The 115,343-nt window shown below is 33.5% G+C and carries 113 protein-coding genes, 1 pseudogene and 1 CRISPR repeat array (1 of these 115 running past the window's edge); of the genes and pseudogenes, 69 read left to right on the top strand and 45 right to left on the bottom strand.

Annotation, left to right across the window (positions count from 1 at the left end; translation table 11 throughout):
• Positions 1-2,516: the 5' portion of an aminomethyl-transferring glycine dehydrogenase gene (gcvP, locus tag ACVC43_RS02140; protein WP_452222922.1), read on the bottom strand. 334 nt of this gene lie to the left of the window's left edge; 2,516 of the gene's 2,850 nt are visible here — the first part of the coding sequence; it begins with the start codon at positions 2,514-2,516; the stop codon falls past the left edge of the window.
• A 120-nt stretch (positions 2,517-2,636) separates the two neighbouring features.
• Here gcvP and ACVC43_RS02135 point away from each other — a divergent pair, with 120 nt between their 5' ends.
• The gene (locus ACVC43_RS02135; protein WP_452222921.1) at positions 2,637-3,467 is read left to right on the top strand and encodes a hypothetical protein; all 831 of its coding nucleotides are present in this window, start codon (positions 2,637-2,639) and stop codon (positions 3,465-3,467) included.
• On the opposite strand, the gene ACVC43_RS02130 is transcribed toward ACVC43_RS02135, so the two are convergent.
• The 7 genes from ACVC43_RS02130 to ACVC43_RS02100 are packed head-to-tail and all read right to left on the bottom strand — an operon-like array spanning position 3,444 to position 7,128.
• The gene (locus tag ACVC43_RS02130) at positions 3,444-3,701 is read right to left on the bottom strand and encodes a glycine dehydrogenase (RefSeq protein WP_452222920.1); all 258 of its coding nucleotides are present in this window, start codon (positions 3,699-3,701) and stop codon (positions 3,444-3,446) included. The genes ACVC43_RS02135 and ACVC43_RS02130 overlap by 24 nt on opposite strands.
• 2 nt (positions 3,702-3,703) lie before the next feature.
• Positions 3,704-4,258 (bottom strand): sigma-70 family RNA polymerase sigma factor, encoded by a 555-nt coding sequence (locus tag ACVC43_RS02125; protein ID WP_452222919.1) that lies wholly within the window; start codon positions 4,256-4,258, stop codon positions 3,704-3,706.
• A gap of 44 nt (positions 4,259-4,302) precedes the next feature.
• Positions 4,303-4,704: a hypothetical protein gene (locus ACVC43_RS02120; protein WP_452222918.1), complete on the bottom strand. Its 402-nt coding sequence runs from the start codon at positions 4,702-4,704 to the stop codon at positions 4,303-4,305.
• A gap of 8 nt (positions 4,705-4,712) precedes the next feature.
• Entirely contained in the window at positions 4,713-5,459 is a 747-nt protein-coding gene (locus ACVC43_RS02115) for a class I SAM-dependent methyltransferase (protein WP_452222917.1), read from the bottom strand.
• Positions 5,450-6,190, bottom strand: coding sequence for a DUF2071 domain-containing protein (locus ACVC43_RS02110; protein ID WP_452222916.1), 741 nt, complete (start codon positions 6,188-6,190; stop codon positions 5,450-5,452). Before ACVC43_RS02110 ends, ACVC43_RS02115 begins: the two co-directional genes overlap by 10 nt.
• Positions 6,174-6,575: a DoxX-like family protein gene (locus tag ACVC43_RS02105; protein WP_452222915.1), complete on the bottom strand. Its 402-nt coding sequence runs from the start codon at positions 6,573-6,575 to the stop codon at positions 6,174-6,176. Before ACVC43_RS02105 ends, ACVC43_RS02110 begins: the two co-directional genes overlap by 17 nt.
• Before the next feature lie 49 nt (positions 6,576-6,624).
• On the bottom strand, positions 6,625-7,128 hold the full coding sequence (locus ACVC43_RS02100) for a GbsR/MarR family transcriptional regulator (RefSeq protein ID WP_452222914.1): 504 nt from the start codon (positions 7,126-7,128) through the stop codon (positions 6,625-6,627).
• A gap of 305 nt (positions 7,129-7,433) precedes the next feature.
• On the opposite strand from ACVC43_RS02100, the gene ACVC43_RS02095 reads away from it, so the two are divergent.
• On the top strand, positions 7,434-7,967 hold the full coding sequence (locus ACVC43_RS02095) for a hypothetical protein (protein ID WP_452222913.1): 534 nt from the start codon (positions 7,434-7,436) through the stop codon (positions 7,965-7,967).
• Between the two features lie 96 nt (positions 7,968-8,063).
• On the opposite strand, the gene ACVC43_RS02090 is transcribed toward ACVC43_RS02095, so the two are convergent.
• The 3 genes from ACVC43_RS02090 to ACVC43_RS02080 all read right to left on the bottom strand — a co-directional run bounded on the left by ACVC43_RS02090 (position 8,064) and on the right by ACVC43_RS02080 (position 12,134).
• On the bottom strand, positions 8,064-10,103 hold the full coding sequence (locus ACVC43_RS02090; protein ID WP_452222912.1) for a M3 family metallopeptidase: 2,040 nt from the start codon (positions 10,101-10,103) through the stop codon (positions 8,064-8,066).
• 391 nt (positions 10,104-10,494) lie between these two features.
• Positions 10,495-10,977 carry a 5-(carboxyamino)imidazole ribonucleotide mutase gene (gene purE, locus ACVC43_RS02085; RefSeq protein ID WP_452222911.1) on the bottom strand — a complete coding sequence of 161 codons (483 nt, stop codon included), beginning with the start codon at positions 10,975-10,977 and terminating at the stop codon, positions 10,495-10,497.
• A 2-nt stretch (positions 10,978-10,979) separates the two neighbouring features.
• The gene (locus ACVC43_RS02080) at positions 10,980-12,134 is read right to left on the bottom strand and encodes a 5-(carboxyamino)imidazole ribonucleotide synthase (protein WP_452222910.1); all 1,155 of its coding nucleotides are present in this window, start codon (positions 12,132-12,134) and stop codon (positions 10,980-10,982) included.
• 159 nt (positions 12,135-12,293) lie between these two features.
• Here ACVC43_RS02080 and ACVC43_RS02075 point away from each other — a divergent pair, with 159 nt between their 5' ends.
• On the top strand, positions 12,294-13,403 hold the full coding sequence (locus ACVC43_RS02075) for an adenylate kinase (RefSeq protein WP_452222909.1): 1,110 nt from the start codon (positions 12,294-12,296) through the stop codon (positions 13,401-13,403).
• A gap of 96 nt (positions 13,404-13,499) precedes the next feature.
• Complete coding sequence (gene obgE / locus ACVC43_RS02070) at positions 13,500-14,498, top strand: GTPase ObgE (RefSeq protein ID WP_452222908.1); 999 nt, start codon at positions 13,500-13,502, stop codon at positions 14,496-14,498.
• Here the strand turns inward: obgE and ACVC43_RS02065 are convergent.
• Genes ACVC43_RS02065 through ACVC43_RS02055 form a run of 3 tightly spaced genes read right to left on the bottom strand, consistent with a single transcriptional unit; the run spans position 14,495 to position 16,504 of the window.
• The gene (locus ACVC43_RS02065; protein ID WP_452222907.1) at positions 14,495-15,586 is read right to left on the bottom strand and encodes an alpha/beta hydrolase family protein; all 1,092 of its coding nucleotides are present in this window, start codon (positions 15,584-15,586) and stop codon (positions 14,495-14,497) included. The genes obgE and ACVC43_RS02065 overlap by 4 nt on opposite strands.
• Before the next feature lie 11 nt (positions 15,587-15,597).
• Positions 15,598-16,245: an SdpI family protein gene (locus ACVC43_RS02060; RefSeq protein ID WP_452222906.1), complete on the bottom strand. Its 648-nt coding sequence runs from the start codon at positions 16,243-16,245 to the stop codon at positions 15,598-15,600.
• A gap of 4 nt (positions 16,246-16,249) precedes the next feature.
• The gene (locus tag ACVC43_RS02055) at positions 16,250-16,504 is read right to left on the bottom strand and encodes an autorepressor SdpR family transcription factor (RefSeq protein ID WP_452222905.1); all 255 of its coding nucleotides are present in this window, start codon (positions 16,502-16,504) and stop codon (positions 16,250-16,252) included.
• A gap of 114 nt (positions 16,505-16,618) precedes the next feature.
• On the opposite strand from ACVC43_RS02055, the gene ACVC43_RS02050 reads away from it, so the two are divergent.
• Together ACVC43_RS02050 and ACVC43_RS02045 are read left to right on the top strand one after the other, a co-directional pair.
• Positions 16,619-17,140 carry a DUF4136 domain-containing protein gene (locus ACVC43_RS02050; protein WP_452222904.1) on the top strand — a complete coding sequence of 174 codons (522 nt, stop codon included), beginning with the start codon at positions 16,619-16,621 and terminating at the stop codon, positions 17,138-17,140.
• Positions 17,141-17,166: 26 nt separating this feature from the next.
• Positions 17,167-17,892: an SDR family oxidoreductase gene (locus ACVC43_RS02045; RefSeq protein ID WP_452222903.1), complete on the top strand. Its 726-nt coding sequence runs from the start codon at positions 17,167-17,169 to the stop codon at positions 17,890-17,892.
• A 119-nt stretch (positions 17,893-18,011) separates the two neighbouring features.
• Here the strand turns inward: ACVC43_RS02045 and ACVC43_RS02040 are convergent, their stop codons facing one another.
• Complete coding sequence (locus ACVC43_RS02040) at positions 18,012-24,602, bottom strand: alpha-2-macroglobulin family protein (protein ID WP_452222902.1); 6,591 nt, start codon at positions 24,600-24,602, stop codon at positions 18,012-18,014.
• Between the two features lie 175 nt (positions 24,603-24,777).
• Here ACVC43_RS02040 and ACVC43_RS02035 point away from each other — a divergent pair, with 175 nt between their 5' ends.
• The 3 genes from ACVC43_RS02035 to ACVC43_RS02025 all read left to right on the top strand — a co-directional run bounded on the left by ACVC43_RS02035 (position 24,778) and on the right by ACVC43_RS02025 (position 28,184).
• Complete coding sequence (locus tag ACVC43_RS02035; RefSeq protein WP_452222901.1) at positions 24,778-25,734, top strand: tetratricopeptide repeat protein; 957 nt, start codon at positions 24,778-24,780, stop codon at positions 25,732-25,734.
• Between the two features lie 257 nt (positions 25,735-25,991).
• Positions 25,992-27,347: a UDP-N-acetylmuramate--L-alanine ligase gene (locus ACVC43_RS02030; protein ID WP_452222900.1), complete on the top strand. Its 1,356-nt coding sequence runs from the start codon at positions 25,992-25,994 to the stop codon at positions 27,345-27,347.
• A 189-nt stretch (positions 27,348-27,536) separates the two neighbouring features.
• Positions 27,537-28,184, top strand: coding sequence for a hypothetical protein (locus ACVC43_RS02025; protein WP_452222899.1), 648 nt, complete (start codon positions 27,537-27,539; stop codon positions 28,182-28,184).
• 32 nt (positions 28,185-28,216) lie between these two features.
• On the opposite strand, the gene ACVC43_RS02020 is transcribed toward ACVC43_RS02025, so the two are convergent.
• From ACVC43_RS02020 to ACVC43_RS02010, 3 genes are read right to left on the bottom strand one after another with little or no spacing between them, the layout of a single operon-like run.
• Positions 28,217-28,789 carry an outer membrane beta-barrel protein gene (locus ACVC43_RS02020; RefSeq protein ID WP_452222898.1) on the bottom strand — a complete coding sequence of 191 codons (573 nt, stop codon included), beginning with the start codon at positions 28,787-28,789 and terminating at the stop codon, positions 28,217-28,219.
• A 55-nt stretch (positions 28,790-28,844) separates the two neighbouring features.
• Positions 28,845-29,438 (bottom strand): FMN-binding negative transcriptional regulator, encoded by a 594-nt coding sequence (locus ACVC43_RS02015; protein WP_452222897.1) that lies wholly within the window; start codon positions 29,436-29,438, stop codon positions 28,845-28,847.
• Positions 29,435-29,878: a DUF1569 domain-containing protein gene (locus tag ACVC43_RS02010; protein WP_452222896.1), complete on the bottom strand. Its 444-nt coding sequence runs from the start codon at positions 29,876-29,878 to the stop codon at positions 29,435-29,437. The genes ACVC43_RS02015 and ACVC43_RS02010 overlap by 4 nt, the downstream gene beginning before the upstream one ends.
• A 108-nt stretch (positions 29,879-29,986) precedes the next feature.
• Here ACVC43_RS02010 and radC point away from each other — a divergent pair, with 108 nt between their 5' ends.
• From radC to ACVC43_RS01990, 4 genes are all read left to right on the top strand, one after another.
• A complete protein-coding gene (gene radC / locus ACVC43_RS02005) occupies positions 29,987-30,685 on the top strand; it encodes a RadC family protein (RefSeq protein WP_452222895.1) in 699 nt (232 codons plus the stop codon).
• Positions 30,686-30,767: 82 nt separating this feature from the next.
• The gene (locus ACVC43_RS02000; RefSeq protein ID WP_452222894.1) at positions 30,768-32,069 is read left to right on the top strand and encodes a polysaccharide deacetylase family protein; all 1,302 of its coding nucleotides are present in this window, start codon (positions 30,768-30,770) and stop codon (positions 32,067-32,069) included.
• Positions 32,059-32,745: a YjjG family noncanonical pyrimidine nucleotidase gene (locus ACVC43_RS01995; RefSeq protein ID WP_452222893.1), complete on the top strand. Its 687-nt coding sequence runs from the start codon at positions 32,059-32,061 to the stop codon at positions 32,743-32,745. Before ACVC43_RS02000 ends, ACVC43_RS01995 begins: the two co-directional genes overlap by 11 nt.
• Before the next feature lie 8 nt (positions 32,746-32,753).
• Entirely contained in the window at positions 32,754-33,587 is an 834-nt protein-coding gene (locus tag ACVC43_RS01990; RefSeq protein WP_452222892.1) for a hypothetical protein, read from the top strand.
• On the opposite strand, the gene ACVC43_RS01985 is transcribed toward ACVC43_RS01990, so the two are convergent.
• Positions 33,584-34,861, bottom strand: coding sequence for a replication-associated recombination protein A (locus tag ACVC43_RS01985; protein ID WP_452222891.1), 1,278 nt, complete (start codon positions 34,859-34,861; stop codon positions 33,584-33,586). The two genes, ACVC43_RS01990 and ACVC43_RS01985, sit on opposite strands and share 4 nt — an antisense overlap.
• Positions 34,862-34,975: 114 nt before the next feature.
• On the opposite strand from ACVC43_RS01985, the gene ACVC43_RS01980 reads away from it, so the two are divergent.
• Positions 34,976-35,728, top strand: coding sequence for a rhomboid family intramembrane serine protease (locus ACVC43_RS01980; protein ID WP_452222890.1), 753 nt, complete (start codon positions 34,976-34,978; stop codon positions 35,726-35,728).
• On the opposite strand, the gene rlmB is transcribed toward ACVC43_RS01980, so the two are convergent.
• From rlmB to ACVC43_RS01945, 7 genes are all read right to left on the bottom strand, one after another.
• A complete protein-coding gene (gene rlmB, locus ACVC43_RS01975) occupies positions 35,729-36,463 on the bottom strand; it encodes a 23S rRNA (guanosine(2251)-2'-O)-methyltransferase RlmB (protein WP_452222889.1) in 735 nt (244 codons plus the stop codon).
• 68 nt (positions 36,464-36,531) lie between these two features.
• Positions 36,532-38,157 (bottom strand): aryl-sulfate sulfotransferase, encoded by a 1,626-nt coding sequence (locus ACVC43_RS01970; protein ID WP_452222888.1) that lies wholly within the window; start codon positions 38,155-38,157, stop codon positions 36,532-36,534.
• 71 nt (positions 38,158-38,228) lie between these two features.
• Positions 38,229-39,029, bottom strand: coding sequence for a hypothetical protein (locus tag ACVC43_RS01965; RefSeq protein WP_452222887.1), 801 nt, complete (start codon positions 39,027-39,029; stop codon positions 38,229-38,231).
• Positions 39,030-39,039: 10 nt separating this feature from the next.
• Complete coding sequence (locus ACVC43_RS01960) at positions 39,040-39,849, bottom strand: hypothetical protein (protein WP_452222886.1); 810 nt, start codon at positions 39,847-39,849, stop codon at positions 39,040-39,042.
• A gap of 22 nt (positions 39,850-39,871) precedes the next feature.
• Positions 39,872-41,434, bottom strand: coding sequence for a SusD/RagB family nutrient-binding outer membrane lipoprotein (locus tag ACVC43_RS01955; protein WP_452222885.1), 1,563 nt, complete (start codon positions 41,432-41,434; stop codon positions 39,872-39,874).
• Between the two features lie 12 nt (positions 41,435-41,446).
• Entirely contained in the window at positions 41,447-44,545 is a 3,099-nt protein-coding gene (locus ACVC43_RS01950) for a SusC/RagA family TonB-linked outer membrane protein (protein WP_452222884.1), read from the bottom strand.
• Between the two features lie 119 nt (positions 44,546-44,664).
• Positions 44,665-46,302, bottom strand: a complete 1,638-nt coding sequence (locus ACVC43_RS01945; RefSeq protein ID WP_452222883.1) for a POTRA domain-containing protein — start codon at positions 46,300-46,302, stop codon at positions 44,665-44,667.
• A gap of 237 nt (positions 46,303-46,539) precedes the next feature.
• On the opposite strand from ACVC43_RS01945, the gene rpsL reads away from it, so the two are divergent.
• From rpsL to ACVC43_RS01765, 36 genes are all read left to right on the top strand, one after another.
• The gene (gene rpsL, locus ACVC43_RS01940) at positions 46,540-46,914 is read left to right on the top strand and encodes a 30S ribosomal protein S12 (RefSeq protein ID WP_452222882.1); all 375 of its coding nucleotides are present in this window, start codon (positions 46,540-46,542) and stop codon (positions 46,912-46,914) included.
• Between the two features lie 24 nt (positions 46,915-46,938).
• Entirely contained in the window at positions 46,939-47,415 is a 477-nt protein-coding gene (gene rpsG, locus ACVC43_RS01935; protein ID WP_452222881.1) for a 30S ribosomal protein S7, read from the top strand.
• A 6-nt stretch (positions 47,416-47,421) separates the two neighbouring features.
• Positions 47,422-49,548: an elongation factor G gene (fusA, locus tag ACVC43_RS01930; RefSeq protein WP_452222880.1), complete on the top strand. Its 2,127-nt coding sequence runs from the start codon at positions 47,422-47,424 to the stop codon at positions 49,546-49,548.
• Between the two features lie 11 nt (positions 49,549-49,559).
• A complete protein-coding gene (gene rpsJ, locus ACVC43_RS01925) occupies positions 49,560-49,865 on the top strand; it encodes a 30S ribosomal protein S10 (RefSeq protein ID WP_007650482.1) in 306 nt (101 codons plus the stop codon).
• Positions 49,866-49,991: 126 nt separating this feature from the next.
• Entirely contained in the window at positions 49,992-50,609 is a 618-nt protein-coding gene (rplC, locus tag ACVC43_RS01920) for a 50S ribosomal protein L3 (RefSeq protein WP_452222879.1), read from the top strand.
• On the top strand, positions 50,609-51,238 hold the full coding sequence (rplD, locus tag ACVC43_RS01915; protein WP_013869043.1) for a 50S ribosomal protein L4: 630 nt from the start codon (positions 50,609-50,611) through the stop codon (positions 51,236-51,238). The genes rplC and rplD overlap by 1 nt, the downstream gene beginning before the upstream one ends.
• A 7-nt stretch (positions 51,239-51,245) precedes the next feature.
• Positions 51,246-51,536 (top strand): 50S ribosomal protein L23, encoded by a 291-nt coding sequence (rplW, locus tag ACVC43_RS01910; protein ID WP_452222878.1) that lies wholly within the window; start codon positions 51,246-51,248, stop codon positions 51,534-51,536.
• 11 nt (positions 51,537-51,547) lie between these two features.
• Positions 51,548-52,372, top strand: coding sequence for a 50S ribosomal protein L2 (gene rplB / locus ACVC43_RS01905; RefSeq protein ID WP_452222877.1), 825 nt, complete (start codon positions 51,548-51,550; stop codon positions 52,370-52,372).
• Between the two features lie 3 nt (positions 52,373-52,375).
• Positions 52,376-52,654 (top strand): 30S ribosomal protein S19, encoded by a 279-nt coding sequence (gene rpsS / locus ACVC43_RS01900; RefSeq protein WP_452222876.1) that lies wholly within the window; start codon positions 52,376-52,378, stop codon positions 52,652-52,654.
• Between the two features lie 6 nt (positions 52,655-52,660).
• Positions 52,661-53,068 (top strand): 50S ribosomal protein L22, encoded by a 408-nt coding sequence (rplV, locus tag ACVC43_RS01895; RefSeq protein ID WP_034061915.1) that lies wholly within the window; start codon positions 52,661-52,663, stop codon positions 53,066-53,068.
• A gap of 7 nt (positions 53,069-53,075) precedes the next feature.
• Positions 53,076-53,795 carry a 30S ribosomal protein S3 gene (rpsC, locus tag ACVC43_RS01890; protein WP_452222875.1) on the top strand — a complete coding sequence of 240 codons (720 nt, stop codon included), beginning with the start codon at positions 53,076-53,078 and terminating at the stop codon, positions 53,793-53,795.
• Between the two features lie 21 nt (positions 53,796-53,816).
• The gene (gene rplP, locus ACVC43_RS01885) at positions 53,817-54,236 is read left to right on the top strand and encodes a 50S ribosomal protein L16 (protein ID WP_013869037.1); all 420 of its coding nucleotides are present in this window, start codon (positions 53,817-53,819) and stop codon (positions 54,234-54,236) included.
• A gap of 13 nt (positions 54,237-54,249) precedes the next feature.
• Complete coding sequence (rpmC, locus tag ACVC43_RS01880; protein ID WP_034061903.1) at positions 54,250-54,441, top strand: 50S ribosomal protein L29; 192 nt, start codon at positions 54,250-54,252, stop codon at positions 54,439-54,441.
• 12 nt (positions 54,442-54,453) lie between these two features.
• Positions 54,454-54,711, top strand: coding sequence for a 30S ribosomal protein S17 (gene rpsQ / locus ACVC43_RS01875; RefSeq protein WP_013869035.1), 258 nt, complete (start codon positions 54,454-54,456; stop codon positions 54,709-54,711).
• A 2-nt stretch (positions 54,712-54,713) separates the two neighbouring features.
• A complete protein-coding gene (gene rplN / locus ACVC43_RS01870; RefSeq protein ID WP_019386277.1) occupies positions 54,714-55,082 on the top strand; it encodes a 50S ribosomal protein L14 in 369 nt (122 codons plus the stop codon).
• 14 nt (positions 55,083-55,096) lie between these two features.
• On the top strand, positions 55,097-55,408 hold the full coding sequence (gene rplX, locus ACVC43_RS01865) for a 50S ribosomal protein L24 (protein ID WP_076732124.1): 312 nt from the start codon (positions 55,097-55,099) through the stop codon (positions 55,406-55,408).
• 2 nt (positions 55,409-55,410) lie between these two features.
• Positions 55,411-55,962 (top strand): 50S ribosomal protein L5, encoded by a 552-nt coding sequence (rplE, locus tag ACVC43_RS01860; protein WP_452222874.1) that lies wholly within the window; start codon positions 55,411-55,413, stop codon positions 55,960-55,962.
• Positions 55,963-55,965: 3 nt separating this feature from the next.
• Positions 55,966-56,235 (top strand): 30S ribosomal protein S14, encoded by a 270-nt coding sequence (rpsN, locus tag ACVC43_RS01855; RefSeq protein ID WP_452222873.1) that lies wholly within the window; start codon positions 55,966-55,968, stop codon positions 56,233-56,235.
• A gap of 60 nt (positions 56,236-56,295) precedes the next feature.
• On the top strand, positions 56,296-56,694 hold the full coding sequence (gene rpsH, locus ACVC43_RS01850; RefSeq protein ID WP_013869030.1) for a 30S ribosomal protein S8: 399 nt from the start codon (positions 56,296-56,298) through the stop codon (positions 56,692-56,694).
• Positions 56,695-56,713: 19 nt separating this feature from the next.
• Complete coding sequence (rplF, locus tag ACVC43_RS01845) at positions 56,714-57,256, top strand: 50S ribosomal protein L6 (protein ID WP_452222872.1); 543 nt, start codon at positions 56,714-56,716, stop codon at positions 57,254-57,256.
• A gap of 10 nt (positions 57,257-57,266) precedes the next feature.
• Positions 57,267-57,623, top strand: a complete 357-nt coding sequence (rplR, locus tag ACVC43_RS01840) for a 50S ribosomal protein L18 (RefSeq protein WP_452222871.1) — start codon at positions 57,267-57,269, stop codon at positions 57,621-57,623.
• 6 nt (positions 57,624-57,629) lie between these two features.
• Positions 57,630-58,154, top strand: coding sequence for a 30S ribosomal protein S5 (gene rpsE / locus ACVC43_RS01835; protein ID WP_076732129.1), 525 nt, complete (start codon positions 57,630-57,632; stop codon positions 58,152-58,154).
• Between the two features lie 11 nt (positions 58,155-58,165).
• Positions 58,166-58,348: a 50S ribosomal protein L30 gene (gene rpmD, locus ACVC43_RS01830; protein WP_452221486.1), complete on the top strand. Its 183-nt coding sequence runs from the start codon at positions 58,166-58,168 to the stop codon at positions 58,346-58,348.
• Positions 58,349-58,362: 14 nt separating this feature from the next.
• Positions 58,363-58,815: a 50S ribosomal protein L15 gene (gene rplO, locus ACVC43_RS01825; RefSeq protein ID WP_452222870.1), complete on the top strand. Its 453-nt coding sequence runs from the start codon at positions 58,363-58,365 to the stop codon at positions 58,813-58,815.
• Between the two features lie 15 nt (positions 58,816-58,830).
• On the top strand, positions 58,831-60,186 hold the full coding sequence (gene secY, locus ACVC43_RS01820; RefSeq protein WP_452222869.1) for a preprotein translocase subunit SecY: 1,356 nt from the start codon (positions 58,831-58,833) through the stop codon (positions 60,184-60,186).
• A 62-nt stretch (positions 60,187-60,248) separates the two neighbouring features.
• Positions 60,249-60,464 carry a translation initiation factor IF-1 gene (gene infA / locus ACVC43_RS01815; protein ID WP_007094967.1) on the top strand — a complete coding sequence of 72 codons (216 nt, stop codon included), beginning with the start codon at positions 60,249-60,251 and terminating at the stop codon, positions 60,462-60,464.
• A gap of 5 nt (positions 60,465-60,469) precedes the next feature.
• Complete coding sequence (ykgO, locus tag ACVC43_RS01810) at positions 60,470-60,586, top strand: type B 50S ribosomal protein L36 (protein WP_076732133.1); 117 nt, start codon at positions 60,470-60,472, stop codon at positions 60,584-60,586.
• Positions 60,587-60,588: 2 nt separating this feature from the next.
• A complete protein-coding gene (rpsM, locus tag ACVC43_RS01805) occupies positions 60,589-60,963 on the top strand; it encodes a 30S ribosomal protein S13 (protein WP_452222868.1) in 375 nt (124 codons plus the stop codon).
• Between the two features lie 108 nt (positions 60,964-61,071).
• A complete protein-coding gene (gene rpsK / locus ACVC43_RS01800) occupies positions 61,072-61,464 on the top strand; it encodes a 30S ribosomal protein S11 (protein WP_013869022.1) in 393 nt (130 codons plus the stop codon).
• 199 nt (positions 61,465-61,663) lie between these two features.
• Positions 61,664-62,269, top strand: a complete 606-nt coding sequence (gene rpsD, locus ACVC43_RS01795) for a 30S ribosomal protein S4 (protein ID WP_452222867.1) — start codon at positions 61,664-61,666, stop codon at positions 62,267-62,269.
• A 92-nt stretch (positions 62,270-62,361) separates the two neighbouring features.
• Positions 62,362-63,354 carry a DNA-directed RNA polymerase subunit alpha gene (locus ACVC43_RS01790; RefSeq protein ID WP_452222866.1) on the top strand — a complete coding sequence of 331 codons (993 nt, stop codon included), beginning with the start codon at positions 62,362-62,364 and terminating at the stop codon, positions 63,352-63,354.
• Between the two features lie 70 nt (positions 63,355-63,424).
• Entirely contained in the window at positions 63,425-63,895 is a 471-nt protein-coding gene (gene rplQ, locus ACVC43_RS01785) for a 50S ribosomal protein L17 (RefSeq protein ID WP_452222865.1), read from the top strand.
• A 119-nt stretch (positions 63,896-64,014) separates the two neighbouring features.
• Positions 64,015-65,118, top strand: a complete 1,104-nt coding sequence (carA, locus tag ACVC43_RS01780; RefSeq protein ID WP_452222864.1) for a glutamine-hydrolyzing carbamoyl-phosphate synthase small subunit — start codon at positions 64,015-64,017, stop codon at positions 65,116-65,118.
• Between the two features lie 152 nt (positions 65,119-65,270).
• Positions 65,271-66,566, top strand: coding sequence for a phosphopyruvate hydratase (gene eno / locus ACVC43_RS01775; RefSeq protein ID WP_452222863.1), 1,296 nt, complete (start codon positions 65,271-65,273; stop codon positions 66,564-66,566).
• A gap of 174 nt (positions 66,567-66,740) precedes the next feature.
• On the top strand, positions 66,741-68,027 hold the full coding sequence (locus ACVC43_RS01770; RefSeq protein ID WP_452222862.1) for a citrate synthase: 1,287 nt from the start codon (positions 66,741-66,743) through the stop codon (positions 68,025-68,027).
• A 66-nt stretch (positions 68,028-68,093) separates the two neighbouring features.
• A complete protein-coding gene (locus ACVC43_RS01765) occupies positions 68,094-69,008 on the top strand; it encodes a dimethylarginine dimethylaminohydrolase family protein (protein WP_452222861.1) in 915 nt (304 codons plus the stop codon).
• A gap of 100 nt (positions 69,009-69,108) precedes the next feature.
• Here ACVC43_RS01765 and ACVC43_RS01760 read toward each other — a convergent pair whose 3' ends face one another.
• The 3 genes from ACVC43_RS01760 to ACVC43_RS01750 all read right to left on the bottom strand — a co-directional run bounded on the left by ACVC43_RS01760 (position 69,109) and on the right by ACVC43_RS01750 (position 72,895).
• The gene (locus tag ACVC43_RS01760) at positions 69,109-71,358 is read right to left on the bottom strand and encodes a TonB-dependent receptor plug domain-containing protein (RefSeq protein ID WP_452222860.1); all 2,250 of its coding nucleotides are present in this window, start codon (positions 71,356-71,358) and stop codon (positions 69,109-69,111) included.
• 52 nt (positions 71,359-71,410) lie between these two features.
• Complete coding sequence (locus ACVC43_RS01755) at positions 71,411-72,307, bottom strand: FecR family protein (protein ID WP_452222859.1); 897 nt, start codon at positions 72,305-72,307, stop codon at positions 71,411-71,413.
• Positions 72,308-72,379: 72 nt separating this feature from the next.
• A complete protein-coding gene (locus ACVC43_RS01750) occupies positions 72,380-72,895 on the bottom strand; it encodes an RNA polymerase sigma factor (protein WP_452222858.1) in 516 nt (171 codons plus the stop codon).
• A gap of 120 nt (positions 72,896-73,015) precedes the next feature.
• On the opposite strand from ACVC43_RS01750, the gene ACVC43_RS01745 reads away from it, so the two are divergent.
• From ACVC43_RS01745 to ACVC43_RS01725, 5 genes are all read left to right on the top strand, one after another.
• Positions 73,016-75,055: a hypothetical protein gene (locus tag ACVC43_RS01745; RefSeq protein WP_452222857.1), complete on the top strand. Its 2,040-nt coding sequence runs from the start codon at positions 73,016-73,018 to the stop codon at positions 75,053-75,055.
• Positions 75,056-75,236: 181 nt separating this feature from the next.
• Entirely contained in the window at positions 75,237-75,710 is a 474-nt protein-coding gene (locus ACVC43_RS01740; protein ID WP_452222856.1) for a hypothetical protein, read from the top strand.
• A 168-nt stretch (positions 75,711-75,878) separates the two neighbouring features.
• Positions 75,879-77,207 (top strand): signal recognition particle protein, encoded by a 1,329-nt coding sequence (gene ffh / locus ACVC43_RS01735; protein WP_452222855.1) that lies wholly within the window; start codon positions 75,879-75,881, stop codon positions 77,205-77,207.
• A 55-nt stretch (positions 77,208-77,262) separates the two neighbouring features.
• Entirely contained in the window at positions 77,263-78,141 is an 879-nt protein-coding gene (locus tag ACVC43_RS01730; RefSeq protein ID WP_452222854.1) for a bifunctional 5,10-methylenetetrahydrofolate dehydrogenase/5,10-methenyltetrahydrofolate cyclohydrolase, read from the top strand.
• 25 nt (positions 78,142-78,166) lie between these two features.
• Positions 78,167-78,886, top strand: a complete 720-nt coding sequence (locus ACVC43_RS01725; RefSeq protein ID WP_452222853.1) for a YwaF family protein — start codon at positions 78,167-78,169, stop codon at positions 78,884-78,886.
• Here the strand turns inward: ACVC43_RS01725 and ACVC43_RS01720 are convergent.
• The 8 genes from ACVC43_RS01720 to ACVC43_RS01685 form a co-directional block, all read right to left on the bottom strand.
• Positions 78,879-79,301 (bottom strand): VOC family protein, encoded by a 423-nt coding sequence (locus ACVC43_RS01720; protein ID WP_452222852.1) that lies wholly within the window; start codon positions 79,299-79,301, stop codon positions 78,879-78,881. The two genes, ACVC43_RS01725 and ACVC43_RS01720, sit on opposite strands and share 8 nt — an antisense overlap.
• Positions 79,302-79,307: 6 nt before the next feature.
• Positions 79,308-79,493 carry a hypothetical protein gene (locus ACVC43_RS01715; RefSeq protein WP_452222851.1) on the bottom strand — a complete coding sequence of 62 codons (186 nt, stop codon included), beginning with the start codon at positions 79,491-79,493 and terminating at the stop codon, positions 79,308-79,310.
• 90 nt (positions 79,494-79,583) lie between these two features.
• On the bottom strand, positions 79,584-80,366 hold the full coding sequence (gene rluF / locus ACVC43_RS01710) for a 23S rRNA pseudouridine(2604) synthase RluF (RefSeq protein WP_452222850.1): 783 nt from the start codon (positions 80,364-80,366) through the stop codon (positions 79,584-79,586).
• A 16-nt stretch (positions 80,367-80,382) separates the two neighbouring features.
• Positions 80,383-81,210: an alpha/beta fold hydrolase gene (locus tag ACVC43_RS01705; RefSeq protein WP_452222849.1), complete on the bottom strand. Its 828-nt coding sequence runs from the start codon at positions 81,208-81,210 to the stop codon at positions 80,383-80,385.
• Positions 81,211-81,582, bottom strand: a complete 372-nt coding sequence (locus tag ACVC43_RS01700; protein WP_452222848.1) for a cupin domain-containing protein — start codon at positions 81,580-81,582, stop codon at positions 81,211-81,213.
• Between the two features lie 5 nt (positions 81,583-81,587).
• Positions 81,588-82,562: a YitT family protein gene (locus tag ACVC43_RS01695; RefSeq protein ID WP_452222847.1), complete on the bottom strand. Its 975-nt coding sequence runs from the start codon at positions 82,560-82,562 to the stop codon at positions 81,588-81,590.
• 67 nt (positions 82,563-82,629) lie between these two features.
• Positions 82,630-83,181: a hypothetical protein gene (locus tag ACVC43_RS01690; protein WP_452222846.1), complete on the bottom strand. Its 552-nt coding sequence runs from the start codon at positions 83,179-83,181 to the stop codon at positions 82,630-82,632.
• Positions 83,182-83,284: 103 nt separating this feature from the next.
• Entirely contained in the window at positions 83,285-84,817 is a 1,533-nt protein-coding gene (locus ACVC43_RS01685) for a helicase HerA-like domain-containing protein (protein ID WP_452222845.1), read from the bottom strand.
• A 128-nt stretch (positions 84,818-84,945) separates the two neighbouring features.
• Here ACVC43_RS01685 and ACVC43_RS01680 point away from each other — a divergent pair, with 128 nt between their 5' ends.
• Positions 84,946-85,575: a 7-carboxy-7-deazaguanine synthase QueE gene (locus ACVC43_RS01680; RefSeq protein WP_452222844.1), complete on the top strand. Its 630-nt coding sequence runs from the start codon at positions 84,946-84,948 to the stop codon at positions 85,573-85,575.
• Positions 85,576-85,634: 59 nt separating this feature from the next.
• On the opposite strand, the gene ACVC43_RS01675 is transcribed toward ACVC43_RS01680, so the two are convergent.
• The gene (locus tag ACVC43_RS01675) at positions 85,635-86,180 is read right to left on the bottom strand and encodes a DUF2911 domain-containing protein (protein WP_452222843.1); all 546 of its coding nucleotides are present in this window, start codon (positions 86,178-86,180) and stop codon (positions 85,635-85,637) included.
• Between the two features lie 256 nt (positions 86,181-86,436).
• On the opposite strand from ACVC43_RS01675, the gene asnB (ACVC43_RS01670) reads away from it, so the two are divergent.
• The 4 genes and pseudogenes from asnB (ACVC43_RS01670) to asnB (ACVC43_RS01655) all read left to right on the top strand — a co-directional run.
• Positions 86,437-88,110: an asparagine synthase B gene (gene asnB, locus ACVC43_RS01670; protein ID WP_452222842.1), complete on the top strand. Its 1,674-nt coding sequence runs from the start codon at positions 86,437-86,439 to the stop codon at positions 88,108-88,110.
• A gap of 161 nt (positions 88,111-88,271) precedes the next feature.
• Positions 88,272-91,868, top strand: a complete 3,597-nt coding sequence (locus ACVC43_RS01665; protein WP_452222841.1) for a hypothetical protein — start codon at positions 88,272-88,274, stop codon at positions 91,866-91,868.
• Positions 91,861-92,496, top strand: coding sequence for a type VI-B CRISPR accessory protein Csx27 (gene csx27 / locus ACVC43_RS01660; protein WP_452222840.1), 636 nt, complete (start codon positions 91,861-91,863; stop codon positions 92,494-92,496). Before ACVC43_RS01665 ends, csx27 begins: the two co-directional genes overlap by 8 nt.
• An 82-nt stretch (positions 92,497-92,578) precedes the next feature.
• A CRISPR array of direct repeats spans positions 92,579-93,532; the repeat unit is 36 nt; unit sequence GTTGTAATTGCCCTTATTTTGAAGGGTAAACACAAC.
• A 195-nt stretch (positions 93,533-93,727) separates the two neighbouring features.
• Positions 93,728-93,919: pseudogene (asnB, locus tag ACVC43_RS01655) on the top strand (asparagine synthase B); the annotation flags it as partial.
• A gap of 51 nt (positions 93,920-93,970) precedes the next feature.
• Here asnB (ACVC43_RS01655) and ACVC43_RS01650 read toward each other — a convergent pair.
• Entirely contained in the window at positions 93,971-95,482 is a 1,512-nt protein-coding gene (locus tag ACVC43_RS01650; RefSeq protein ID WP_452222839.1) for an ATP-binding protein, read from the bottom strand.
• A gap of 411 nt (positions 95,483-95,893) precedes the next feature.
• Here ACVC43_RS01650 and gyrB point away from each other — a divergent pair, with 411 nt between their 5' ends.
• From gyrB to secDF, 7 genes are all read left to right on the top strand, one after another.
• Positions 95,894-97,843: a DNA topoisomerase (ATP-hydrolyzing) subunit B gene (gyrB, locus tag ACVC43_RS01645; RefSeq protein WP_452222838.1), complete on the top strand. Its 1,950-nt coding sequence runs from the start codon at positions 95,894-95,896 to the stop codon at positions 97,841-97,843.
• Between the two features lie 163 nt (positions 97,844-98,006).
• Entirely contained in the window at positions 98,007-99,023 is a 1,017-nt protein-coding gene (locus tag ACVC43_RS01640; protein WP_452222837.1) for a DUF6588 family protein, read from the top strand.
• 102 nt (positions 99,024-99,125) lie between these two features.
• The gene (locus tag ACVC43_RS01635) at positions 99,126-100,052 is read left to right on the top strand and encodes a malate dehydrogenase (RefSeq protein ID WP_452222836.1); all 927 of its coding nucleotides are present in this window, start codon (positions 99,126-99,128) and stop codon (positions 100,050-100,052) included.
• A gap of 64 nt (positions 100,053-100,116) precedes the next feature.
• Positions 100,117-101,079 carry a SecDF P1 head subdomain-containing protein gene (locus ACVC43_RS01630; protein WP_452222835.1) on the top strand — a complete coding sequence of 321 codons (963 nt, stop codon included), beginning with the start codon at positions 100,117-100,119 and terminating at the stop codon, positions 101,077-101,079.
• Positions 101,080-101,164: 85 nt separating this feature from the next.
• Positions 101,165-101,800, top strand: a complete 636-nt coding sequence (locus ACVC43_RS01625; RefSeq protein ID WP_452222834.1) for a DUF4412 domain-containing protein — start codon at positions 101,165-101,167, stop codon at positions 101,798-101,800.
• 123 nt (positions 101,801-101,923) lie between these two features.
• Complete coding sequence (locus tag ACVC43_RS01620) at positions 101,924-102,529, top strand: hypothetical protein (protein ID WP_452222833.1); 606 nt, start codon at positions 101,924-101,926, stop codon at positions 102,527-102,529.
• Between the two features lie 191 nt (positions 102,530-102,720).
• Positions 102,721-105,759: a protein translocase subunit SecDF gene (secDF, locus tag ACVC43_RS01615; protein WP_452222832.1), complete on the top strand. Its 3,039-nt coding sequence runs from the start codon at positions 102,721-102,723 to the stop codon at positions 105,757-105,759.
• Between the two features lie 220 nt (positions 105,760-105,979).
• Here the strand turns inward: secDF and ACVC43_RS01610 are convergent, their stop codons facing one another.
• From ACVC43_RS01610 to folE, 6 genes are all read right to left on the bottom strand, one after another.
• Positions 105,980-106,825, bottom strand: a complete 846-nt coding sequence (locus tag ACVC43_RS01610) for an alpha/beta hydrolase family protein (protein ID WP_452222831.1) — start codon at positions 106,823-106,825, stop codon at positions 105,980-105,982.
• Entirely contained in the window at positions 106,825-107,322 is a 498-nt protein-coding gene (locus tag ACVC43_RS01605) for a DUF192 domain-containing protein (RefSeq protein ID WP_452222830.1), read from the bottom strand. The genes ACVC43_RS01610 and ACVC43_RS01605 overlap by 1 nt, the downstream gene beginning before the upstream one ends.
• Positions 107,323-107,324: 2 nt before the next feature.
• Positions 107,325-108,257, bottom strand: coding sequence for a prolipoprotein diacylglyceryl transferase (gene lgt / locus ACVC43_RS01600; RefSeq protein ID WP_452222829.1), 933 nt, complete (start codon positions 108,255-108,257; stop codon positions 107,325-107,327).
• A gap of 149 nt (positions 108,258-108,406) precedes the next feature.
• Positions 108,407-108,628, bottom strand: coding sequence for a membrane protein insertion efficiency factor YidD (gene yidD, locus ACVC43_RS01595; RefSeq protein ID WP_452222828.1), 222 nt, complete (start codon positions 108,626-108,628; stop codon positions 108,407-108,409).
• 42 nt (positions 108,629-108,670) lie between these two features.
• The gene (gene cysS / locus ACVC43_RS01590; protein WP_452222827.1) at positions 108,671-110,152 is read right to left on the bottom strand and encodes a cysteine--tRNA ligase; all 1,482 of its coding nucleotides are present in this window, start codon (positions 110,150-110,152) and stop codon (positions 108,671-108,673) included.
• 222 nt (positions 110,153-110,374) lie between these two features.
• Complete coding sequence (gene folE / locus ACVC43_RS01585; protein ID WP_452222826.1) at positions 110,375-111,052, bottom strand: GTP cyclohydrolase I FolE; 678 nt, start codon at positions 111,050-111,052, stop codon at positions 110,375-110,377.
• A gap of 167 nt (positions 111,053-111,219) precedes the next feature.
• On the opposite strand from folE, the gene ACVC43_RS01580 reads away from it, so the two are divergent.
• Positions 111,220-111,690 carry a hypothetical protein gene (locus tag ACVC43_RS01580; protein ID WP_452222825.1) on the top strand — a complete coding sequence of 157 codons (471 nt, stop codon included), beginning with the start codon at positions 111,220-111,222 and terminating at the stop codon, positions 111,688-111,690.
• 10 nt (positions 111,691-111,700) lie between these two features.
• Positions 111,701-115,343 (top strand): PKD domain-containing protein (locus tag ACVC43_RS01575; RefSeq protein WP_452222824.1); only part of this gene is annotated, 3,643 nt, incomplete at its 3' end.

Genomic DNA, 115,343 nt, shown 5'->3' with positions numbered 1-115,343 from the left:
AAAGATACTGTTGGTGCATGAAAACCATAATCCATTAAACGTTTTGCAATGTCCACTACTTCAATACCATTTGCTTTAAATGGACGGCAATCTATAATCATTTCGTGAGCAGCTCTTCCTTTTTCACCAGAATATAGAGTAGCATAGCTATCCTTCAAACGTTCTTTAATATAATTGGCGTTTAAAATAGCAATTTCTGTAGCTTTTCTTAGACCTCTGTAGCCTAACATTTTTATGTAGCCGTAAGAAATAATACAAGCCAGAGCAGAGCCATAAGGTGCAGCCGAAATAGCACTAATAGATTGGTGTCCACCAGTTTTTATAATTGGATTTCCAGGTAAAAAAGGCACAAGTTGTTCTGCAACACAAATTGGACCAACACCAGGTCCGCCACCACCATGAGGAATGGCAAAGGTTTTATGTAAGTTTAAGTGGCAAACATCTGCACCAATATTTCCAGGGTTGGTTAAACCTACTTGCGCATTCATATTTGCACCATCCATGTATACTTGTCCGCCATTGTCATGAATGCATTTTGTTATGGTTTTAATGGCAGACTCATAAACACCGTGCGTTGAGGGATATGTTACCATTAATGCGGCTAGATTGTCTTTATGCAATTCTGCTTTTTCACGTAAATCGTCAACGTCTATATTACCTTCTTCGGTAGCTTTGGTCACAACCACTTTCATTCCAGCCATTACAGCACTCGCCGGATTTGTTCCGTGTGCCGAAGATGGTATTAAGCAAATATTTCTATGATGGTCACCACGAGATTCGTGATAAGCTTTAATAACCATTAAGCCTGCAAATTCACCTTGCGCACCAGAATTGGGTTGTAGAGATGTTGCTGCAAAACCAGTAATTTCGGTTAACTGGTTTTCTAATTCATTTAGCATTAATTTGTAACCAATTGGTTGGTCTTGCGGTACAAAAGGATGCACGTTTGCCCAGTTTGTAGAACTTAAAGGCAACATTTCTGTTGCGGCATTTAATTTCATTGTACAAGAACCTAACGAAATCATAGAGTGATTTAATGCTAAATCTTTACGCTCTAATTGCTTAATATATCGCATTAATTCAGTTTCAGAATGGTGTGTATTAAATACTTCTGCAGTTAAGAAACTGGTTTCACGTTTTAATTGCTTCGGAATGGTTTTATTGTTATCAATCGCTTCAAGTTTATCAGTAGTGTTTTCTGTAACACTTTCAAAAATTGAAATAATTTCGTTTAAATCTGAAATTGAAGTCGTTTCATTTATAGAAATCGTAACCGTATTGGTATCTGGATAATGAAAGTTAACCTCACGTTTTTCGGCTTCATATTTTGTTTTAACCGCATCTGCTTTAATTTGAAGCGTATCGAAATAATGAGTGTTGGTTTGTTCCAAGCCTAATTTTTCTAAAGCTGAAGCCAAAGTGGCTGCCGAATTTTTAATTTTATCAGCAATAAAAGTTAAGCCTTTTGGACCGTGATAAACGGCATACATTCCAGCCATAACAGCCAGAAGTACTTGAGCTGTGCAAATATTAGATGTTGCTTTATCGCGTTTAATATGCTGTTCGCGTGTTTGCAATGCCATACGTAAAGCTCTATTGTCGTTAACGTCTTTAGTTACTCCAATAATTCTTCCAGGCACGTCACGTTTGTAAGCTTCTTTTGTTGCGAAATATGCTGCGTGTGGTCCACCAAATCCCATTGGAATTCCAAAACGTTGCGTTGTACCCACAACCACATCGGCACCAAATTTTCCTGGTGCTTCTAATTTTACAAGGCTTAAAATATCTGCAGCAACAGCAACTTTAATATCTTCTGCATTGGCTTTTTCTATAAACGATTTTATATCTGTAATCTGTCCGTTTTTACCAGGATATTGTAGTAGGGCACCAAAATATTCATCAGATAAATTGTATTCTGCCTCGTTACCAATAATTAACTCAATACCAATAGGGTTAGCTCTGGTTTCTAACAAATCTATAGTTTGCGGCAACACTAAATCTGATACAAAAAACTTATTAACCTCTGCTTTTTTTTGTGCACGATTTCTTAAAGCAAATAACATACTCATAGCTTCTGCAGCAGCTGTACTTTCATCTAAAAGTGAAGCATTTGCGATCTCCATACCAGTTAGATCTATAACCATAGTTTGGAAATTTAATAGCGCTTCTAAGCGACCTTGAGCAATTTCTGCCTGGTAAGGTGTATAAGCAGTATACCAACCCGGATTTTCTAAGATATTACGCTGGATTACTGCAGGTAAAATAGTTGGATGATAGCCTAAGCCTATATAGGTTTTGTAAATTTTATTAAGTTTAGAAAGCTCATTAATATGCGTAGAATATTCATATTCACTCATGGCTGCATCTAAATCTAAATCACCTTTTAAACGAATATCATCTGGAACCGTTTCGTAAACAAGTTGATCCAAACTATCTACACCAATAGCCTCAAGCATTAGTTTTTGGTCTTCTTCTCTTGGGCCTATATGGCGAAGTGCAAAAGTATTTGTGTTCATGTTAGTGTGTTGCTATTAAATTTCCGCAAAAATACTGAAAACTTAAAGTAATTTTTGCCAAAATATTGAAAGTTTTTAACCAAATTATATGGTTATTAACAGTTTAGTTAACTTTGTGTAATGCAGATTATTAAAAGGCTTATTAATTTTTATTTGAATAGCAGTATTCATGTGGCCTTGGCTGTCTTTGCATTAAGTTGGATAACCTTGTTGCAGTTTGATATTTTCTACGATAATGACAGTCTAATATTTATTTTTTTCGCAAGTATTACTGGTTACAATTTCGTTAAGTATTTTGGTATTGCTAAATTCCATCACAGAAGATTAACAGATGGCTTAAAAATTATTCAGATATTTTCGTTTGTATGTTTTTTACTCATGTGTTTTTATGCTATTAAATTACAGTTAAAAACGTTAATTACTATTGTTGTTTTTGGAGCAATCACATTTTTGTATGCCATTCCTTTTATTCCTAAAAACTATTATTTAGATAGCCAACAGAATTTACGAGATGTTAGCGGACTTAAAGTTTATGTTATTGCTTTGGTTTGGGCAGGTGTTACCGTTTTTATACCATTAATTAATAACGATAACCAATTAAATGCAGATGTGTACATAACGGCATTTCAGCGGTTTATTTTTGTTATCGTTTTAATGTTGCCTTTTGAAATTAGAGACTTAAAATTCGATAGTTTAAAGCTGGCTACAATTCCACAGAAAACAGGAGTAAAAGGCACAAAAATTTTGGGAATTTTATTACTTATAATGTTCTTTTTTGCTGAATTTTTTAAAGATGAATTAACCACCAATAACTTATTTAAAACACTACTAATAGCAGTAATAACATTTCTTTTCCTAATGTTTTCAAATAAAAAAAGAAACTGGTATTACAGTTCCTTTTGGGTTGAGAGTATACCAATTATTTGGTTAATAATCGTTTTGCTTTGCTAACTCTTTTTCAAAAGTAGCCTGTATCTTTTCTTTTTCAGTAGGGTCTAATTTCACAGGGTTACGATTAAAAAGTTGCGTTAATTTTGCATTGTTTCGTGTATAACTTCTACAAGCAGCACACATTAACAAATGTAATTGCATTTTAATTTTTTCCCATAAAGAAGCTTCATCATACTGCGCTTTATCGCATGTAATGTTTGCTTCGTCACAACTAAAAAATATTCTACTATTCATTTTTAAAACCAATTTTTTTCCAGGCAACTGGCCATAGCAGTTCTTGCTCTGTGGACAATTACCCATAGATTAGACGCAGTAATATTCAGTTCATTACAAATAGCTTCGGTATCGTAATTTAAAATGGTTTTCATTTCGAAAACCTGAGCTTGTTTGGCAGGTAATTTTTCTAAACAAGTATCAATTGCTATACCTAATTCGGTGTTTTCTATTTTGTCTTCAGCTGTTTTGTCAAAAGGGTCTGAGACACGTTCTTCTAGCCAATCGCCTTCGTTTTCTGTATCGCTATTGTAATGCATTCTAACTTCGGCTTTGCCTTTTTTAGAATTAATTTTACGATAATAATCTATAATTTTTCGTTTTAAAATAGAAATTAACCAAGTACGTTCACTTGCTTCTCCTTTAAAATTTTTCATAGATTTTAAACCCGCTAAAAACGTTTCGGAAATTAAATCCCGAGCCATTTCCCTGTCGCTTACACGAGAAATTGTGTAATTAAATAAGTAGTCGCTATACAAATTAATCCATTGGTTTGGATCTATTTTGTGATCAGGCATAGTTAGCATTAGTTTTTTCAAATGTAAAGAAAAAAAGAATTATTTTAATGCTCTATAAAATATATCATTAAAAATATAGCACTTAAATACATCCATAATAGCGAAAAGAATATGTGAACTGTGGTTTCAAAGGTCTTGCCTTTCCAGAGTTTTACAGAGTACACAAAGAATTGCATAAATAGTCTAATACTCCAGAATATACCTAAGCCTAATGCTATTTTATGTCCGAGTGTTGTATTTAAAATCTCGTTAGCCGAAGTAAAACAAAGCAAACCCATTAAAAACACAATTAAAGCAATAAAAAAGGTGTGAACCGTCATCATTTGGCTGTTAATAAGACTCAATGTTTTTAGCTCGACTTTCCAATTGAAATACCTTGGAAATATAAAGTGAACCAAAGCCAATGCCATAAGTAACAAACCAATTATTTTTAAATGTATGACCATATTTTTATCTATTTAGAATATTGAAAAATGGACATAAACGGTGTGAATTTAATTTCTTTTTCACGATTAAACCCTGCTTTATTAAAGACGTTATTCCATGTTTTTTTTGAAAAAAAATGCGTAAAACCAACTGAAAATGCAAGAAAGTTTGGCAAGTCTCTTAAATGCTCAACCATTATTACTTTTCCATTGGGTTTGCAAATACGGTAACATTCTTGTAAAAACTGAACCTTTTCATCATTCGACCTTATTTCGTGAGCTGTGGATAGAAGAAATACTACGTCGACAGTAGCGTCTTTTAAAGGAATGGTAGTGGTAGAAATTTGAGTTGTATTTGGGTACACCAAACTAACTTTACGGGCTCTAACAATGGCTGGCTCTGTGTGCTTTTTCTGATTGTAGAAATCGAAAACCTGTAAATTAGATTTTGGAAATTTATTTTTAATAATAAAACTTGTTTCATCGAAACCAGCATTTATATTCACCACATTGTTGGTTTCCTGGATGTTGCAATTTTTTAGCCAGTTTAAGTTGTAATATCCAGAAAAATCATAAACATAGGCAGAAACTATTAAAGGCATAAATAGCCCATAAATAAATGCCGCAATAATCACCCAAAGTAAGACCGAAGACCATTGGAAAATATGAAAGCTCGCAAGAATAAGAGCTAAAACAGTTAAACCAACCACGTAGAAATGCCTGTTAAAACTTAAAATATTAAGTACTCCTTGAAATTTTTTTCTTGTTAATTCCATAATTCTATTCTTCCTTTTTTCCAGTAATAGGGTATGTTTTCAATTACAAAAGCATTAGCTAAGACATAGCTTTTTAGGTTAAGTGTGTTTAGAAATTCAATATTAAAATGCTTAACTTTTACAGGCTTTGGCTTCCAGTTTTGTCTAACACCTTCAATTATTAAAACTTCTTTGGTTTTATCATTATAGGTAAAAGTAAAAGGTAAGGGTCCTGCGAAACGTCTCGCTTCTTTCCAGTTTGCAAAAGGCGACTGTTTTGGTAGTGGTATCTCGTCGCTTTTAGAAGTGTCTATTTCAATGCTTAATTTCGATTTAATTGATTTTATTTCTTTACTGTTACCACTAATGCTTTCTGTGATATCGGTTTTAGTATAATTATAGTGTGTAAAAATGTTTCCCATAATAGCCATTTTCTTTTTGTCTGTCTCAGATTTTATAATGTACAAACCTCGTAAACGTTTGTTTTTATTGGAAGTGTAACGTACAAATATGCGAAAGCCGGTTAAAAAGAAATCACTTCCCATAATTTTTGGAAATCCTTTGGGTCTTAAGTCTTTGGTTTGTACCATAGCCACAGCTACAAAAGCCCATTTGTCTTTAAAAGTATCAAGAGTAAGACATGCTGGAATTAAATGTGCTAACGCTTCTTTTGGCACGGCAAATGTTAATACGGTTGAGCTTTCAAAAAAAGCTTCGACAGCAAAAGGATGATTTTTAAGTTTTGGTAGCATAGTGATTAATTTCTTTATTATTTAAATAAAAGGCATTTAAATAGACCAATATCACGAACATTAAAGCGAAAACGATATTGAGTCTTTGCCACATTAATAATTCTGGTACGACTATAAATTCAATAATATTCATTGCTATAACAATAGCAATTTGAATAATGGCATTTAACTGTTTTTTGTAGCCAGTTAAAATCCAAATTGCTAAACAAACTTCTAAAAACCCGATGACTATAATTATAGGTCTTGAATGCTCCGTATTAAAAATATGAGCAACAATGGTTTCGTGTCTTGGTACTTGATTAAGTATTTTGCAATAGAGACCGTTAATAAGCCAAACCGAAGCTATTATAATCGTGATTATACTATGTAGTACTAATTTTTTCATTTGTTTTTTAAACTTTCAGAAAAAAGTGAAAGTTGTATTTAAATTTTTTTTATTTGAATAATTTTAAAACAGACTTCGTAATCCAGTTCTGTTTTTGGCTAACAAGTTTATTAATTATAGAATCCATAGTTTCTGTTAATTCGTGTAATGCTTTGGTTTGTTTAATCAATTCTTTTGTTTTTTCAGTGCCATCACTTTCAATTGAAGAAATTTCTTCTAAAACTTTAATTACAGGTTTAATTTCTCTCCTGCTTCTTTCTTTTGCTACAATTCTTGATAGCTCTTGTACATCTTTTTCGGTTGTAAAAAACTCTTTACGTTCTCCTGCAATAATCGTTTTAGTTACAATTCCCCAATCTATTAGTTGGCGTAAATTCATAGAGGTATTACCACGAGAAATTTTAAGTTCTTCCATAATTTCTTCCATAGACAGTGGTTTTGTAGCGATAAAAAGCAAGGCCTGTATTTGTGCCATCGCCTTGTTTATGCCCCAAAGCGAACCTAAACTTCCCCAAGTACTAATAAATTTATCTTTTGCTTCTTGATATTCCATACAACAAATATAATTAAATATTTTGAACTTTCAATAATTATTGAAAGTTTATTTTGTTTTTTATTCTGTTTGGGAAATTATTGAGGTAATCTCTAACAAAATTATAAAATACATGTACAATTTATAATTCCATTTATTGTAAAAAATCGTGAAGTACGGTTTTTACCGTAATGAAATTTTAAGGGAAACACTTGTTTTCGATAAACGGTAAGAAAATTCGCCCACATTTTTTTTTATAGATTTTTTATATATACGTTAGAGTATAATAGTATATAAATCCATCAATAAATATAAAACTTACACACATGAAAACATTTAAATTATTTCTATTAATAGCTTTTATTTCCACAAACGTTAATGCGCAATTAGATAAAGGCAATTGGCTTGTTGGTGGAAGTGGTGAATACTCTAGCCAAAATTCTACGTTTGACGATGGGTCAGATACCAAAATTGATAGAATTACAATAAAACCTAACATTGGTTATTTTATAAAAGAAAAGTTTGCTTTAGGTGCTACTTTGGGATATACAAATCAAAGTATCTTTACGACTTATGGAGTTGGTTTGTTTTCAAGATATTACTTCCTAAAACCTGAAAAAACATTTAATCTATTTGCGCAAGTTCATTTTGATATTGTTCATGTAGTTTCAGATATTGAAGGAGGAGCACGTAATAATACTTCAAATTTTTATGGAGTTAGAGTTGGACAGGTCGTTTTTTTTAATAGCACTGTTGGGCTAGAGTTTGCTGTAGAATATGAAAGAGGGAATTTACCAACTGGTGTTTCAAATAATATAAAAGCCGTTATAGGTTTTCAGATACATTTAGAAAAAAAATAAGACTAAAACATTAATGCTTAATAAGTAAAACTTTAAAGAGTTTCACAAAAAAAAGACGTTGGCATATAACTCAACGTCTTTTTAGTTTTTACATAGTTACTTTATCAACCCAGCACGTTTTAATAACGCTTCAGGTTTTGGTTCCTGGCCTCTAAAGCGTTTGTAAAGCACCATTGGGTTTTCTGTACCTCCTTGAGAAAGTATATGTTCTTTAAATAGAGTTGCAATCTCTTTATTAAAAATACCTTGTTGTTTAAAATAAGCAAACGCATCTGCGTCCAGTACTTCTGCCCATTTATAACTGTAGTAACCAGAACTATAACCACCTTGAAAAATATGTGCAAAAGCAGTACTCATGCAATTGTTTTTAACATCTGGATATAATTTAGTGCCTTCAAAAGCCTGGCTTTCAAATGCTTCTACATCTTTAATAGTCTCTGGAGTTTCGCCACCATGCCATGACATATCTAAAATAGCAAAACTAATTTGTCTTAACGTTTGCATGCCTTCATGGAAGGTTGACGATTCTTTAATTTTTGTAATGAGTTCCATTGGGATAACCTCGCCAGTTTTATAATGCTTAGCAAACAACTCTAAGGCTTCTTTTTCGTAGCACCAGTTTTCCATAATTTGGCTTGGTAATTCTACAAAATCCCAATAGACACTTGTGCCAGATAAACTTGGGTAGGTTGTATTTGCCAGTATACCATGTAAGGCGTGCCCAAATTCGTGAAATAAGGTAGTTACTTCATTAAAGGTTAGTAGAGAAGGTTTGCTTTTTGTAGGTTTTGTAAAGTTGCAAACAATAGAAACATGTGGTCTTTCTTCGTTTCCATCCTTTACAAATTGTGGCTTATAGCTCGTCATCCAGGCGCCATTTCGTTTGCCTTTTCTCGGGAAGAAATCGGCATAAAATAGGGATACTAAATCGCCATTATTATTATTATTAGTCACTTTATAGGTTAAAACATCATCATGGTATTTGTCTATGTCGTTTATTTCTTCAAAATGCAAACCAAAAAGTTTTTCGGCTACTTTAAAAGCGCCATCAATTACATTTTCTAATTTAAAATAGGGTTTTAACTGCTCGTCATCTAAATCAAAAAGCTTTTGTTTTAGTTTTTCAGAATAATATGCAGAGTCCCATTTTTCTAATCTATCGATACCATCTAACTGTTTGGCAAAATTTTCTAAGTTTTTAAATTCGTTTTCGGCAGCAGGTTTCGCTTTCGAAAGTAAATCGTTTAAAAAACGCAATACAGTTTCCGGAGTTTCTGCCATGCGCTCTTCTAACACAAAATGGGCATGTGTTTTATAACCCAATAAATTGGCGCGTTTATGGCGTAAGTTTACAATTTGTAAAACAATATCTTGGTTGTCTAAATCATCACCTTTAAAGGCTTTACTGCCTGACGCTTTAGCGAGTTCTTCGCGTAATTTACGATTGTCTGCGTAGGTCATAAATGGAATGTAACTTGGGTAATCTAACGTTATTATCCAGCCTGCTTTGTCTTTGCTTTCTGCCAATTGTTTTGCGGCTTCTTTAGCACCATCGGGTAAACCAGAAACTTGAGACTCTTTAGTTAAATGCATCTCGTATTTGTTCGTTTCGGCTAAAACATTTTCTCCAAATTTTAATTTTAATTGAGCTAATTTTTTGTCGATTTCACGAAGCTTCGTTTTATCATCTTCATTTAAATTGGCACCATTTCTTGAGAAACTTTTATATTTTTTATCAAGTAATGTGCTTTGTTCTGTGGTAAGGTTAAGTTGTTTTTTATTATCGTAAACTGCTTTTACACGTTTAAATAAGTCTTGGTTTAAAGTAATATCATTTCCAAATTCTGACAAAACAGGAGAAATTTCTTGTGCTATTTTTTGAATTTCGTCACTCGTTTCTGCAGAATTCAAATTAAAGAAAATACTGGTAACACGATCTAATTGCTGTCCAGAGAATTCCAGTGCTTCAATAGTGTTTTTAAAAGTTGGTTGTTCTGGGTTTTGAGTTACGGTATTAATTTCAGCTTTTGTTTGCTCGATTAATTTTAGAATAGCAGGTTTATAGTCCTTATTTTCTATTCGAACGAATGGTGCTGTATTGTATTTTGTCGAAAACTTTTCAGTTAATATGTTCATTTATAATACGGTATTGTTTTTAGAGTAAATAAATTAAATAATTTGTTTGTAAAAAACAGAGGTTATTGATTAAATTTGTTCAGATTTTTTCATGAAAGCTGGTTACTTTCATTAAATCATTGATTAATAGCGATAAAAAGCCTCAAATTTATTTGAGGCTTTTTTATGTTTTACAAAAAAGCAGACCATAAAATATTAGTTTGCATAATGTTATTGGTCGATAATTTTTGCATTTGGTCTAAAATTGTAGATTTTTTATTTTCAATTCTTGTAAAGGTGATCAAATTAAGACTTTTGTATTAAGTTTTTTTGATGTGAGTATTTAATACTCAGCATATAGAAAGATTAATAGCGAAAAAAAAGCCCAGGGGACTGGGCTTTTTATTTTATGCTATTTTAAGTTTTTTGAAGCTTTTTCAACCTTAATTTTTAACCCTTCTTTGTAAGCTAAAATTTTATCTAAAACACATTTGTCGCTTACACCAATTATTTGAGCAGCTAAAATACCAGCGTTTTTTGCACCATTTAATGCTACAGTGGCTACTGGAACTCCACCTGGCATTTGTAGAATAGATAAAATAGAATCCCAACCGTCTATGGAGTTTCTACTTTTTACAGGAACACCAATAACTGGTAACGGAGATAAAGAGGCTACCATTCCTGGTAAATGTGCTGCTCCTCCAGCGCCTGCAATAATTACTTTAATGTCACGAGTATGGGCATTCTTACTGTAATCGAATAATTTTTCTGGTGTTCTGTGTGCCGATACAATATCGACTTCCACTTCAATATCGAACCCTTTTAATATGTCTATTGCTTCTTGCATTACAGGAAGATCGCTATCGCTTCCCATGATTACGCCTACTTTACTCATAATTATTTGCTTATTACTTTAATAGTATTTTTTACTTCTTCAGCAATTTGTCTTGCTGTATTTAAATCCTCATTTACAATTGTAACGTGTCCCATTTTACGAAATGGTCTGGTTTGTTTTTTACCGTAAATATGTGGTGTTACGCCTTCCAGTTTCATAATATCTGTTATGTTTTCGTATACCACATCACCAGTATAATTTTCTGCACCAACAAGATTAACCATGACGCCACCTACTTTACTTTCAGTTTTGCCTAACGGCAAATTTAAAATGGCACGAATGTGCTGTTCAAATTGAGAAGTATAACTGGCTTCTATAGTTTGATGACCAGAATTGTGAGGCCTTGGTGCTACTTCGTTAATAAGAATTTTATCGTCTTTTGTAAGAAACATTTCTACAGCCAATAGGCCCACGTGATTATAGGCTTTAGAAACTTTTAATGCGATATCCTGTGCGTTTTTAGCTAAATCAACAGCAATTCTCGCCGGACAAATTACATATTCTACCTGGTTAGCTTCCGGATGAAATTCCATTTCTACTACAGGATAAGTTTTTACATCACCATCTGGGTTTCTGGCAACAATAACAGCCAATTCATTTTTAAAATCTATTAATTCCTCTGCAATACATTCGCCTTTTGGCAACGCTTCTAAATCGTCTAAAGAACGCACCACTTTTACACCAGTGCCATCGTAACCAAATTGGGCGCTTTTCCATACAAACGGAAAGTCTAATCCTCCATTTAATACCGCATCTTCAATTTCTGATGCATAGGCAAAACGAGAAAATTCTGAAGTTGGTAAATTATGATCTAAGTAAAATAATTTCTGTTTTGCCTTATTTTGAATAGTTCTTAAATTCTTAGCGCTTGGATAAACTTTTACACCTTCTTTCTCTAATTTTTCAAGTGCATCTACATTAACATTTTCTATCTCAAAAGTTAAAATATCCACTTGTTTCCCAAAGTTATAAACGGTATCAAAATCCATTAAATCGCCTTTGGTAAACACATTACAAGCTATTTTACAAGGTGCTTCGTCGCTAGGATCTAAAACATAGGTCTGAATATCGAATTTTCTTGTGTTGTAAAGCAGCATTTTGCCTAATTGGCCTCCGCCAAGAATACCTAATTTAAAATCTGAAGAGAAATAATTCATATTTATTTTCTGCAAAAACAGAAATTTTTTTAATTAACAGATATGTTTTTATAAGCGCAAAAATACAGTTTAATATGAAAAGATAGCCAATAAATGCCCATCAAAATCGTATTACGTTTAACAAAATTGTATCTTTGCCACTTTTATAAATGCAAGCAAATGATTAAGCTACACGACAAATATTTTAAGCCATTTATTTCTGCTAAAGAAATAGATGACGCTGTAACTAAATTGGCCCAAGATGTTGCTAAAGATTTAGGAGACGAAATTCCAGTTTTTATTGGTATTTTAAACGGTTCGTTTATGTTAGCCAGCGATTTTGTAAAAAAATATCCTAAACCTTGTGAGGTTACTTTTATTAAGTTAGCATCTTACGAAGGCGTTAAATCCTCAGAAGATATACAACGCTTAATCGGGTTAACACAAGATTTAACTGGTAGAACAGTTGTTATTCTTGAAGACATTATCGACACAGGAAAAACGCTTCACGAAGTACACAGAATATTTAAAAATGAAGGTGTAAAACAATTGCTTATTGCGACTTTGTTTTACAAACCAGAAGCTTATAAAAAAGATTTTAAACTACATTATGTTGGTATAGAAATCCCTAATAAATTTATAGTTGGCTACGGTTTAGATTATAATGGATTGGGAAGAGATTTACCAGAAGTATATCAAATTAAAACAACACAACACATGACTAATTTAGTATTATTTGGTCCTCCAGGAGCAGGTAAAGGCACGCAGGCTAATTTTTTAAAAGAGAAATATAATTTAGTTCACATTTCTACAGGAGATGTGTTTAGATTTAATATTAAAAATGAAACCGCTTTAGGAACATTGGCAAAATCCTTTATGGACAAAGGAGAATTGGTGCCAGATCAAGTAACTATCGACATGCTTAATGCTGAAGTTGAAAAAAATGCAGGAGCCAAAGGTTTTATTTTTGATGGATTTCCAAGAACCAATGCACAAGCCGAAGCTTTAGATGCCCTTATGGAGAGTAAAGATTCGCAAATTAATGCGATGATTGCGCTTGAGGTTGACGACGAAATTTTAGTTAAAAGACTTCTTGAACGCGGAAAATCGAGTGGAAGACCAGACGATGCCAACGAAACCGTAATTAGAAACCGTATTAAAGAATATTACACTAAAACAGCGGTGTTAAAAAACTATTACTCAGCTCAGGATAAATATTTTGGTGTAGATGGTGTTGGTAAAGTTGAAGCAATTACCGAGCGTTTATGTAACACTATAGACGCCTTGTAAAAATTGCTGAAAAAATTAAAAATTGAAATATAAAACTGAGTAAGTCTGAGAGTGAATAGCTTTTTAACTTTTTACTCTAAACTCTTAACTTAGAATATGACTGAAGGAAATTTTGTTGACTACGTAAAAATGCATGTTACCTCTGGAAAGGGAGGGAAAGGCTCTACGCATTTGCATCGTGAAAAATACCTTGCTAAAGGTGGTCCGGATGGTGGTGATGGTGGACGAGGCGGACACGTTATACTTAAAGGAAACTCTAACCTTTGGACATTGTTGCATTTAAAGTTTAAGCGCCACATTCGTGCAGGTCACGGAGGTAATGGCAGTAGCGGAAGAAGTACAGGAGCCGATGGTGAAGATATGTATGTAGAAGTGCCTCTTGGAACCGTTGTACGCGATACAGAAACTAATAATGTACTTTTTGAAATCACCGAAGATGGTGAGGAGCGAATAATAGCTGAAGGTGGAAAAGGAGGTCGCGGTAACTGGCATTTTAAAAGTTCTACTAACCAAACACCACGTTACGCGCAGCCTGGAATTCCTATGGAAGAAAAGGATATTACTTTAGAACTTAAAGTGCTGGCAGATGTTGGGTTAGTGGGTTTTCCAAATGCAGGAAAATCGACATTACTTTCTGTGGTAACTTCTGCAAAACCAAAGATTGCCGATTATGAGTTTACAACTTTAAAGCCAAATTTAGGTATTGTTAAATATCGAGATTTTCAAACCTTTGTTATGGCAGATATTCCTGGAATTATAGAGGGAGCTGCAGAAGGAAAAGGACTTGGATACTATTTTTTACGCCACATAGAACGTAACTCTATTCTATTATTTTTAATTCCTGCCGATGCGCCAGATATTAAAAAGCAATACGATATTTTACTGGACGAACTACGTCGCTATAATCCAGAAATGCTGGATAAAGAACGCATAATTGCTATTTCAAAATGCGACATGTTAGACGATGAATTAAAAGCAGAGTTAAAAGTAGAACTTGATAACGAGTTACCAATTCCGTATTTATTTATTTCATCGGTTGCGCAACAAGGGCTAACAGAACTTAAAGATATGCTTTGGAAATCGCTTAACGCTTAAAAACGTTTTAAAATCCAATCTTTTATAACAGCTAATGCTATTGGAGAAAACGTTTCTTCAATAGTAGCATATTCCTGGGCAGCTCCAGTTTCGGCAGTTTGAAATAAATGGTTTAAGCCTTCTAATTTTTTAATTGTATAATCTTTGTTGCCTCCTTTTTCTAAAGCAGACTCTATAGCGTTTAAATTTAAATCTGCTAAAACTTGAAAGTCTTTACTTCCGTTTATGGCAAGCACAGGACATTCTGTTTGCTCTAAATACACTTGTGGATTTGTTTTAATAAACGTTTGTAGCCAAGCCGATTTAATCGCATTGGATTGTTGTTCTATAAATTCGTCCGTAATTAATGGAGCGTATTGAGCTGTAGGATTATCGGCTTTATATTTTTTTAATTCTGAAGAGATTTCAGCTTTAATACTTTCAAAATCATCATTATTTTGTACAGCACCATATATAATATTAGTTAATTTTTCATTTTCATCCAATGCTACTTTTGGTGCTCCAGCTAATTCTGCTGCACGTCGCGTTTGCGTTTCTAAAATAACTTTTCCATCTACACCAGTGCCTGCCAATAAAACAATGTAGGCAACATCTTTATTGTTAGATGCTACAATTGGTGCAATTAATCCGCCTTCGCTATGTCCTATTAAACCAATTTTTGAAGCATCAATATTCTTTCTGGTTTTTAAATAAGCAACAGCAGCTTCTGCATCTGTAGCAAAGTCTAAAGTTGTTGCAGACATAAAATCGCCTTTAGATTTTGCTGTACCACGATCATCGTACCTTAAAACGGCAATACCGTTATTGGTAAGATAATCTGCTAAAACGAGAAACGGTTTATGTCCAGCCAAGGCTTCGTTTCTATCTTGCGGACCAGAACCACTTATTAATATGGCAACGGTAGGTTTTTTAATATTGTTAGGTAAGGTTAACGTTCCAGAAAGTTCAATATTATTAGCCTTAGTATTTAAGAACGTGACGTCTTCTGTGGTGTAATTAAAAGGTTCTTTAGGCTCTTGTGGTCTGTTTTGAGCATTAATAATAAAAATGTTAATCAGGACTAAGATGATGGTTATATTGCGTTTCATAACTTCAGATTTTAATTTTGTGTTTTCAGTTTTTTAAATACTATGTAAGAATAAATAATAGGAATTATAGCTATAAGGGTTGAGATAATTATAAAAACAGTCATGTTAAGTTTTGGTTCTAATATAAAACCCAAAAGAATAATTAATAAGCCGCCAAAAAACCAATACTTACCTCCAAGTTTGTGTGTTTTTTTCCAAACAGTTTCGTTTTCCAACGTCCAAGGTGTACGAATACCTATAAAATAATTGGCCTTTATTGTTTTCATATAATTTCCTAAAATAACAAATAACAACCCTATAAGCATTGTAACCATATTAGGGTTTGTTAAATCCTGATATTTAGAGCTATAAATAATGAAAAGTGCTAAAACAGACATAAAAAGCGTAAGCAGTAATTTAATATTATAAAACTTTTTGCTGTTAGCCTCTATCTTTTGTTTAGGATCGATTTTAGGTACAAGACTTAATATTATGTAAATTAACAAGGGTAAAACAATAGGAATTATTAACAATGTACTTTTGCTTCCCCAACCGTCTATTTCTCCGCTTGCATTCCAGTGTATTGGTACTTGATCTGGTAAATCGCTCCAGATATAAGCTAAGTAAATAAACGGAATTAAGATTATTAATACTATTGGTAGTTCTTTTTTAAACGACATAATTTTATTTTTTTAAGGTGATTATCCATTGCAGTACATCTTCTAAAATACTTGTGTTTAAAGAATACTCTACAAATTGTCCTTTTTTTTCACTGCTTACTAAATCGGCTCTTCTTAAAATATCTAAATGATGCGAAATACTGGGTTTCGATATATTAAAAGCATCGGCAATTTCTCCGGCAGTTCTGTCTTTTTCTTTTAGTAATTCTAAAATTTGCCTTCGGGTATCGTCATTTAACGCTTTAAATAAAAGATTCATTCATTTAGGTATTTAGACAAATATCTAAATATTATTTCATTTTTCAAAATAAGAATTGATTTTTACACCATAAAAAGGCAGGATTTTTGATTAACTTTAAACAAAAAAATAACTATGAAAGTATTTCAAATTTTAATTATTGCATTGGTGCTCTCATCATGCGCGCCAATTTATGTGACTCACGATTACGAGAAAGCTACTAATTTTAACAACTATAAAACTTATAATTTTTTTAGCGATATAAATTCGGGTTTAAACGAATTAGATGAAAACCGCTTAATGGCTGCATTAGAAACTAAACTTAATGCTATGGGTTTACAAAAATCTGACAATGCCAGTTTTTTAATCGATATTAAAAGCGACGAGCGTTTAGAAAACCAAAGAAACACCGTTGGAGTAGGACTTGGTGGAGGAAATCGTGGTTTAGGTGGTGGAATTTCGGTTGGGATTCCTGTTGGGCAAGCCAATATAAACAGACGTATTATAGTTGAGTTTGTAGACGATACTAAAACAGGGTTATTCTGGCAAGCCATAAGTGAAAGCGGATTTAAACCAAACGAAAAACCCGAAAAAAGAGAAGCGCGTTTTGCTGCGATAGTAGAAAAAATGCTTGAAGGGTATCCACCAGAGCAATAAATATTATTTAACCATTTAATAAATTTATGAAAGATATAAGCAATAAAGTAGCCCTCATTACTGGAGGGTCTAAAGGCATAGGATTTGGTTGCGCAAAGGCATTAATGTCTCAAGGCATTCATGTGGCAGTCACGAGCAGAAGTCAATCTTCGGCAGATGATGCAGCCAAAAATTTAAATAAAAGTTGTACTACAAAGGCGAAAGCTTTGGGTATTAAAGCAGATGTTAGAAATCTTGAAAGCCAGCAAGCTGCAGTTAAGAAGGTAATTGAGTCTTATGGTCAATTAGATATAGTGGTCGCTAATGCAGGTATTGGACACTTTGGTAGCATTGAAGATTTAACTGCTTCGCAGTGGAACGATGTTATAGATACCAATTTAACAGGTGTTTTTAATTCTATTAAAGCGAGTGTAAAGGCGTTAAAGGCATCCAAAGGCTATTATATAACCATTTCAAGTTTGGCTGGAGCTAATTTTTTTGCTGGAGGCGCTGCCTATAATGCAAGTAAATTTGGAGTTACAGGTTTTACGCAAGCAGTCATGTTAGATTTACGTAAACATGATATTAAAGTAAGCACTATAATGCCTGGTTCTGTAGCAACAGAATTTAATGGAAACGAACCAGGAGACAAAGACTCTTGGAAAATACAAATAGAAGATATTGGCGAGTTGGTAGTCGATTTAATAAAAATGAATCCAAGAACTTTACCAAGTAAAATTGAAGTAAGGCCAACGATGCCACCAAGCAAATAATTAGTTAAATTTCTATATATAAAAAAGCTAAAATGAGAATTCTTCATTTTAGCTTTTTTAGTTCTAATGTAATACTATGAGATTACTTGTTGATAGCTATCAGGATTCAAAAGCAGTAGTTACTCCACAGTTATTCTTGTGCCTTCACTATGGCTACTAAACTCTGGAGCATACATACTTTGTATGGTTGTTATCCCATTACTCATATTTCCTGCATTACTCACACGTAAATCGTATTCAAAAACGTAAATACCTTTTGGTAAATAGTCGAAAAAGAAGTTGGTCGATGCATCTTTTGTTGCTTCATAATAACCTAAACCATCTTGATATTTATATCGCGATAATACGTTTACAGGTTCTAATCCTGCAGCTCGCATGTCTTTCATGTGTACAAATTCCATAGCACGATCGCTTCGTAACTCTATGCGTACTCTTACTAAATCGCCAACTTCTAATTTAGTGTCTTTGGTAATATCTGTTATTACTTCACCTTTATCTGTATTTGTTTTTTTAAAGAGCTTTTTCTTCAATTTCAAAGGTGTTTCAGCTGAGGTAATTTTATCTAAATCCTCAAAATATTGCCAGTACAGGCTTCCCCAAGCAATTCCATTTCCTTTTTTGGTGATTTTTACATCTGCCATGTTAGGTGTAATTTCTGCACCTGTCCAGCTTGTTTTATAATAACCCGTTCCTGCTTCTACTTTTACGTCTTCTAATTTCGATGGTGAAATAGGTTGGTCTCCAACAATTACTTCTACCATGTCTGTAACACTTCGACCATGCTCAGTGGAGCCACTCAACCAATCGCTACCTTGTAATAATAAGGCGTACACAGCTTTGGTTGTTGCTTTCGTGGTTTTCCAGCTATTGGTTTGCTTGTTTTTAAGTAACCAGATTTTAAGCTCGTCTATGGTTTCTACATTCTTTGCTTTGGTTTGTATGGTTGTTCCAGCTTCAGCGAAAGCTTCAATCATTAAGGCTTGCGTTTCTATTGGTGCTTGATACCAATACCACGAGCTGGTGTTTGCTTTCCAATACATGCCTAATTCTTCACTTGTAATACTTGTTTCTTTTAGTGAGTTTAAAATTTTAGCAGTAGTCGCAGCGTCATTCATTCTATGGGTTACTAAAGCCATCATCCCTTTAGAATATAACGAGCGCTTTAACCAGTAATTTTTAATTTGAGAATGGTAATAATCCATAATCTCACGAGCTTCTTTACTTGGCTTATTTTCTGGGAAGAAACTACGCATATACAAATAATGTAATTGCGTATAGCTTAAACGGTCGGTGTTTAAATCGGCATTTTTGTCGTATTTTCTAATGTCTTTATATTCTTGAATAAATTCGGCATCTAAATAATTTAGTGCTTTGTTTATCATAGAAGTTTCACCTTCAGTTTGAATAACTTCCAACTTTTTTAAATGCCCAAAACCAGTAATTATATGCTGTGTGATAAAACGATTAGCACGATAATCGCCAAACCAAGACCAGGCACCATTAGACATCTGGTTTTGTTTTAATTTGTTTTTAGCGCGTGTTAATTCGTTATTCATTTTATTTAAATCGAATAACAACGCAATGCGTTTTTTCTGTTCGGTTTCACTTTGTGCATCGCGTAACCAAGGTGTTTCTTGAATTAAAATAGATTTTAATTCTTCATTTTTCTCCAAATTACTTAGTAAAGCATCTGTATTTTTCCATTGGTTAAAAACTTCTTGAATTCTTGGGTTTGAATTCGCAATGTGGCTCGCTAACGCATTTGCATAAAATCGCGAGAAGGTTTGCTCGTTACACTCGTAAGGGTATTCCATTAAATAAGGTAAAGCTTGTACTGCATACCAAGCTGGATTACTAGTCATCTCTAAGGTTAGCTTATGGTTTTTAAGTGTTGTAGATGTGTTTGTTTTAAGCTTATCTAAAGTGAAGGTTTTTGTTTGATTGCTCCTAATCCACATTGGCAAACTCTCTGTCACTAACATTCTATTGGTTAAGACAGGTAACGCATTTTGTTCACCATCGCTGTAATCTCCAGATTTTGCTATTATTTTATACTGAACAGCTTGCACATCGTCCGAAACATTTAAACTCCAAGTAACACTTGTGTTGCCTTTTGCATCAACACTGAAACCTAAATTGTTATTAGCGTTTGATAATTTATTATCAATCGGTTCTCCTGTCAAGGCATCAAACAACTGAAGCACTGCAACACCTTGTAATGCTTTATCTGTAAGATTTGCAATTTTAGTCGAAATTTTAATTTGATCACCTTGACGTAAAAAACGTGGTACATTTGGTAACACCATTAATTCTTTTTGGGTAACAGTAGTTAAGGATGTTGTAGCATGTTCTAAAGTTTTAGTATGTGCCAACAATTGTAGCTTCCATTTGGTTAAAGCTTCTGGTGTTGTAAAACTAAACGACACATTACCATTATTATCTGTTTCTAACTGAGGAAAGAAAAACGCCGTTTCTTGAAGGTTTTTACGGATTTTTACGTTGCTGAAATTTGCATCTGGATTATTAGATGTGATAACAACTATAACTCCATTTGCTCCTTGAGAACCGTATAATGCAGTTCCTTCAGCTCCTTTTAGAACTTCAACAGAAATAATATTATTTGGGTTTAAAGACTCTAATATTTCATTTGTAGAAATTTTACCATCAATAACTACTAAGGCGTTTTTATTTCCAGAAATTGAACGATTACCTCTTAAGACAATTCTTGTATCACCAGAAACACCATTAGGGTTTTGTGAGATTGTTAAACCTGAAACTTTGCCAGATAGACTGTTTACAATGGTAGCATCTTGTAAAGATTCTTTTTCTTCTTGATAAACTGTTGTAGGAGCATCAGATTTTCTTTTTATACCTAGATCTGTAACAACAACTTGACCTAAAGTATTATTATTAAAATAAATTTTCAAACTATTTCCTTTATCTATAATGATTGATTTCTCAGAACCAACGTAGCGTAGTGTTATTTTATCACCAAATTTAGCATCTATAGTAAAATAACCATTTGAATCTGTTGTAATAACTTTCGTACTGTTGTTGAGAGTGATGTTTACTCCTTGAATAGGCTGATTTCCTCCATCATAAACATAACCAACTACAGTTCCTCCTTTAATATCTTTATCATAAGTACTGATGCTTCTCTGTTGTCTTAATTTTTGAAGATACTGTTGGTACATCCATTTGTTATTCAAATCAAAACCAAACCAGTTTAACTGGTCGTATTGTTGCGGGCTTGGATAGTTTTTATACGAGGCATCTCTATTTACATTGAAATTAGTATTCCCAAAACTTTTATGTGCATTACGTCTAAAATTTGAGTAATACATTGAGCGATAAATAGGGTTAAAACTCCAGTTGTGAGGTTTAAACTCATCTAAAGAGGCATCGTACATGCTTGCTAATAACTCGGCAGTCACTTTATCGCCTTTTGGTCCTTTTATTTTAAATTTCCAAGTTTCATCGGTTCCAGGTTGTAGTTTGTCTCTAAAGGTTTGTGTTTCTATTTCTAAATCGGTTTTAGGATAAGGCACATTAATTCTAACCGTATTACCATGAAAACTATTAAACGCTGCAAAACTGTAATGCACCACAAAACCACCAAGATCTTTTTCTGTTACAGGTATTTTAATTGTTTTTTTGTTTCGGTTTAATTGTACCATGTAGCTATTAATAATCTCGTGATCTTTCTCAATATCTACCGTTACTACAATATCCTCTGCCGCAGTTGCTAAGGTTAATTCTACAGTATCGTTGGTGGTATATTCCTGCTTATCTGTAGTAATACGAAACAACTGGTTGTCTGCCAAAACAGTATCATTTTCACTATACAGCCTTGTTTTTGCTTCATCTTTTACCTCCTGACCAAATTTATCTTTCGTTTCTAGTAAAACAATGTATTCGCCAGATTCCCATTTTTTAATGTTGCCTAATGCAATTTCCTTAGATTTTTCGGTATCAAACTTTTTATCGAAAACGAGTTCACCTTTTTCCCAGTTTTCAGATTGATGTTCATTTGTATACGCATCATGCGGGAAACGTTGTTTAAATTCTGTTTCAGTGAAGTTTTTATAATCTGGCGCTTGCCAAGGTCGTGGACGCAACACCTGCTCAGGCGCTTTAAGCTTATATATTTTTAATGTGCCTTTTGCAGGAACAAACTCTCCATTTAAATTGCGCGTATCTATAGTAATTTTGTGGTCTTTATTTGTTTTGTCTAAACTGTTATCTACAGTTATACTTGCTGTTAAAGCATGGTATCCAACATTAACAATGGTTGTTGTGCTTCGTGTTTCGCCATTAATATCTGTAACATCTGCAGTGACTTCATATTTAAAAACAGGCAAGCCTTTTTTATCTACAGTTTCGTCTGGAATGGCTTTAAAAGTAATCTCGTAATTCCCAGCTGCATCTGTTGTAGTTTCACCTTGTACGATTTCCTGACCCTGATCTTGAAATGCCGGACGACTCCAATAATACCAACGTGGATATTGCACATTACGTTTAACACGATAACTTACCTTAGCATCACTAATGGTTGAGCCAGCAAAAGCCAAGGCTTCACCTTTTACGGTAACACTATCATTCACTTTTATAGTTTCGGTAATGGGTTTAAAATTGGTTTCGAATTTAGGGCGTTTATATTCTTCAACCGAAATAGAAGTATAACCGCTTAAATTATAACTGCCGCTTAAAACCATGCTAAAACTACCTGTTAAACCACCATTTGGAAGTATAAACTCTCCAGCAACAGAGCCATAATCGTTAGTTTTTAATTGTAAAGATTTTACTTTTTCGCCATTTACATTGTTTAACACAACCGTAACCGTTTGGTTTGCTATTACTTCAGATTTGTTATCCTTAGTTTTTATAGCAATACCTTTAAAATAAACGGTTTGTCCTGGTCTGTAAATGCTTCTGTCTGTAAACAGAAAAGCATTGCGTCTGTCGTTATTATTATCGTTATAATGGTTTCTGTAATAACTATTTATATACAAGTTATTAAAGTAAGCCACGTCATTATTAGCTGTAATTTTTATGTTGGCATTGTTTCTCCTTTTTCGGGATTTGGTGATACTTAATTTCCCTTTAGAATCTGTAGTTGTATTAACAATCTCAACCTCTTCGTTTCCATAAGTGTATTCTATGTTCACCTTAGCATTAGCAAAAGGTTCACCATTATTTCTATTTATAAACTGAAGGTGTTTTTTATCGGCATCGTCATGCTCTAACATGGCAATATTTGTAATTTGAACAAGCGTGTGTGCTTTAAAATTATTTTCTAAAGCCGAAGAATTAGCCGTAATAATATAGCGACCATTATCCAGCTTAGGCATTAAAATTTCGGTAGTGTGAATTTGAAAATCTTTTTCATTTTTAAGTGAAGCATCCCAGCTTTTTACAGCATCTAATTTGGCTATAAAAGCTTCCTGTTCATCGCGTCTGTAAGTTTTGGTAAAGGTATTGTATTGCTTTTCGGTTAATTTGTAAGCCGATAAATTAAGCGCATTCAATTCCTTGTAAGTCACCAATAAACGTGCTTCGGTTTGTATAGGAAGCATGCTTTCTGTTATAATCTGTAAACTTGGGTTTTCCAGATGATGTTTTAAAACACGACATTGTTCTGCACCTTTACTGTCTGGAAATTTTGCAATTGTTGCATCGCAAATGGTAATGGCTTCTTTAATTTTCCAGCGCACATCAGGATTTGTTTCAGCATTGTATGTAGCACCTTGAGTACTATATATAGAAGCTAACTTAAAATTATATAAAGCAGAAACGTCGTGCGATTGGTGTGCTTCAATTTCAACTTTAAGTGCATTAATATAAACAGCATCTTTATCGTTAAAAATAGCATGTTGTTTAACAAAATCTAAACGCTCGATATTAACATCGGCAAGCGCATAAGGTTCTTTGTCTTTTAAATGAAACTTTATTAATTCCTGGTATAATTTTAGGGCATTCAATTCTAATGATGAAGTGTCCTTTGAGACTATTCTTAAATTGGCATAAGTTTTTGAAGGCGCTAAATAATTAGCATCATCTATTAAAAATTTATAGGCAGGTTTGGTAATACGGCTTTCCTGATGCTTGTAAAAAATTAGTGCATTATGCGCTAAAAAATCGAACAACGTTGGACGGTAAATTCTCGAATCCTTTTGTTTGTTAATAATAACATCAAAGTCATCTAAATTGCTTTGCTGTAATATTAAGCCATTATTGAGTGAATTTTTATAATGTAAATGCACCTCTTCGAATAGCGTTTCTAAATCCCAGGTTCTAAAATCTTCCGCATCTACTTTTTCGTTGGTTTGCGTTCTATTATAAAATTTCCAACGGTTTTGCTGAAAATATTGCCAGTATAACGTTGCCAGAATATTCTCTAACACATTTTTGGTTGGCACCTCACTCTTTTTAATTTCAGCTTTAAAAGCGTTAATAATGCTAAGTTGCGCATCCTCTTCGAGCGTAAGCATAAATTTGCTTTTAAACAGCATTACTTTAATGAGTTGCGGCGAATTGTTTTCGGCTTTTGCCTGTTTCTCAATAGTTTCTACAATCTCCAATGCCGATTTTGGCAAACCTTTAACCTCAAGGTTTTCTACCTCACTCCACAATTTGGAATAGTTGTTGTTTTGAGAGAGTGATGTATTAGCAAAAAGAATAATCATTAATAGGGTAACTAATTTGTTCATTGTATCGATTTTTTAAAGCAATGTACTTGCAACGCTTAAATTACCAAACACTAAATACGTGAAGTAAGCGTTTGAATGAGTGAACTAAGCTTTTTTAAAAGTAACTCTTTTATTTTCGTTTTTAAAATCAAAAACAATACCATTAGATTGTTATTTTTGCCTTAACTTAAAAATTATGAAGAAGATTTTATTTGTTTTATTGCTGTCACCTCTGTTTTTATTGGGCCAGTCGGCTGTTTCTGAAGCCAAAATCATGATAGACAATAAACAGTTTTCTAAAGCAGAAAAACATCTTATTTCTTTTGTAGATAAAAATCCAAAGGATATTAAAGCGATAGAATTATTAGGCGATGCGTATGGACACCAGAAAAAGTGGGATGAAGCAGCGACTCATTACAAAAAAATAATAGATGCCAAACCAAGCGAAGCCAATTACCATTATAAATATGGAGGTGCTTTAGGTATGAAGGCGCTATCTATTAGTAAAATCAAAGCTTTAGGTATTATAGGTGATGTTAAACAGGCATTTTTAAAAGCTGCAGAATTAGACCCTAAACATATAGATACACGTTGGGCTTTAGTAGAATTATATATGCAATTACCAGGTATTGTTGGTGGCAGTAAAAGCAAAAGTTTAAAGTATGCGAATGAGTTAGAAGCGCTATCTAAAGTAGATGGCTACTTAGCCAAAGGCTATATTTACGAATATGACGACGAGCCGGAATTAGCCGAAACATTCTACAAAAAAGCCATTAAAGAAGGCGGTTCGATAACATGTTACGATAAGTTAACCAAACTCTACGAAAAGGAAGGCAAAAGCGAGGAAGCCATTGCGACGCTGGAAGCATCTAATGTTAAGCACAAACGTAATGCTATGCATTACCAAATAGGTAAAGTGTGTGCAGATTATAACGTACAGCTTGAAAAAGGAGAGTTTTGCCTAAAAGTATATTTAGAAAATTATAGCGCCAAAGATGGTGTGCCAAAGGCTTGGGCTTATTACAGATTGGCACAAATTAATAAGCATAAAAACGATAAAACTGAAGCGCTTAAATGGATTGATAAAGCGATTACTGATTTACCAAAAATTGAGGTTTTTAAAGAAGAAAAAGCTATTATTTCTAATTTGTAGTTTTTTTATAGTTTGCATGCATATTGTATTCACTACTATTTAAAATTGCTATGCTTTTTTAGGCAAACCATCCGAATTAATTTTCAATAAATTCACCTTTCTTTAACTAAAGGAAGGAGCCGAAACTTATATTTAGTTTTTTGTATTCGTCGTGTTCTTCAGAATCTTCGTGGCATATAAAGATTAGTGAAAGTTAGTGAAATTCGTGTCAGAATTAAATCCAATACTTATATTTACTTTTTATTCAGAAAAACTCTATGAACGTACATTTTATAGCCATTGGAGGCAGTGCTATGCATAATCTTGCATTAGCTTTACACAATAAAGGATATCAAGTAACGGGAAGTGACGATACAATATTCGAGCCTTCAAAATCACGATTAGAAGCAAAAGGGTTGTTACCAGAATCTTTTGGTTGGTTCCCAGAGAAAATTACTTCAAATTTAGATGCTATTGTTTTAGGTATGCATGCTAAAGCCGATAATCCTGAGCTTTTAAAAGCGCAAGAATTAGGCTTAAAAATATACAGTTACCCAGAGTTTTTATACGAGCAATCTAAACATAAAACCAGAGTGGTTATTGGCGGAAGTCACGGTAAAACAACCATTACTTCTATGATTTTGCATGTTATGCATTATCATGATCGTGATGTCGATTATATGGTTGGTGCGCAGTTAGAAGGGTTCGATGTTATGGTAAAACTAACCGAAGACAACGATTTTATAGTATTAGAAGGCGATGAGTATTTAAGTTCGCCAATAGATAGGCGTCCAAAATTTCATTTATACAAACCAAATATAGCTTTGTTAAGCGGCATTGCCTGGGATCATATTAACGTATTTCCTACTTTTGAAAATTATGTCGAGCAGTTTAGCATTTTTGTAGATTCTATTGTACAAGGCGGAAGTATTAATTACAACGAAGAAGATGCTGAGGTAAAACGCGTAGTGGAAGCAAGCGATAACCAAATTAGAAAAATCGCTTACCAAACACCAGAATACACGGTTGAAAATGGGCAAACGCTTCTTGAAACTCCAGAAGGGCCCTTGCCAATTGAAGTATTTGGGAAGCATAATCTTAATAATTTGGCTGGCGCGAAATGGATTTGCCAACATATGGGCATTGATGAAGACGATTTCTACGAGGCCATCTCAACATTTAAAGGCGCAAGTAAACGATTAGAGAAAATAGCCGAAAGTAAAAACAGCGTAGCTTATAAAGATTTTGCACACTCACCAAGCAAAGTTGAAGCCACAACAAATGCAGTAAAAGAGCAATATAAAAACCGAACGTTAATAGCCTGCTTGGAGTTACACACCTATAGTAGCCTAAATGCCGAATTTCTAAAAGAATATAAAGGCGCTTTGGATGCAGCAGATGTTGCAGTGGTTTTTTATTCTCCGCATGCAGTAGAAATTAAAAAACTGGAAGAAGTTACGCATGAGCAAATTGCCAACGCTTTCCAGCGTGACGATTTAATTATTTATACCAATCCAGAGGAATTTAAAGCGTTTTTATTTTCACAGGATTTCGATGATACAGCCTTATTGTTAATGAGTAGTGGTAATTATGGTGGTTTGGATTTTGAGGCTTTGAAGGGGTTGATTGGGTAGAGTTGTTTTATTTAGTTCAACATTTTACGGATGTTTTAAATTAGAAGTTAGACTAAAATATTACAACCTCAAAGCGCTTACAACAAAATAAAACCTCAAAAACACCGTTAATAATTTATAACACAACCAAACCATAGCATCTGGAAACACTACTACGTTTATATTAATCAATCTAAAAAAACCACTATTATGAAACGTATTCTTTTCTCTTTATGCATTATTGCATTTGCTTTGTCTTGTACTTCAGATAACGACACACAAGAACCAACACAACAACCACCAGAATCTAATTTTTATGCATTAACAGTTGGTAATGCTTGGGTGTACAAAAACTATAAGTATAACGTTAATATAGACACCTATGAAGAAACAAGTGTTATAGACTCTATAAGCATTGTTGGTACAGAAAATTTTAATGGCGAAACCTATTTTAAGTTTAGACGTCTTACCACAGGAAACCAAACAAACATAACCTTTTGCAATCCTAACGGAGAACATTTTGAATTTTTACGCGAAGTTGAAGGCGATTTAATAGATAATCAAGGCAACATAAAATTCACCAATAATGACTATAACGAAAGATTATTGTCTGAACAATCCTGGGGAAATATTATGGAAATTTTGGTTCACAATACAACAGATTTAACTGTAGAAGCTGGCATATTTACCTGTATAAATTCTGAGCGTTATGCGATATTTAGTGATGGTACGCCATCACCAAGCTTAGATCGCTTTTATTATTCAGATGGTATTGGCTTGGTATATGACACCACTTCTTTTGTAACAAGTGATATACCGAGTATTATAAGGCGGTTGGATGCGTATAGCATTCAATAGTTAAAAATAAAGTTAAAAGCTATTACTTTTAATTAGTTTAAAGGAAAATTAAAACCAATGGCTGCTGCACCAGAAAATTGCTCTGCCGAAGGATGAATAAAGTAGGTAAACTCAATTTCAAGACCATTGTTACGACCAATTCCTAACCCTATTGTTGCAGGAATATGTATTAAAATGCCGCTTATATCGAAATCTGTTCCAGGAATAAACGTTCTAAAAGACCCAATCGAGGTTCCAATTCCAGTTTCAATATATGGTGAAACCCATGGTATAGGAAATGTAAGCCTGCCTTTGGCTCCTAATAAAAAAGCGTTAGCAGTCACTTGGTAACCAGCATCATTTTCTGCTGTAAGTTCACTATCTGGTGAGGTAGAGATATAACCAGCATAAGGTCTTGCACTTAGCCATTTTGAAAATTTAAATACATATTCTCCCTGAATATAAAAACCAGAACCAGCAACATCTACTTCTTCAGAAGGATAACTGTAACCTAATCCTATAGACGCTTTAACAAACCGCTTTGTTTCTGTTTGTGCAGAAACAGAGTAAGTTAAAAGGATTAAAAAAAGACTTGTAAATAATTTATTTTGAAACGATAATAACATAAGTAATTTTTAGAGTGGCAAATATAATTTTTTGAATGGGCTTTCAAACTTAAAATTAAAAAATAGTATCTAAAAAACGCTTTATACTTTCTTTGTTAGTACGAATTAACTCTGCTCTGGCATTACTAATGTCTTTGGGATGTTTGTCTTGCGAGAGTTTAAATTTACCTTCCCAATGGGTAATATCAATTTCAAATAACTTTATATAGTTTAGGTTGGCCTCTAATCTTGAATTATCTGGTTCTAAAACGTATTTATGGTCTGGAGCTTCCAGAAACTCGGTCATGGTGATTAGGCTTTGTTTTAAGGCCTCGTTACTTTCAATACGCTTTACTTTACCTTTTAAATGTACACGAATATAATTCCAGGTTGGTAACTGCGTGGTGGTGTAAATACTTGGCGAAATATAGCATTGCGGACCGTAGAAAAGAATAGTTAAATCGTTATTGTCTTTTAGTAATTCGGTTTGTGGATTGTAAATATCAATGTGGCCAATAAGTTTGCCTTCTTCATTATAGATTAATGGCAAATGCGTAATTAATGGTTCGCCATCTTTAACCGAAATGATGGTGGCTAATGGATACGTTTTTATTACCTCGATTAAGTGAATTTTATTGTTGTCTTGGTGGTGTTTTGGTGGATATTTCATACACCAAATTGAGTTAAATGATGATCTAAATGCTTGTATTGCATTTTAGCCCATTGCTCATTAGTAAATGTTCCAAAAACGGGATGCGCTTGCCATGTATCTTTGTCCCTATTATCGTAAAGTTCATTGATAAGACTAACTAACACGGTTTTTTCTGTCTCGAAATCTTTGCTTTCTTCAACTTTAAAAACAGAAACAGTTGGCATGTTTTTACGATAAGGCTTATCGCTATAAAGTGATTTTTTAACAAATAGTTTAATAAGCCAGTTTGGTTTTAAGCCATAGTCTTTTTTTTGAAGCATTATATTTAGCGGTCCTTGACAATGATAGACCATTTGTCCTACGCTCATTTTTCCCCAATTTGGATGCGTGTTCTCATTAAGCTTATCTATTCGATTAAGTATTTCTTTATAGGCTTCAGAATTAAAAATAGATTTCATAAGTGCTTATTGATTTGTAATTTTAAAATTACGTTATTATTCTTAAATGCGGAAAGAGTCTTTCAACATTAAAAACAAATAATTAAAAAAAAGATGTAGTTTTATAACATGTCTGAAAAACCAACTTCATTTTCCATAAAAAACTGGTCGCAAGACGACCAGCCGCGAGAAAAATTACGCGACAAAGGCAAAGCGGCTTTAAGTGATGCCGAGTTAGTGGCTATTTTAATAGGTTCTGGCAACAGGGAAGAAAGTGCAGTCGCATTATGTAAACGTATTCTAGCAAGCACAGATAATAATTTAAGCGAACTGGGTAAACTTAATATCAAGCAGCTTATGCAATTTAAAGGTATTGGCGAGGCTAAGGCAATTTCTATTATTGCAGCTTTAGAACTGGGGAGGCGTAGGCGAGGAGGTGAGGCTTTAGAACGCAAAAAAATTACTTCGAGCGCTTCGGTTTTTGAACTTATGCAACCTGTAATTGGCGATTTACCTCACGAAGAATTCTGGATTATATATTTAAATAACTCCAATAAAGTAATCCAAAAAAACCAACTAAGCAAAGGCGGTATTACAGGCACCTTGGTCGATGTGCGTTTGGCTTTAAAAACAGCTTTGGAAGTAGGTGCAGTAGGTATTATATTGGCGCATAATCATCCATCAGGCACTTTAAAACCAAGCCAGGCAGATAAAGATTTAACTGCGAAACTTAAAACGGCAGCGCAGAGTTTAGACATTAAAATTTTAGACCATTTAATTGTTACAGAAACAGCTTATTTTAGTTTCGCCGATGAGTCTCTTTTGTAAAATAGGCAATAAAAAATCCTCGTACAAAACCCACTTAGAGGGTTGAAATTTGGTATTTTAGCTTTTAGAACTCACAATATTTATGCTTTTAATTTACACTCATAAAATAACACCACGATTGCGGTACACATTTAAACAAATATGTACACGAATTTTGGAAATCCCAGTGAGTTTTACTACTAAAATCGAAGATTTTATTGCCCACGATAGTTTAAAAATATCTTATACGCGACAACCTTTAAGTAATGAAATTTTTGTGCGTTCGCACGAGTTGTTATTTGAGCAAGGCATTAGCGATGTAGATATTAAAGTTACAGACTGGGAAAGAACCAAATGCTTTTTCCCTAACGGCGAACAAAGTGCTTTGCCATTCGATATTTTTGCGGCATCCTTCTATCTGTTAAGCAGGTACGAAGAGTATTTACCGCATGTAAAAGATGAATTTGGCAGATTTACTGCAAAAGAAAGTTTAGCCTTTAATAATGGTTTTTTACACCAGCCAGTTGTAGATATTTGGGCATTAAAATTTAAAGAGTTACTACAGGAGCAGTTTCCAGATTTTCATTTTCCAGAACGCAGCTATAAAATTACGCCTGTTATAGATGTACCAAGTGCATATAGCTATAAGTTAAAAGGCATAATGCGAACTGTAGGAGGTACATTTAGAGACCTGTTTCGGTTAAGGCTTAAAGATATATACAAGCGATTCTCGGTGTTGTTTGGTTTTCAAAACGACCCTTTCGATAATTTTAAATATATCATTAACAGACAAAAACAAGTAAAGGACAAGTTTATATTTTTCTTTTTAATAGGAGATTTCTCAACTTACGATAAGAATATAAATGCACAAAAAAGTAAATTTATTTCGCTTATAAAACAAGTAGGAGATTACTCTAAAATTGGCTTAAAAGTTTCCTATTTTGCTTTAGATAATATTGCAATTCTTAAAACTGAAAAGCTAAGAATGGAGGCTATTATTAATCAAAATCTATATGCTTCCAGACAATCTTATTCAAAATTAAATTTACCAGAATCTTACAGGAACTTAGTGGAATTAGAGATTCCTGAAGATTTTACAATGGGTTATATTAACCAAATTGGATTTAGAGCCGGAACGTGTACACCGTTTTTCTTTTACGATTTAGATTACGAAATACAAACACCTTTGCGTATAAATAGTTATCATGTTTTGGATAATGCACTGTTAAAACATCACTCGTTTTTAGATAAAAAAATGCATTTAAACCGAATAATTGATGAAGTAAAAAAAGTGAATGGTGAGTTTGTTCCTGTGTTTCATAACTATACCTTTGGTACAGATGAAAATTGGGTGCATTATAAAGAGCTTTTTAATATTATTTTAGATTCTGCTAATGAAAAATAAAATCACAGATGTCTTTTTCGACCTGGATCATACGCTTTGGGATTTCGATAAAAATTCCGCATTAACTTTCGATATTATTTTTAAAAAGAATAAGGTGTTTTTAGATTTAGATCGTTTTTCGGAAGTGTATCAGCCCATTAATCTGAAATACTGGAAATTATATAGAGAAGAAAAAGTAAGCAAAATTAATTTACGATATGCCAGACTTAAAGAGACTTTTGATGCATTAGAAATGCAGGTTGAAGATGAGGTTATCAATCAATTAGCAATAGATTACATAGATTATTTAACTACACATAATTATATTTTTGATGGCACCATTGAAATTTTAGAGTATTTAAAATCTAAATACCGTTTGCATATTATTACCAATGGTTTTAAAGAAGTACAACATACTAAATTAAAAAAATCTAATATTGCACATTATTTTGAAACGGTTACAAGTTCCGAAGCGGTTGGTGTTAAAAAACCCAATCCTAAAGTGTTTCACCATGCAGTAGAACAGGCTAACATAACCATAGAAAATGGCATAATGATTGGGGATAATTATGAGGCAGATATCCTTGGCGCATTAAATATCGGGTTGGATGCAATTTGTTTTAATTATCACAACCTGACATTAGAAAATAATATAAAGCAGGTAAAACACTTACTGGAACTTAAAAAATATTTATAAATTTAATTATGAAAAAAACAATACTATTATTTTTAGCTATACTGGCATTTTCGTCTGTTTCGGCGCAGCAGGAACTTAATGATTATAAATATGTAATCGTTCCTAAAACATACGACTTCTTAAAGGAAGCCGATCAATACAGAGTAAATTCTTTAACACAGTTTTTATTTGAAAAATATAATTTTGAAGCTTTTATGGAAGGTGACATTCTACCAAGCGATTATGGAAGAAATAACTGTCTTGGGTTAAAGGCCGATGTTTTAAAAAAATCAACGTTATTTAAAACAAAACTAACCTTACAATTAAAAAATTGTAAAGAGGAGATTATTTACACTTCACCAGAAGGGACATCTAGAGAGAAAAACTTTAAAGTAGCTTATAATGAAGCTTTAAGAAATGCTTTTGAAAATTTTGAAAACGTAAACTATCAATACAATCCTGAAAATGCTATTAAAAATACAGAAGCAACACCATTGGCTGAAGCATCACAGGAGGAGATAAAGAAATTAAAAGATGAAATAAAAATTTTAAAAGAAACCAAAAATGAAACTAAAAAAGAAGAACTGCCTAAAAAACAGGAAACTCCAGTTTCTATTAACTCTAAAACTGTAAAAGAACCTTCAGTAGCTAAAAACACCCTGTATTCGCAAGCTACATCCAATGGCTTCCTTCTGTTGGATAAAACACCTAAAGTGGTTTACACTATTTTAAACTCAGGCAAAAAAGATGTGTTTATTGTAAAAGATAAAGAAGCTGTAATATATAAACTCAATGGAAAATGGGTAATTGCAGAAGTAAAAGGTGACGATTTGCAGGTTAAAGCTTTAGATATAAAATTTTAGTAACCATATTTTTCTTTCCACCTTGCTTTTAAAAATTCGCGTTGCGCCTGTTCTCTGGCATTATTGCCAGGTTTGTAAAGTGTAGTGTTTGTTATTTCCTTTGGTAAAAACTCCTGAGCGATAAAATTGTTAGGGTAATCATGAGAATATTTATAGTTTTCGCCATAGCCTATTTCTTTCATTAATTTGGTAGGTGCATTTCGTATTGCAAGTGGTATAGATAAATCTCCAGTTTGCTTTACCAATTGTTGCGCATTACCTATAGCCATATATGCAGCATTACTTTTTGGAGAACATGCCAGGTAAGTAGCACACTGGCTTAAAATAATTCGGGATTCTGGATAACCTATTGTCGATACCGCTTGAAATGTTGTATTTGCCATAACTAATGCAGTTGGGTTTGCATTACCTATGTCTTCGCTCGCTAAAATTAACATACGTCTGGCAATAAATTTAACATCCTCTCCACCTTCCACCATTCTGGCTAAATAATAAACAGCAGCATTTGGGTCGCTGCCACGAATAGATTTTATAAAAGCCGAAACAATATCATAATGTTGTTCACCAGTTTTATCATAACGAACAGTATTATTTTGTACTTTTTCTAAAACAGATTCGTTTGTAATTGTAATATTATCTGATGCTTCAGAATTTACTATCAGTTCGAAAATATTAAGTAATTTTCTTGCATCTCCTCCAGAAAGTCTCAATAAGGCATCGGTTTCTTTAAGTTTTATGTTTTTTTTAGCTATTTCCTCATCGGTTTCTATAGCACGTTTTAAAAGCACCTCTAAATCCTTTTTCTCAAATGGATTTAAAATGTAAACCTGACAACGTGACAACAAAGCCGGAATGACTTCAAAACTTGGATTTTCGGTTGTAGCTCCAATTAAGGTTACCCAGCCTTTTTCAACAGCTTGTAAAAGAGAATCTTGTTGCGATTTACTAAACCTATGAATTTCATCGATAAACAAAATTGGGTTTTTAGTAGTAAACAATCCGCCACTTTGCTTAGCTTTTTCTATAACTTCTCGTACATCTTTAACACCAGAACTTATGGCACTTAAAGTATAAAAAGGTCTCCCAGACGTTTCGGCTATAATATTTGCAAGAGTAGTTTTGCCAATACCTGGTGGTCCCCAAAAAATCATAGAGGCAATTAAGCCTTGATTAATTTGTTTGGTCAAAGTGCCATGTTCGCCTACTAAATGTGCCTGACTCACGTAGTCTGCTAAAGTTTTTGGTCTTAATCTTTCAGCTAAAGGAGTATTCATAGTGTAAAATTAATCATTTTTTATATTAATAATGTTCGTTTTAGTAAATGTTACGTTCTGACATTGTATCACCATTTTAAGAAATGGATTGTAAATTGCTATCTTTAATTTAAGATGAAAAATAAAGAACAACCATTTATATTTAATATAGATACCATTCTGTATCCAACATTGTTTGTGTTATTAATTTGGCTCATTTTTGCCATAGAAATTCGTTTTGGTTACCGTTTTAATAAATATGGTGTGTATCCTCAAACTTTAAAAGGACTACGTGGTGTGATTTTTAGTCCTTTTATACATTCGGGTATTAAACATTTGTATTCTAATACCATTCCGTTATTTGTATTATCATCTGCCTTATTTTATTTTTATCGTAACATTGCCTTTAAGGTAGTAATCTATGGTATTTTACTCTCAGGTTTCATTACATGGGCAATAGGAAGACCATCGTATCATATTGGTGCCAGTGGCTTAATTTATGTGCTATTTAGTTTCAATTTTTTTAAAGGTATTTTCGCTAAACATTATAGATTAATAGCATTGTCTTTGGTAGTTGTGTTTCTTTATGGAAGTATGTTTATGTATGCATTTCCAATAGATGAAAAGATTTCTTGGGAAGGCCATACTGCAGGTTTACTCACCGGATTAATTTTTGCCATTATTTTTAGAAAGGAAATTACCAAGCCTAAAAAATATGTTTGGGAAGAGCCTCATTACAATGAAGAGGAAGATGAATTTTTAAAACATTTTGATGAGAATGGAAATTTTATAGAATTGTCTCCGGAAACCGAATGGTTTGCCAAAACAGAAGATATCACTAAGGAAATTTCTGAAATCAACTATATTTTTAAAGATAATAAAGAGTAATTAAAGACGCTGTCTAATTGCTTCATATAAAATAGCACCACAAGCAACAGAGACATTAAGCGATTCTATGTCGCCTAATAAAGGTAATTTAGCTTTTGCATCTACTTGCTTTAATATGGATGGGTTGATACCTCGACCTTCGCTTCCCATGATTATGGCACATGGTTCTTTAAAGGAAACATCATAAATGGTGTTATCTGTTTTTTCGGTAGCTGCAATCACTTTAATGCCACTTGCCTGCATGTGATACATGGCATCTTTAATATGGTCTACTTTACATATAGGCACTTTAAACACTGCACCTGCACTGGTTTTTATAGTATCTCCATTTACTGGAGCACCACCACTTTTTTGTACTATTATACCGTGAACTCCTGTGCATTCAGCCGTTCTAATTATGGCGCCAAAATTACGAACATCACTTAATTGATCCAGCATTAGAAATAGAGGAGTAGCACCACTCTCAATAGTTTTTAAAACCAATTCATCTAAATCATGAAAGGCAATTGGAGAAATTTGTGCAACGACACCTTGATGGTTGTTTTTCGTTAAGCGGTTTAATTTTTCGACAGGAACGTAAGACGAGTTAATTCCTTTTTTTCTTAAAAGAGCTTCAAGCTCATTAAATAATTCGCCTTTAAGCCCTTTTTGTAAAAAAACTTTATCGATTGTCTCTTCTGCATTTATAGCCTCAATTACAGCTCTTAAACCAAATATTTGTGTTGTGTCTTTCATTGCGGTAAAGGTATAAAAAAAGAGCCTGATATAAATCAGACTCTTTTATAAATTAATAATTGTCAATTTTATTTTTTTATGATTTTTTGTGTTAGAAAACCGTTTTCAGATTGAATTTTAACTATATACATTCCGGCATTTAAATTGGCTAAATCTACACTTTTAGTATTCGAAACTGTCTTTATTTTTTTTCCTAAAATTGAGAAAATTTCAATATTTAATATAGCTTCATTATAGCTAATCTTTAAAACATCCTGAACTGGATTTGGATAAATTTTAATATCTAATGCTGCTAAATCAAATTCATCAATACTTAAATTCATACAATCACTTAAGTCTGGATTACCCTCTATAGGAGGACCAGGAGTTAAATCTCTACCAGTAAAGGCTGGGTAATCTGGAGCAAATTTAATAGCTCTAAAAACGAAATTTAATTGAGGGTCATCTCCTTGATTAAATATACCATTAAACCCATCAGGATTAACATACTCCCAAACAATGTTTTCATTGCTGTCAATTTCAAAAAAATAACCGCTATCACCATCACAAATTAAAGTGTTACCGTTAGGTAGTCTTTGTCCACTGGATAGGATAGATGAGAAAAAGTCAGTATTAACTGGTGCTGTATAAGAATATTCAGCTACTAACGGAGCAAAGCCATTTGTTGAATCATATATATAGTGTCCTGGTGAGGATTCTAAAGGATCAATAATTTCGATTGAAGAGAAGGGTCTGGTATTGTCTCCATTATTAAAAATCATTATTTTACCTGCATCGGCAAATCCATCAGGAATCCAGTGAGGATAATGTTGTCCGTACAATTGGCGATCACTACTATCTCCTTTATTGTAAGCCTCTTTATTTCCCCATCGGTAAAGAATATCGCCTCCTTTTCCATAAGTACCACCAGTAGTGCCAGCTGCTTCTGCAGTTGTAGTAGAATGGTCAATTATATATATTTCACTCAATATCCTACTACTTAAAATTATTTGATCTAAATTTTCATTGTATTGTAAGGAGTTAATGTGCAACCAATTTTCAGGGCTGCCAACAGTATTAGTATAATTAAAGTTTAGGCGTTGTGGATTATTCTCAATTATACCAAAATTATTTTTACTGGCATCAACATCTTGGATTAAGTGGTCTTTAAAATTCCATTCCCAAACTATATTAGCTTGGTTGCTACCAATTGGCTGCAATTCTATTACTTGTTCATTAAAAACTTGCCCGTCTTGAAGTAGGCTTGGGTCTCTACCTGCTTGAATAGCTTCTTGTTGAGACATAATTTCTGCGCTCAAGACTAAGATATTACCATTAGATAATGGGTAAATATCATGATGTTGGGTGTAAGTGGAGGAGGTATAAGTATAATTCCATAATATATTCCCATCCCAATCATACAATTCTATTGCACCTCCAACACCTCCAAAATTAATGTTAGGATTAGTTATTCTACCAGTGCGTAGTAGGTTACCATTTTCAAGTAGATACACTGATGCTCCTGGTGTGTAACTGCTGGACCATTGGTTAATTACTTCTCCACAATTATTTATCAGATAGGTTGAAGTAGAATTTAGCGGAGATAACAATGTATAACCAACATAAGAACCGCTTGTGTTGTTAATTGTACCAACAGTATTTTGCGCTTGTGTGATACTGGTTATTAAAATAAGTAAAAGTAATAATTTTTTCATTTTTCATTTTTTTTAAAAAAAAACCACCTTAATATTAAGGTGGTTTTTAGTTTTATAAGAGTTAATTCTCATTAATTACATGTAGCAGTACCACTTGTAATAACACCAGTTGTTGGAACTGGGCCGTCACTAAAAGTTGTAGAGCCATCTGGAGAAGTTAACACATAAGAATTTTCTTCTTCGTATCCTGGTGCACCAGCTGTATTTGGGCCAGAACCAGTAGTACCAGAAATATATGTAAAAGTGTAACTAAAACCTTTACGTACAGGTACATCGATAACAGAGCCAAATCCTTCAGGACCGTAAGCCTCTAAATCACCGTCGGTTTCAACAAGAATGTTTCCACCTTGCCATCCGTCACCGTAAGCATCATTTAATGCAAAACTCCATAAACAAAATTCGTAATCAACAATGTTTACTTCAATTAAGTATGGTTGAGGAGTAAGTACAGTTCTAACGCCTGCTGCTGTAATTTTAAGTGTTACAGTTTCATCTCCTTCTGTTTGATCTAAATCTCTAAAAGTATTAACAGGGATCTCAAAAGATGAAGCATAAGCAGGAACTGTTATTTCAAAACCTTGCCCAGGTATACCTGTATCGGCATCTGTGTCTGAGTTTCCTGCAGTAAATTCTGTATCTTCTTCAGCTGTACCACCAACGACTTCAATTTTAAATTGTGAAGGCACGTTAACAGGATTGCTAATTGTGAAAGGAATAACATCAGAGCGTCCTTCTACTATTGTTAACGAAGTAACTGTAGTAGTTGCAACTGGTTTTGCATTTGGTTCTAAGCCATCTAAGTCATCATCTGTACAACTAACAAATAAAGCTGTTATTGCAAGAAATGCGACAGTATATAATTTATTTTTCATGTCTTTTTTTTTATAAATTAATGTAAGTTGATACGTAAGCAACAAATGGATCTGCAAATAATGGAGTAATAGTATACTCGATAACAAAGTCACCAGTTACAGGGTCTACAGAACCAGTACCTTCAACTTGGTTACTATAAATTCCACCTAAATTTTGTGCTTCAATTGTAATAGCGCCACAAATAACACTAAATGTTGTTTGTAGTCCAAACTGACCAGTAGTTTCAGTTAAGAATGTATTAGTGCCTATTTCTTCTAAGAAAGAAGTACCAATGTTGTACGTAGTATTATCTGATAATCTTACAGTTGTTACACTATAATTTCCTTCAAGGTCTGCTAAACAACCAACAAATGTAATTGCTAACTCATCGTTAATTGAAGAAACAACACCACCATTAACACTTTTAAGCTTTAAAATTAAAACTGTTGGTGAATCTGGATCAAATCCTCCAGTGTTAACTGAAAGTGGAAATTGTGTAAAGCTACTTCCTGCTGGAATTGTTAATGTTCCAGAGTTATCAATAAAATCAAATTCCACACCTTCTGTAGCAGTAGAAGCAGGATCAATTTCATAAGTCACAACTAAATCTGTTGAGCTTAATACTCCAGCGTTACCACCAAGAATGTCTAATGGGTATTGAGACTCTACGGCTCCAATATCCTCGAAATACGTTTCTACTGCTACACTTTTCTTGAATCCAACAATAATTGGAGTGTTTTCAATACCTTGTAAGCCAGTATTTTCATCGTCATCTACTATACATGAAACGCAAAACAATGGTAGCATTAATAGCAAGAATAATTTATTTAATTTTTTCATAATTTTTTAATTTTATCAGTTATTAGTTTACGTCCCAGAAAATTTTATCAGAGAATGCTGCCGATGCAGGTTGATTAGGTACATTTGCAGAATTTGTTGAATATTCTGAAGCTGGGTACAATAATCTTACTGGTCTCGCAGGCTTCTCAGCGATAAGAGATAATGGAGCATCAGGGAATCCAGTTCTATTAAAATCTATAAAAGATTCAATAGCGTTAATTCCAGTAAGCGCAATCCATTTTTGAGTCATAATTGCTTCAATTTTATTTGAAGATCCAGTCCATCCAATTCTATTAACACTTTGAGAAGTCGAGATGTAAGAAGCAGCACCAGGTGCGCCTAATAAGCTGAATGATGCTGTAATACCAGCCTCAAACATAGCTTGAGCATTTCCAGAAATGTAACCTCTTTCAATCGCTTCAGCTTGTAAAAAGAAACTCTCAGAAGCAGTAAATAAGAAACTGTCTTGGTCGAAACCTCTTAATAATCCTGGTCCAGGCTCTGATAAAGCTGTTGGAGCTTGATCATTAGTTGCACCTTGAATTACACCAGTTACACCATTTCCAGGAACACCAGTAGCTGGATCAAAGAAACGTACTAATCTAGGATCGTTTACATTAGTTCCAGGTAACGCACCCATATTTCCGTTTGCATCTGTTTGTGCATCTCCTTTTAAGAATTTCTCAAAATACTCAGAAGGTACGATGAAATCATGATCGAAAGTTGGATTACCAGCAACGTCAAAACCGTAGTTTGTCCAGAATGGATTTTGTCTATTAAGTTCGTTAACGTATCCTGGGTTAATTGTAGCATTTGTAGTAACAAAGTTATTATCTAATGCTGCAAATTGCGCCGATAAGTAAGAAGCAGTTTCGCCACCCATGTTAGATTGACGTAATAATATTCTTAGCTTTAATGTATTCGCAACCTGAACCCAACCATTTAAGTTACCTTGAAAAACAGTATCTTCTGTTCCAACTGGTAAATACTGGTCAGAGTTAGCAATAGTAGCTATAGCTAAATCAAGATCTTCAATTAAAGCTCTGTATATAACTTGAGCGTTATCGTATGCTGGTGTTAAAATCTCACCACCTTTTAAAGCTTCACTATATGGAGCATCTCCATATAAATCTACTATATATTGAAAATAGTAAGATTTTAAGATTCTTGCAATTGCTTTGTGGTTATTGTAATCATCACCTTCAGAATCGATTATTGCTTGGTATGTTGCCATACCTCTGTATAAGCCTTCCCAAATTCTGGTAGAAGGTGTAAAGTTTTGAGTGATGTTTAATCTAAACTCATCCTGAAAACCTCCAGTTACGTTATTAATATCTCCAGCCCATTGGTTCATAAGGATACTTCCTAATTCACTAGCTGTAGTTTCAAAGCCTCCTAAAAGAACACCATCGGTTCTATACCAACTTCTTGGTGCCTCTATTGCGGCTGCTAATAGTAAATCTGGATTTACTAAATCTGTTGTTGTATCTACTTCAGACTCATTAATGTCTAAAGTACCTTCACAAGAATTGAATGCGACTCCTATAAAGAGTAATGCAATTCCTATTTTAAAATATTTTTTCATAATTATTTTTTTTTAAAAAGTTAAGTTTAATCCTATACCGAATGTTTTGGTTGGTGGATAGTTAGTACCTTGAACTGTAATACCTGCAGTATTACCAGTTGTTGAGAAGTTAGATTCTGGATCATTATAACCTCTGTTTTCAGCAGGTAAAATAATGAATGGGTTTCTAGCTGTGGCACTTATTCTTAAACCAGAGATAAAACTATTTTTAAGATAATCTTTATTTAAATCATAACTAAGAGACAATTCTCTAACTTTAAATGCAGTTGCATCTAACACATGGTTTTCTCCAATACCTCTATAGTTTCCAAAGAAGTTAATGTAAGAACCAGCAGTGTTACCACCAGAAGGTACCGATGTATTTGCTTGGTAAACTCCTGAACCTGGAGAAGTTTCAACAGATGAGTTTGGCCATATAAATGGACCACGACCACCTTGTGCAGTTTCTACTGCGTGACCTGACCATGTTAAGTTAGATTTTGTATCAGAATAGAATACGTGACCTGTTCTGTAGTCCATAGTTGCTTGTAAAGACCAATTCTTATAATTAAAAGAGGTATTTAAGTTAACTATATGCTTAGGTGTTGTTCTACCAGCAATTTTTAAACCAGCTGCTTCAATAGGGTTACCATTTGCAGGGTCAATAATTACACGTCCTTGAGGATCTCTTTCGTAGAAGTTTGTTTGAATTATAGGGAACTGCTCTCCTTTAATTGCAAATACTTCAGCAAAGCCAGTAAAACCACCTAAAGATACTTGATCAGATTGGTCTGTTACACTTAACACTTCGTTTTCAGTTGTAGAGTAACCTACATTAACATTCCATTGAATATTGTCAGTCTTAATAACTTTAACACCTAAATCAACTTCGAAAGCTGTACCTTCAGTCTTGGCAATGTTAAGTCTTGCTCTATCAATACCTGTTGCAGCAGAAGTTCCAACATTAGTAATTTGATCTGTACCTGTAAATTTAGAGTAACTTGCATCTAACGTTAATCTGTCTTTAAACAATCCTAAATTAACACCTACTTCAAAAGTCTCTAAAAACTCTGGTCTAATTAATGGATCTGTAATACTTCTATCAACTACAAAAGAGTTTTGACCTCCAAATGGGAAACCATTACCTTGATTTACTAATTGCTGAATATCGTAGGCATTAACCTGATTGGCATTTCCTGTTTCAACATATGCAGCAGTAATTTTCATATAGTTTAATATGTCTCCTTTCATCCCGTCAAATGCTTTTGTAGGAAGGAAAGATACACTGGCACTTGGATAGAAGAAAGACTGATTGCTAACATCTAAAGTTGATAACCAATCATTTCTACCTGTAACAGTAAGGAATAAGAAATCTTTATATCCAAAATCTAAGTTAGCAAAAGCAGATATTGTTGCAGAATTGTTTCTGTCATTTCCACTAAATGCATCATCAACACCAGCATTTAAGTTAGCTGCTGTATAGATTCCAGGTACAGTTAAATTTTGACCACCTACTTCTGTAAAACTGTCTTTAAAGTATTGGTTGTTTAAACCAATGTTACTACCAAAAGATATATCTTCAGTTAAATCATAATCTAAATTCACGAAGAAATCTGTATAGTATGTGCTTTGTCTGAAATTTCTATATGTAAAATCAGAAATTAAAGATCTGTTTGCACCAGTATTAGCGTTTATTTCAGCAGGTTCATCGTATGCATTTTGATATGTTAAAGAATTACCTTCAAAAATACGCGCATTACTTAGTAACTTAAAAGAGATATTGTCATTAACCTTATAACCTAACTCTCCTTGTAAACTAATATTATTATTTTCACCTTTAGATCTTTGGTTTTCTAAGTTCCAGTAAGGATTAGTAAAATAAGCGTTCCAGTGTCCTTCGTTTCCAGAATTAGCAAATCGCTCAATTGGAATGTTAGTTGCAGATTGTAATAACTGTGTGTATAAGTCACCATCGTGACGCTCAACAGTTGTGTTTGTGTATATAACATTACCACCTACAGTCCAGTTTCCTAAAGTTTTCCCTCCTCTTAATGTGAAGGTATTTCTTTTTCTAGTATCATCTTTAACAACGAATTCAGTCTTAACATTTCTGGCACCTAATGAAATATAGCCATCAGCACCTCCAGATGAAACTGTTACTGCATTTTGTCTAGTTAAACCTGTTTGAAAGAATTCTTTCATATGATCTGAACCTCTTGATGAATATGGAGCGGTAATAAAAGTACCATCTGCTTGAGGCAATCCAACAGGAACAACTTGTCCGTCAAATTCTGGACCCCAACCACCATTTTCATATATAACGTTTTCAAAACCATTACCTAAGTCCCAACCTTGACCGTATCTAGTTTGTTTTTCTGGAACAAATGCTACAGTTTCGAAATCTAAAGCAGTGTTAACTTGAACAGTCATTTTTTCTCCTTCAGTAGTAGTTTTTGTTGTAACAACAATTACACCATTCGAACCTTGAGAACCATATAATGCAGATCCTGCAGCACCTTTAATAACGTTAACAGTCTCAACTTGGTTAGGATCTAATGCGTTTAAAATTCCTGTACTAGAAATAGCACCATCAATTACAATTAAAGCTTCATTGTCTCCAGAAATAGAACGATTACCACGTAATACAATTCTTGAAGTTCCATTTACACCATTAGTACTTTGTGTAATAGTTAAACCAGAAACTTTACCAGATAAACTGTTTACAACACTTGGGTTGTTAGCTTTGGTAAGCTCTTCTGTTTTAACTTCCTGGTAAACAGTAGTAACTTCATCTTTCTTTCTTTTAATACCTAGAGCTGTAATTACAACCTCTTCAAGTTGATTCTCTAACATTGTAAAACTAATGTTGCTATCTGCACCAACAGTTTTCTCAACAGTATTACCAACGTAAGAAAACACAAGCACATCGCCAGTGTTTGCAGAAATTGAATAATTACCGTCAAAATCTGTTGTCGTACCATTACTTGTACCTTTAACAACAACATTTACTCCAGGCAACGGTAAATTATCACCGTCGGTGATGGTACCTGAAATTGTTTTTCCTTGTGCGAACGAGAGTTGCACAACAAACGCTAGTAATAGCGTTAAAATTCCACTAAACTTTGTTTTCATTTTATATTTTATTTGAATTAGTCTTTGCCAAAAATCATAATAAAAAGTTAATTAAACAATATTTATTGGTTAAAATTTCAATTTTTTTTCAAAATAATTTTTTTTAACCCTTGAAAAAACTAAAAAACTGATGTTAAACTTAGATGTATTTTACTGTTTGAGAATTTGAAGCTTTGAGTTTCTGTTTTTCCATTTGCAAAATTAAATTTTAGCAAACCTGCTTTGGTGATAATGCCAAAGCCTATTCCAAAGCCATATAGGCTTTCTTTGGTAGTAGTAATCTTATTTTCAAAATTAGCGAAGTCAAGAATAGAGTGCGCATAAATACTGCTGGTAAGTTGGTATCTGTATTCTGTATTTAAAAGTATGTAGCTGCTTGCGAGTAAACTGTTTTCTTCGAAACCTCTAATGGAATTGATGCCTCCAAAACGAAACAACTCATTCTCTAAATAAGAATCTGAGTTTAAAAGCACACTATTGAGTCTTAAATAAATACTATTCTTATTGTTAAGGTTTAGTATATGCGAAGTGTTTATGGTTAGTCTTTGTTGCGGCTCTTTATTGTTTGATATGGTTCTTGAGCCTAAACCAATTTCTATGTCTAATAACGTTTTTAGTTGAAAAAGTTTAGAGTAGTTATTTCTGTTTTCTAATACGTATCGTCCAGTGTACAGTGTGGTGCTGTAATCGCTAACAAAGAAGTTTTGATTGTTGTCAAGTAAATTATTAGATTCTGTAGATTCAATTCCGGTATAAATCCGGCTTTTAGAGTTTAATTGGTAAAAAAGATTCGCTTTTTGATTCACAGTTGTAAAACTACTATCTTGCTTTAATATCTTTAAACCAAGTTCTGTGCCAATGGGAGAGTTAAATAGATAAGGAAGGTTTGCATTAAATTCGAAGTTCTTTTGTTCGCTCTCATCGGTTTTGTACAACACTCTTATGGATTCGCCATAATTAAGATTATTGTTAAGTTCTAAATTTAAATAACCATTAAAATCAAGAGAGTTCGTTTCTTCATTAGTACTAAACCCTAAAAAACCATCAAAGGTATTACTCTGCGATTTTTTTAAATATATATATAAGGTAGTAGAATCTTTTGTAAATAAAACTTCAGGTGGTTTAATCTGTTCTGCAAAACGCAAATTATTTAATGCGTTCATCTTTTTCTTGATTGTTTCAATATTAAACGTTTTTTCTGGTTTAATTTTTAAGAACCGCTTTAAATAAGCTTTTGGGAATTTTTCATAACCTTTTATAATTATATTGTCCAAACCACGTTTTGTCTCTCCTTTATTTATAATGAGATTTGCAGACAGTGTTATATTGTCTATAATTTTTATTTCAGAAAATTTTGTTTTGGCAAATGGATAGCCTTGATTAGTTATTTGCAAATTTATGTACTGAAGTGCTTTTTCAATTTGCAAAAAGTTAATATTAAAATAATCATTAAAACTTTCATCTGATATAGCATCTATAATTTTCTTGTCTATTTGTGATGAATCGTAGTAAACTTTAATGCGTTCGTATTTATTTTTTAGCTGAAGTATAATTCGAAAAACACTATCGTTTTCTTTGTCAATTGAAACACGTTCATTTTCAATATAGCCAGCTTTACTAATTCTTAGTTGAAGCGAATCTGCTTCGTTTACAATTGAATTAAAATCTTCATGACTACGCTTATAACCAAAGTCGTTTATTGTTTGAGTCTCAATATCATTTGTTCCTTCAATATTAAGATTGAGATTTTGAGCCATTAATTCTAAAGAAGAAAAAGAAACTATTAATAAAATTAAGAAGGTATGTTTATGCACGAATTAAGACTATATATATATGGTGTAAATCTAACGGAAAAACTAAAGATATAATATAGGTAAAAAGATAAATTTAAAAAACTATTGAAAATTAATCTTTTACGGTTTGAATTATGAAAATTAATTTCTACATTTGCAGCCCTCTTAAAAGAGGTCAAATAAATTTATATATTAAGATATATGCCAACAATTTCACAATTAGTACGAAAAGGAAGAACCAAAATAACTAAGAAGAGTAAATCGGTTGCTTTAAATTCGTGTCCTCAAAGAAGAGGAGTGTGCACGCGTGTATACACCACAACACCAAAAAAACCTAACTCAGCAATGCGTAAAGTAGCGCGTGTTAGATTAACAAATGGTAACGAGGTGAACGCTTACATTCCTGGAGAAGGTCACAATTTACAAGAGCACTCGATAGTATTAGTTAGAGGTGGAAGGGTAAAGGATTTGCCAGGAGTTAGATATCACATTGTACGTGGTGCTTTAGATACAGCAGGTGTCGAAGGTAGAACGCAACGTAGATCTAAGTATGGTGCAAAACGCCCTAAGAAGTAATTTTAAAAACTTTAAGAAGAAGACATGAGAAAAAGAGCAGCGAAAAAAAGACCGCTTTTACCAGATCCACGTTTTAACGATCAGTTAGTAACTCGTTTTGTTAACATGATGATGTGGGATGGAAAGAAGTCAGTAGCTTTCAAAGTATTTTACGATGCAATTGATATCGTAGAAGCAAAAAAAACAGACGAAGAAAAAACAGCATTAGAAGTATGGAAAGATGCATTATCTAACGTTATGCCTCACGTAGAAGTGCGTAGTCGTAGAGTTGGTGGTGCTACATTTCAAATTCCTAACCCAATACGTGCAGACCGTAAAGTTTCTACAGCAATGAAATGGCTAATTAGCTATTCAAGAAAAAGAAATGAAAAGTCTATGGCGCAACGTTTAGCCTCTGAGGTTTTAGCAGCAGCTAAAGAAGAAGGAGCAGCGGTTAAGAAAAGGGTAGATACTCATAAAATGGCTGAAGCAAATAAAGCATTCTCTCACTTTAGATTTTAATTAGAAATGGCAAGAGATTTAAAACTTACAAGAAATATAGGAATTGCGGCTCATATTGATGCTGGTAAAACAACAACAACAGAGCGTATTCTTTTTTATACAGGTGTTTCACATAAAATTGGAGAAGTGCACGATGGCGCTTCAACAATGGACTGGATGGAACAAGAAGCAGAAAGAGGTATTACAATTACTTCTGCTGCAACAACTTGCGATTGGACGTTTCCAAAAGAAAATGGAGAGCCAACAGCAGATGCTCAAGATTATCACTTTAATATTATTGATACTCCTGGTCACGTAGATTTTACTGTAGAAGTAAACCGTTCTTTACGTGTATTAGATGGTTTGGTTTTCTTATTTAGTGCAGTAGATGGTGTAGAACCACAGTCTGAAACTAACTGGAGATTAGCAGATAATTATAAAGTGCCAAGAATCGGGTTCGTTAATAAAATGGACCGTCAAGGATCAGACTTTTTAGGTGTTTGTCAGCAAGTTAAAGACATGTTAAAGTCTAACGCAGTACCAATTGTATTAAATATTGGTGATGAAGATAACTTTAAAGGAATAGTGGATTTAGTTAAAAACAGAGCTATTGTATGGCATGATGATAACTATGGTTCTACATTTGACGTTGTTGATATCCCTGAAGATATGAAAGACGAAGTGCGTAAATATCGTGCTTTATTAATAGAGGAAGTAGCAAGTTACGATGAAGATTTGTTAGAAAAATTTATGGAAGATGAAAATTCTATTACAGAGGAAGAAGTGCATGCTGCACTTAGAGCTGCTGTAATGGACATGGCAATTATTCCTATGGTTTGTGGATCTTCATTTAAAAATAAAGGTGTTCAATTTTTATTAGACGCTGTATGTCGTTACTTACCGTCTCCAATGGATAGAGAAAGTGTTATTGGCACAAACCCAGATACTGATGAGGAAGAAAGACGTAAGCCAAGTGTTAACGAGCCTTTTGCTGCATTAGCATTTAAAATTGCTACCGATCCTTTTGTTGGACGTTTAGCATTTTTTAGAGCATACTCTGGTCGTTTAGATGCAGGTTCTTACATATTAAATAACCGTTCGGGTAAAAAAGAGCGTATATCGCGAATTTACCAAATGCACTCTAACAAACAAAATGCTATCGACTTTATCGAAGCAGGAGATATTGGAGCAGCAGTAGGATTTAAAGACATTAAGACTGGTGATACCATGTCTGATGAAAAGCACCCAATTGTATTGGAATCTATGGATTTTCCAGATCCAGTAATTGGTATTGCGGTAGAGCCTAAAACTAAAGCAGATGTAGATAAATTAGGAATGGCTTTAGCAAAACTAGCAGAAGAAGATCCAACATTTACAGCAAGAACAGACGAGTCTTCAGGACAAACAATTATATCAGGAATGGGTGAATTACACTTAGATATTATTGTAGATCGTTTAAAACGTGAGTTTAAAGTTGAAGTAAATCAAGGACAACCTCAGGTAGAATACAAAGAAGCTATTACACAAGCTGCAGACCATAGAGAAGTTTACAAAAAACAATCAGGTGGTCGTGGTAAGTTTGCCGATATTGTATTTACAATTGAGCCAGCAGACGAAGGTGTTGAAGGACTTCAGTTTGAATCTATAATTAAAGGTGGTAACGTTCCTAAGGAATTTATACCTTCTATTGAAAAAGGATTTAAAATGGCAATGGTAAATGGTCCATTAGCAGGTTATGAAGTTGATTCTATGAAAGTAACCTTGAAAGACGGTTCTTACCACGATGTGGATTCGGATCAATTATCTTTCGAATTAGCAGCAAAATTAGGATTTAAGAATTCTGCAAAAGCAGCTAAGGCAGTCATCATGGAGCCTATAATGAAATTAGAAGTTATTACTCCTGAAGAAAACATGGGTGATATAGTAGGTGACTTAAACAGAAGAAGAGGTCAGGTAAGTGACATGGGAGATAGAGCAGGAGCAAAAACTGTAAAAGCTACCGTGCCATTATCAGAAATGTTTGGATATGTTACAACATTAAGAACATTATCTTCTGGACGTGCAACATCAACAATGGAATTTTCACATTATGCTGAAACTCCTTCAAATATATCTGAAGAAGTAATCAAAGCAGCTAAAGGCGTAGAAGCTTAAAACTAAAGAAAATGAGTCAAAAAATTAGAATAAAATTAAAGTCTTACGATCACAATTTAGTTGACAAGTCTGCTGATAAGATTGTAAAAACAGTAAAAAGTACTGGAGCTGTAGTAACAGGACCAATTCCGTTACCAACGCACAAGAAAATTTTCACTGTATTACGTTCACCACACGTAAATAAGAAGTCAAGAGAACAATTTCAATTAAGCTCTTACAAGAGATTATTAGATATTTACTCTTCATCTTCTAAAACAATTGATGCGCTTATGAAATTAGAGTTGCCAAGTGGTGTAGAAGTAGAAATCAAAGTTTAATTATAAACTTTACATGTCCTAAGCTGCGTGCGAAGGAAAAACGGATAAAAATACACTTCAAGGCTGAAACGTATTTTCGGCCTTGAATGTTTTTTAATAAATAATAATAACAAATAAATAATAATTATGTCTGGGTTAATTGGAAAAAAAATCGGTATGACCAGCATCTTCGATGAAAATGGAAAAAACATTCCATGTACAGTAATCGAAGCTGGACCATGTATCGTTACCCAAGTCAGAACTGAAGATGTTGATGGCTATAAAGCTATTCAACTTGGTTTCGATGACGCGACAGAAAAAAGTGCTACTAAAGCGGACTTAGGTCACGTGAAAAAAGCAGGAACTTCTGTAAAACGCAAAATCGCCGAATTTCAAGGTTTTGATGAGGAGTACAAGTTAGGTGATGCAATCACTGTAGAGCACTTCGCAGAAGGTGAATTTGTGGATGTTTCAGGAACATCAAAAGGTAAAGGATTTCAAGGTGTTGTAAAACGTCATGGATTTGGTGGTGTAGGTCAAGCTACTCACGGTCAACATAACCGTTTAAGAGCGCCAGGATCTATTGGAGCTGCATCTTATCCTGCAAGAGTTTTCAAAGGAATGAAAATGGCAGGAAGAATGGGTGGAGACACAATAAAAGTTCAAAATTTAAGAGTTTTAAAAGTAGTTTCTGATAAGAATTTACTTGTGGTTAAAGGATGTGTTCCTGGCCATAAAAACGCTTATGTAATTATTAGAAAATAATGAAAGTAGCAGTTTTAGATATAAACGGAAAAGAAACAGGCAGAAAGGCAGACCTTTCTAGCGATGTTTTTGCTATTGAGCCTAATAATCACGCTGTATATTTGGATGTTAAACAATATTTAGCAAACCAAAGACAAGGTACTCACAAAGCTAAAGAAAGAGCTGAGATTACTGGATCTACACGTAAGATTAAAAAGCAAAAAGGAACTGGTACAGCACGTGCAGGTTCAATTAAGTCTGGTGTGTTTAAAGGTGGAGGTCGTATGTTCGGTCCAAGACCAAGAAACTACAGCTTCAAACTTAATAAAAACCTCAAGCGATTAGCTCGTAAATCAGCGTTCAGTATAAAAGCAAATGAGAAAGCAATTGTTGTTTTAGAAGACTTCAATTTCGATTCTCCAAAGACTAAAAATTTCACTAATATTTTGAAAGCTTTAGACTTACAAAACAAAAAATCACTCTTCGTGTTGGGTGCTTCAAATAATAATGTATATTTGTCGTCACGCAATTTAAAAGGCTCTGAAGTAGTAACTGCTTCAGAATTAAGTACTTACAAGATTTTAAATGCAAATCAAGTAGTGCTTTTAGAAGGAGCTTTAGAAGGAATTGTAACGAATTTAAGTAAATAAGAGACAAATGAATATCTTAATTAAACCTATAATCACAGAAAAAGCAACAGCGAACAGCGAATTAAATAACTGTTTTAGCTTCTTCGTGAATACGAAGGCGAACAAGGTAGAAATTAAAAAAGCGGTGGAAGCTGCTTATGGCGTTTCTGTAGAAAAAGTTCGTACTATAAATGTCCGTCCAGATAGAAGTACTAAGTATACAAAAACTGGTATTCAACATGGTAAAACTAATGCAATGAAAAAGGCATTAGTACAACTGGCGGAAGGTGAGATAATTGATTTATACACTAACATGTAATTAAAAGACAAATGTCAGTAAGAAAATTAAAACCAATCACACCAGGACAGCGATTTAGAGTTGTTAATGGATTTGACGCCATTACAACTGATAAGCCGGAGAAAAGTTTATTAGCTCCGAAAAAACGTTCAGGTGGTAGAAACAGTCAAGGTCGTATGACTATGCGCTACAAAGGTGGTGGTCATAAAAAAAGGTATCGTATTATCGATTTTAAAAGAACTAAAGCAGGAATCCCTGCAGAAGTTGCTTCAATTCAATACGATCCAAACCGTACAGCCTTTATCGCATTATTAAATTACCAAGATGGTGAGAAAGCGTATATCATTGCTCAAAATGGTTTACAAGTTGGACAAACTATTGTTTCAGGTGAAAATGTAGCTCCAGAAATTGGAAACGCAATGCCTTTAGTGAGTATTCCATTAGGTACAATTATATCTTGTATAGAGTTACGTCCAGGTCAAGGAGCTGTTATGGCTCGTAGTGCTGGTGCGTTTGCTCAATTAATGGCAAGAGATGGTAAATTTGCAACAGTAAAATTACCTTCAGGTGAAACACGATTAATCTTAGTTACTTGTATGGCTACAATTGGTGCTGTATCTAATTCAGATCACCAATTATTAGTATCAGGTAAAGCAGGTAGATCAAGATGGTTAGGTAGAAGACCAAGAACAAGACCAGTAGTAATGAACCCAGTCGATCACCCAATGGGTGGTGGTGAAGGTAAATCTTCTGGAGGACACCCACGTTCAAGAAACGGTATTCCTGCTAAAGGATTTAGAACGCGTTCTAAGACTAAAGCGAGTAACAAATATATTATAGAACGTAGAAAAAAATAAGACATGGCAAGATCATTAAAAAAAGGACCTTACGTTCATTATAAATTAGAAAGAAAAGTGGCTACTAATGTAGAAGCTAACAAAAAGACGGTAATTAAAACTTGGTCAAGAGCAAGTATGATTACTCCAGACTTTGTTGGGCAAACGATAGCTGTACATAACGGACGCCAATTTGTTCCAGTTTATGTAACTGAAAACATGGTAGGTCATAAATTAGGAGAATTTTCACCAACAAGATCTTTTAGAGGTCACGCTGGTGCTAAAAATAAAGGTAAAAAGTAGAAAGCTATGGGAAGTCGTAAAAAACAAATGGCAGACGCTATTAAGGAAGGTAAAAAGCAAATTGCTTTTGCTAAACTTAATAACTGTCCTACATCACCGAGAAAAATGCGTTTAGTAGCCGATTTAGTAAGAGGTGAACGCGTAGAAAAAGCACTTAACATTTTAAAGTTTAGTTCTAAGGAAGCATCAAAACGTTTAGAAACATTGTTAGTATCTGCAATTGCAAACTGGCAAGCTAAGAACGAAGATGCATCAATAGAAGAAGCAGAACTTTTTGTTAAAGAGATTAGAGTTGACGGAGGCGCAATGTTAAAAAGATTACGTCCAGCACCTCAAGGTCGTGCACACAGAATAAGAAAACGTTCAAACCACGTAACAATCGTAGTTGGAGCTAACAATAATACACAAAGCTAAGATAGATATGGGACAAAAGACAAATCCAATCGGAAATCGCTTAGGAATTATCAGAGGATGGGAATCTAACTGGTACGGAGGAAACGATTATGGTGATAAACTTGCCGAAGACGATAAGATTAGAAAATACGTTCACGCGCGTTTATCTAAAGCTAGTGTAAGTAGAGTAATTATCGAGAGAACTTTAAAACTTGTAACCGTTACTATCACTACTGCCAGACCAGGTATTATTATTGGAAAAGGTGGACAAGAGGTAGACAAGTTAAAAGAAGAGCTTAAGAAAATTACTGGCAAAGAAGTTCAGATTAATATCTTTGAGATAAAAAGACCTGAATTAGATGCGTTTTTAGTAGCAACAAGTGTTGCGCGTCAAATTGAAAATAGAATTTCATACAGACGTGCAATCAAGATGGCTATCGCTGCTACAATGCGTATGAATGCTGAAGGAATTAAAATCCAGATTAGTGGTCGTTTAAATGGTGCTGAAATGGCACGTTCTGAACACTATAAAGAAGGACGTATTCCTTTATCAACTTTTAGAGCCGATATTGACTATGCTTTAGTTGAGGCACATACTACTTATGGTAGATTAGGTGTTAAAGTATGGATCATGAAAGGTGAAGTATATGGTAAAAGAGAGCTTTCTCCTCTTGTTGGATTATCTAAGAAGCAAGGAAAAGGTGGACGTGGAGGAAACAGAGACAACAAATCACGTCGTAGAAAGTAATTTTTTAAAGAATAGAAAAAAATGTTACAGCCTAAAAGAACAAAATTTCGTAAACAACAAAAAGGACGTATGAAAGGTAATGCCGGAAGAGGGCATCAACTATCAAACGGAACTTTTGGAATAAAATCACTAGACTCGAACTTTTTAACTTCGCGTCAAATAGAAGCAGCACGTATTGCAGCTACTCGTTACATGAAAAGAGAAGGGCAACTTTGGATTAAAATATTTCCAGATAAGCCAATTACAAAGAAACCTCTTGAAGTACGTATGGGTAAGGGTAAAGGTGCGGTAGAATATTGGGCAGCAGTAGTAAAGCCAGGTAGAGTCCTTTTTGAAATAGGAGGAGTGCCATTAGACGTTGCAAAAGAAGCATTACGTTTAGCAGCACAAAAATTACCGGTAAAAACTAAGTTTTTAATCGCTAGAGATTACGAAGCATAATTTATTTGATATTATGAAACAATCAGAAATTAAAGAATTATCTGTAGCTGAGTTACAAGAGAAACTTGGTGAAACAAAGAAGAGTTATTCAGACCTAAAAATGGCACATGCAATATCTCCTTTAGATAACCCAATCCAATTACGTTCTGTAAGAAGAGACGTAGCAAGATTGGCAACGGAATTAACTAAAAGAGAATTACAATAATTCTGCTGAAAGATGGAAAAAAGAAACTTAAGAAAAGAACGTATAGGAGTAGTTACTAGTAACAAAATGATGAAATCAATCGTTGTTGCCGAAGTAAAAAAAGTGAAACATCCTATGTACGGAAAATTCGTTTTAAAAACGAAAAAATACGTAGCACACGACGAGACAAACGACTGTAACATTGGAGACACAGTAAAGATCATGGAAACAAGACCTTTATCTAAATCTAAATGTTGGAGATTAGTTGAAATAATTGAAAGAGCGAAGTAATTATGGTACAACAAGAATCAAGATTAAAAGTAGCTGATAACACCGGAGCAAAAGAAGTATTAACAATACGTGTTCTAGGTGGAACTAAAAGAAGATACGCTTCTGTAGGAGACAAAATTGTTGTTTCTGTTAAAGATGCAACACCAAATGGAAACATTAAAAAAGGTGCTGTCTCTACTGCAGTTGTTGTACGTACTAAAAAAGAAGTAAGACGTCCAGATGGATCTTATATAAGATTCGACGATAACGCCTGTGTACTTTTAAACCCAACGGGTGAAATGAGAGGAACACGTGTTTTTGGGCCTGTTGCTAGAGAACTTCGTGATAAACAATTCATGAAAATTGTATCATTAGCACCAGAAGTGCTTTAATTGATAAAAAAAAGATGACAAAGCTTAAAATAAAATCTGGAGATACTGTAAAAGTAATTGCTGGAGATCATAAAGGATCTGAAGGTAAAGTACAAAAGGTATTGGCCGATAAGAACAAAGCGATCGTTGAGGGCGTGAACATGGTAAAGAAACATACTAAACCAAGTGCACAAAGTCCACAAGGAGGAATCGTAGAGAAAGAAGCTCCTATTCAAATTTCTAACTTATCATTGCTAACTTCTAAGGGAGAAGCAACGCGAGTTGGATACAGAATGGAAGATGGGAAAAAAGTAAGATTTTCAAAAAAATCAAACGAAGTAATATAGTTATGGCATATTCACCTAGACTTAAAGAAGAGTATAAAAGCAAAGTAATTGCAGCTCTTACAGAAGAATTTGGTTATAGTAATGTAATGCAAGTACCTAAACTTAAAAAGATAGTAGTATCTAGAGGTGTTGGTGCAGCGGTTGCAGATAAAAAATTAGTTGACTACGCATTAGACGAGTTAACAGCTATAACAGGACAAAAAGCTATAGCAACGTTATCTAAAAAAGATGTTGCAACTTTCAAATTACGTAAAGGTATGCCAATTGGTGCTATGGTTACGTTAAGAGGCGAAAGAATGTACGAATTTTTAGACCGTTTGGTGACTTCAGCTTTACCACGTGTAAGAGATTTCAATGGTATTAAAGCTAAAGGTTTTGATGGAAGAGGTAACTACAATTTAGGAGTTACTGAGCAAATTATCTTCCCAGAAATAGATATTGACAAAATCAATAAAATTTCTGGTATGGATATTACATTTGTAACTTCTGCAGAAACAGATAAAGAAGCAAAATCATTATTAACTGAATTAGGGTTACCTTTTCAAAAAAACTAAGTTATGGCTAAAGAATCAATGAAAGCCCGCGAGGTGAAAAGAGCTAAAACAGTAGCTAAATATGCCGAGAAACGTAAAGCTTTAAAGGAAGCTGGAGATTACGAGGGATTACAAAAGTTACCAAAAAATGCTTCTCCAGTTCGTCAGCATAATAGATGTAAATTAACAGGAAGACCTAAAGGCTACATGCGTACGTTTGGTATTTCTCGTGTTATGTTTAGAGAAATGGCTAACCAAGGTTTAATACCTGGTGTTAAAAAAGCAAGTTGGTAAAATTATAAATTGGTCTAAGGTTCGTAATAGTACGAAAACCAAGTCCGCAAATTAATACATATGTATACAGATCCAATTGCAGATTTTCTTACAAGAATTAGAAACGCAGTGCGTGCTAATCACAGAGTTGTAGAAATTCCTGCATCAAATTTAAAAAAGGACATAACTAAAATATTATTCGATCAAGGATATATTTTAAGTTATAAGTTCGATGATTCTTCTGTACAAGGAACAATTAAAATTGCCCTTAAGTACAATAAAGAAACAAAAGAACCAGTAATTAGAAAACTACAAAGAATCAGTAAGCCTGGTCTGCGTAAGTATTCTAGTTCAACGGAATTACCAAGAATTCTTAACGGGTTAGGTATTGCTATCGTTTCAACTTCTCATGGAGTTATGACAGGTAAGCAAGCACAACGTGAGAATGTTGGTGGGGAAGTTTTATGTTACGTTTACTAATCTAATAAGGGAGAAAGAGATGTCAAGAATAGGAAATAACCCAGTTGCAATTCCAGAAGGAGTTACAGTAGAAGTAAAAGATAACGTTATTACAGCTAAAGGAAAGTTAGGAGAATTAACTCAAACTTTTGATACTGTAGATGTAAAAGTTGAAGATGGTAATGTGTTAGTAACACGCCCATCAGATTCTAAGGAAAGTAAAGCTAAGCATGGTTTATACAGATCACTTGTCAATAATATGATTGAAGGTGTATCTAACGGATGGACTAAGCAGTTAGAGCTAGTAGGAGTAGGATATAGAGCAAGTAATCAAGGAAACAAATTAGAGTTAGCTTTAGGTTTCTCTCATAATATTGTTATGAGTATTGCACCAGAAGTGAAAGTGGAAACAGTTTCAGATAAAGGTAAAAATCCAATCATTAAGTTAACATCTCACGACAAACAACTTGTTGGGCAAGTAGCTGCGAAAATTCGCGGATTTAGAAGACCAGAACCTTACAAAGGAAAAGGTATCAAGTTTGTAGGTGAAATACTAAGAAGAAAAGCTGGTAAATCAGCATAATAATTAAGTTATGGCGTTAACAAAAAACGAAAGAAGACTAAGAATTAAAAGCAGAATACGCAAGGTTGTTTCTGGTACAGAAGCAAGACCTCGATTAGCTGTTTTTAGAAGTAATAAAGAAATTTATGCTCAGGTTGTTGATGATGTTACAGGTAAAACTTTAGCAGCGGCATCTTCAAGAGATAAAGACATTAGTTCTGCAAAAGGTAATAAAAGTGAAGTTGCTACATTAGTAGGAAAATCTGTTGCCGAAAAAGCAATTAAAGCTGGAATAAGTACTATCGCTTTCGATAGAGGTGGATACTTATATCACGGAAGAGTAAAATCATTAGCCGAAGGAGCTAGAGAAGCAGGACTTAAATTCTAAGAAATTATGTATCAAAAATACAAAAGCGCAGAGTTAGTAAAACCAAGTGGATTGGATCTTAAAGATCGTTTAGTTGGTGTACAGAGAGTTACTAAAGTAACAAAAGGTGGTAGAGCATTTGGTTTTTCGGCAATCGTAGTGGTTGGTGATGAAGCAGGTGTTGTAGGACACGGTTTAGGAAAGTCTAAAGATGTAGCAAGTGCAATTGCAAAGGCTATTGAAGATGCTAAAAAGAACTTAGTTCGTATACCTATTATTAAAGGAACCTTACCACACGAACAAAAAGGTAAATTTGGTGGAGCAAGAGTAAACATCATTCCTGCAGCTCCTGGTACAGGAGTAATTGCTGGTGGAGCTGTGAGAACAGTTTTAGAAGCAGTTGGAGTGCACGATGTATTATCTAAATCTCAAGGATCATCAAACCCACATAACGTAGTAAAAGCTACTTTTGATGCATTATTGCAATTAAGAAGTGCTCAAGCTATTGCTCGTGAGAGAGGTATTTCATTAGAGAAAGTTTTTAACGGTTAATATTTACAGAAATGGCAAAAATAAAAGTAACAAAAGTTAAGAGCGCAATCAATCGTACTAAAAGACAGAAACTAACATTGTTAGCTTTAGGTTTAAAAAAGATTGGACAAACTATTGAGCACGAAGACACTCCTAATATTTTAGGAATGATTAGAAAAGTTAATCACTTAGTTTCTGTAGAAGAAACTAAATAACAAGATACTGAAAAATGAATTTAAGTAATTTAAAACCTGCAGAAGGTTCAGTAAAAAATCAAGGTAAAAGAATAGGTAGAGGACAAGGTTCTGGAAAAGGTGGAACTGCAACACGTGGTCACAAAGGAGCAAAATCTCGTTCTGGTTATTCTAAGAAAGTTGGTTTTGAAGGTGGGCAAATGCCACTTCAAAGACGTGTGCCTAAATTTGGTTTTACAAATATCAACCGCATAGAGCACCAAGGAATTAACTTGGATACGCTACAGCAATTAGTTGATGATAAAAAAATTAAAGATACATTAGATTTTGATACTATCGTTTCTTTAGGTTTAGCAGGTAAAAATGAGCTGGTAAAAATCTTAGGAAGAGGAGAATTAAAAGCAAAATTAAATGTAACTGCACACAAGTTTACCGCAACTGCTAAGGCTGCCATTGAAGCAGCAGGAGGAGAAGCAACAACTTTATAAGATCTACTTAAGAATATGAAATTTATAGAAACGTTAAAGAATGTTTGGAAAATTGAGGAACTAAGAAACCGAATCATATTTACATTAGGTTTATTATTAGTTTATCGTTTTGGAGCACAAGTTGTTTTACCAGGAATAGATGCTACACAATTAGCAAGCTTACAAGGTCAAGCTGCAGATGGTGGAATTATTGGTTTATTAAATGCTTTTACAGGAGGAGCCTTTGCTAATGCATCAGTTTTTGCTTTAGGTATTATGCCTTATATTTCAGCTTCAATTGTTGTTCAGTTAATGGGAATAGCGATTCCTTATTTACAGAAGCTTCAAAAAGAAGGTGCAAGTGGGCAAAAGAAAATAACTCAAATTACAAGATGGTTAACTATTGGTATTTGTTTAGTGCAAGCACCAGGCTATTTAGCTAGTTTACAGCCAATGTTTGGTATACCAAATTCAGCATTTTTATTAGGACAAGGTGGCGTATTCTATTTTTCATCTATAGTAATATTAGTCACAGGTTGTATATTTGCTATGTGGTTGGGAGAGAAAATTACAGATAAAGGTATAGGTAATGGAATCTCGTTATTAATTATGGTAGGTATTATTGCAACATTACCAAAAGCATTTTTACAAAACATGAGTGCGAGATTTACTACGGGTAATGGAGCGATGATGATTTTGTTTGAAATATTAATTTGGTTTGCAATTATTGCAGCATCTATACTATTAGTAATGGCTGTTAGAAAAATAGCAGTACAATATGCAAGACGATCTGCAACTGGAGGCTACGAAAAAAACGTGTTTGGAGGCGCAAGACAATTTATTCCTTTAAAACTTAACGCATCTGGAGTGATGCCTATTATCTTTGCACAGGCAATTATGTTTGTACCAGGTTTAATTGGAGATTCATCGCTTTTAAAAGATACAGCTGCTGGTCAATGGATGGGTGCTAATTTTTCAGATATGTTTGGCTTATGGTATAATGTCTTATTTGCATTACTAATTATTGTTTTTACATATTTCTATACAGCAATTACTGTTCCTACCAACAAAATGGCAGATGATTTAAAACGTAGTGGCGGTTTTATTCCAGGTATTAGACCTGGTTCTGAAACGTCAGAATATTTAGATAAAATCATGTCTCAAATAACATTACCAGGTTCAATATTTTTAGCGCTGATTGCTATATTTCCAGCTTTCGTTTTTAAGCTAATGGGAGTACAATCTGGATGGGCATTATTTTTTGGTGGTACATCGCTATTAATTATGGTTGGTGTTGCAATCGATACTATGCAACAAGTAAATTCTTATTTGTTAAATAGACACTATGATGGCTTGATGAAAACCGGTAAAAATAGAAAGGCAGTAGCTTAATGTAATTAAAGTTTAGAAATCTAGGCAAGGTATTTGCTTATAGATAACTAAAAAAAATATATATGGCAAAACAAGCAGCAATAGAACAAGACGGAACCATTATAGAAGCATTATCAAATGCTATGTTTCGTGTTGAATTAGAAAATGGTCACATTGTGACTGCACATATATCTGGTAAAATGCGTATGCACTACATTAAGTTGTTACCAGGTGATAAAGTAAAATTAGAAATGAGTCCTTATGATTTAACTAAGGCTCGAATAACTTATAGATACTAACAGAGATGAAAGTAAGAGCATCAGTTAAAAAAAGAAGTGTAGATTGTAAAATCGTACGCAGAAAAGGCAGACTTTACGTCATTAACAAAAAGAATCCTAGATTCAAACAAAGACAAGGGTAATTATGGCAAGAATTGCAGGTGTAGACATACCAAAAAACAAAAGAGGAGTGATCTCATTAACTTATATCTACGGAGTAGGTAGAAGTAGAGCACAAGAAATTTTAGCAACAGCTAAAGTAGACGAAAACATCAAAGTACAAGATTGGACAGACGATCAAATAGGAGCAATCCGTGAATCTGTTGGAACTTATACTATTGAAGGTGAATTACGTTCTGAAACACAATTAAACATTAAACGATTAATGGATATTGGGTGTTACAGAGGTATTCGTCACAGAGCTGGTTTACCACTAAGAGGTCAACGTACTAAAAACAACTCGAGAACCAGAAAAGGTAGAAGAAAAACTGTTGCTAACAAGAAAAAAGCAACTAAATAATAATTAGAAATTTGGTCTTTAGTGTTAGACGTTGGAAAGAATCTGTTTGAAATTATTTAGGTTTAGGATTCTAGCGACTATCAACTAACTACTTAGAACTATAGAAATATGGCAAAGACAAATACAAAATCAACTAAAAAACGTAAAGTTATAGTTGAATCTGTTGGAGAGGCGCACATTACTGCATCTTTCAACAATATTATCATCTCATTAACAAACAAAAAAGGTGACGTTATATCATGGTCATCTGCTGGAAAAATGGGATTCAGAGGTTCTAAAAAGAACACTCCTTATGCAGCTCAACTTTGTGCAGAAGACGCATCTGCAGTAGCTAAAGAAGCTGGATTGAAAAAAGTTAAAGTTTACGTAAAAGGACCAGGTAATGGTAGAGAATCTGCTATCCGTTCTATTCACAATGCAGGAATTGAAGTAACAGAAATTATTGACGTTACACCTTTACCGCACAATGGATGTCGTCCTCCAAAGCGTAGAAGAGTTTAAGCACGTTGCGCACAACGTACGCTTCAATACAACGCATAAATTAATATCAGCTATTTAGCATAGCTGATGTTAATTTTTTTGTGTAAATTTGCAGACTTAAAAAAAAAATAATAACAAGTATCAACGAGAGATTAAAACGATTATCGAAGGATAAGATTAAGACCTTAATTCATAATCACTCTCAAAAAATCAATTTAAAATGGCAAGATATACTGGTCCTAAAACTAAAATAGCTCGTAAATTTGGCGAAGCTATCTTCGGAGACGATAAAGCCTTCGAAAAAAGAAATTACCCTCCTGGACAACATGGAAACGCACGTCGTCGTGGTAAAAAATCTGAATATGCAATCCAATTAATGGAAAAGCAGAAAGCTAAATATACTTATGGTGTATTAGAGCGTCAATTTAGAAACATGTTTAAAAGAGCAACAGCTGCTCCAGGCATTACTGGTGAAGTTTTATTACAATTATGTGAGTCTAGATTAGACAACGTTGTATTTAGAATGGGAATAGCACCAACAAGAAGTGCTGGAAGACAATTAGTATCGCACAGACACATTACAGTAAATGGGGAGTTGGTAAACGTACCATCTTACCAATTAAAAGCTGGTGATGTTGTTGCTGTAAGAGAAAAGTCTAAATCTCTTGAAGCTATTGAAAGATCTTTATCAAATTCAAGTAACGTTTACGAATGGATTACTTGGAATAGTGAGAAAAAGGAAGGAACTTACGTTTCTGTTCCAGCAAGAATTCAAATTCCAGAAAACATTAACGAGCAATTCATAGTCGAATTATACTCTAAATAAAATAATCATATTGGTATTTGGCCAAAGGATTTATTAGTGTTCTTCAAACTTTTAAATCGCGCAACCACATAACAATTAAAACGAAGAAACATATGGCAGTATTTAATTTTCAGAAGCCCGACAAAGTAATCATGATTGATTCTACTGATTTCGAAGGTAAATTCGAATTCAGACCTTTAGAACCAGGTTATGGACTAACAGTAGGAAATGCCCTTAGAAGAGTTTTATTATCTTCTTTAGAAGGTTTTGCAATTACTTCGGTTAGAATAGAAGGTGTAGATCATGAGTTTTCAGCAATTGCTGGAGTGGTGGAAGATGTAACTGAAATTATTTTAAACTTAAAACAAATGCGTTTTAAGCGTCAAATAGAAGATGTAGATAACGAATCGGTTTCTATTTCTATTTCAGGTCAAGACAAAATTACAGCAGGTGATTTTCAAAAATTTATTTCAGGATTCCAAGTATTAAATTCAGAATTAGTAATCTGTAATTTAGATCCTAAAGTAAATATTACTATGGAAATTACAATTGAAAAAGGAAGAGGTTATGTTCCTGCAGAAGAAAACAAAAAAGCTTCAGCACCAATAGGAACAATTTTTACAGATTCAATTTATACACCAATAAAAAATGTTAAATATAGCATTGAGAACTACCGTGTAGAGCAAAAGACAGATTACGAAAAATTAGTTTTCGAAATCCAGTCGGACGGTTCAATAACACCTCAAGATGCTTTAACTGAAGCAGCAAAAACATTAATTCACCACTTCATGTTATTCTCAGATGAGCGTATTACATTAGAAGCTGATGAAATTGCACAGACTGAAACTTATGATGAAGAGTCACTTCACATGCGTCAGTTGCTTAAAACTAAGTTAGTAGATATGGATTTATCTGTACGTGCACTTAACTGTTTAAAAGCTGCAGAAGTGGATACATTAGGAGACTTAGTATCTTTTAATAAAAACGATTTAATGAAGTTCCGTAACTTTGGTAAAAAATCTTTAACAGAGCTTGAAGAGCTTGTAAACGTTAAAGGTCTTAACTTCGGAATGGACTTATCAAAATATAAATTAGACAAAGATTAATTAATCATATTTTGCTCTCCAGTCAATTATTATAATCTGGATTTGGTAGCAAGATGATAAACAAAACGTCATGAGACACGGAAAAAAAGTTAACCATTTAGGAAGACAAACAGCTCATAGAAAAGCAATGTTAGCAAACATGGCTTGTTCTTTAATCGAGCACAAACGCATTAATACTACAGTTGCAAAAGCAAAAGCTTTAAAGCAATTTGTAGAACCAATGATCACTAAATCGAAATCTGACACGACACACAACCGTCGTTTAGTATTTTCTAAGTTACGCCAAAAAGAAGCGGTAACAGAATTGTTTAGAGATGTTGCTGCAAAAATTGGTGATCGTCCAGGTGGCTACACAAGAATTATCAAGTTAGGAAACCGTTTAGGTGATAACGCAGATATGGCAATGATTGAGTTAGTAGATTATAACGAAATCTACAATGCAGATAAGAAAGCTAAGAAAACCACTCGTAGAAGTCGTCGTGGTGGAAAAACTGCTGCTGCTGCTCCAGTTAAAACCGAAGCAACTAACGAAGAAGAATAAATGTTAATAAGCATTTAATATATAAAGGATAAACTATTTTAGTTTATCCTTTTTTTTTTGAAAATTTGCAAAACTTTTGTTTTCTACTTAAGTAGAAATAAAAACACACAACTACGATAATGAAATATCAAAAATTAAAAAAAGCATTAATTCTATTAGCAGACGGAACCATTTTTCATGGAAAAGCAGTGGGCAGAGAAGGAAGCGCCTTTGGAGAGGTTTGTTTTAATACAGGAATGACAGGTTATCAAGAGATTTTTACAGACCCATCTTATTATGGGCAATTAATGGTAACCACAAATGCTCATATAGGAAACTATGGCGTTAATGACGAAGAAGTAGAGTCTAACTCTATAAAAATAGCAGGACTAATTTGTAAAAATTTTAGTTACGAGTTTTCTCGTGATGATGCAGATGGTTCTCTTGAAGATTTTTTAAATAATAATAATCTTTTAGCCATTTCCGATGTGGATACCAGAGCTCTGGTAGCTTACATTCGTGATAATGGTGCTATGAATGCGGTTATTTCTACAGATGTTGAAAATGTAGATAGACTAAAAAAGGAATTAGCAGATATCCCACAAATGAATGGTTTAGAGTTAGCCTCTAAAGTCTCGACCAAAAAACCTTACTTTGTTGGTGATGAAGATGCAGATATTAAAATAGCAGCATTAGATATTGGTATCAAGAAGAACATACTTCGTAATCTGGCAAAAAGAGGCGCTTATATTAAGGTATTTCCATATAATTCAACATTCGAAGCATTGAGTTCATGGAAACCTGATGGTTACTTTTTGTCTAATGGACCAGGAGACCCAGAACCGTTAACAGAAGCTATTGAATTAACCAAAGAAATAATAAAAAGAGACTTGCCATTATTTGGTATTTGTTTAGGGCATCAGGTCATCGCATTAGCCAATGGCATTTCAACTTACAAAATGCATAATGGACATCGTGGCATAAATCACCCAGTTAAAAATTTAATAACGGGAAAAGGAGAAATAACCTCGCAAAACCATGGTTTTGCTATTAATAGAGAAGAGACCGAAGCGCACAGCGATATAGAAATTACACACATACACTTAAACGACGATACTGTTGCAGGTATCAAAATGAAGTCTAAAAATGTGTTTTCTGTACAATATCATCCAGAAGCAAGTCCAGGACCTCACGATTCTTCGTACCTGTTCGACGAATTCATAAAAAACATTAATAAAAATTAATACTAAATAAGCAATAGAAAACGCAATCTGTTGCTTATTTAATTTTACTAAAACGTTATAGCAAATTTTATTGTTAATTTTGAATTCAATACCAATTACATAACAAAATTAAACTGTAAATTTGGGAGTATAACAAACTTAAAACACCAATTATGAGTATTATAATTAACGTTCACGCAAGACAAATTTTCGATTCAAGAGGAAATCCTACAGTAGAAGTAGATGTAGAAACCGAAAATGGTTACGTAGGAAGAGCAGCAGTGCCTTCTGGAGCTTCAACAGGAGAACATGAAGCTGTAGAGTTACGAGATGGAGGTGATAAATTTATGGGAAAAGGTGTAACTAAGGCGGTTGAAAATGTTAATACCGTATTAGCTGAAGAACTTTTAGGTGTTAACGTATTCGAGCAAAACTATATAGATACTTTAATGCGTGAAATTGATGGTACACCTAATAAATCTAAATTAGGCGCAAATGCTATTTTAGGTGTTTCATTAGCGGTTGCTAAAGCAGCGGCAGCAGAAATAGGTATGCCATTATATAGATACGTTGGAGGTGTAAGTGCAAATACACTACCTGTACCAATGATGAACATTATTAATGGAGGTTCACATAGCGACGCACCAATTGCGTTTCAAGAATTTATGGTTATGCCAGTAAAAGCAGAGAATTTCTCTCACGCTTTGCAAATGGGTACAGAAATATTTCATCATCTTAAAAAAGTTTTACACGATAGAGGTTTAAGTACTGCAGTTGGAGACGAAGGTGGTTTTGCACCTAATTTAGAAGGAGGAACGGAAGACGCACTCGATACTATTAAAAAAGCCGTTGATAATGCTGGTTACAAATTAGGAGACGATGTAATGATAGCATTAGATTGTGCTGCTGCAGAATTTTATGTTAACGGAAAATACGACTATACAAAATTCGAAGGCGACTCCGGACAAGTAAGATCAAGCAAAGAACAGGCAGATTACCTGGCTGAATTATCTCGTAAATATCCAATAATCTCGATAGAAGATGGTATGGATGAAAACGATTGGGAAGGCTGGAAATATTTAACAGAACAAATTGGAGATAAAGTGCAATTAGTTGGTGACGATTTATACGTTACTAATGTAGAAAGACTTTCAAAAGGAATAAAAAATAACATCGCCAATTCAATATTAATTAAAGTAAATCAAATTGGTACACTAACCGAAACTATTGCTGCAGTAAATATGGCACATAATGCAGGATATACTTCTGTAATGTCACATCGTTCTGGAGAAACAGAAGATAATACCATAGCAGATTTAGCTGTGGCGTTAAATTGCGGGCAAATTAAAACTGGTTCTGCTTCGCGAAGTGATAGAATGGCAAAATATAACCAGTTGTTACGTATAGAAGAAGAACTGGGAGAAATTGCATATTATCCTAAAGAAAAAGCCTTTAAAATTAAACACTAATTGTTTTTTTTAACATTATTTAAAGCGATTATCAACTTATTGATAATCGCTTTTTTTATACTATAATTTTTTTCAATACATTAATTGTTAAAATGGTTGTTAACGAGTTTTATAAATAGCGACATATTTTGTAACTTAGCGTCCCGCATAAATAAGTAAAAATTCAAAGAAAATATGTCAAAAACTGCTACGTTAGAAATCGACGGAAAAAAGCACGAGTTTCCTTTAATAACAGGAACGGAAAATGAAGTTGCAATAGATATTAAAACCTTAAGATCTTCTACAGGAGGAGTTACTACAATTGATCCAGGTTATAAAAACACAGGGTCTTGTGAGAGTGCCATTACCTTTTTAAATGGAGAAGAAGGAATATTGAGATATAGAGGTTACGCCATTGAGGAATTAGCTGAAAAAGCAGATTTTCTTGAAGTCGCTTATTTACTAATTTTTGGTGAATTGCCAACTCAGGAGCAGTTAGATAAATTTCATTCAGATATAAAAGCACAATCTGTTGTCGATGAAGACATCAAAAAAATATTAGATGCTTTTCCAAAATCGGCTCACCCTATGGGAGTGCTGTCTTCTTTAACAAGCGCCTTAACAGCTTTTAACCCGTCTTCAGTAAATGTAGATTCGGAAGAGGAAATGTATAGAGCCATCGTTAAAATTTTAGGTAAATTTCCAGTGTTAGTGGCATGGACGCTTCGTAAAAAACAAGGTTTACCGTTAGACTATGGCGATAAAAATTTGGGCTATGTAGAAAACATTTTAAAGATGATGTTTAAACAGCCTAACGAAGAGTATACACAAAACCCAGTTTTAGTAAACGCTTTAGATAAGTTATTAATTTTACATGCAGATCATGAGCAAAATTGTTCTACATCTACGGTAAGAATGGTAGGTTCTGCACATACAGGATTATTTGCGTCAATCTCATCTGGAATTTCTGCACTGTGGGGACCATTACATGGTGGTGCAAACCAAGCAGTATTAGAAATGTTAGAAGCTATAAAAGAAGATGGTGGAGACACTAAAAAATTTATGGCTAAAGCTAAAGATAAGGAAGATCCTTTCCGTCTCATGGGCTTTGGGCACAGGGTGTATAAAAACTTCGACCCAAGAGCTAAAATTATTAAGGTAGCAGCAGACGAAGTTTTAGCAGATTTAGGCATGGAAGATCCTGTTTTAGATATTGCCAAAGGTTTAGCATCTGAGGCTTTAAGTGACGATTATTTTGTAAAGCGTAAGTTATATCCAAACGTAGATTTCTATTCAGGAATTATTTACAGAGCTATGGGTATTCCTGTAGAAATGTTTACGGTTATGTTTGCATTAGGACGTTTACCAGGTTGGATTTCACAATGGAAAGAAATGCGTTTACGTAAAGAACCAATTGGACGTCCAAGACAAGTTTATATTGGCGAAACACACAGGCCTTTTAAAGATATAGAAAAAAGATAATACTAAAATATTATTACAGACAAAAGCTTCATAAGTAATTATGGAGCTTTTTTATATATTTACCTCATGTTAAAACTCAACGTAAAAAACGAAACGTCTCGCCTTCGTGCAGTTATTTTAGGAACAGCTCGAAGTAATGGTCCAACACCTAAAGAGGAAGACGCCTACGACCCAAAATCTTTAGAACATATAAAAGCAGGAACCTACCCTGTGGAAAAAGATATGATTAAAGAAATGGAGGCCGTAGCCAATGTTTTCGAAAAATATAATGTCAAGGTATTTAGACCAGAAATTATAGAAAATTGCAACCAGATTTTTACCAGAGACATAGGTTTTGTTATAGACGATGTATTTGTAAAAGCAAATATTCTACCAGAACGTGAAAACGAATTTGAAGCTATACACTATGTTATCGATCAAATAGATGAGGAAAAAGTAATTAGACCACCAGAAGAGGTGCATATCGAAGGAGGCGACGTTATGCTTTGGAACGATTATATATTTATTGGTACTTACAGAGAGGACGATTATGCAGATTATATTGTGGCCAGAACCAATATGGAGGGTGTTGCTTTTATTGAAAAAACATTTCCGCATAAAAAAGTAAAATCTTTTAATTTAAGAAAATCGCAAACCAACCCAAGAGATAATGCGTTGCACTTAGATTGTTGTTTTCAGCCCATAGGAACAGGAAAAGCCATTTTACATAAAGAAGGATTTCTTGAGGAAGAAGAGTACGAATGGTTGTTAAATTATTTCGGAAAAGAGAACTGTTTCATTATTACAAAAGAAGAAATGTATAGTATGAATAGTAATATTTTCTCTATTTCTGAAAATGTTATTATTTCTGAAAAAAACTTTACACGATTAAACACCTGGCTTCGTAAAAACGGTTTTACTGTTGAAGAAGTTCCTTATGCAGAAATTTCTAAACAAGAAGGTTTGTTACGTTGCAGTACGATGCCTTTGATTAGGGATTAGATTAAGGAAGTTCGTTTAATGTTCTCTGATATGAAACGTTGGAATGTTTTATATCAATCGTTGAACGAAGTTAGCCTAAAATTTTGACAAAGTCAAACACCTAAAACACAACCCTAAAGCTCAAATTAGGTGTAAAACCAAGTGATTTGTTGTCGATTTTAGAGATAGAATTGTCTTCATTTAAAATATAATAACTGTTTAATGTATTATTTCGGTTAAATAAGTTCCAAATCGACAGGCCAGCTTCTGCGTTAGCCTTATTAGCAACCTTAAAGTTATAGGTTCCGGAGAAATCGGTTCTAAAATAATCGTCAAGTGTGTTGTTATTAGCAGTATCGTAATTTATAGTATTGTCGAAAACAGGCTGCGTAGTGTTAGGTGTAGTTACAGGTTTTCCAGAGTGCCAATTAAAACCAAGTGCAAGTTTTAACTGTTTAAGTGTGTATGTTCCTGCAAAGGTTAGCGCGTGTGTTATGTTAGTATTATTGGCAAAAGCTTGCGCATTATTTATTGTTGGAAAATTATAGTTATTGTCGCTAATAGAGTAACTTAACCAACTACTAAACTGGTTAAATTGTTTATTTACTAAAAAATCGATGCCTTTAATTTCGTAAGCGCCTATTGCGTTTATATTTTGATATTGGTTTTGAAAACCTTGACTTCTGGTTGTTATGCCTTCTACATTTTTTATAAAAGCTTCTGCGCTTAACAGGAGTTTGTTTTTATTATAATGTAAGCCAATAGAGGCTTGTTTACTCTCTATAATTGGCAAGGTGGTGTTATTTGCTAAAACCCAGCGTCTTTTTTCAATACCTAAAAAATCGTTTTGTCTGTCTATTACCTGGGAGGTAACCTGACTTTTAAATTCGCCTAAAAACTCAACTTTAAAATGCTTTAAAAATTTGTGATTAAAACTTAAACGAGGTTCTACCAATAATAAATTAAAAGGCTTAAAATAATTACTGCGCGCACCTGCTTTTAAGTGTGTTTTATTGTTGTAAGAGGAATATGCAAATTCACTAAAAGTAGCATGAGTGCTCACCACGCGTTTTATGTCGCTTCTAAATGAGGGATTGTTAATCTCTTCGAAATTAGTGATACCAACTTCAGAAAACTGATAGCCATTGGTCCATTGTAAACGCGTATTAAAATCTAATTTTAATTGTAGAGTAATCCCATTGTCTAAAACGGTGTTGTTTTGTTGTAAACGCTGGTTGTTTTCAACATCAAAATTGGTGGCTTTTAATTTATAGTCGGAAATATTAAGCTGTACATCTGTGCTTAATACTTTGCTCCATTGTCTGTTGTAATTTAATCCAGCGGCAAGATTGTATTGTGTAATACCACTATTTAATGCAGTAGTAATAGTGTTGCTTGAGCTGTTTTCCATATAATCAAGTGAATTAAATATGGTAGTAAAACTCAATCTAAGTTTATCTTTAGCCGAAAGATCATGAAGCAACTTGGCGCTTACATCGTAAAAATAAAAGGTTTCGTTAGATGTAAAATTTTGGTTGTTTTCTGAAGTATTGTCCACATCAGAGTCCTGGAAAATACGATCGAAGTATTGTTGGTACGTCGGTGAGTTTACAAGGTCTGTTACAGAGCGTCTTGCCGATAATTGCAATTCCATATTGTCTTGCAGTTTTAGTTTAGAAAAACCATCTGCCTGAACTAAATTGAAGCCTAAACCATGTCTTGATTTTTTGTTAACGTCCTTGTCTAAACGTATGTCTATAGTACTGGAAACACCATCACCATACAGTGCACTTGTTCCGTTTTTAAAGACTACAACATTAGAAATCAGGTTTGGGTTAAAGGCAGAAATTAATCCAAAAAAATGACCAGATTGATACATCTTTATGCCTTCCCATAATATTAAATTCTGGTCGTGGGTCCCACCACGCACGTTTAAACTTGAAACCGTCTCATCTACACTTAATACACCTGGTAAGGCTTGAAATGTTTGCAAAACATCTGGCTCGATTAAGCCTGGAAGAATGCCAAATTCCTCTGGGTTAATAATTACTTCTCCTGTTTTTGTTTTTGTAATACCAGTGGTTAAAAAAGTAATTAATTGAACTTCCTCAAGGGCTTCAATAGGTCTTGTTACCTTTCTGCTTGGTGCTATTGCAACAAACCGACTGTTTATAATTTTAAAATTTAAATTAGTGTTTGTTCTAAGAAAAGTAATAGCGTCGTTGTAAGAGAGTAATGTAGATGGTTCGTTTATTTCAACACCTTCGACTGTTTTATCTGCATAGGTAAACCTAATATCAAAACGTTTTTCTAAAGCTTTTAAAACTGTGGTAATTGGTAGTCTTTCAGTTTTTGTAGTCTGTGAGTTCACGCTAAAAAAACTAAAAAAAAATAGGACTATTAAGAGAGTTAACGTAATGTTTTTACTCACGCTTTAGCAATATCTTAGTGTTGCTTTTACTATAGGTTAAGTTAAGAGGAATAGTAATGGCTTGCAATGCAACGTCCAAATTATTATGCGCAAAACTACCTGTAAACAACTGGTTTGTATCTATAGTATTAACGCTAAAAGTAACATTGTATTGTCTTTCGAATTCTGCAATTACCTGAGCATATGGCATACTTTTAAAAGCACTTTCATTATTAATCCAAAATGGATTTGTAGCTTTTATAAGAGGCGTTTTAACATGTTTACCATTAATTATTAAAAAACTGTTGCCAGGTTTTAAAATAATGTTAGAATTATCGTGGGTTACTTTTACAGAACCTTCATAACAAACAACCTCAAATAAATCAGCTCTGTTTTTAACATTAAACTCTGTGCCTAAAACACTAACATCTCCAGCAGAAGTATGTACGCTAAATTTAGAACCTTTAGCAACTTTAAAATAGGCTTCACCATTTAAGTCTATATCACGCGCTGTGCTCCAGTTCTTTTTATTAAAAGCTAAAGTAGTCTCTGCATTTAAAATAACTTGAGAGTTATCTGGCAGCGCAATAGTTTCTTTCTCGGCAATTTGAGTATTAATGGTAGTGTTTAACGTTGTAGTATAATAATAAGTGGCAAAACAAATAGCTAATACAGCAGCAATTCTTACGAAAGGTTTTAACCAGCTTTTTTGTGTTTTGGTTTTGCTTTTAAGTGCGAATTGTAATTTTTCTAATTCAGCATCAGCAGGATAAGAAGACGGTTTAAATTGTTGTAAGGCAGTATTCAACCTCATTAATTCGTTATAGTCGTCAAGCTGTTTAAAAGCTTCCAACTCTTGCGAATTAAGGCTGTTATCTAACCATTTTTTTATTAACTCTTCTTTTTTCATAATATCTTACTCAAACATATAACAACTATATATTAAAAACTCCTACCTTTTTTAAAAGCTACTAATTTAATTTTATAACTCCTTGATATCTTCACGTAATTTCTTTAATGCACCATAAATACGTTTTTCTACAGCTTTACTACTAATACCTAACAATTCTGCTATCTCTTTGTGTTTTTTACCTTCAACCCGATTCATCAAAAAAGCAGTACGTTGCGCTTCACTTAAGCGAGAAAGTGCAGTTTCTAATTTTTGCATGTATTGTTTTTCTTCCAGTATAAATTCTGGCGAAAGGTTGGTTTGATGTTTTTGTTTTAATTTTTGGTGTTTTAATACAATTTTATGGTGTTTCGCTTCATTTAACATTAAATTATTAGCAATAGTAAAGAGATAGCTTTTTGCCTTTTCTGGCGCTACTTTTTTACAGTTTTCCCACAATTTAATAAAGGCATCTTGGGTTTTGTCCTTAGGATTTAAATGGTCTCCAAATTTATAATACAGGAAATTGTGCAAGTCTTTCGCATACTTTTTAAAAAGCGCATTAAAGCGAATCTCATCACAAATATTATCATGTAATTTTTTTGCCATATCGGTTTTTAAGAACGGTCTAAATGTAAAAAAAAACAAATACAGAGTTAGGAATTTTTAAAACTTAATTGTTTTAATACTGAATAAGCAATACAAAATAAGCCCAAAAAACCAATAATTATGAATATTCAATCAACAAAACTTTTTTGCAAAAAAATCCTTTTACTAATCGTTGTGTTTTGCTCTGCATTAGCCTGCCAGAATGAAAATTCAGATATTACACCTCCCAATAATCAAGACATTATCATTCAAGATTCAGCCTTGGGAAATGCCCTTGTTAATTTGGCGACTTTAGATGGGTCTTTAGATAACGTTATAGATAATGCAAATTGTATCTTAGTTAATTTACCAGTTACGGTGATGATAAATGGCGTTGAATTTACAATCGATAGCATTGAGGATTACGAAGTAATTGAAGCTATTTTTAATGAATTTGATACAGATAATGACGATATAGAAATAGTGTTTCCAATAGTTATAACTTTAAACGATTATACACAAGTTGACATTGCCAATTATACAGAATTAGAGAGTTTTATCGAGCAATGTTCTGGCGAAAATGAAGACGATGATGATATAGAATGTATCGATTTTCAATACCCAATATCATTTTCAATCTACGATGCTAATTTTCAACTCACCGAAACTGTAGTTATAAATAATGATGAAGCGCTTTATAATTTTATAGCAAATTTATCAGGTGGCGTTTTGGCCAGTTTAAACTTTCCGGTAACTATGATTTTAAGCGATGGTTCTACAGTAGTGGTTAACAATAACGAAGAATTGGAAATCATAATTGCTGAGGCAGCAGACGATTGCGATGAAGATGATGATAACGATTGGGATGACGATAATTATGACTGCACGGAAGATAATATTGTGTCTAACTTGTTAGAATGCTATTGGGTTATTGTGGCGTATAATGGAAATGACACCTTTATTCAATATGATATTGAATTTCATGCAAATGGAGCTTTCGAAATGCACGAAGGATCTGCAACTTCTGCAATTGGTGGTGCCTGGGAAATGTCTGTAAGCAATGATGGGTTACCAGAATTGGTTATCACGCAACTCACAGCGTTTCAACAAGATTTAATAGGATCTTGGGTAATTATCGATTGCGATGCCGATAGACTGGAGCTGGTAAACGGAAATAACACCATGGTTATGGAACAGGATTGTAACCCGAATGAAAATCCTTTTACGTGTTTTGAAAGTTTTGATGCTGAAATTGTTGTATGCGACGACAATGGCGACGGTTTTGGAGTATTTGATTTAAATACAGTTTTTGCTAATTGTGAAACCTCTTCATTAACTATAACTTTTCATGAAACGCTTGTAGATGCTCAGGTAAATGTAAATGTATTGTTATCACCTTATAACAATATCATTGTATCGCAACAAACGATTTTTGCTAGAGTAGAAATGCTATCTACTGGCAATTTTGAAATTTTTGAAGTAGATTTAATCGTCGAAAACTGTAACCCTTCAGGATGTACAGAAAGTGATGTAGATGTGTATTTAGTAGAATGCATCTGGAATGTTGTTAATTACAATGGCAGTAACGATTTAATTACTTACGATTTAGATTTCGACGCTAACGGAACACTTTTAATCACAGGAAACGGACAGGCGATTTCGTCAACATGGTCTACAAGCCAAACAAGCGATGGTGTTTGGGTAGAATTTACAGGTGTAAACGGTCCAAATATTCAAGCCATTTCTGGAAACTGGTTAATTGTAGAGTGTGAATCGGACCGACTGCAAATGGATCAAGGAAGTAATACCATGGTTATCGAGCAAGATTGCACAAGTAATAATACCTGTACAGAAGGAGATGTAGATGGAATTCTGCAAGAATGTGAATGGACAATTACAAGCTATGCTGGTGATACAGGTTTTAATATTTTCAACATTAATTTTACAAGTCTAACAAATGCAATAATTTATACGCCAAATAGTACAGAAGATTATACTATGAACTGGTCAACCGTAGGAAACGGAAATCAAGTTACCATTACGTTCTCTAATATTTCTGGTGGAAATGTGCAAGTTTTAAATGGAGACTATATTGTTGTGGAATGCACTGCAGATCAATTGATTTTGCATGATGTAAATAACAGTAATAATGAGTTAGTTTTAGATAAAGATTGTAATTAATGTAAAGCACAGGTAATGCCATAATTACCTTTTTTAGTTGGTTATTTAATTGGAAAGAGTCGTCAATTTTGATGACTCTTTTTTTTAAAATGGCACAATATAAAGTGTTAAAAATTAGTTATTTAATAAAGTTTTTTTTGAAAAAATATTAACTTATAACCAAACACATAAAACTTATATTATGAAAACAAATTTTAAAATAAGTATTCTGGTATTAATGTTTTCACTGGTGCTTTCAGCCTGTTCATCAGATGATGATGCTCCAAATAATTCAAACAATAATGCCGCACAAATACAAGCCATAGTAACAGCAATGCAGGAAGGTAACTGGGTTATTACTTATTTTTTCGATACAGATCAAGAAGAAACAAGTAATTTTACTAATTACACTTTTTTGTTTTCAGGCGACAATCAATTAGTTGCTACAAGTGAAACGGCAACCGTTACCGGAAGTTGGTCCGTAACAAATAGTAGCAACTCTTCAAGCAGTAGTGACGATGATATAGACTTTAATATTGTTTTTGCCACCCCTCCTAACTTTGAAGAACTGTCAGATGATTGGGATATCGTTTCCCATTCAGCAACAAAAATAGAACTTATAGATGTTAGTGGTGGTAATGGAGGAACAGATTACCTTACTTTCGAAAAGTTATAGTTTTATATTACCATTCAATTTTTAAAAGGTTACTAATTTTAGTAGCCTTTTTTTGCAGAATTATTTGTTAACTTCACTTCGTTAATACACTTCAAATTCATAAATTTGCGACTCAAAATAATGAGTAAGACTGCCAACTGCAGACTGAAATACTGAATACCGAACAATATGTTTAATAATTTAAGTGAAAAGTTAGATAAAGCGCTACACGTACTAAAAGGCCACGGAAGCATTACAGAAGTTAATGTTGCCGAAACCTTAAAAGAAGTACGCCGTGCACTTTTAGATGCCGATGTTAACTTTAAAATAGCTAAAGATTTTACTAACAGAGTAAAAGAAAAAGCCTTAGGGTCTAACGTATTAACAACGTTACAGCCAGGACAATTAATGGTTAAAATCGTTAAAGACGAGTTAACCGAATTAATGGGTGGTGATGCCGAGGGTTTAAACCTTTCGGGAGCACCAACTGTAATTTTAATGTCTGGTTTACAAGGTTCTGGTAAAACCACGTTCTCTGGAAAATTAGCGAATTTTCTTAAAACCAAAAAAACAAAGAAACCGTTATTAGTTGCCTGTGATGTTTACAGACCAGCAGCGGTAGACCAATTACACGTGGTTGGAGATCAAATCAAGGTAGACGTCTACAGCGATAAAGGCAATAATGACCCAGTTGCAATTGCGCAAGCTGGTATTGCACATGCCAAAGAAAATGGGCATAATGTGGTTATTATAGATACAGCAGGTCGTTTAGCGGTTGATGAGGCCATGATGACCGAAATTTCTAACATCCATAAAGCCATCCAACCACAAGAGACACTATTTGTTGTGGATTCTATGACTGGACAGGATGCGGTAAATACTGCAAAAGCCTTTAACGATGTATTAAATTTTGATGGTGTAATTCTTACCAAATTAGATGGTGATACGCGTGGTGGAGCAGCCATCTCTATTAAATCTGTAGTAAACAAACCAATTAAATTTATTGGTACAGGTGAAAAGATGGAAGCTATTGACATTTTCTATCCTTCTCGTATGGCAGATCGTATTCTTGGAATGGGTGATGTTGTTTCATTGGTAGAAAGAGCGCAAGAGCAGTTTGATGAGCAGGAAGCAAGAAAACTTCAAAAGAAAATAGCTAAAAACCAATTCGGGTTTGATGATTTCTTAAAACAAATTCAGCAAATTAAGAAAATGGGTAATATGAAAGATCTTGTAGGCATGATTCCTGGTGCAGGAAAAATGATGAAAGATGTAGATATCGACGACGATGCCTTCAAACATATTGAAGCAATCATTCATTCTATGACGGTTCAGGAAAGAACAAATCCTTCAGTAATAAATGCAAGCCGTAAAAAACGAATAGGAAAAGGTTCTGGAACATCTGTACAGCAAGTAAATCAATTGCTAAAACAATTCGACCAAATGAGCAAAATGATGAAGATGATGCAAGGTGGAAAAGGAAAAGCAATGATGAATGCTATGAAAAACATGAGGTAACTCATGTTTTTTTATTTATAATAAAAAAAATTTATCCAACTAAACGATTACAACAATGACTATACTTGACGGGAAAAAAGTAAGCAACGATATTAAAAATGAAATCAAAGCTGAAGTTGATAAAATGAAAGCTAATGGTGAAAAAGTACCTCATTTAGCTGCTGTTATTGTTGGAAATGATGGTGCAAGTTTAACATATGTTGGTAGTAAAGTTCGTGCTTGTGAGCGTGTAGGTTTTGAATCTACAATGGTACGCTTATCTAACACAACCAGTGAGGTTGAGTTGTTAGATAAAATTGAAGAATTAAATAACAACGACGATATTGACGGCTTCATTATTCAATTACCATTACCACAACAAATTGATACGCAAAAAGTACTAATGGCAGTGCATCCAGATAAAGATGTGGATGGTTTTCACCCAATGAATTTTGGAAAAATGGCATTAGATATGTCAACTTTTATTCCTGCAACTCCATTTGGAATTTTAGAACTTTTAGATCGTTACAATGTCTCTACAAAAGGTAAGCATACGGTTGTTATTGGTCGTTCGCATATTGTTGGAAGGCCAATGAGTATTTTAATGGGTAGAAAAGGATTTCCAGGAAACTCTACAGTTACGTTAACACATAGTCATACAAAAAATATTACTCAAATTACCAGTCAGGCAGATATTATAATTTCAGCATTAGGCGTGCCAAATTTCTTAAAAGCCGAAATGGTAAAGGACGATGCCGTTATAATTGATGTTGGTATTACAAGAGTTCCGGACGAGTCGCATCCTAAAGGCTACATTATCACTGGAGATGTGGATTTCGAAAACGTAAGCAAAAAAGCAAGTTTTATTACTCCAGTTCCTGGAGGAGTAGGACCAATGACCATTGCAATGTTGCTTAAAAACACTCTGTTAGCAAGAGAACGCCATAGAATGTAATATGTTACAATTTGTATATTGTAACGTGATATTATTCAATTTAAGTTTTACAGGTTCAGTAGAAATAGGAAGCATTCAACATATTATTCCTATGTTGTTAGCTATTGTTTTTGCAATACTTTTAATTCAGTTTTCTAAAAATAAACTGAGTGAAACACAGCAAAAGAACGTATTTAAAGGTTTAGGCTTTTTTGTTTCGCTTACTGTCTTAGCATTTCATATTAACCTTTTTTTAAAGGGAAATTATAGTATAGTTACAGATTTGCCATTGTTTCTATGTAGTTTTATGGCGCTTTTTATTTTTATTTTTACAAGTACAATAAAATATTGGTTATATGAAATTTTACTATTCTGGATAGTTGCAGGAACAAGCCAGGCGGTTATTACGCCAGATATTCCTTTTGGGTTCCCAACTTTCGATTACTTTAGATATTGGATTGCACATTTAGGGCTTTTGGTCATTATTTTTTATGCGACCTTTGTATTTAACATGCGACCAACCTGGAAAAGTGTTTTTAAATCGTTTATAGCCTTACAACTGTATATGGTTATATTATTTACAATCAACTACCTGCTGGGAGCCAATTATTCTTATTTAAACCAAAAGCCAAATTCAGCTTCTTTATTAGATTATTTAGGAGAGTGGCCTAACTACATTATAGTAGTTGAGTTATTTTTAATTCCTTATTTTTTTATTATTTACCTGCCGTTTTTTGTTGCTGAGAAAGTAAAAAAAACTATTTAGCAAATAGTTGATTAAGATCTTTAAAAGCTTTAAACTCTAAAGCATTTCCAGCAGGATCTTTAAAAAACATCGTGGCTTGTTCTCCCACAAGACCTTCAAAACGAATGTAGGGCTCGATGATGAACTTAATGTTTTTCTGTTTTAAATCTTCTGCGAAAGCGTGAAACGTTTCCCAAGGTAGCACCACGCCATAGTGCGGTACTGGTACGTGTTTTCCATCTACTGTATTAGTGGTGTCTTCTACTTTAGATTTTTCTTTATAATGAATAACTAATTGGTGACCAAAAAAATTAAAGTCTACCCAATGCTCACTACTTCTGCCTTCCTCACAATTTAAAACGTCTTTATAAAAAACACGACATTCCTGTAGGTTATGTACAGGAATGGCAATGTGAAAAGGTGAAATTTTTGTCACGTTCTTTTATTCTGCAGGTTTATCTTTTCTGTATTTAAGCATCGACACGCCAGCAAGAAAAAAGATGACGCCTAAAATTGTTAATGCGTAAGGACTTAAAGCTACAATATCGGTACCAAAGATGCCAAGTACACCTAAAATAAGTGCAATCATTCCTCCAATGGTAAGTACTAAAGATAATATCTTTATCATAATATGTGTGGTTTTGTTAGTGTTTGTAAAGTATGAAAATATAAATAATATTTCAAAAAAATGCTCAAATAGTTAAATTGAATTGTCAATTTACTCTTTTCTTCTATTTATAGTATGAATTTTTTTAGCTTCAGTTTTCTGTTTGTAATGTTTGTCAGAATCTTCCAAAAGCATATTTAGAGTCTTTAATTCTTCAGCAGTAAACTCACGGTATTCGCCAACAGGAACATCAAGTTTTATATTCATAATTCGCGTACGCTTAAGTGATGTTACTTCGTAAGTAAGGTATTCGCACATACGGCGAATTTGCCTGTTTAAACCTTGCGTTAAAATAATACTAAACGAGTGAGCATCTATTTTTCGGACTGTACATTTTTTAGTGGTTTTATCTAAATCTTCTAAATAAATCCCTCCAGCCATGCGTTTAATAAAGGTTTGAGAAATTGGTTTATCTACAGTAACTATGTATTCTTTTTCGTGATTGTTACTGGCACGAAGTATTTTATTTACAATATCACCATCGTCTGTTAGGAAAATTAAACCTTCACTTGGCTTATCTAATCGGCCAATAGGAAAAATACGCTTTGGGTATTTAATGTAATCGATAATATTGTCTTTTTCTACACGAGTATCAGTAGTACAAACAATACCAACAGGTTTGTTAAAGGCGAGATATACAAAATCTGCTTTACGTTCTGTTATCGATTTTCCATCCACTTCAACCACATCGTTTTCGGTCACTTTAGTGCCTAATTCTGGCACTACACCATTTATGGTTACACGTCCGGCATCAATTAATCTATCGGCTTCGCGACGTGAGCAATAGCCAGCTTCGCTAAGGTATTTATTAAGTCTGGTTAATTTTTCTTCCATACGGTAAAGTTACAATTTAAGTTTGGATGAAATCAATTACATGTTTATTTACCACGTTATTACGTAAACCATGACCGTAACCTTTGGTAGATATAAATTCCACATTTTTATGATTCTTAGCAATCATTTCCGCATCATTAAACGGAATGATTTTGTCTTCAATATCATGAATAATTAAAGTCTTAGTGTTAATCGTCTTAGCAAAATTTGCCAAAGAAAAATGAGAGGGTGCTTTATTAAATCGCTCTACTACTAAATTATTAAGTCCGTTTTCAACACGTTTATTATAACCCATCATATCTACATAGCGTTTAAACACACCTGTAAATTCTGAAGGCGCACCCAATAAAATCAATTTTTCTAAATTTTTATTTTGATAGGTGTGTTGGTAAAATCCCGTAGACATACCTCCAACCGAGTGGCCAATAATAATTTGAGGTTTAAAATGTTTTGCTGCAACGTGAATACATTCTGAATATAATACGGCATTAAATTGTTTACCACTTGATCCACCATGAGCAGGAGCATCGATAGATACAATGTTGTAATCTAATGTTTTAAGCTGAAGAATTAATGCTTCCCAACGGTGTGTGTTACTCTCCCAGCCATGAGCAAGCAAAATTGTTTTGCCTTTACCTTTCCATTGGTAGGTAGAAATTTGAAGATCTTTATATTTTAAATGATGCGTTTCTGCTGAATCTAAAAATGTTTTCTGATTCTCTAATATGCGTCCTTTTCTTGGTGTGGCGAATAAGTCTAATGCTTTTCTTGAAGCATATCGTGGTGAAATATAGCTCATTGTATTTACCAGACCACCTATTATTTTTACAATTGTATTTGCCATTTATTCGTCCTCCCTGTTTACTAAGTCCATAGAAAAAGCGGGTGTGCATATTGCTAAATATTCGCAAGCAACTGTAAATGGATTTGAGTATTGCACGCGTGTATTTTTTTCTATTTTAATAGATTGTCCAGCCTCTAAAACAAGTTCCTCACCTTCGATTATAAATTGCTTTTTGCCTTTAATTATATACGTGTATTCATCAAATTCCGGAGTTTGAAATGGTTCACTCCAGCCAGCAGGCGCAACCATGTGAGCTATGCTAATGTTTTTATTACCATCTGTGGCTCTCCCAAAGTGTTCTTCTATTAGTTTGCCATCTGTAGTTGGTACTACGAACGGGCTGTTTTGTATTTTGTATTTTTTGTTTCCCATAAATATTATTTAAGCGGTTTTTTCTTAATCATGCCACCTTTTAAATCTTTTACAATGCCCATAATAATAAAAGCCTTTTCATCTATTTTATCAATTTCGGTATGTAATTTAGCAAGTTCCAATCTTGTAACAACGGTATAAATAATATCCTTGTCGTAGCTTTTTCCAGACGTACCATAACCACCTTTTCCAGCATAAATAGTACAAGCACGACCAAGCTTGTTAGTTATCATGTGTTGTAAAGCTTCATGATGCTGAGAAATTATGGTAACACCAACGTACTCTTCTACACCATCTACTACAAAATCTATTGTTTTTGCAGCGGCTAAATATGTTAAAATCGCGTACAGCGCGATTTCAATAGAAAGGGTATAAGCTCCAACCGAGAATATAATAATGTTAATTAAAAGTAGAACATCACCAATGGTTAAAGATAGTTTTCTACTTAAGTAAATAGCTAAAACTTCGGTGCCGTCTATTACACTGCCACCTCGCATGGCCATGCCAATTCCTAAACCTAAAAAGAAACCGCCAAAAATTGAGATGAGTAACTTGTCGTCTGTTATTGTTGGGTAATCTACAAAATGCACTACAACAGCTAAAAAAGCAATGGCAACAATGCTTTTAAGTGCAAATTTTTTGCCTATAGTTTGTGTAGCTAAAATAAGAAAGGGAATATTTACTAATAACAATAAAATCCCAAGAGATAACGATGTAATGTTTTGTAATAATAATGAAATACCGGTTGCGCCTCCATCTATAAAATTGTTTGGTAATAAAAAGCCATTTAAACCAAAACCAGCAGAAAAAACTCCTATTGTTATAAATATAAATTCTTTAATAGCATGGCTTATCTCAACCTTAAGGTTTTTAAGTACAGGAGCTATCTGCGCAGAAGTGACAGGTGCTTTTTTTAACTGTTTTGCTTCAATTCTCTTTCGAGCAATGTCTACTAAAAATTTAGAAAAAAGTGGATTCATTGCTTGCTGTTATTGGGTTTAAATAGAGAAACTTAATTGTTAATAATAGGTAATTGTAAAAATAAGATTACCAACCAACCATAAAATACTTAATTTTTGCAGTATCTGGAATGTTTGCTTCTTCAATTTTTTTAGATATATCGAAACGTAATTCTCCAGGTAAATCGTCTTTGCTTATTGTAAAAAAGGTATTGTTTTCGTTTACAAAGATAACTGCATTTCTAAGCGTATTTTCTATACTTGAAATTTTATGACTTGCCTTTAAGTCACCAAATGTACTAAGTGTATTTATGCCTTTACTGGTTTTATAACGACTATCTAAAATCTTTACTGTGCTAATGGTTGCAGTAGAATCTAAAGCCTCTTTAGGCGATAATTCTAATAGTTTTTTTCCGCCTTTTTCAAAAATTTGAATGTCGTTTATATTGCCTAAAAACTCATCGCCAGCGATATTTTTAACTATAGAATCTTTGGCATAAATTGTTTCCAATTCTTTAACTTGTGTGGAATCGGTTAATAAACCAACATTGTGTTTTGAAACTAAAAAAGGATCAACTTCATTTTTACAAGCTGTTACAGATAAAGTAACAGCTATAATTGGGATAATTATTTTTTTCATACATATTTCCCGAGAAAGCGGGAATCTTATAATTATTATTATTATTATTTCTTTTTAGGGATAAGTGAGCGCTGAAAACTGAGACTGCCACTGAACACTTTTTTCACATTACTTTCTTTAAAATCCCAAACACACTACGTATAAAAGTAGCACTTGTTAATACTTTAACGATTGGGTTTTGCGCTGTGCTGCGTCTTCTTGTGGTTGTTCGGCTTGCTGCTTTTTTAGCTTTTGCAGCAGCTTTTTCTTCTTTGGCTTCAGCTTTTATTTTAGCTTCTTCTGCTTTGTCAATTTTTTTATTAAGCATTTCGTAAGCACTTTCTCTATCTATTTCTTCGTTGTATTTTAATACTAATTTAGAATCGTCTAGTAGCGTTTGAAGCTCGTTTTCGGTTAAAATATCCATTCTACTCATTGGAGCACGCATCATGGTTGCGGCCAAAGGTGTTGGGCGTCCTTTTTCGTCTAAAGCAGAAACCAAGGCTTCACCAGTTCCTAAGGAAGTTAAAATATCTGCAGTGTCATAATATGCAGTATCTGGATAATTTTGTGCAGCCAATTTAATAGCTTTTCTGTCTTTTGCAGTAAATGCACGTAAGGCATGTTGGATTTTTAAACCTAACTGACTTAGTACGCCTTCAGGTACATCGGTTGGATTTTGTGTTACAAAATATAAACCTACACCTTTACTACGAATTAGTTTTACTATGCTTTCAATCTGGTTTAATAATGCTTTCGAAGCTTCGTTAAAAATTAAATGTGCTTCGTCTATAAACATCACCAATTCTGGTTTTCCAGAATCGCCTTGTTCTGGTAATGTTTCATAAATTTCGGCTAATAGACTTAACATAAACGTAGAAAAAAGCTTCGGTTTATCTTGAATATCTGTTAAACGAATGATATTAATATAACCACGAGAATCGCGTGTTGTTCTTAGTAAATCTTCAACTTCAAAACTTTTTTCGCCAAAAAATAAATCGCCACCTTGTTGCTCTATTTCTACAACTTTACGCAAAATAGCACCTGTTGAGGCAGTCGAAATTCTTCCATATTCATCTTCAAATTCGGCTTTACCTTCTTTTGTGCAGTATTGTAATATTTTTTTAAAATCTTTTAAATCTAAAAGCGGTAGTTTGTTATCGTCACAGTATTTAAAAATAACGGCAACCACACCAGATTGTGTTTCGGTTAAATCTAAAATTCTTGATAATAAAACAGGACCAAATTCTATAACGGTTGCACGTAATCGTACGCCATCTTGTTCAGAAAGACTCATGATTTCCACAGGAAAACCTTTGGCTTCAAAATCTAAACCAATAGCAGCATGACGTTCGTCTATTTTAGCATGTCCAGGACTTGGTTGCGCCAAACCGCTTAAATCACCTTTTATATCCATTAATAAAACAGGAATACCTTTATCGCTTAAATTTTCGGCTAAAACTTGAAGGGTTTTTGTTTTTCCTGTTCCGGTTGCTCCTGCAATTAAACCGTGACGATTCATGGTTTTTAAAGGAATTTTTACAAAAGCATCCTTAATTGTTTCACCATCTAACATAGCCGAACCTAAAGTTATAAACTCGCCTTTAGTGGTGTTTCCATCTGTAATATGCTTAAAGAATTCGTCTTTTCTACTCATAATTGGTTTGTTTGCTGTAAAAATAGTAATCTTAGCCGAATTGACTGAATAATCTTTCAGAATTTAATAAGTAAAAACTTCTAATTCCTAACTAAAAGCTTCAAACTTAATTTCTATCTTTGCAAGCTATGACGCAAGAAGTTCAGGAATTAGTAAATAAAGGGAAAATGTTGCCTTTAATGGAAGAGTTTTATACCATTCAAGGCGAAGGTTTCCATAAAGGGACAGCTGCTTATTTTGTAAGAATTGGCGGTTGTGATGTTGGTTGCCATTGGTGTGATGTAAAGGAAAGTTGGATAGCGCAATTGCATCCACCAACAGAAACCGAAAAAATTGTAGCCAATGCTAAAAAGTATAGTAAAACTATTGTTGTAACTGGTGGCGAACCATTAACTTGGGACATGACCGAGTTGACAAAGCAATTGAAAGCGGAAGGTATGAGTATTCATATTGAAACGTCTGGAGCTTATGAGTTAACTGGTATATGGGATTGGATTTGTTTGTCACCTAAGAAAATGAAACTCCCTACACAAGGTGTTTACGATAAAGCAAATGAGTTAAAATGCATTATCTATAATAAAGACGATTTTCGCTTTGCGGAAGAGCAAGCTTTAAAAGTAAATGCGGATTGTATATTATATCTTCAGCCAGAATGGAGTAAACGCGAAACTATGATTCCGTTAATTGTTGATTACGTTATGGCGAACCCGAAATGGAAAGTCTCTTTACAAACGCACAAGTATTTAAATATACCTTAATAAAAAAGCCTTCAGAATTTCTGAAGGCTTTTTTATTTGTGATTTGATGTTGTTTCTAATTACTTAGTAAAAGGAACGGCAACTCTAACTTTGTCCCAACCTAAGTGCATATGCACACCATCATCAGATTTTTCAAAAGTGATAGAAAAAGCTTCCAAAGAGTCTTCGCCCATTGTTGCAGGAACAGTAATTCTTGCAACATCATTTGTTTTGTCGTAAGAATAGCTTCCCCAAACATTAAGGTCATTACTTAAAATAACGGTCCATTCTTTTTCTCCAGGAATGGTAAATAATGAATAAGTGCCAGCTTTAATAGTGGTATCTCCTAATTTCATATCAACATAAAATGTAATTTCTGCAGCTTCATTAGCTCCAGTTCTCCAAACTTTTCCATTTGGTGCTAATTTGTCTAAACTACGTCCTTTAAGTTGTGGACGACTGTAAATAACCTTTACAAGTTTATTGGATTCTTTATAGCTGGTAGGAAAAGACGCAGCATCTAATGGGCTTTTGTCTAATGGTGCGAAATCTTGAGCAGTTACATTAAACGATAAAAACATCATAAATGCGAAAGCAATAGAAGTAATAAGTTTTGATTTTTTCATAATTGTTTGATTTTTAGTGTCTGTTAAAAATACTCTTTATTAGTCTTAAGTATTTCTTAAAAGTCGGTTTAAGATGTTAAACTTTACATTTATAATGATTTGATTTAAATGCTTAAAATAATATTTCAATTAAATATTAAAATAGCTTAAAAAGTATTAATTTGTAATCAATTATTAGTTTAATGTTTTAATTATGAAACATAAAGTTAATATTTGCTTCATAAATAATAATAAAAGAATTTAAAATATATAAGTTATGTGTGGAATTGTATGTGCTTTCGACCTCAAACAAAAATCTGAAGATTTAAGACCTCAAGTTTTAGAAATGTCTAAAACCATTCGTCATCGTGGACCAGACTGGTCTGGTATATATAGCGACGACAAAGCCATTTTGGCGCACGAGCGTCTGGCCATTGTAGATCCTGCTTCTGGAAAACAACCGTTATTTAGCCCAGATAAAAAATTAATATTAGCTGCGAATGGCGAAATATACAATCACAGAGCCATTAGAAAGCAGTTTGAAGGCAAGTACGATTTTCAGACGCAAAGTGACTGCGAAGTTATTTTAGCGTTATACCAAGAAAAGGGAGTGGATTTTGTCGACGATATGAACGGCATTTTTGGTTTCGCTATTTACGATACAGAAAAAGATGAATACTTTATTGCACGTGACCATATGGGAATCATTCCATTATACATTGGTTGGGATCAAAATGGAACATTTTATGTTGCTTCAGAATTAAAAGCCTTAGAAGGTGTTTGTACTAAAATTGAATTGTTTCCTCCTGGACATTATATGTCGAGTAAAGATGGGAAGTTTGTAAAATGGTACAAAAGAGACTGGAGTGATTATGAAGCAGTAAAAGATAACGAAACCAGTATTGCAGAAATAAAAGAAGCTTTAGAGGCTGCAGTTCACAGACAGTTAATGAGCGACGTCCCATACGGTGTGTTACTTTCTGGAGGATTAGACAGTTCTGTTACGTCTGCAATTGCAAAAAAATACGCGCAAAAACGTATTGAAAGTGACGATGAAAAAGATGCTTGGTATCCGCAATTACACAGTTTTTCGGTAGGATTAGAAGGTTCACCAGATTTAGCTGCGGCGCAAAAAGTAGCAGACCATATTGGTACAGTACATCACGAAATTAAATTTACCATTCAAGAAGGTTTAGATGCTATAAAAGATGTAATTTATAACATTGAAACTTACGATATAACAACCATTCGCTCTTCTACGCCAATGTATTTAATGGCAAGAGTTATAAAATCTATGGGTATTAAAATGGTGCTGTCTGGTGAAGGAGCAGACGAAATTTTTGGAGGCTATTTATACTTTCATAAAGCACCAAATGCTAAAGAGTTTCATGATGAAACTGTACGTAAATTAGACAAATTACACATGTACGATTGCCTAAGAGCAAACAAAAGTTTAGCGGCTTGGGGAATTGAAGGTCGTGTGCCGTTTTTAGATAAAGAATTTATGGATGTGGCAATGCGCATTAACCCTCAGGACAAAATGATTAATGGAGAACGCATGGAAAAATGGGTGATTAGAAAGGCATTTGAAGATATGTTGCCAGAAAGCGTTGCGTGGAGACAAAAAGAGCAATTTAGTGATGGTGTTGGTTACAGCTGGATAGATACACTTAAAGAAGTGGTTGATGCAGCAGTAACAGATGAGCAAATGGCAAATGCAAAATTTAGGTTCCCAATACAAACACCAAACAATAAAGAAGAATTTTATTACCGCTCAATTTTTGAAGAACATTTTCCAAGTGATGCAGCGGCTAAAAGTGTACCACAAGAAGCAAGTGTGGCTTGTAGCACTGCTATTGCTTTAGAATGGGATGAAGCGTTTAAAAACATGAACGAGCCTTCTGGTCGTGCAATAGCCAATGTGCACGATAAGGCGTATGTAAAAGCTTAATCGCTATCTTTTTTATTAAATATTAGTAGCTTCAAAACCTCGCTTGTGCGAGGTTTTTTGTATTTAAGTGTGTTTATGTATTGTGTCAAGTGTTCACAATTTGTAAATATTTTATTATCAAGTTATTAGTTTTTTTAATAAAATACTTTAATCTTTATCTTATGGAAAATGTAAAAAACACAGAACATAGTTTGTCTGCTTTTTTCAGGCACTTTGATAATGCAGGAATTGTTGGTCCAATTTCAGAAAAAGCCGTTAAAAATTTAGAACTAAAAAGAAATAATAAAATAAATAGAATGCAACGCATTCATTATTTTGCAATTGGTCATGCATTTAAACAGATTGATGTAAAAACAATTTTTCAATTTGAGTTTAATGAAAATGAGAAAGATGAGGTGCCAACTAAGTTTCTCAATCTACAATCTGATAATTTTCTTTTTGAAGAAAAATTATACTATCTAGTTAGAAACATTAGAAATCTAAATAGTCATTATGCACATACTTTTGATAAACTTGAAGTAGAAGAAAGAATAGATAATAGCATTCTTGATTTTTTGAAAGAAAGTTTTGAGTTGGCTGTTTTGCAAATGCATATAAAAGAAAAAGGAGCGTTACCTAATGATGATTATGAATTGACGAGTTTTCTAAAAAGAATGTTTTTCCAAAAAAAGAAAAATAGTGATAATGATGATAATGAAAGAAAAGAGAAAAATAAAAAATGGAATTTATATGTTGATAGCTTAAAAAGTAAACAAGAGGTTATCGATGCTGTTTTATTTATAAAGATTAATAGCGAATTCTTTTGGGAAATAAATAACGAAGTTGAAGTTTTAAAAATAAAAGCAGGAACCTATCTATCTTTTGATGCTTGTTTGTTTCTAATTTCAATGTTCTTGTATAAAAATGAAGCAAATTCTTTAATTTCTAAAATACAAGGTTATAAGAGGTCTAATAATGATAAAATGAGAAGCAAAAGAGAATTGATTTCCTTTTTTGCAAAAAAATTCTCCAGTCAAGATGTAGATTCTAATGAAACTCATTTAGTAAAGTTTAGAGACATTATACACTATTTAAATCATTATCCTATAACTTGGAACAAAGATTTAAAATTAGAAACTGAAAATAAAAATCCAAAAATGACAAAGGTATTAATAGACCGTATTGTTACAATGGAAATTTATAGAACCTATCCAGATTATGCAGATAAAGCTGACTTTGGTGAATTTGTAAAAAAATATTTATTTTCTAATAGTAATAAAATTCAGAAAAACTATGTGATGAATAAGCTTAGTGATACTGAAAGAGAATATTACGAAGAAATAACACAAGACCCACACATTAAAATTTTTAAAGAAGATATTGAAAATGCTGTAAAACCTATTCGATATAATAGTAGAGAGAATGCCTTTAAAATATTTATAAAACAGTATGTTTTAAAAACCTTTTTTCCTAATAAAAGAGGTTATGAAAGGTTTGCAGAACATAAATATAAATTTAATCGTAAAACAGAAAAAACAGAAGATGTTGAAAAAGATTTTTGGTCAAAACTTTTTATCAACCCAAAAACGGAAACTTTAAAAAAACGAATTATTCAAAATTCGTTAATTGAATCTTATGGAAGAAACCAAGACAGATTCATGAATTTTGCAATGCGATTTTTAGCCGAAAAAAACTATTTTGGTAAAAGTGTAAAGTTTAATTCGTATCAGTTTTATAATAACTTGGAACAGGAAGCATTTATTGAAGAGTTAAAAGCAAATAAATTAAATATAGACCATGCCGAATTAAAAAAGAAAATTGATAAATTAAAATACCACAATGGTAAATTAGTTCATTTTACTACTTATAATAATCATTTAGAAAATTATCCTGAATGGGATATGCCATTTGTAAACCAAAACAATGCTATTTCAATTAAAATTTCAATAGGTAAAGTTGAAAAGAAAATACCTATTCAAAGAAGTTTAATGGTTTATTTTTTAGAAGATGCGCTTTATAGTAAAAATCCAGATGGTAAAGGATTGATTCTAAATTATTATCATGATAGCTATTTAAAAGATTTTATTAAATCTAACAATACATTAGTTACTAATAAAAAAATAACAGTAGAGGAAAAAAGAGATTTTAAAAAGCTGTTGCCAAGAAGATTGTTAAACCAATATTTGCCAGCTATACAAAATAATTTACCTGATAAAACAGTATTAGAAAAGTTATTAATTGAAGCTGAAAAAAAGGAAAATAATTATAATAAATTAATTGAGAAAACTAAAAACATAGAATTCAAGATTAATCAAGCATATACAGATGAGAAATCAACATTATTAGATGATTTAAAAAAACGAAACAAAGGTAAACGCTTTAAATTACAATTTATACGTAAAGCATGCCATTTAATGTACTTTAAAGGCACTTACGAAGCACAAGTTGCAGATGGTAAGCATCACAAACGATTCCATATAACAAAGAACGAATTTAATGATTTTTGCAAATGGATGTATGCTTTTGAAGGTGAAGATAATTACAAACGCTATTTAAACGAACTTTTTGAGCGTAAAGGTTTTTATTTAGACGCTAATTTTAAAAAATTGTTTGAGAGAAGCTCATCTATAGATAACATGTTTTACAAAGTTAAAGAAGCCTATAAAACGTGGTTAGAGAGTAGTGATGCAAAAAAGGAAAGAAAAAATAATTATAAAATTGATAGCGATAAAAACCTGTTTATAATTAACACAAACATGTTTTATATAAATGTTTCTCATTTCATAAAATTTTTAGAATCTACAAACAAGATAACAAGAGATGTAAAAAATAGAATAATTTATAATAGTTTAGAAAACGAAACTTATCTAATTAAAGAATATTATTATAAAAAACAATTAGACAAAAGTGAATACAAAGAATGTGGTAAACTATATAACAAATTAAAAAGCAATAAATTAGAAGATGCGTTGTTATTTGAAATTGCACTTAACTATATGGTTAATAAAGATGTAATTAGTAAAAACAATGTAGATAATATGCTTTTACAAAATTTAATATTCAATATTAAAAACAGAATAGAGGTCGGTTCTTACCAAATAACGGTGCCTTTTAATAAACTAGATAATTATGTAGAATTTGTAACTCAGAAAAAAGCACAAGAAGACAGTGTTTATAATACAAGCTTTTTAGGAGACCTTCAAGCGTATTTAAAACTGAATCAAATAAAAGGAAAAATAGGAGGTAAAACGGTTTTAATAGGCGATTTACAATTTGCAGATTTAAATACAATTAACAACCATGTTATTAAGGAAGCTTTAAACTTTGCCAAAATGTTAATGGCTATTGAAGAGTATTTTATACAAAAAGATAACATGCAAATAAAAGAAGGTCACTATAATATTGATAGTAAAGATATTCCGTCGTTACAAAATATTGCAAAACAATGGAAAATTTGGAGTGACATAACAAAAGAAGACGAGAAACCTGAAATAGATTTTAGAAATCAGGTATATCATTTTAGTTTGCCGTTAGAAAAAAAATTAATGCAAATATTAAAAGAAGTAGAAAAGCAATTTATTAAAACAGAAATACCAAATACTATAAGTAGTTTCCAGCAATTAACACAAGCTCAAAAAAACACTTGCAAAGTATTTATGTCTATTTTACACAATGCTATTTGTTATCCATATCGAGCAAAAAACGATAAAACAGACAAATATGCAAACGCAAAAAACATATATTTTAATAGAATTATAAGGACAAATAAAAATGGATAAATTTTCACTTTACGACTTTATGTCGTTTTTTATGCCAGGCGTTTTAGCCTTATATATTGGGTTTCATTTTATACCAAAGCAATGGGTTGTTTTTAATACCATATCAGAATTTGTAAGTGGCTTAATGTTTACTTTACTCGCAATAGTAATTGGCTTAATAATACATAGAATAACCAATTTTTTATTATACGACATTGAGGCGAAATGGTTTACAGCTTTAGTGCGTAAACCCATAGATAAAATAGCAATAGATGATGTAAAATACATAAAACCAAATTTTGATAACATCATGCAAAATTATAACCGTAAAAACCTAAGTGGTATAGAAATGTTTAGCGAAGCTTATTTTTTTTTAGAATACCAAGATAAAATTTCAACTGTAAAAAGCTTTCAAAGCATGCATTTTTTTTTAAGAAATATAATTATTATCCAATTAATATCCATGCCATTTTTTATAGCCTTTTTAATAGCAGATTATCAATTTAAAATAGCGTTAGAAATGTTAGTGCTAACAATATTAACTTTTCCATTAGTATTATGGACATCTAGGTTTTTTAGAAAAAAAATGGTAGAGCGCGTATTTAACACTTTTTACGTAGCAATGAAATATAAAAATAATAAGGAATAACAAAAAACATAAAACATTTGGTGGTTTTTGCTTGCAAATAACTGCTTTTACGCCTTTAAAATCAAGGACTTACAATAGTGTTGTTGTAATTGCCCTTATTTTGAAGGGTAAACACAACGCTGTTTGCCTTGCTGCTTGTCTTACTATAGTTGTAATTGCCCTTATTTTGAAGGGTAAACACAACAAGTGTTATAAAACAAAATTCTAAGACAAAGTTGTAATTGCCCTTATTTTGAAGGGTAAACACAACACAGTTAGCATCATAACTAACACTACGAATGTTGTAATTGCCCTTATTTTGAAGGGTAAACACAACACCAGCTACTATTGCTGTAGCGGGACTTTGGTTGTAATTGCCCTTATTTTGAAGGGTAAACACAACTTCTACATTTAGCAGTATTTCGAAAGGCTTGTTGTAATTGCCCTTATTTTGAAGGGTAAACACAACCTATTAGTAACGCCTAAAAATTCGTAATAGTTGTAATTGCCCTTATTTTGAAGGGTAAACACAACTATTGAACAACCGTTGCCGTGAAATTCACCGTTGTAATTGCCCTTATTTTGAAGGGTAAACACAACAAGATTTATCAGTAGTTGTTATTATTTGTTATAATTGCCCTTATTTTGAAGGGTAAACACAACATTCCAAAAGAAGGCTCTACGACATTTGATGTTGTAATTGCCCTTATTTTGAAGGGTAAACACAACTTCGTTGTAATCTTCTTTTGTTATTAGGTGTTGTAATTGCCCTTATTCTGAAGGGTAAACACAACATTTTTTAGATTTTTTAGCGATTTGTTTGTGTTGTAATTGCCCTTATTTTGAAGGGTAAACACAACCTTCTACGAAAACGTAGTAATTAAATTGTAGTTGTAATTCCCCTTATTTTGAAGGGTTAACACCACACACAAACATTCGTATGAGGTGACGCTTTGTTGTAATTGCCCTTATTTTTTTGGGTAAACACAACCGTTAGAGGTCAATGTTCAAGCATTGTAAAGTTGTAACTGCCCTTATTTTTTTGGGTAAACACAACCATTAAAAAACAATGCTATTAGTATTTTTTATAAGAAGTATTTAAAAATAGTAATGGTATTAAAACATCAAAATCTCGCTTCTGCGAGATTTTGATGTTTATAAATTTTTTAATAGAATAAAAAATTCAATTTAAAGCACTTTTTTATGCCTCAAATAATAGAGAGATTATAAATAATATATAAGCATGAACTAAAACAAAGAAGAGTTTTATTACCGCTCAATTTTTGAAAGCCATTTTCCAAGTGATGCCGCTGCAAAGAGCGTACCTCAGGAAGCAAGTGTCGCTTGTAGCACTGCTATTGCTTTAGAATGGGATGAAGCGTTTAAAAACATGAATGAGCCTTCTGGTCGTGCAATAGCCAATGTACACGATAAGGCGTATTAAATACGTAAAAATTAATAGCAAAAAAAAGCCCAGTTTTAACTGGGCTTTTTTTTAGTTTAAATTCATATTTGTTAAAACGGGATCTGGTGTAAGATGCTCTATTCTATCTATGATTCTAAAAAGTTTTGTTTTGTCTAAAGGTTTAGAAATGCAATCTATAAAGCCTGCATCGTAAACCTCACTGTTAATTTCTGCAGAAGAATAAGCCGTGTGTGCAATTATTGGTAGATAAGGTCTAAATCCCTTTATTATTTTCCGTGCTTCAAAACCACCCATTTTAGGCATTTTAAGATCCATAATTACTAATTGAATGTTGTTGTTATCTCTACAGATATTTACAGCTTCCTCACCATTTTTAGCTCTTATAACCGTATATTTTCTTATACTCATAACACGATTAATAAGCATAAAGTTAATATCATTATCTTCAGCAATTAAAATAGTTAAGGGCTTCACTTTGTCTACAGTATTTAAAGCAATCTCTGTTTTTGGAGCTACTGGTAAACCGTTAAGTTTTAATGGAATAGTAAAGGTGAAAGTAGTTCCTTGGTTTTCTATAGATTTTAACCAAATTTTACCACCTAACATTTCTATGTAGGCCTTTGAAATGGCAAGTCCCAATCCTAAGCCACTTAAATTAATGGTTTTATCGTTTTGTATACGGTTAAACCTGTTAAAAATATTTTTTGAATCCTCTTTGGTCATTCCAATACCAGTATCTTTTATATAAAATTGAAGAGCATTATCGTCTGGATTTATTTTATACCCAAAATTAACAGCGCCTTTCTCGGTATATTTTACAGCATTGTTAACTAAGTTAACCACAACTTGTCTAAGTTTAGTCTCGTCGCTAATAAACTGATACACCACAGGGTGTTTTGGTTGGTCTAAGAATATTCTTAAAGGCTTATCTTTAGGTATGGTTATTTCTACCGTCCTTTTAATATCGTTTAATACACCATCAAGATTAAAAGCACTATAGTTAGGTTTAATTTGGTTGGTGTCTATTTTAGACATTTCAATTAAATCGTCGATAATGGAGACTAAATTTTTTCCACTACGAGTAATAACGGTAATATATTCCTGTTTTTCGGAGTCAGATAATTGTTGTGTACTTAATATATCTGAAAACCCAAGAATAGCATTCATAGGAGTCCTAATTTCATGAGATATATTAGTTAAAAACGAGGTTTTTAAAACTTCACTTTCTTCTGCTTTTTCTTTAGCTTTTTTTAGTTCTTCCTTTTGTCTGTTATTACTAATAAATAAATCGGCTATATGAGAAAACTCGGTTGAAGTATCTTGAAGTTTGCTTATGGCATCTTTATCATTTTTTTCAAGAATTTTTGTTATTAACCGTAACGGTTCGCTAACCAGTTTTCTAAAGTTGTAAACATAGATGCTAAGCAGAGCAAGTAGGCTAATACTATTAATAGCCACAATTGCTGTAGGGTTGTTATTAAATATAAAGAAAGAGGAGAAAAATAATGCGAAATATAATAAGCCTGTTATAGAGATAAAAGCTGTGACATTCCTATAAGTGGTTGAAAAATAATATTTCATAGGTTTAGAATAGTAGTTTGGGGAAACAAATTTAAAAAATTAAATTACAAAGCATCAGTTTGTTATAATTTTTTTTGTGAAAAAAAAACAACTCAGAAATAATATTATTTCAGATCAAAAATGACCACTTTTATTTAAAAATTAGTGAAATAAAAAAACGCATATAGCGCTTCTAAGAAGTTTTTAAATTTTAATGATTTCAAAACAGTTGTAATAACATCAAAATTAAGTTTAAGACCCTTTTCAAGCGATTTAAGCCACTTTCGTGAAATCAACAATTGTTAATAAAAAATACATAAATCCGTTAAACGGTAAGAAATAGCCTTAATGTTTTTGTATATTTGTTTGTTGTCGGAATGGTATTTTTCGGCTGTAAAAAACACTAATAAGCAATATAAATTAAATAGATATATGAGCGAAAAAAAAGAAGAGTTTAATAAGCACAATTACTCGGCCGACAGTATTCAGGCATTAGAAGGTATGGAGCATGTGCGTATGCGTCCATCGATGTATATTGGAGATGTGGGAACTCGTGGTTTACACCACTTAGTGTACGAGGTTGTCGACAACTCGATTGATGAAGCTTTGGCAGGACATTGTGATAATATTACAGTAACCATAAACGAAGATAATTCTATTACCACCGAAGATGATGGTCGTGGTATTCCAGTAGATTTACACAAAAAAGAAGGCGTTTCTGCACTTGAGGTAGTTATGACCAAAATTGGTGCTGGTGGAAAATTCGATAAGGATTCCTATAAAGTTTCTGGTGGACTGCATGGTGTTGGTGTAAGTTGTGTTAACGCATTATCTCAACATTTAACAGCTACTGTATATAGAAATGGTAAAATCTGGGAACAGGAATACGAAAGAGGGAAGCCACTCTATCCGGTTAAAGCAATTGGCGAAACAGAGAAAAGAGGAACAACAGTTACCTTTAAACCAGATGCTACTATATTTACACAAACCTTAGAATATAACTACGATACTTTAGCAAGTAGAATGCGTGAATTAGCGTATTTAAATAAAGGTATTACAATTCATTTAATTGATAAAAGACATACAAAAGAAGATGGTTCTTTTGAAGGTGAAACATTTCATTCTGAAGAAGGTTTAAAAGAGTTTATCAAATTTTTAGATGGTAACAGAGAACCATTAATGAGAGATGTTATTTCTTTTGAAGGTGAAAAAAACGGCGTGCCTGTTGAGGTTGCTATGATTTATAACACCTCTTATGCAGAAAATTTACACTCTTATGTAAACAACATTAATACGCATGAAGGTGGTACGCACTTATCTGGTTTTAGACGTGGTTTAACGCACACGCTAAAGAAGTATGCAGACGAGTCTGGAATGCTTGACAAGTTAAAATTTGATATTGCGGGAGACGATTTCCGTGAAGGCTTAACAGCTATTATTTCAGTAAAGGTTCAGGAGCCTCAATTTGAAGGTCAGACTAAAACAAAATTAGGAAACAGAGAAGTTTCTGCAGCGGTTAGCCAGTCAGTCTCAGAGATGTTAACTAACTACTTAGAAGAACATCCAGACGATGCTAAAATTATTGTTCAAAAAGTAATTTTAGCAGCGCAAGCAAGACACGCAGCCCAAAAGGCGCGTGAAATGGTACAGCGTAAAACAGTAATGAGTATAGGTGGTTTACCTGGGAAATTATCAGATTGTTCCGAGCAGGATCCTTCTAAATGCGAAGTATATCTTGTTGAGGGAGATTCGGCAGGTGGTACAGCAAAACAAGGTCGAGACAGAGCTTTTCAAGCTATTTTGCCACTGCGTGGTAAAATTCTTAATGTTGAAAAAGCGATGACACATAAAGTTTTTGAAAACGAAGAAATTAAGAACATTTTTACAGCTTTAGGTGTTACCATTGGTACAGAAGAAGACAGTAAAGCACTTAACCTTTCTAAATTAAGATACCATAAAATAGTAATTATGTGTGATGCCGATATTGATGGTTCTCACATTGAAACTTTAATTTTAACGTTCTTTTTCCGTTATATGAAAGAACTCATTGAGAATGGACATATTTATATTGCAACACCGCCTTTATATTTAATTAAAAAAGGCTCTAAAAAACAATATGCATGGAATGACGATGAAAGAGTTGCAATTATGGAAGATTTTGGTGATGGCTCAAAAATTCAACGTTATAAAGGTCTTGGTGAGATGAATGCAGAACAACTTTGGGATACAACTATGAATCCTGAATTTAGAACACTGCGTCAAATTCATATAGATAATGGGGTAGAAGCAGATCGTGTGTTCTCCATGTTAATGGGAGACGAAGTGCCACCTCGTAGAGAGTTTATAGAAAAGAATGCTGTCTATGCTAATATAGATGCATAACACGTTATGTAAACAAAAAAAACACCTTCAATAAAACTATTGAAGGTGTTTTTGCGTTAATAATATTAGCCTATATAATATTACTAAAATTCCAGGTGATTTTATAACGTATTTTTGGTTCCATATCATAAATTATTTAGTTTAACACTAAAAACAAGAACACATGCAAAGAATAGTTTTAAGCCTTATAACATTAATAATAACTCTAAATGTTTCAGCGCAGGAAAATATTGACGATTTATTAGCGGCAGGAATTGCCGATGCTAAGCGATTTTCTACAAATTATATAAAACCAGCAAACGATGGTTTGGCGTACGGTATTAATAACGGTTGGTTTAATAATGCAAAAACACCAAAGCGCTTTGGTTTCGAATTGTCAATTATTGGAAACGCCACATTTATAAATGACGAAGACAAATCCTTTATAATGAATACTGCAGATTATGAAAATATAACTTTCACAGATGGTAGTACGAGCAAAGTTGTAGCAACCGCATTAGGGCATAATGATCCTGCAGTACAAGTAGAAGTTACTTATCCAGGCTTTTTTGGTTTTACCGAAGAATCTGCTACATTCGACCTGCCAACTGGAATAGGGTCTCAAAATGTTAATTTAATTCCTACAGTATTTTTACAAGGTAGTTTTTCACCATTTAGAGGCACACAATTAAAAGCACGTTACTTTCCAAAAGTGGATAAAGAAGATGCTAAAGTAGGTTTATATGGCTTTGGTTTACAGCAGGATTTTACAGCTTTTTTACCAGAAGACACCTTGTTTCCGGTTTCTATCTCTGGATTAATTGCCTATACACATTTAGATGGTAACTACGATTTTACAGACTCTAATATTGTAGAAGGTAGAAATCAGCAAATTCAAACAGAAACCAATACAATGCTGTATCAAGTAATTGTTGGGACTAAGTTTAAAGTCATTAATTTATATGGGTCTGTTGGCTATTTAAACGGAAATAATAAAACCGATTTATTAGGCACTTACGTTGTTACAGATGGTACGTTTTTTTCAGATGAAATAGTCGATCCGTTTTCAATCGAATCAGAAACAAAAGGCGTACTAACAACTGTTGGAGCAAATGTAACCTTAGGCTTTTTTGGAATCAATGCCAATTATACCATTGCAGATTTTAACAGTGCATCCGTTGGAATGAATTTCAGTTTTTAAAAGTCTCATTTTTAATCATTTTCTATTTCAAAATTTGTAAATTTGCACCTTTAAAATCATACACAAACTAATTGTCATTAACTTAAAATAAAAAAAAACCAAATGAAAGTAACAGTAGTTGGAGCAGGAGCAGTAGGTGCAAGTTGTGCTGAATATATTGCTATTAAAGATTTTGCAAGCGAAGTTGTAATTTTAGACATTAAAGAAGGTTTTGCCGAAGGTAAAGCGATGGATTTAATGCAAACCGCTTCATTAAATAGTTTCGATACAAAAATAACAGGAACTACAAACGATTATTCTAAAACAGCAAATTCTCATGTTTGTGTTATTACTTCTGGAATTCCAAGAAAACCAGGTATGACGCGTGAGGAGTTAATAGGTATTAATGCAGGTATAGTAAAAAGCGTATCGGCAAGTTTAATCGAGCATTCTCCAAATACTATAATTATTGTGGTTTCTAATCCTATGGATACTATGACCTATTTAGTGCATAAAACTACAGGCTTACCAAAAAACAGAATAATTGGCATGGGTGGTGCATTAGATTCTGCACGTTTTAAATACCGTTTAGCAGAAGCTTTAGGAGCACCTATTAGCGATGTGGACGGTATGGTAATTGGCGGACATAGCGACAAAGGTATGGTGCCGTTAATTGAAAAAGCTGCAAGAAATAGCGTGAAGGTTTCAGAGTTTTTATCTCAAGATAGAATGCAAAAAGTGGTTGAAGATACTAAGGTTGGTGGTGCAACACTTACAGGTTTGTTAGGAACTTCGGCGTGGTACGCTCCAGGAGCAGCAGTATCTGCAATGGTTCAGGCAATTGCATGCGATACTAAAAAAATATTTCCATGTTCTGCTTTATTAGCAGGAGAGTTTGGATTAAGCGATTTATCTATTGGAGTACCTTGTGTGCTTGGCGCTAATGGTATTGAGGAAATAGTTGAAATTAGCTTAACGGATGCTGAAAAAGCAAAATTAGCAGAATCTGCCGAAGGCGTTAAAACAACAAACGGATTATTAGATTTATAATCAATAATAATACACAATCAAACCTCACTTGTTTTTAACTCGTGAGGTTTTTTTATTTTTAAAAATGAAAAAATTTAAAATAGTGTTTGCACTCTTAATGGTATTTAGTGTAATGGGTTGTAAAAAGCCTTTGGAGCATCAATTTATATATACCTTTAACAATACAGAAGCAGCTGAAACCGAAAACGCAAATAAAGTCATTAACGTTTTAGAGCGTAGAATGTCTTTCTTTAAATTAAAGCATAAGATTGAAGCGTTATCAAATAATGATATAGCATTAACTGTCTATTCTAATACTTTAAAAAAGGAGGCCTTCAATAATTTAATAACCAATAGAGGAAAGTTGGAGTTTTGGGAAACTTACGAAGCAGAACAATTTATCTCCTATATACTAGATATTGAAGAGGCGCTTAAAGGTGAAGCAGGAGAAGCATATAAAGAAGTAGACTTGTTTTTAAATGCGGTAGTTTCCAGTGGTTATCCTGGAAGTCCAATATTATTTTACGTGAAACCCACCGACACTTTAGATTTTATTAGTACTCTAAATACATACAAGTCTAAACTGCCACAAGATCAAAAATTTGTTAAATTTCTATATGGAAGACCCAGCAAGAATGGCTCTTTACCAGTATATACTATAAAATCGAATAGAGGCGAGAAACCAGTAATGTCTGGAGAAGTGATCACAGCGGCAAGCCAAGATTACGATTTTCGAAACCGACCAACAGTTTCTATTAAAATGAATAAAGATGGCGCATTGCAATGGGAGCGATTAACAGAAAAGGCTTATAACGACAGATCGAATATTGCTATAGTAATTAATAACGTTGTATTTTCTGCTCCAGGAGTAACGGCAGGTGCAATTAAAGGTGGGCGTTCTGAAATAGCAGGAGATTTTACAAAAGAAGAAGCTCAGGTTTTGGCTGCAATATTAGCCTCAAGAGGAGAAATTCCGCAACTAAAGCTATTAGAATATAAAAAAAACCTAATAACTAAGAGTATTACGGTTTTTAATTTAAGTTTGTAACAAAGAGGTGAGTTTTTAATACTTACAATATGAATGATTTATAACCTATAAAATGAAAAAAAATATATTACTATTAGCATTAACATTGGCATTTAGTTTAATTATTACAGCCCAAGAAAAATTAAAAGAAGGTGTTCTTTTGTCTAAAATGACCATTGCAAGTGATGACGCTAAGTTGAATCAGCAACTTGCGATGGGTGATGTGGAAACCACGACATACTTTAAAGACCATAATTCGCGAATTGAATCAAAAAATCCTATGACTGGAAACGTTGTAGTAATTACAGATAATGATGACAAAATGATGCTAATATTAATGGATAATCCCGTGGCAGGAAAAGTGTTTAAAAAACAGAATATAGAGCAACCAAAAGAGGATGATGAAAATATAATAATAACAAGAGGAGAAAGCACTAAAACTATTTTAGGTTATGAGTGTAATCAATATTTTGTGACTACTAATATAGAAGGTCAACAAGTAGAGATAGAAATTTTAGCTACAAATGCAATAGATGTCTATTCTCAAGAAGCTAATCAATTCGGAAAAAAAATTGATGGTTATCCATTATATATGAAAACGAAAATGAGTCAAATGGGAGCTGACATGTCTATTACTAATATGACAATTGTTCAAGAGGTTACTATAATTAATAAGGAAGAAATTCCTGATGATAAATTTGATATGGCAATTCCAGAAGGTTATACCGAAATGAAACAATAATTTTTAAATTTTAATAAAATAGAGCAATAGTAAAATTGTTTTTTTTGTTGAAAGCTAATAGTAAAAAGCATATTTATACAAAGACTGTAGCAATACAGTCTTTAATTTTTTTATATTTGGCGCATGAAGACAAAATGGTACTTTGGTGCTTTAATTGTAATACTCACTTTGTTTGGTGCAAGTCAGGAAAACCTGGTAGTGCCAAATCAAGAAATTGTATTACAGTTTTCGGGTGCTCCAATCTCTTCAAACCAAGCCCAGATTGCAATTTCCAACGTAAAAGCGCAATTAGAAACTATTGGTGTTTCTAAAATTGAAGTTCGGGAAGAAGCTAATGGCCGTTTAATTATTGCTTATTACAGTGAAGCGCCTGTTTCCAATGTAAAAGAATTATTGTCTGCCGAAGCTTTGTTAACTCTAAATTACGCTTCAAATTCAAAAGATAATCCGTTAGATTTCCCAATCCAAAGCCATTACAATCTCGATGTGTATGAGATTAGTAAAAGTAGCGATACAGGTTTAGGATCTACAGGAAAATTAATATTTGAGTTTAAACAAGACTACGATAGGTTTTCGAATCCTAATCTGTATGTTCACACTACAACCAACGATTTTGCTGAGCAACATGTTTTGGTTGATGTGGCTTATAAGCTTAACAAAACCATTGCAATTGCAATAAACAATATTCCTCACAAAATTCCTGAAGGTCGCGCAGGACCAGTTTTATAACAGGAGAATAAATATAAATTCCCTAATACATAAAGTTTTATAATGATAAGTTTTCAGCTTCGGCTTTAGCAGTTCGTTTTAAAACATAGCTTTATCAATTTTTGTAAGCTATCATTTCAAAATAAAAACCATCACTAATAATTGTCAGCCTCGCAGAATCGAGATAAAAAACTGACGCAAATAACAAAACAATGCAAAATAAAGGATTAGTAAAACTCTTCGCAGTTTTATTTGGATTGGTAAGTATTTACCAACTGTCTTTCTCGTTTAAAAACAACGCAATCGAGAAAAACGCAGAAGAAATAGCAGCATCAAAATACAGTACAGATGTTGAAGATTATCAGGAAAAAAGAAAAGCTTACGAGGTAAACTATTTAGATTCACTTTCAGTTTCAAAAGAAAGCGTATTCTTAGGTGAAGACTACTCGAAAGTTAAGGACAATGCCATGAAATTAGGTCTTGACCTTAAAGGCGGTTTAGAGGCTATTTTACAGGTATCTGTAAAAGATATCTTAAAAGGTTTAGCCAATAACTCTAAAGACCCAGTATTTAATAAAGCTTTAGATGATGCAGACGAGTTACAGAAAAACTCTCAAGACGATTATGTTGATTTGTTTTACGAAGCATTCGATGCTATTAAAGGCGATAAAAAATTAGCGTCACCAGATATTTTTGGAACGCGTTCTTTAGTAGAAGCTGGGACGGTTACTATTGGTATGAGTGACGATGAGGTTAAAAACGCGTTATCTAAGAAAATTGATGAGTCTATAACTTCGGCTTTACAAGTATTACGTACACGTATTGACCAATTTGGTGTGGCATCGCCAAACATTCAGCGTTTAGGATCTTCTGGACGTATTTTAGTAGAATTACCTGGTGTAAAAGATGTAGAGCGTGCCAAAGCATTAATTACAGGAACAGCAGAATTAGAATTCTGGTTTGGATACAAGGCTGCAGATTTAGGTCAGTATTTTAACGATTTAAACGAAGCTTTAAAAAATAAGGATGAAGCAGTTGCAGATACAGACACAGAAACTGAAACAGATGTTGATGCCATGCAAGATCCGGAAGAAGATACTGCCGATGATATTATTGGAGATCTAACAGGAGAAGAAGATGAAACTACAATTATTGAAAACCCATTCTACGACCTTGTTAAACCAGGAACTGGTTACTACTCTGGAGTAGGTCTTGTAGATATTGAAGATCAACAAAAAGTATTAGATATTTTAAATTCTAAAGAAGCCATTGCAATGCGTCCGGCAGCTGCGAAGAATATAAGATTTGTATTCGAAAAGCCTAAAAAAGATAGTGAAGTTACAACGTTACACGTTTTAGAAGGAAACAGAGATAACGTGCCACCACTTAGCGGAAGTATTGACGATGCAAGAGAAGGTTACGACCAGGCTAACAGAGTCGTGGTAAACATGCAAATGGATGCTGCAGGTTCTAAAACTTGGGAAGAAATGACAGAGCGCGCTTTTAAAGAAGGAAGCAATATTGCTATTGTTTTAGATAACATTGTGTATTCTGCACCAGGAATTAGCAGAGGTAAAATTGCTGGAGGCCGTTCAGAAATCTCTGGAGATTTTACAATTAACGAGGCTATCGATTTATCTAACGTATTACGTGCAGGTAAATTACCAGCAAAAGCAACTATTATCCAGAGTGATGAGGTAGGGCCAACATTAGGTCAGGAAGCTATTGATAGTGGTACCATGTCGTTTTTAATTGCATTGGCATTAGTATTATTATGGATGATTTTTTACTACGGTAAAGCAGGTGCTTTTGCAGATGTTGCAATGGCATTAAACATTTTATTAATATTCGGAATTTTATCTGGTTTAGGAGCCGTGTTAACCTTACCTGGAATTGCAGGTATTGTATTAACCATAGGTATGTCCGTAGATGCGAACGTGCTTATTTTCGAACGTATTCGGGAGGAATTAGGAAAAGGTAAAGACCAGAAATCGGCTATTAAAGACGGATTTAGTAATGCATTATCATCTATTTTAGATGCTAACATTACAACAGGTTTAACCGCTTTAATTTTATTTTTATTAGGTACAGGACCAATTAAAGGTTTCGCAACAACATTATTAGTTGGTATTGCAACCTCTTTATTCACAGCAATATTTATTACCAGATTATTAGTAGATTGGTATGTAGGACGTGGCGGAACTTTAGATTTCTCAACAGGTATTACTAAAAATCTATTTAGAAACATCGATATCGCATTCTTAAAGAAACGTAAGATGTCTTATATTATTTCTGGTATTTTAATTGTAGGTAGTTTAGTATCATTATTTACTAATGGTTTAGATCAAGGTGTCGATTTTGTTGGAGGTAGAACCTATCAAGTACGTTTCGAGCAGCCAGTTAATGCCGCAGAAATTAGTGCAACATTATCAGACCCAGCAGTTTTTGGTAGTGCAGATGCTAAAACTTTTGGAGATAATAACCAGTTAAAAATTACTACAAAGTATAGAATCGACGAAGCTTCAGAAGAAGCAGACGAAGAAATTAGACAAGGATTATATAACGCATTACAACCTCATTTAAGTGGTGTGTCTTACGAAGAATTTATTTCAAACAGAGAAGGCAAAACCATTGGTTTAATGAAAAAGTATAAAGTGAGTCCAACCATTGCCGATGATATTAAACAAGCATCATTCTGGGCAGTATTAGGATCTTTAATAGTTGTTTTCCTTTATATTTTAATACGTTTTAAAAGATGGCAATTCTCACTTGGTGCAGTAGCAGCAGTATTCCACGATGTATTAATCGTATTAGGTGTATTCTCTATAACATACAAGTTTATGCCATTCTCTATGGAAATAGATCAGGCGTTTATAGCGGCAATTCTAACCGTTATTGGTTACTCGTTAAACGATACGGTTGTTGTGTTCGATAGAATTCGTGAATTCTTTAACGAGCATACGGGCTGGCCATTTAATACGGTTATAGACAAGTCGTTAAGCAGTACCTTAAGTAGAACATTAAACACCTCTTTAACAACGTTAGTTGTATTATTAGCCATCTTTATTTTTGGTGGAGAATCTATTAGAGGATTCATGTTTGCCTTAATAGTAGGTGTTATTGTAGGTACTTACTCATCATTATTTATCGCAACACCAATTATGTACGATTCGGTAAAAAGAGGAGATGCTACAGAGGCATTAAAAAACAAAGTAAAAGAAGAAGAATTAGAAGAAGAAGTGAAAGCTTAATCTTATAATTTAATCATATTTAAAAGCCTTTCAGTGTAAAACTGAAAGGCTTTTTCTTTGTTGTAAATTTTTCATGGAATCTCGTTAATGTTATCTGTTTAATTTGGGCGTTACCTTGCAAAAAAGCAAGGTCAGGCTCTCAAGGCTCGCTCTCTGCGAGGAGCTCAAACAAACCTTTCCATCCTTAACGTTTACACAGAGCTCAGCCGAGTGTACAAGCTTAAGTATTATCTACAATCCATTGTGATGTCATCACCCAAAGCGAATCTGCAAAGCGTGCTCTAAAGAAACCAAAATGGCCAATATTAGGTAGGTTTAGTGCTTTTGGTAAAATATGCTTCCTATCTATTTTGGCTGCTTTAAAAACATTAGCAAACCAATCTACTGCTCGTTTAGGCGCAAAGTTATCTTTAGGAAAACTCAAAACAAGCATTGGACACGTCACTAAATTTAAGTTTTCTTTTTTAGCATCACTTAAAAAGTAGTTCTTTTTATTTCCCCAACGTCGCCATTGGTAAGTTACCTGTTTTGGAAGGTTTTCAAAAAGGTTGAGCTTTTTAGCCGGGAAATACCCAAATACAGGTGATAGTGAAGGAATCATTAAATTCCAAAATAAAAACATTTTAACTTTCTGCAAACCTGAGAATACATTCCAATAGCCAGATTGTGAGGCTACAGTTATAATGGCATCCGCTAGATTAATATGCGCGTTAAAAGCTATAAGTTGTCCGCCAATACTATGGGTAATTAAAATAGTTTTATGTGTCGCGTTTTCAGTTTTAGCAAATTGTAAAACCGCTGCCTGATTGTTAGCCCAATCTTGTAAGTTGGCGCTGTTTTTTTTAATGTTTTTAGCGTGCGATAAGCCTATTCCAGAGTAATCGAAAGTGTAAACCGTAAAGCCTAAGGTGCAAAAGTAATTTGCGAATTTAGAGTAGTAGTTCTGTAATACACCTGTTGCAGATGAGATAACAATACTTTTATTGTTGGAAGTTTCTGGTATAAATTGAGTTGCAAAAATAGAAGCGTTATCGCCAGTTTCTATTTCTATAACTTGTTGTAGCATTACTCTACAAATTTGTATTCAAAATAATCCATTTTATCACCTACTTCTAACAACCATTCTTGTGCCAAACCAGCATTAACTTCTAATACAAATTGAGCCAGCGCATTAGAGGGTAGTGAAGCCTCACTTAGCGGTTGGGCATTTTCCTGAAAGCTTACAATGGTTTTATTGTGGTCTATAAAAATAAGGTCTAATGGAAAGCGTGTGTTTTTCATATAAAAATTACGCTCTCTAATTTCGTTAAAAACAAATAACATACCTTGGTTTTTTTTCATCGATTCTCGATACATTAAACCAGTTTCAATTTCAAAAGGTGTCTTAGCGATTTCAATATCCAACGCGGTGATTAAAGTGTCTGCCACGCCCTTATAAAGCATAAGCTCACCTTCTTTTTTAAAGGTTATTTCGGGTTGCTTAATTGTTTTGGGTTCGCTTTTACACGATAAAACAATGAGCCCTAAAAAGAAAACTAAAGGTGCTATTTTAAAAATTTTCATGCTTAAACAGTTGCTTTTTGTTTGTAGAAAAACATAAAATATAATCCTACTAAAATAAACGGAATACTTAAAACTTGTCCGGTATTCATAAACCAGATATAATCGTCTCTGCCATCTACTTGTGCAATTTTTACAAATTCTACAAAGAAACGTACGGTCCAGAGTAGTACTAAAAACAAGCCGAATAAAAATCCTGGTTGGTTGCCTTTATCTGTTTTTAAATAGAAATATAATAATATTAAAAACACGAAAATATAACAGAACGACTCATACAATTGTGCAGGATGTCTAAATGGGACAGCTTCCAGTAAATCTATAAATTTAGGGTTGTCTGTTACAGCTTGGTAAGCGTCCTTATAATCTTTAATACCTGTTTTGTCAACAATCTCTCTCTTTGAGTAATATTCTTGAACAAAGCGAACACCTAATGGGAAATCTCCAGATAATTTTCCAACAATTTCTGAATTTATAAAGTTTCCAATTCTAATAAAAACAGCTCCAGAGGCAACAGGAATTACAATACGATCTAAAATCCACATTACCGATTTGTACTTGTATTTTCGTCGGTACAAATACATAGCAACAATAATTCCGATAGCTGCGCCATGACTTGCTAAACCAGAAAAGCCAGAGAATTCAAATTCTGGTTTAAAGTGAAAGGGAAGAAACACACTAAAAAAATCTTGAGAAAATAATTCTGGCTGGTAAAAAATAACATGACCCAAACGCGCACCCAACATAGTCGCTAATACGGTGTAAATAAATAAAGGATCTAAATATTCGATATTTATTTTTTCTCTATTAAAAATACGTTTCATAATGTGCCAGCCCAAAACAAAGGCGATTACCCACATTAAACTGTAAAAATGAATTTTAAAATTTCCAACAATGTCGATTCCAGTAATAGGATTCCAGTTGAACTCTAATAAGTACATAGATTATTTTTTATGAGCGTAAATATAGTATTTATGGTTTATTAATGCGGAATTCTTTAGAAGGTTTTAACGAATCCTTATTTTTTTAGGCCTCACAAGTTTTAAAACCTGTAAGGTCTATTTTTCGATTAAACGTCTAAAAAAGGTCATTAGGGAACAGGATCATATCCTTTTCCGCCCCATGGATGACAACTTAATATGCGTGTAATACTCAATTTCATGCCTTTTAAAAACCCGTGTTTTTGTAAGGCTTCTTTTGTATAGTGCGAGCAGGTTGGTTGGTATCTGCACGTTGCTGGTGTAAAAGGAGAAATAAAAGTTTGGTAAACTTTAATTATAAACAAAAAAGGTGCGATGAGTATTTTTTTCATAATCCAAAAGCCCTCGCTATTGTAGAGGGTTTATGTAAGGATTTAATTAGTAGTAAATGTAGTGCCTTCGCGACTATCGTTTAAGGTAATGCCAACATTGGCAAGTTCGTCACGAATTTTATCAGACAAAGCAAAATCTTTGTTAGCACGCGCTTCCTGTCTTAATTTAATTAGTAATTCTACTGCTCCCGAAAGTTTTTCTGCTCCTTCACCACTTTCCTGATTGTTTTTTAAACCTAATATTTCGAAAACGAAAATGTGGAACACGTCTTTTAAAAGGGCTAAATCGTCGTTAGAAATTGTTGCATTACCTTCTTTTATAGCGTTAATATAGTTTACGCCTTCAAAAAGATTAGCAATCAAAATAGGTGTGTTAAAATCGTCGTTCATGGCATCGTAGCAAGATTGCTGCCATGCTTTAATGTCTATAGACGAGGTGTTTGATGCTTTTAAATTAGCTAACTCATCAACAGCATGCATTAATCGGTTAAAGCCTTTTTCGCTTGCCAGTAAACCATTGTTTGTTAGATCTAAAACGCTTCTGTAGGCAGATTGCATCATAAAAAACCTAATAACACTTGGGTTATAAGGTTTAGACATAATGTCGTTTTTACCCGAAATTAATTCTGAAGGATTAATGTAGTTACCTGTAGATTTACTCATGCGCGAACCGTTTAATTCGAGCATGTTGGCATGCATCCAGTAATTAACAGGAGATTGACCTTTAGCGGCCTGATTTTGTGCAATTTCACATTCGTGATGCGGAAATTTTAAGTCCATACCACCACCATGAATATCGAACTGGTCGCCTAAATATTTTGTACTCATGGCAGTACATTCTAAATGCCAGCCTGGAAAACCATCGCTCCAAGGCGAAGGCCAACGCATAATATGAGTGGGTTCGGCTTTTTTCCAAAGTGCAAAATCCTGCGGATTTCTTTTGTCGCTCTGCCCATCCAACGTACGTGTGTTATGGATTAAGTCTTCTAACTTTCGTTTGCTTAAAATGCCGTAATTGTTTGTCTCGTTATATTTATGAACATCAAAATAAACAGAGCCATTTACTACATAGCCAAAACCGTTGTCTATTATAGTATTTATAAGTTCTATCTGTTCAATAATATGCCCAGTAGCAGTAGGCTCAATACTTGGTGACAAAAAATTAAATTGGTTTAACACATTATGAAAATCTACAGTATAACGTTGTACAATTTCCATAGGTTCAATTTCTTCTAAACGTGCTTTTTTGGTAATTTTATCTTCACCAATATCTGCATCGTTTTCCAAATGTCCGGCATCTGTAATATTACGTACATAGCGTACTTTATAGCCTAAGTGTTTTAAGTAACGAAACACCATATCGAACGACATAAATGTTCTTACATTACCTAAATGCACATTGCTGTAAACCGTTGGACCACAAACATACATACCAACATAACCATCATTTAAAGTTTTAAAAGGGTCTTTTGTGCCAGTTAAAGAATTATAGACTTTTATATGTTGATTTTTATATAACTGCATTTTTATATGTTGTTTGTTGTGGAGTTGTTAAGGCGATTTTACTCTATTTTAAAAAGTGATTTCTTAACGCATTGATTTTTATTAGTAAATAGATTCAACATCTAATCTAATAATTTTATAGTTTTCTTCGGAAATAAATTACAATTCTTTTCAAATGCATGTGAATGCATCTATTCTTGTTTTTTCAAGTTAACAGTTATCAGCTAACCGATTTAACATCAATTAAAACGTTGTGTCCAACTGGATATAATCTAAAAACTCACGTTTGGTTTCTTTGTTTTTAAATTGCCCGCCAAATTCTGAAGTTACTGTGCTACAGTCCACATCACGTATACCACGACTATTAACGCATAAATGTTTGGCATCTATAACACAGGCAACATCTTGAGTGTTTAAAACGGTTTGAAGCTCTTTTACAATTTGTATTGTTAAGCGCTCTTGAACTTGTGGGCGTTTGGCGAAATAATCGACTATTCTATTCATTTTAGATAAGCCTACCACAGTACCATTAGAAATATAGGCAACATGTGCTTTCCCAACAATGGGTAACAAATGGTGCTCACAAGTTGAATACACCGTAATGTTTTTTTCAACCAGCATTTCTCCATATTTGTATTTATTATCAAACGTAGAGGCATTTGGTTTTTTATCTGGATTTAAGCCACCAAAAATTTCATTTACAAACATTTTTGCAACACGTTTTGGAGTGCCTTTTAGGCTATCGTCGTTTAGGTCTAATCCTAAAGTTTCCATGATACTGCGTACATCGTCTGTAATGTTTTCAATTTTTTCTTTATCAGAAAGTTTAAAAGCATCAGCTCGCATAGGTGTTTCGGTCGAAGTACCAATATGGTTTTCGCCTAAATCGTCGTGAATATCTTGTATATTATCAATTTTCATTTATTCCCAAAAAATTATAAGCTACAAAGATAAGTAATAAAAAAATGGGTGCAATAAGGTAGGAGTTTTTTAATTATAGTTGTTTTATTTATATGTCGAACTATAGTTAACTAAAAGTTAATTATTTTTTGGTATTTTTAGCACCTTATTTAAAATTATATCCATTTATGAAACTCAAATCCTTATATGTATTAGCGTTATTATTCACTTTAAGTGTCTATAATGTTACTGCACAAACGCCTAACAAGCAGCCGTTGCAATTAGTTAAATATAAAGACAATGTAAAGGCACCACTTACCGCAAAAGAAACCTCATTTATTAAGGAGGTTTATGCCGATAAATTTGATGCTTACGTATTAAACAGACCTCAAAAATTAAAGGATTTAAAAAACTTACTTAGAAATAGGATAGAGGTTAAAGAGATTCCTGATCTGGTTAATAATACAGAAAAATATAAAACATTAAGTGAGGCAGGATTATTTAACACCTATAATCCGGCTTTAACTTTCGATAAAAGTTACAGTAAAGACAACTTTAACGTTTTAAAATATAACCTCGAATTTTTTGGAAGAGGCTCACGGATTTATAGAATAGATAATACCAATTATTTCATCATCATTAAATCTCAACATCAATAAAATAACAACAATGAAGAAATTTACATTTTTAGTTTCGTTCTTATTTATAGCAACCGTTGCATTTTCTCAAGATGTTTTAATGCAAAACGGAACAGTTACCCAATGTTCAGGCACGTTTTATGATTCTGGTGGGCCAGGAGGAAATTATAGTAGTGATGAGAATTTTACACTTACAATTTGTCCAGATATACCAGGAAATCAAATTCAACTCGATTTTACTGCCTTTAGTACTCAACTTAATAATGATACAATTACATTTTATGATGGTGACGATACTACAGCAAATGCATTTGGAACGTATTCAGGTGGAAGTGTAGCAAGTAGTCCAGGTGTAGTAATTGCAACACCAAATAATACAACCGGTTGTATTACAATAGTATTTACGTCAGATCCATCTGCAACAACTACAGGTTGGGAAGCTACAATTTCATGTTATGAGCCTTGTCAAACTATTACATCTCAATTAGATAGCTCAACACCTGCGCCAAATGGAGATGGTTATATAAGAGTTTGTACTGATGAAGATATAACGCTAAATGGAAGTGGTATTTTTTCTGTTGATGGTACTGGTGCAACATACGAGTGGGACTTAGGTGATGGTAATACTGTTTCTGGACAAACAGCAACGTTCTCCTACCCAACTCCGGGAGTTTACATAGTTAATCTCAATATTACAGATACCAATACAGATCCTGCACCAGGCACAGGCTGTACTAATACAAATTTAATAAACCAAGTTATACAGGTTAGTACAGAACCCGATTTTACAGCAACACAGGCCACTCAAAATATTTTGTGCTACGGCGAAACCACTACTATTGATGGTGTTGTTATGGCAACTGAGTTTATTAATGATTGTACGCCACCAGTTAGTGGAACAACATTTTTACCAGATGGTAATGGTGCAACTTATTCAACTTGTGTTACTGTGGACTGCTATGATTCTTCACAAACATTAACAGATATTAATCAGATTATTGGAATTTGTGTGAATATGGAGCATTCCTTTCTTGGTGATTTAGATATTAATATTATTAGTCCAACTGGACAAGTGGCTGTTTTAAAAGAATACCCAGGAGGTGGAGGAACCTATCTTGGAGGAGCAAATGATGATAATACTAATACGCCTGGAGTTGGTGCGGATTATTGTTTTTCTACGGCTGGAACTGTAACTTTAGAGAATGGGCCAACAATTATAGCCGGAACACCTCCAAGTAACTCTATAGCTCCGGGAACATATCTGCCTGAAGGAACTCTTAATACTCTATTGGGTAGTCCGTTAAATGGAGATTGGTGTATTCAAATTATTGATAACTTAGGAATTGATAATGGTTTTATTTTCTCTTGGAGCATTGAGTTCGATCCAAATTTACAGCCACCAGAATTGTCTTTTACACCTGTAACAGTAACCGAAGGTTGGGATGCGGATCCTACAATTACCAACACCACAGGAAATACAATTACTGTGGCACCACCTTCAGCAGGACAGTATTGCTACACTTATAGAGCTACAGACGATTTTGGTTGCGAATATACTGAGCAGGTTTGTATAGATGTACTTCCAGAATTGGTTACAGATCCACCAAACGATTTATTTTTATGTAATCCTGGAACACCTCCTTATATTTTTGACCTGACGCAAAACGATGCAGTTATAAACGCTTCTGCTACTAATCCAGGAGATCAAATTATCACCTATTTTGAAACACAAATGGATGCCGATAATAATACAAATCCTATTCCTAACCCAGATATGTATTCGTCAAGTGCAATTATTGGCACGCCACAAACAATATATGTAAGAATTGAATATTTAAGTTCTGGGTGTTTTGAAACAGATACTTTTACATTAAATATTACTACGCAACCAACTATTAATCCTGCTATAGATATGGTAGCTTGCGATGACGTGTCTAATGATGGTGTTGCGACTTTCGATTTAACAACACAAGATGCAATTATTTTAGGTACACAGCCCGCTGCAGATTATACAGTTACGTATTTTGCCTCTCTTGCAGATGCAGCAGCCAATGTAAATGCTTTGGTAAGCCCTTATAATAATATAGCAAATCCGCAACCTATTTTTGTAAGAGTAGAATTAACAGCTGATGCGCTTTGTTTTAATGTAACAACTAATCCTGCAGGTGAGTTTAATCTTATTGTAAACCCAAGTCCAGAGATTTTATCTTTAACAAGTAATACAGATATTTGTTCGGGAGATGATGCTGTATTTACTATTACAGGAACAGCTACGCATGTTGTAGATTATAACATAAATGGCGGCGGAACATTACAAACAACTCTTGATGCTTCAGGGCAATCTGTAATAACGGTACCTGCAGTTACTGCAGATCAAACCATCACTTTAGAGTCTGTAGCTAATCCAACAACAACATGTACAGCTCCTTTAACCAATACCGAAACCATAACGGTTAATACCAACCCAACAGTTGTTTTAACAAGTAATACGAGTATTTGTTCAGGTAATGATGCTGTTTTTACAATAACTGGAGATGCTGGTAATACTGTAGATTATAATATTAATGGCAGTGGAACACAACAGGTTTTAATAGATGGAACAGGTGTTGCTATAGTGACAGTTACTGGAGCAACAGTAGATCAAACCATTACTTTAGAAACGGTAACCAATCCAACAACTACATGTTCAAGTGTTTTAACAGACACGAACACGGTGACTATAAGTGCGAATCCGGTTATAACATCGTTAACTACCAATACAGATATTTGTTCTGGTAACGATGCCATTTTTACAATAAATGGAACGCCAGATGATAGTATTGAATATACTATAAATGGTGGTGCAACGCAACAAATTATAGTGGATGCTGCTGGTGAGGCTATTGTAACAATTACCGCAGCAACTATAGATCAAACCATTACGTTAGAAACGGTAACGAACCCAGTAAGTACTTGTTCAAGTGTTTTAACAGATACAGCGACAGTTACTGTGCTTCCAAATCCAACAGTAACCCTAACTAGTAACATGGCTGTTTGTACAGGCGAAGATGCTGTATTTACCATTACAGGAACTGCGACGCATATTGTAGACTATAATATTAATGGAGGAGCAACAGTACAAACTACTTTAGATGCAGCTGGTGAGTCTGTAATTACTATCACAGCTCCTGCAGTAGATCAAACATTAACTTTAGAGTCTGTTACAAACCCAACAACAACATGTAATAGTCCGTTAACAGCGTCTAATACAGTGGTAATTAACCCACTCCCAACCCTAATAACCCCTACACCATTAGAAGTTTGCGACGACGGCACACCAGACGGTTTTACAGCCATCGATTTAACCATAAAAAACAACGAAATAACAGGCAGCAATCCAGCCTATAGCGTTACGTATTACCTCAATCAGGCAGATGCAGACGCTCAAACCAACCCATTACCAAATACCTACACTAATATAAGCAACCCGCAAACCATAGTAGCAGGTGTGCTCAATACCAACACCAGCTGTTACAATACAATCACATTAGACTTGGTAGTTGAGCAGGCACCAGTAATTTTCACACCAACCGCTTTAGAATATTGCGATCCAGACAGTGATGGCTTTGGTGTCTTTACCCTTACCGATGCCGATGCACAAATTACAGGAGGCGCACCAGGACTTACCGTTACCT

The organism is Lacinutrix chionoecetis (assembly GCF_053604665.1).
The sequence above is the reverse complement of the archived record's forward strand: the minus strand, read 5'-3'. Positions and strand labels throughout refer to the sequence as shown.

Bases quoted from the DNA above. Each gene is read 5' to 3' on its own strand.
- ACVC43_RS02125 (WP_452222919.1), bottom strand. From the start codon at position 4,258: ATGCCTGATCACAAAATAGATCCAAACCAATGGATTAATTTGTATAGC.
- ACVC43_RS02095 (WP_452222913.1), top strand. From the start codon at position 7,434: ATGAAAACATTTAAATTATTTCTATTAATAGCTTTTATTTCCACAAAC.
- ACVC43_RS02035 (WP_452222901.1), top strand. From the start codon at position 24,778: ATGAAGAAGATTTTATTTGTTTTATTGCTGTCACCTCTGTTTTTATTG.
- ACVC43_RS01955 (WP_452222885.1), bottom strand. From the start codon at position 41,434: ATGAAAAAATATTTTAAAATAGGAATTGCATTACTCTTTATAGGAGTC.
- radC (WP_452222895.1), top strand. From the start codon at position 29,987: ATGTCTGAAAAACCAACTTCATTTTCCATAAAAAACTGGTCGCAAGAC.
- rplP (WP_013869037.1), top strand. From the start codon at position 53,817: ATGTTACAGCCTAAAAGAACAAAATTTCGTAAACAACAAAAAGGACGT.
- ACVC43_RS01640 (WP_452222837.1), top strand. From the start codon at position 98,007: ATGCAAAGAATAGTTTTAAGCCTTATAACATTAATAATAACTCTAAAT.
- rpsL (WP_452222882.1), top strand. From the start codon at position 46,540: ATGCCAACAATTTCACAATTAGTACGAAAAGGAAGAACCAAAATAACT.
- ACVC43_RS02090 (WP_452222912.1), bottom strand. From the start codon at position 10,103: ATGAACATATTAACTGAAAAGTTTTCGACAAAATACAATACAGCACCA.
- rplD (WP_013869043.1), top strand. From the start codon at position 50,609: ATGAAAGTAGCAGTTTTAGATATAAACGGAAAAGAAACAGGCAGAAAG.
- rplE (WP_452222874.1), top strand. From the start codon at position 55,411: ATGGCATATTCACCTAGACTTAAAGAAGAGTATAAAAGCAAAGTAATT.
- rplW (WP_452222878.1), top strand. From the start codon at position 51,246: ATGAATATCTTAATTAAACCTATAATCACAGAAAAAGCAACAGCGAAC.
- ACVC43_RS01990 (WP_452222892.1), top strand. From the start codon at position 32,754: ATGAAAAAAACAATACTATTATTTTTAGCTATACTGGCATTTTCGTCT.
- rplC (WP_452222879.1), top strand. From the start codon at position 49,992: ATGTCTGGGTTAATTGGAAAAAAAATCGGTATGACCAGCATCTTCGAT.
- ACVC43_RS01610 (WP_452222831.1), bottom strand. From the start codon at position 106,825: ATGCTACAACAAGTTATAGAAATAGAAACTGGCGATAACGCTTCTATT.
- ACVC43_RS01740 (WP_452222856.1), top strand. From the start codon at position 75,237: ATGAAAACAAATTTTAAAATAAGTATTCTGGTATTAATGTTTTCACTG.
- rluF (WP_452222850.1), bottom strand. From the start codon at position 80,366: ATGGAAGAAAAATTAACCAGACTTAATAAATACCTTAGCGAAGCTGGC.
- rpsH (WP_013869030.1), top strand. From the start codon at position 56,296: ATGTATACAGATCCAATTGCAGATTTTCTTACAAGAATTAGAAACGCA.
- ACVC43_RS02030 (WP_452222900.1), top strand. From the start codon at position 25,992: ATGAACGTACATTTTATAGCCATTGGAGGCAGTGCTATGCATAATCTT.
- ACVC43_RS02025 (WP_452222899.1), top strand. From the start codon at position 27,537: ATGAAACGTATTCTTTTCTCTTTATGCATTATTGCATTTGCTTTGTCT.
- rpsQ (WP_013869035.1), top strand. From the start codon at position 54,454: ATGGAAAAAAGAAACTTAAGAAAAGAACGTATAGGAGTAGTTACTAGT.
- rpmC (WP_034061903.1), top strand. From the start codon at position 54,250: ATGAAACAATCAGAAATTAAAGAATTATCTGTAGCTGAGTTACAAGAG.
- ACVC43_RS01945 (WP_452222883.1), bottom strand. From the start codon at position 46,302: ATGGCTCAAAATCTCAATCTTAATATTGAAGGAACAAATGATATTGAG.
- ACVC43_RS02055 (WP_452222905.1), bottom strand. From the start codon at position 16,504: ATGAATCTTTTATTTAAAGCGTTAAATGACGATACCCGAAGGCAAATT.
- infA (WP_007094967.1), top strand. From the start codon at position 60,249: ATGGCAAAACAAGCAGCAATAGAACAAGACGGAACCATTATAGAAGCA.
- ffh (WP_452222855.1), top strand. From the start codon at position 75,879: ATGTTTAATAATTTAAGTGAAAAGTTAGATAAAGCGCTACACGTACTA.
- ACVC43_RS01690 (WP_452222846.1), bottom strand. From the start codon at position 83,181: ATGAAAAAAATAATTATCCCAATTATAGCTGTTACTTTATCTGTAACA.
- obgE (WP_452222908.1), top strand. From the start codon at position 13,500: ATGACTGAAGGAAATTTTGTTGACTACGTAAAAATGCATGTTACCTCT.
- ACVC43_RS01950 (WP_452222884.1), bottom strand. From the start codon at position 44,545: ATGAAAACAAAGTTTAGTGGAATTTTAACGCTATTACTAGCGTTTGTT.
- cysS (WP_452222827.1), bottom strand. From the start codon at position 110,152: ATGCAGTTATATAAAAATCAACATATAAAAGTCTATAATTCTTTAACT.
- ACVC43_RS01665 (WP_452222841.1), top strand. From the start codon at position 88,272: ATGGAAAATGTAAAAAACACAGAACATAGTTTGTCTGCTTTTTTCAGG.
- ACVC43_RS02040 (WP_452222902.1), bottom strand. From the start codon at position 24,602: ATGAACAAATTAGTTACCCTATTAATGATTATTCTTTTTGCTAATACA.
- ACVC43_RS01770 (WP_452222862.1), top strand. From the start codon at position 66,741: ATGTCAAAAACTGCTACGTTAGAAATCGACGGAAAAAAGCACGAGTTT.
- eno (WP_452222863.1), top strand. From the start codon at position 65,271: ATGAGTATTATAATTAACGTTCACGCAAGACAAATTTTCGATTCAAGA.
- secDF (WP_452222832.1), top strand. From the start codon at position 102,721: ATGCAAAATAAAGGATTAGTAAAACTCTTCGCAGTTTTATTTGGATTG.
- rpsD (WP_452222867.1), top strand. From the start codon at position 61,664: ATGGCAAGATATACTGGTCCTAAAACTAAAATAGCTCGTAAATTTGGC.
- secY (WP_452222869.1), top strand. From the start codon at position 58,831: ATGAAATTTATAGAAACGTTAAAGAATGTTTGGAAAATTGAGGAACTA.
- ACVC43_RS01580 (WP_452222825.1), top strand. From the start codon at position 111,220: ATGAAACTCAAATCCTTATATGTATTAGCGTTATTATTCACTTTAAGT.
- ACVC43_RS01980 (WP_452222890.1), top strand. From the start codon at position 34,976: ATGAAAAATAAAGAACAACCATTTATATTTAATATAGATACCATTCTG.
- ACVC43_RS02110 (WP_452222916.1), bottom strand. From the start codon at position 6,190: ATGCTACCAAAACTTAAAAATCATCCTTTTGCTGTCGAAGCTTTTTTT.
- rplF (WP_452222872.1), top strand. From the start codon at position 56,714: ATGTCAAGAATAGGAAATAACCCAGTTGCAATTCCAGAAGGAGTTACA.
- rpsC (WP_452222875.1), top strand. From the start codon at position 53,076: ATGGGACAAAAGACAAATCCAATCGGAAATCGCTTAGGAATTATCAGA.
- rplB (WP_452222877.1), top strand. From the start codon at position 51,548: ATGTCAGTAAGAAAATTAAAACCAATCACACCAGGACAGCGATTTAGA.
- ACVC43_RS01750 (WP_452222858.1), bottom strand. From the start codon at position 72,895: ATGGCAAAAAAATTACATGATAATATTTGTGATGAGATTCGCTTTAAT.
- rplN (WP_019386277.1), top strand. From the start codon at position 54,714: ATGGTACAACAAGAATCAAGATTAAAAGTAGCTGATAACACCGGAGCA.
- rpsM (WP_452222868.1), top strand. From the start codon at position 60,589: ATGGCAAGAATTGCAGGTGTAGACATACCAAAAAACAAAAGAGGAGTG.
- rplV (WP_034061915.1), top strand. From the start codon at position 52,661: ATGGGAAGTCGTAAAAAACAAATGGCAGACGCTATTAAGGAAGGTAAA.
- ACVC43_RS01605 (WP_452222830.1), bottom strand. From the start codon at position 107,322: ATGAAAATTTTTAAAATAGCACCTTTAGTTTTCTTTTTAGGGCTCATT.
- ACVC43_RS02105 (WP_452222915.1), bottom strand. From the start codon at position 6,575: ATGAAAAAATTAGTACTACATAGTATAATCACGATTATAATAGCTTCG.
- ACVC43_RS02080 (WP_452222910.1), bottom strand. From the start codon at position 12,134: ATGAATTATTTCTCTTCAGATTTTAAATTAGGTATTCTTGGCGGAGGC.
- ACVC43_RS02045 (WP_452222903.1), top strand. From the start codon at position 17,167: ATGAAAGATATAAGCAATAAAGTAGCCCTCATTACTGGAGGGTCTAAA.
- rpsK (WP_013869022.1), top strand. From the start codon at position 61,072: ATGGCAAAGACAAATACAAAATCAACTAAAAAACGTAAAGTTATAGTT.
- rplO (WP_452222870.1), top strand. From the start codon at position 58,363: ATGAATTTAAGTAATTTAAAACCTGCAGAAGGTTCAGTAAAAAATCAA.
- ACVC43_RS01745 (WP_452222857.1), top strand. From the start codon at position 73,016: ATGAATATTCAATCAACAAAACTTTTTTGCAAAAAAATCCTTTTACTA.
- ACVC43_RS01650 (WP_452222839.1), bottom strand. From the start codon at position 95,482: ATGAAATATTATTTTTCAACCACTTATAGGAATGTCACAGCTTTTATC.
- ACVC43_RS01730 (WP_452222854.1), top strand. From the start codon at position 77,263: ATGACTATACTTGACGGGAAAAAAGTAAGCAACGATATTAAAAATGAA.
- ACVC43_RS01790 (WP_452222866.1), top strand. From the start codon at position 62,362: ATGGCAGTATTTAATTTTCAGAAGCCCGACAAAGTAATCATGATTGAT.
- ACVC43_RS02115 (WP_452222917.1), bottom strand. From the start codon at position 5,459: ATGGAATTAACAAGAAAAAAATTTCAAGGAGTACTTAATATTTTAAGT.
- ACVC43_RS02060 (WP_452222906.1), bottom strand. From the start codon at position 16,245: ATGTCGTTTAAAAAAGAACTACCAATAGTATTAATAATCTTAATTCCG.
- gyrB (WP_452222838.1), top strand. From the start codon at position 95,894: ATGAGCGAAAAAAAAGAAGAGTTTAATAAGCACAATTACTCGGCCGAC.
- ACVC43_RS01675 (WP_452222843.1), bottom strand. From the start codon at position 86,180: ATGAAAAAATCAAAACTTATTACTTCTATTGCTTTCGCATTTATGATG.
- folE (WP_452222826.1), bottom strand. From the start codon at position 111,052: ATGAAAATTGATAATATACAAGATATTCACGACGATTTAGGCGAAAAC.
- ACVC43_RS01695 (WP_452222847.1), bottom strand. From the start codon at position 82,562: ATGAATCCACTTTTTTCTAAATTTTTAGTAGACATTGCTCGAAAGAGA.
- rpsN (WP_452222873.1), top strand. From the start codon at position 55,966: ATGGCTAAAGAATCAATGAAAGCCCGCGAGGTGAAAAGAGCTAAAACA.
- ACVC43_RS02130 (WP_452222920.1), bottom strand. From the start codon at position 3,701: ATGAATAGTAGAATATTTTTTAGTTGTGACGAAGCAAACATTACATGC.
- ACVC43_RS02120 (WP_452222918.1), bottom strand. From the start codon at position 4,704: ATGGTCATACATTTAAAAATAATTGGTTTGTTACTTATGGCATTGGCT.
- yidD (WP_452222828.1), bottom strand. From the start codon at position 108,628: ATGAAAAAAATACTCATCGCACCTTTTTTGTTTATAATTAAAGTTTAC.
- ACVC43_RS01680 (WP_452222844.1), top strand. From the start codon at position 84,946: ATGACGCAAGAAGTTCAGGAATTAGTAAATAAAGGGAAAATGTTGCCT.
- carA (WP_452222864.1), top strand. From the start codon at position 64,015: ATGAAATATCAAAAATTAAAAAAAGCATTAATTCTATTAGCAGACGGA.
- rpsG (WP_452222881.1), top strand. From the start codon at position 46,939: ATGAGAAAAAGAGCAGCGAAAAAAAGACCGCTTTTACCAGATCCACGT.
- rpmD (WP_452221486.1), top strand. From the start codon at position 58,166: ATGGCAAAAATAAAAGTAACAAAAGTTAAGAGCGCAATCAATCGTACT.
- ACVC43_RS01765 (WP_452222861.1), top strand. From the start codon at position 68,094: ATGTTAAAACTCAACGTAAAAAACGAAACGTCTCGCCTTCGTGCAGTT.
- ACVC43_RS01705 (WP_452222849.1), bottom strand. From the start codon at position 81,210: ATGGCAAATACAATTGTAAAAATAATAGGTGGTCTGGTAAATACAATG.
- lgt (WP_452222829.1), bottom strand. From the start codon at position 108,257: ATGTACTTATTAGAGTTCAACTGGAATCCTATTACTGGAATCGACATT.
- rpsE (WP_076732129.1), top strand. From the start codon at position 57,630: ATGTATCAAAAATACAAAAGCGCAGAGTTAGTAAAACCAAGTGGATTG.
- ACVC43_RS01970 (WP_452222888.1), bottom strand. From the start codon at position 38,157: ATGAAAAAATTATTACTTTTACTTATTTTAATAACCAGTATCACACAA.
- ACVC43_RS02065 (WP_452222907.1), bottom strand. From the start codon at position 15,586: ATGAAACGCAATATAACCATCATCTTAGTCCTGATTAACATTTTTATT.
- asnB (WP_452222842.1), top strand. From the start codon at position 86,437: ATGTGTGGAATTGTATGTGCTTTCGACCTCAAACAAAAATCTGAAGAT.
- ACVC43_RS01635 (WP_452222836.1), top strand. From the start codon at position 99,126: ATGAAAGTAACAGTAGTTGGAGCAGGAGCAGTAGGTGCAAGTTGTGCT.
- ACVC43_RS01685 (WP_452222845.1), bottom strand. From the start codon at position 84,817: ATGAGTAGAAAAGACGAATTCTTTAAGCATATTACAGATGGAAACACC.
- ACVC43_RS02100 (WP_452222914.1), bottom strand. From the start codon at position 7,128: ATGGAATATCAAGAAGCAAAAGATAAATTTATTAGTACTTGGGGAAGT.
- ACVC43_RS02020 (WP_452222898.1), bottom strand. From the start codon at position 28,789: ATGTTATTATCGTTTCAAAATAAATTATTTACAAGTCTTTTTTTAATC.
- rpsS (WP_452222876.1), top strand. From the start codon at position 52,376: ATGGCAAGATCATTAAAAAAAGGACCTTACGTTCATTATAAATTAGAA.
- ACVC43_RS01995 (WP_452222893.1), top strand. From the start codon at position 32,059: ATGAAAAATAAAATCACAGATGTCTTTTTCGACCTGGATCATACGCTT.
- ACVC43_RS02015 (WP_452222897.1), bottom strand. From the start codon at position 29,438: ATGAAATATCCACCAAAACACCACCAAGACAACAATAAAATTCACTTA.
- ACVC43_RS01965 (WP_452222887.1), bottom strand. From the start codon at position 39,029: ATGAAAAATAAATTATATACTGTCGCATTTCTTGCAATAACAGCTTTA.
- ACVC43_RS02000 (WP_452222894.1), top strand. From the start codon at position 30,768: ATGCTTTTAATTTACACTCATAAAATAACACCACGATTGCGGTACACA.
- ACVC43_RS01715 (WP_452222851.1), bottom strand. From the start codon at position 79,493: ATGATAAAGATATTATCTTTAGTACTTACCATTGGAGGAATGATTGCA.
- ACVC43_RS02075 (WP_452222909.1), top strand. From the start codon at position 12,294: ATGATTAAGCTACACGACAAATATTTTAAGCCATTTATTTCTGCTAAA.
- ACVC43_RS01985 (WP_452222891.1), bottom strand. From the start codon at position 34,861: ATGAATACTCCTTTAGCTGAAAGATTAAGACCAAAAACTTTAGCAGAC.
- ACVC43_RS01630 (WP_452222835.1), top strand. From the start codon at position 100,117: ATGAAAAAATTTAAAATAGTGTTTGCACTCTTAATGGTATTTAGTGTA.
- ykgO (WP_076732133.1), top strand. From the start codon at position 60,470: ATGAAAGTAAGAGCATCAGTTAAAAAAAGAAGTGTAGATTGTAAAATC.
- ACVC43_RS02135 (WP_452222921.1), top strand. From the start codon at position 2,637: ATGCAGATTATTAAAAGGCTTATTAATTTTTATTTGAATAGCAGTATT.
- ACVC43_RS01620 (WP_452222833.1), top strand. From the start codon at position 101,924: ATGAAGACAAAATGGTACTTTGGTGCTTTAATTGTAATACTCACTTTG.
- rpsJ (WP_007650482.1), top strand. From the start codon at position 49,560: ATGAGTCAAAAAATTAGAATAAAATTAAAGTCTTACGATCACAATTTA.
- csx27 (WP_452222840.1), top strand. From the start codon at position 91,861: ATGGATAAATTTTCACTTTACGACTTTATGTCGTTTTTTATGCCAGGC.
- ACVC43_RS01755 (WP_452222859.1), bottom strand. From the start codon at position 72,307: ATGAAAAAAGAAGAGTTAATAAAAAAATGGTTAGATAACAGCCTTAAT.
- rlmB (WP_452222889.1), bottom strand. From the start codon at position 36,463: ATGAAAGACACAACACAAATATTTGGTTTAAGAGCTGTAATTGAGGCT.
- ACVC43_RS01700 (WP_452222848.1), bottom strand. From the start codon at position 81,582: ATGGGAAACAAAAAATACAAAATACAAAACAGCCCGTTCGTAGTACCA.
- rplX (WP_076732124.1), top strand. From the start codon at position 55,097: ATGACAAAGCTTAAAATAAAATCTGGAGATACTGTAAAAGTAATTGCT.
- fusA (WP_452222880.1), top strand. From the start codon at position 47,422: ATGGCAAGAGATTTAAAACTTACAAGAAATATAGGAATTGCGGCTCAT.
- purE (WP_452222911.1), bottom strand. From the start codon at position 10,977: ATGAGTAAAGTAGGCGTAATCATGGGAAGCGATAGCGATCTTCCTGTA.
- ACVC43_RS01960 (WP_452222886.1), bottom strand. From the start codon at position 39,849: ATGAAAAAATTAAATAAATTATTCTTGCTATTAATGCTACCATTGTTT.
- rplQ (WP_452222865.1), top strand. From the start codon at position 63,425: ATGAGACACGGAAAAAAAGTTAACCATTTAGGAAGACAAACAGCTCAT.
- ACVC43_RS02010 (WP_452222896.1), bottom strand. From the start codon at position 29,878: ATGAAATCTATTTTTAATTCTGAAGCCTATAAAGAAATACTTAATCGA.
- rplR (WP_452222871.1), top strand. From the start codon at position 57,267: ATGGCGTTAACAAAAAACGAAAGAAGACTAAGAATTAAAAGCAGAATA.
- ACVC43_RS02050 (WP_452222904.1), top strand. From the start codon at position 16,619: ATGAAAGTATTTCAAATTTTAATTATTGCATTGGTGCTCTCATCATGC.